We start from the raw sequence: 103576 nt of genomic DNA, 5'->3' as shown, positions 1-103576 counted from the left end.
GGTGATGCTGCCAACTTACTGATTTAGTGTATGATGGTGTTTTTGAGGTGCTCCAGTGGCTTCTGTTTCTATCAGCTGTCCCTCCTGTTCAGCTACTGACGGGGTGGTGCGTAACGGCAAAAGCACTGCCGGACATCAGCGCTATCTCTGCTCTCACTGCCGTAAAACATGGCAACTGCAGTTCACTTACACCGCTTCTCAACCCGGTACGCACCAGAAAATCATTGATATGGCCATGAATGGCGTTGGATGCCGGGCAACCGCCCGCATTATGGGCGTTGGCCTCAACACGATTTTCCGCCATTTAAAAAACTCAGGCCGCAGTCGGTAACCTCGCGCATACAGCCGGGCAGTGACGTCATCGTCTGCGCGGAAATGGACGAACAGTGGGGATACGTCGGGGCTAAATCGCGCCAGCGCTGGCTGTTTTACGCGTATGACAGGCTCCGGAAGACGGTTGTTGCGCACGTATTCGGTGAACGCACTATGGCGACGCTGGGGCGTCTTATGAGCCTGCTGTCACCCTTTGACGTGGTGATATGGATGACGGATGGCTGGCCGCTGTATGAATCCCGCCTGAAGGGAAAGCTGCACGTAATCAGCAAGCGATATACGCAGCGAATTGAGCGGCATAACCTGAATCTGAGGCAGCACCTGGCACGGCTGGGACGGAAGTCGCTGTCGTTCTCAAAATCGGTGGAGCTGCATGACAAAGTCATCGGGCATTATCTGAACATAAAACACTATCAATAAGTTGGAGTCATTACCCAAAAGCCGTTCTGATGACTTTACCGATTTGCGGATCGTCAGCCGTCAATCCAGGAATACCCCAGAAAATATCGAACTGTTTTCTGGCATACGCCATCTGATCTTGCATTTGATTCACTGTCTGTCGGGCATCGGTCGCATTATGTTGTTGAATATTATCACGAACGCTTCTGACTTTATAAACAGCCTCAACGACCTTATGCAGGGTATCCTGCTCCTTAATGATGTTATGTAGTAATAACGTATTTTTTTGATTTCCTTTGAGATCAACTAACTCAAATCCATTGGAAAAGAACTGCATGAAGGTAAATAACAACAGCAATAATAACAGGCTGGTTTTAATTCTCATATTCTTTAACATTTAAACATCTCCATAACAATAAAAATCCTCTACGACTTAATTGTTATCGACACATCACGCAATACCTTAACCTGTAAAATGGTTAATTATTAGAAAGTTTCCGCATTCATTCTCACGTAATAAATTAATTACTCAGGGGGACATACTGCGATAAACAGCAGCCCTCTAACATTGGCAAAAATAAGGCCAAAACTATTCAACATTAATATTATTTATGGATATAAACGGTAATGTCTTTCTGACTATCGACAGGCACCCGCACCCAGGACAACGAATCGACGGTGATCGGTGCCATTTCATTTTCTAAACGTAACAACGGCGTGCTGGCGTCTGGCACACCTGTACTTTCAGTTATCTCGAGAACGCCCCGAAAAGAAATGGACACACTGTCTGGAATATCAGACAACCTTATCCATTCGTTGGCAATCACTAACTTTCGAGTAAACATTTGCTGTCCTTGGCGCGTGGTTTCTATCCGATAAATTTACAAGTTGATCAATCTATTCTTTGCATTAACAGCACATTGTTCACATCGCCAGTTAAGCATTACTTACCAGAAGAAAATGGAAGTGATAAAACTCATTTGAAACGTGCTTTACAAATTCAGCCGGAAGGTTATGTTTAATGAACGTTAACTTTGCAAACTCAACATCGCCATATACCCGGATACAGAAGGGTTTGACAATCTCACCCTGCACGCCAAAACACGCCTGCAGCCGAGTGTCATCCATAAAAATAAAATTACCTTCTCTTACCTTAATCTTTTCATGCAGATCTCGCCATTTCTCTGGCGTAAGCAGAAAGCTTTCCCAGCCATTATTTCTCAACACCTCAATCGTATGAGTAAACTTAAAATAGTCGTTTTGCATCGATACATCGCCACTCGAAGTCGAGTATAGATATTCTATTTTAAATTTAAGTTGTGCATTGAGGCTTTTTTTCTTGCCTTCATCAATTAGCCATTGAAGTTCATTGATTACGTTCCTTGAGAAGAGTTTTCTTTTTTTAGCGATGGCCAGCCATTGCATAATAAAAAGATGCTCTGACATTTTAGAATGAATCTTACGGTCCCGTATTGCGATACCAATTGCTACCAATGCACTCCAGGTAAACGCTTCCAGGTCATCCTGATAATGGTGTCGTAACGTACTAACTTTTCCTGAATCCCTTACCACTTAAACCTGCCCAAATAAATCATTATCACATGTAAATCTTGCATTATTTCATTTTAAAAAATACTACAACTAAAAACATCAAAATATGATCCAGATTAATTTATCCCTATGTAATAAAATTGCAAACTTAACACATCACTCTTATTAATCATTGATGCCCGGATGGCTCAGCGATAAATAATAAGAATTATACGATAAAGATAAAAACTAATAATACTCACAGGTTATCAATTCCACCTACTGTTAAAAATATGATCATCATAAAACTTCAAAAATTGCTGATTAGAAGAAATATCCTGATAGTTTTGACCAGACACCCCAGACAAACACCCATTTCAACGCTAAACAGCCATTAAACATCCTAATGGAATCGCATTTTATCCTCCGCTGAGCGACAGACAGCCTCACAGCAGCAGGCCAGGCTTTTTATACAGGTATCAGTAATATTAACGCGTTTAAATTTCGCCTAATTCAAAAAGCCAACATCCGGATTCAATGAACCGGAGGTTGGCTTGTCGCTGGAACGGTTAATAGAAAATACCGATGATCAGAGTGTGAGTAACGAACCCCACAATCAGCGGTACGGCGGTACGCTTCACCACATCGAATGGGGTTATTTTCGCTCCGCTGGAAACGGCAATCACGACGCCGGATACCGGTGAAATGGCCCGTCCCATATGCGATGCCTGCTGCATCGGCAGGATCATGGCAACGGCGTTAGCGCCCATACTGGCGGCAATTTGCGGGATGAGCTCAACGAAGGCGAGGAATGGCGCATTCCCCGACCCCATAATGATAGCCGCGGCCAGCGTCACTAGCGCAAATACTACCGCCATGGCAAACGGCGGTAATCCCACGTGTTCGGCCATCAGAATGAGCTGATCGATCGCACCGATGACTTTAATTCCGTGAGCAAAAACCCCTGCCGCAACCAACAGTCCAACCACACCGGTAAACGCAGTGCCCATTCCTTTCAGGAAATGGCTGAAACCTTCGCAGACCGACTTTAAATCACGCACTCGCAGCCATTCAATCAGCATACAGATGGTCATTGAAATGAGGACAATGGTGATAATATTCAGGTTGATACCCCTGACGAACATTTCGGATGATCCTACTGCCATCAGTATCGGAAGCATGGGGAGCAGCGCGTAAAAAGCCGGGGATTTTCCTGAATCAGTCACTTCTGCGCTACCGATTTCCCGCGGTAACGTCCCTGCTTTACGGTCGCAATGCCGCTGCCAGAAAAAATGGCACACACCGACAACCAGAACCGTCGCCAGCGCGGCGGGTCCCTGGTGGTAAACAACATATTCCACTACATCCATATTCACTGCTTTAGAGCCCCTGATAGCATCGATTGCCGTCGGGGTGTAAGCCACGCCAAGCGAAGTAGCAATGACCCCGGCAGCCGAGGCCGCTGAGAGCCCTAACCCCAGCATAATGGGGAACATCGTCCCCATCAGCAACACGGCAAGCCCGGTTGCAGAAGGAATGGCCAACTGCAGGAGGCTGGCGAGCAGGTAGGAGAAAAAGAGGAGCACATAGGGTGAACGCAGCGCCCGTAAGGGTTTCGTTACTACCCGCACGACCGCCTCATTTGCGCCGATATGATCCATGTAATGCGCAAATCCCATTAACGCCATGATCATCAGGCCGAGATCGGCGGCGCGCGTGCTGAAGAGATCGCGCATTACCTCGAAAGGATCGAGAAAGGAAATTCCCGTACTGGCAACCCCCTTCGGTAATACGGAACCCCATCCGGTTAACGCGGTGCAAATCATCAAGACTAAGCCCGCAATGAAGAGCACCGGTTCAGCGCGATAACCTTTCAGAATCAGACGCGCGACCACCACGATAACCAGAAGTGCGATTAACACCTGAATCATGACTGAGCTCTCCGCTGCGCGAACTCAGTATAAGTTTCCTCAATCACCGCCACCACCACATCACTGGCGGCCTGCAGAGAACGCACCGGCAGATACTCATAAATTGAATGGAAGTTATGAGCACCGGTAAAAATATTCGGGCACGGCAATCCTTTCTGCGACAGCACCGCGCCATCATACCCGCCACGCATGGCGACAGGTGCGGGCGTTATGCCGCATTTCTGATACGCGCGGAATGCAATATCAATCGGGTAGTGAGCATCCCCCTGCAAACTGTTCAACACATTCGCGTAGCGATCGGCTAAATGACAGACCACGCTGTTTTCCCCCCACAGGGCACAGGTGCTGACGGCAAGCTGGCGAATAAACGCCATACGCGCCTTATAACCTTCTTCACTGAAATCGCGGATATCCAGCTTAAGTACCGTGCGGGCGCTGTTACCCTGTAGCTGTTTTACCCAGTAATACCCTTCGCGCCCTTCCGTATATTCAGGCGCTTCTCCCCCTGGGAGCATGGCAATAAACTTATGCGCCATCAGCAGCGAATTCTTTAACTTACCTTTGGCCGACATCGGGTGTGCGGACTGGCCGGTAAAGATGATTTCCGCATCGCCCGCATTCCAGTTCTCGTAAACAAACTCACCGATACCGCAGCAATCCAGGGTATAGCCAAAATCAGCACCAAACGCGGCAACATCAAACGCTTTTGCGCCACGCAAGCCCTGTTCCTCATCCGGGACAAAACCCACTTTTACCGGCCCATGTTTTATTTCCGGGTGTGCGACCAGATACTCAAGAGCATTCATAATCGCGGCGATGGCTGCTTTATCATCAGCGCCCAACAGACTGGTCCCGTCGGTCACCAGTAGGTCATCACCGATATAATTTTTCAGTTCCGGAAATTCACTTTCGCGCAGGTAAATATTCAGCTCTTTGTTCAGGCATAAATCCCCGCCGTGATAATGCAGGCGTTGTGCTTTGGTGTCTGCCGTCTGTTCCGCACTGGTATCCAGATGACCAAAAAAAGAGACCACCGGGATCGTGTCATCGGTATTTGCAGGTAAGGTTGCCGTCACTATAGCGGTATCCCTGACCTCAATGTTTTCCATTCCTAATGCTTCAAGTTCTGCTGCAAGCAGTTTTGCCAGTTCCATTTGACCAGGAGAAGAAGGCATTATCCCATTAGCGCCATTTTCCCTTGATGTCGTGGTATTGATTTTCGTGTAGTTAATAAAGCGTTCAACAATATCCATTCCAGGAGATCCTTTAATGTATCATTTATGAGGTACTGCGAGAGGTGTTCTGCATGCAGCGTGGAGTAAATAATCTGAGAACCAAATAAAATCAGCGCTCATCCCAGAACGCTGATTTTATGGGCATTACGACAACGATTTATATAAAGGAAGATAAAAAGGCCAGTGATTATACCTGCGATTAAAAAACTCCTTTCTGATTGATAAAATCATATTCCCTGTCTATTTTTACTGCTATTTCCCATGGTGTTAAGCTAACAGAAGTCATAAACGGCATCCCTATACCTATGAGATAATAGAAATCATTTAGATTCCTGTACTCTGTACTGGCATAAGACATACCATCGCGATATTTTTTTAATGAACGAATACTGTATCAGCAACATGCAACCGTTTGCACCTCTCTACAAATAGCCACTTCGCGCACTAAAATCCGTGAACAAAATCACAATTACCTCAAAAGCAAAAAACTTCTATCGCGCTGAAAAAAAGGCAGTTATAAGGAAAGCTATATAATACCCACATAAACATAGCCAGAATTATACTATTCACTATGAAATAGATTCAGGATGATACTATTTCAATATTGCCGTAGAGGTCAGTAGAGCTAAATCGTCGTAACCAATAATGTTGAATATCAATAACGATAATATTAAAATTTCTATTTATGACGATAAGCCAAATAATATGCAGGCAAAAAAAACCTCTCCCCCGAGAAGAGATTCAGGGCAGAGGTAATACGGGTGTTAAGGACATACTTATAGTTTTAATGATAACAGAAGCGCTTCTTGCAGGACCGAGTATACACACTTAGCCACGTTAAGAAAATTCTTAAAAACATTAAATTGCAAATTTCATTTAAAACCACAATTATGATAAAGGATCATTTATCAAAGAACAAAATTAACCAGCAAAAAGAGTAAACCATACTAATCAATGAGGTGATAAAAAAGCAATGCTGTATGGCTACCGATAGCGTTTCTGGCGACGCTGAAACATTAAATTAATTTAATGAATAAATGCGATTTACATAACGAGAATTAAAAAGTCATTAAATAAAAGAAATACAATTTTTCGTTACAGATCACACTTCCACTATAAGGAGGTTCCCCTACTGTTTCTTGCAGGTATGATTCAGCATGTAAATACCTTTCAACTCAACCCGAGGCTTTGATGCTGGAGAATGTAATCATCTGATAATCAGCTTCCCGACCTTTTCAGGCCGGACTGGTTATCAATGCGCCGAATTCGAATGCGGACACCGCTGTGTGTTTGCACGTTTTGCACATGATGATTAAACAGGTTTTCCAGTATGAATTTATCCCGTCAGGAACAACGTACCTTACACGTTCTCGCCAAAGGTGGCCGTATTGCTCACGTCCGCGATGCCTCTGGCCGCGTCACTTCCGTCGAATGCTATAGCCGTGAAGGGTTGCTGCTCTGCGACTGCACGCTCGAGGTGTTCAAAAAGCTCAGAACCAAGAAACTGATCAAATCCGTCAATGGTCAGCCCTACCGTATTAATACGACCGGCCTGAACAACGTTCGCGCCCAACTTGATAATCGCTAAGGAGAGAGAGATGGATATCCCGAAGATTTTTACCATCAGCGAAAGCGCACATCGCATTCATAATCCGTTCACCGCACAGAAATACGCCACATTAGGCCAGGTTTTACGGATGGCACCGGGAACACGCATTCTGGACCTCGGCAGCGGTTCGGGTGAGATGTTGTGCACCTGGGCACGCGATCACGGTATTTCCGGCGTTGGTATCGATATGAGCCGGCTGTTCAGTGAGCAAGCCACCCTGCGGGCCAAAGAGTTGGGTGTCAATGAGCACGTGCGTTTTATTCATGCCGATGCAACAGGTTATATCGCCGAAGAAAAATTCGATATTGCCGCCTGCGTTGGTGCGACCTGGATTGCCGGCGGCGTCGCTGGAACGGTCAGACAACTGGAACAAAGTCTCAAACCAGGCGGAATTATGCTCATCGGCGAACCTTACTGGCGTCAGACGCCTGCAACGGAGAGCATCGCCCAGGCTTGCGGCGCGACTTCAGTGACCGATTTTCTTTCTCTGCCAGAGCTCGTTTCATCTTTCGACCTGCTCGGTTATGACGTGGTTGAAATGGTACTGGCTGACCAGGAGGGTTGGGACAGATACGAGGCGGCAAAATGGCTGACGATGCGCCGGTGGCTGGAGGCAAATCCGGACGATGAATTTGCCCCGGAAGTCAGAGAGCAACTGAGGAGTTCACCAGCACGCCACGTAGCCTTCACCCGGGAGTACATTGGTTGGGGCGTGTTCGCACTCATACAGAGGTAATATCTACAGTCGGTATAACCAGGCAGGTTATACCGACTTTTTTCATTGCTTACTTCATTAATACTTCAACAAATTTAGCCAGCCATTGCGGATGTGCGGGCCATGCAGGCGCGGTAATCAGATTGCCATCCACGTGGGCTTGATCAATGCCGATATCTGCGTAATGCCCGCCGCTCAGACGAACTTCTGGCGCACAGGCCGGATAGGCGCTACAGGTCCGGTTTTCTAACACCCCCGCCGCCGCTAATAGCTGAGGTCCATGACAGACCGCGGCGATAGGCTTACCGGCAGCGTTGAAATCTTGCACCAGCTTAATAACATCCGGATTCAGCCGGAGATATTCCGGAGCACGTCCGCCGGGGATCAGCAGCGCGTCGTAATCGGTGGCCCGCGCCTCGGCAAAATTTGCATTCAGCGTAAAACGATGACCCGGTTTTTCACTGTAGGTCTGCGCCCCATCAAAATCATGAATAGCGGTTTGAACGTAGTCCCCCTGACTTTTATCCGGACAGACGGCATCAACACGATGGCCCAGCATCTGCAATGCCTGAAAAGGCACCATCGTTTCATAATCTTCGACATAATCGCCGACCAGCATCAGTATCTTCTTCATTCACATCCCCCGCTCACGGTTATTAATGATGAGAAATAACGGCCATCTTTACTATAGCCCACGCATTTCACGACATTAATAAATACCGCAGGACACGCCGTCACCGGACGTCTGAAGGGGGTTGCCCCTGACGGCGCGCCCTGTTGTTAATACCTGAAGTTTCTGTCACTCCCAGGCTTGCTCAGATTTCGCGGCGTCAAACTGCGGCGGCGGCTTGCGGAAACGTCCGGTCAGGTAGGCGAGATACACCAACCCCACGCCAGCCCATACCAGTCCCAGCGTCAGCGATGTCACCTCCAGGTTCACCCACAGTACGGCAACGGTGGCGGCGCCGACCATTGGCAATACCAGGTAGTGCAACTTTTCCTGCCAGGTATGCTTACGCCCTTCACGACGCCAGAAGTGGTTAAACACGGACAAATTAACGAACGTAAAGGCCACCAGCGCGCCAAAGTTAATCAACGCCGTGGCGGTCACCAGGTCAAAAAACAGGGCCGAGAGTGCCACAATCCCGACCATAATGACGTTCAGCGCGGGTGTACGCCATTTCGGATGGACATAGCCGAAGTACTTCTCCGGAAAGACGTTATCGCGGCCCATCACGTACAGCAGACGCGAAACGCTGGCATGGGACGCCAGACCTGACGCCAGCGTATTCACAAAGGTCGTACACAAGAAAATAGACTGGAACAGTTTGCCGCCGACGTACAGCGCAATCTCCGGCAGCGCCGCGTCCGGGTCTTTAAATCGGCTAATATCTGGAAAAAATAGCTGCATAAAGAACGAGGCAGCAATGAAGATCAGTCCACCGTAAAGCGCGGTAAGGAAAATTGCTTTTGGAATGGTACGCGCGGCATCCGGTGTCTCTTCAGAGAGCGTGGTTACCGCATCAAAACCGAGAAACGAGAAGCAGACGATGGTCGCCCCGGTGATAATCGGGATCAAATGCGCATTCTGGCTGATAAACGGTTGCAGCGACCAGACGGTCCCAACCCCTTCGCCTTTGTGCAGCCCCTGCACCACGAGAACAATGAACACCACGATTATCGCAACCTGCACCAGTACAAACAGCGCATTGAAGTTCGCCACCAGATTTACGCTTTTCAAATTGGCCGCGGTGAGGATCGCTACAAACATCACCACCCAAATCCATGGCGCAACGCCCGGGAACAACGCGGAAAGGTAAATTTTCGCCAGCAGGACGTTAATCATCGGCAGGAACAGGTAATCAAGCAGTGACGACCAGCCGACCATAAACCCCACATGCGGGTTGATTGCTTTTTGCGCATAGGTGTAGGCCGAACCGGCTTGTGGAAACTGGCGAACCAGCTTTCCGTAACTGATGGCGGTAAACAGCACGCCCGCCAGGGCCAGCAGATAGGAGGCCGGAACATGACCATTGCTGATACCCGAAACAATACCAAAAGTGTCAAATACCGTCATCGGTGTGAGATAGGCCAGCCCCATCACCACCACCTGCCACAGCTTGAGGGATTTACGCAACTGTGCTTTGCCCGGCTGGGCCGCGAGATCCACAGAAGAATTAGTCGACATAGCTTTCCTCCCCGCCACGGGCCCAGATCTGCGATCGAAACGTGGGTACAGCAGACCTGGGTCGTGTCGGGGTGGAAAGCCAAAAGAAAGGCGTCAATGTTGCACGGCACAGATGCGGTCCGTACTTACTGCGGGAGCCATGGATGCTCACGCGGGGCGGGTTTTTAAACATTGGCATCATCACATTTCCTCGTCACAAACTCTGTCGGTTATCTGAAGACCCGTTGTCGCAAGCCGCTCCATTACGCGACATCCGGGAAATGGCAGGTGATCCTGCAATATTGACGGGCTGGCTCCGCTCAGACCGCATGATGCGACTTCTTTTTTTCAATGACCAAACAATGCGACAGGCCCGACAAACATTCCGCCGCCGGGCCACTTTCCTGTCAGGCGTTTTTCAGCATCCACTCAATTTCAGTGTCGGTAATCAGGCGTTCAAACTGGATCAGTTCATCGTGTTTACAGGCGTGATACACATGGCTAAAACGCTCCCCGAGCAACTCACGCAGACTGTCATTTTGCATGAACTCCCACAGCGCATCGCTCTGGCGGATCGGGAACGGTAGCCCTTCCTGCTCCAGGCCGTTGCCTTCCACCTCTTCCTGCAACGGCAGCTCGTTATCCAGACCATGCAGGATCCCCGCCAGAATGGTCGACATCACCAGATACGGGTTGGCGTCAGCCCCCGCCACGCGATATTCAACCCGATGGTTATCACGATCGCCGCAGGGAATGCGCAGCGCCACCGTACGGTTGTTGTGCCCCCAGGAAGCCTGGGTCGGAACATACATCCCCGGCTGGAAGCGGCGATAAGAGTTCACATTCGGCGCCAGCAGCGCCATTGACGCGGGCATCAGATCAATCATCCCGGCAAGCGCACGTTTAAGTAACGCGGAATCATCGCCATTCGCATCGGCCAACACGTTCTCGCCTTTATTATTCATAATGCTGATGTGGATATGCATTCCGCTACCGGCATGCTCCTCATAAGGTTTTGCCATAAACGTGGCATGCATCTTATGTTTCTCCGCCACCAGCCGTACCAGGCGTTTCAGCGCCAGCGCGTCATCGCAGGCGTCGAGTACGTTATCGGTATGGTAGAGGTTGATTTCAAACTGCCCAGGGGAGGCTTCAGCCACCGCGCCGTCAGCCGGGATCAGCTGCAAACGGGCCAGTTCATCGATATCGTTTAGCACATCAGCAAAGTGGTTCAGGTTATCAACCGAATAAACCTGACTTTGCGTATTCCGATCGTCCGTTCCCGGCGCGCACGGCGGCTGCAGATAACCTTCGGGATCGCGCTTACGATCGAGTAAATAGAACTCCAGCTCTACCGCTACGACGGGGAACAGACCGCGCTGGCGAAGTTTCTGCCAGAGTCGGTTAAGTACGTTCCGCGGCTCAACGTCAAAGGGAGCGCCATCTTCATCCAGCATCGTCAGCATCATCTGCGCAATACATTCCGGATCGGCGGCCGAAGGCGTTAACGTGCCAGGCACCGGGACACAGGTCCGATCCGGTTCGCCAAGCTCCTGGCCTAATCCCGCCTCTTCGACCACATTGCCAAGAATATCCATCGCGAAAACGGATGCCGGGAAATAGCAGCCTTTCTCTAACTTGTGTAATCCCGCAACGGGAATGCGTTTACCACGAAAACAACCATTCAGGTCGGTTAACAGCACATCCACGAACTGCGTGTTGGGGTAGCGCTCCAGATACTGCTTAACTTCACGCGCAAACGCGCTACTTCGTCTCTCTTCAGAATGCTGAACAAAATTCTCAACTTCTACGATATTGGTTTCCATGATTCACCGCCGTTGGCCTGTAAGCTGTTCTGTGATTTGACTGTTAAATATAATGTCCACTCTTCGACTCTGGATGCAAATAAATTGTTTGTCAAATGTTAAATTAAGTTTGCTAGAAGGTTATTCCACTGCTAGATTGAGAAAATAATGAACGGAATGGCATAACAAGGAACCGTTTGGCAATAATTTATTCCAAAACGTGAGGTCGATCATGGGCAATATATTTGACAAGCCAGTTATTGGTGTAGTGATGTGTAGGAACAGGCTTAAGGGTCACGAGACCCAGACTCTGCAAGAAAAGTACCTGAATGCAGTATTAAACGCCGGTGGAATACCGATAGCGATTCCCCATGCGATTGCGGAACCCGAATTACTGAACGCGCTGTTACCGAAACTGGATGGCATCTTCCTGCCAGGAAGCCCAAGCAATGTGCAGCCGCACCTTTATGGTGAAAATGGCGATGAGTCTGACGCCGATCCCGGGCGTGATCTTCTGAGCATGGCGCTAATTACCGCCGGGCTCGAAAGGCGCATTCCCATTTTCGCCATCTGCCGGGGCTTACAGGAATTAGTTGTCGCCACTGGCGGGACTCTGTATCGTCGCCTGTGCGATCACTCACAGTTCCTGGAACATCGTGAAGATGCGGAACTCCCGGTGGAGCAGCAATATGCGCCATCTCATGAAGTCCAGGTTCAACAGGGAGGATTGCTATCTCAGCTAATACCAGGTTGCAGCACGTTTTGGGTTAACTCCTTGCATGGTCAGGGCGCAAAAACCCTTGGCCCGCAACTGCGCGTGGAAGCACGCTCGCAGGATGGATTAGTGGAAGCAGCCAGCGTTCACGACCATCCTTTCGCGCTTGGCGTGCAGTGGCACCCGGAATGGAACAGTAGCGAATACGCCCTGTCGCGTTTGTTACTTGAAGGTTTTATCACCGCTTGTCAGAACCACCTCGCTGAAAAACAGCGACTCTGACCACTACAGTTAAGGAAATGCAATTATGAGCGATGACGGCCTGGCGCCGGGTAAACGTTTGTCAGAGATCCGCCAGCAATTGGGTCTTTCACAGCGTCGTGCCGCCGAACTGTCTGGGTTAACGCATAGCGCCATCAGCACCATAGAGCAGGATAAAGTCAGTCCTGCCATCAGTACGCTGCAAAAGCTATTGAAAGTTTATGGGCTGTCGCTCTCCGAGTTCTTCGCGGAACCGGAAAAGCCTGACGAACCGCAGGTGGTTATCAATCAGGATGATTTGATTGAGATCGGGAGTCAGGGAGTATCCATGAAGCTGGTACACAACGGAAATCCGAATCGTACGCTGGCCATGATGTTTGAAACCTATCAGCCAGGTACGACAACCGGGGAGAGAATTAAACACCAGGGTGAAGAGATTGGGACAATACTGGAAGGTGAAGTGATACTGACCATCAACGGTCAAACGTATCATCTTGTTGCAGGACAAAGTTATGCCATTAACACCGGTATACCACACAGCTTCAGCAACACCTCGGCAGGGATCTGCCGCATCATCAGTGCCCACACTCCTACCACTTTCTAATAAGTAGCGGCCTGAGTTTCTCAGGCCTTCTTAAATAACGCGCATTAACAGGGTACATCCCTGGGGCATCGTGCAGCCTGTTTTTGCCTGAAAAAGATCAGCAACGAACTTTATCTTATTGATATAAAAGGAGTAGCTATGAACTTTCAGAATCTTAAATATTGGCGTGAAAAAGCCAGCCATTATTCGCCGGAGACCCGTTTATTTATTAACGGCGAATATTGCGCAGCCGCCGATAACGAAACCTTTATTACGCAGGATCCGGCAGGACAACGTCCGCTCGCCAAAGTCGCCCGCGGCAAAAAAGCGGATGTAGACCGCGCGGTCACCGCAGCCCGCACCGTGTTTGAACGCGGAGACTGGTCGCAAGCATCACCCGCAGAGCGCAAGGCAGTCCTGCACAAGTTCGCCGATTTAATGGAGCAGCATCACGAGGAGCTGGCGCTACTGGAAACGCTCGACACCGGTAAACCGATTCGCCATAGCCTGCGTGATGATATTCCAGGCGCGGCACGCGCCATCCGTTGGTACGCCGAAGCAATAGATAAAGTCTATGGCGAAGTGGCCACCACCTCGGTGAGCGATCTGGCGCTGATTGTGCGCGAGCCGGTGGGTGTCATTGCGGCCATCGTGCCGTGGAATTTTCCCCTGCTGCTGGCCTGCTGGAAACTTGGCCCGGCACTGGCTGCAGGCAACAGCGTGATCCTCAAGCCTTCAGAAAAATCACCACTGACCGCCATTCGCCTTGCTGCGTTGGCAAAAAAAGCTGGTTTGCCCGATGGCGTTCTCAGCGTGGTGAGCGGATATGGCCACGAAGCGGGCCAGGCGTTGTCGCAGCATCCGGATGTTGATGTGATCACCTTTACCGGCTCGACCCGCACCGGCAAGCAACTGCTCAAAGACGCTGGCGACAGCAATATGAAACGCGTCTGGCTGGAGGCCGGTGGTAAAAGTGCCAACATCGTTTTTGCCGACTGCCCGGATCTGCCGAAAGCCGCCGCCAATGCTGCAGCAGGCATCTTCTATAACCAGGGTCAGGTCTGTATCGCCGGTACGCGTCTGTTACTGGAAGAGAGTATTGCCGACGAGTTCATTGCCCTGCTGAAAGAGCAGGCGAAAAACTGGCAGCCGGGCAACCCGCTGGATCCGGAAACCACGATGGGCACGCTTATCGACAACGCGCATGCCGACACCGTGCACGGTTTTATTCGCGACGGTGAAGCACAAGGCACGCTGGCGCTGGATGGTCGCAGCCACGTACACCCAGCGGCTATCGGCCCGACTATTTTTGTCGATACAGCCCCGCAAGCCCACGTCAGCCGCGATGAGATTTTCGGCCCGGTACTGGTCGTCACCCGTTTTAGCAGCGAAGCCGAAGCCCTGGCGCTGGCCAACGACAGTGACTACGGCCTGGGGGCCGCGGTCTGGACCCGCGATCTGTCGCGCGCCCACCGCATGAGTCGTCGCCTGAAGGCCGGTTCGGTCTTCGTTAATAACTACAACGATGGTGATATGACTGTGCCGTTCGGCGGTTATAAGCAAAGCGGCAACGGGCGCGATAAGTCCCTGCATGCACTGGAAAAATTTAGCGAACTGAAAACCATTTGGATCTCCCTGGAGCCTTAATCATGACTGAACATACCAGCAGTTATTACGCCGCAAGCGCCAATCAGTACGAACCGTTTCCCACCCTTAGCGAGTCGGTTAGCTGTGATGTTTGCGTCGTGGGCGGTGGATATACCGGTCTCTCCTCCGCCCTGCACTTAGCGGAGATGGGTTACGACGTAGTGCTACTGGAATCCGCGCGTATCGGCTTCGGGGCCAGCGGACGTAACGGCGGTCAGTTGGTGAACTCCTACAGTCGCGATATCGACGTCATCGAGCGCACCTATGGCCCGGACGCCGCCAAAATGCTTGGCAGCATGATGTTTGAAGGCGGTAATATCATCCGCGAACGTATCAAGCGTTATCAGATCGAATGCGACTATCGCCCCGGCGGACTGTTTGTGGCGCTGAACCACAAGCAGATGGAAACGCTGGAGGAGCAGAAGTCGAACTGGGAACGCTACGGCAACACGCAGCTTGAACTGTTAGACAGCAGCGAAATTCGTCGCGAAGTCAGCAGCGATCGTTATGTCGGCGCGCTGCTCGACCACAGCGGTGGTCATATTCATCCGCTGAACCTGGCGATTGGCGAAGCTAACGCCATTCGTCTTAACGGCGGGCGCGTCTTCGAACAGTCGCCGGTCACCCGTATCCAGCACACCAGCCCGGCGGTGGTCAGCACCGAAAAAGGTCAGGTTACGGCCCGCTTTGTGATCGTCGCGGGCAACGCCTACCTCGGCGACAAACTGGAGCCTGCGCTGGCAAAAAGCAGCATGCCATGCGGCACACAGGTATTAACCACCGAACCGTTGTCTGCGGAGATGGCACGCTCGCTGATTCCTAAAAACTACTGCGTGGAAGATTGTAACTATCTGCTGGATTACTACCGTCTGACCGGCGATAACCGCCTGTTGTACGGCGGCGGCGTGGTCTACGGCGCCCGCGATCCGGAGGATATTGAACGTCTGGTAATGCCGAAACTGCTGAAAACCTTCCCGCAATTGCAGGGGGTAAAAATTGATTACCGCTGGACCGGTAATTTCCTGTTAACGCTATCTCGCATGCCGCAGTTTGGCCGTCTTGATACCAACATTTACTATATGCAGGGCTACAGCGGCCACGGCGTGACCTGTACCCACCTGGCAGGACGTCTGATTTCTGAACTGCTGCGTGGGGATGCCGAGCGCTTTGACGCTTTCGCCAAACTGCCGCACTACCCGTTCCCGGGGGGGCGCAGCCTGCGCATTCCGTTTACCGCCATGGGGGCGGCATATTACAGCTTACGCGATCGCCTTGGGGTTTAAGTTCTTCCGCAATAAACCCGACGCACAGGGCGGTCTCCCCTGTGCGTTTTTTTATTCCCGGACAGTGAAAAACAGGTAACGGGCACGAAAATATCGCAATAGGACATAACCCTACACTTTGCATTGTTTCTCCCCGCTGATCGGATAGGCTTTTTTAGATTATCGCTGGCGATGTGGCCAGAACTCAACGGGGGAAGAAACGCGTGTTATGAATACGAATAACGAGGAGACCTTTTATCAGGCGATGCGCCGCAAAGGGGTGAGTCGACGCAGTTTTCTTAAATATTGCAGCCTCGCAGCAACATCGCTTGGGCTGGGAGCCGCAATGACGCCCAGAATAGCCTGGGCGCTGGAAAACAAACCCCGGATCCCGGTCGTCTGGATCCACGGGCTGGAATGCACCTGTTGCACCGAATCATTTATCCGCTCCTCTCACCCACTCGCCAAAGACGTCATCCTCTCCCTGATTTCTCTTGATTACGACGACACCCTGATGGCCGCCGCCGGAACGCAGGCCGAAGAGGTATTTGAAGACATTCTGAGCCGCTACCACGGCCGATACATTCTGGCCGTCGAGGGCAATCCTCCGCTGGGTGAACAAGGAATGTTCTGCATCAGCGGCGGGCGACCGTTTATTGAAAAGCTAAAAAGAGCCGCGGCAGGCGCCAGTGCGATTATCGCCTGGGGAACCTGTGCCTCCTGGGGCTGCGTGCAGGCCGCCCGGCCTAATCCAACCCAGGCAACGCCGATCGATAAGGTGATCACCGATAAGCCAATCGTGAAAGTGCCCGGCTGCCCGCCGATTCCGGATGTCATGAGCGCCATCATTACCTATATGGTGACGTTTGATCGTCTGCCTGAACTCGATCGTTTGGGGCGTCCGCTGATGTTCTATGGTCAGCGTATTCACGACAAATGCTACCGCCGCGCCCACTTTGACGCCGGGGAGTTCGTTGAGAGTTGGGACGATGACGCTGCCCGAAAAGGCTATTGTCTGTACAAAATGGGCTGCAAAGGGCCTACCACTTATAACGCCTGCTCCACCACCCGCTGGAATGGCGGCGTTTCTTTCCCCATCCAGTCCGGTCATGGGTGTCTGGGATGTTCGGAGAATGGCTTCTGGGATCGCGGTTCGTTCTACAGCCGCGTGGTCGATATCCCGCAGATGGGGACGCATTCAACCGCCGATACCGTGGGCCTCAGCGCGCTTGGCGTGGTGGCCGCCAGCGTCGGTGTCCACGCAGTCGCCAGCGCCGTCAATCAACATAACCGCCACAAACAGCAATTAGCCGACGCCGGACAACAGTCGCCAGACAATGAGGATAAACAGGCATGAGCAATTCGTATCAAACCCAGGGATATACGGTCAATAATGCCGGCCGCCGCCTGGTTGTCGACCCCATTACGCGCATTGAAGGGCATATGCGTTGTGAGGTGAACATTGATGAGCAGAACATCATCACCAACGCGGTGTCCTGCGGCACCATGTTCCGTGGACTGGAAATTATTCTGCAAGGGCGCGACCCGCGCGATGCCTGGGCGTTTGTCGAACGAATTTGCGGGGTGTGCACTGGCGTACATGCGCTCGCATCGGTCTATGCCATTGAAGATGCCATTGGCATCAAGGTGCCCGATAACGCCAACATCATTCGCAATATTATGCTGGCGACGTTGTGGTGCCACGACCACCTGGTCCACTTTTACCAGCTAGCCGGAATGGACTGGATTGACGTTCTGAATGCCCTGAAAGCCGACCCGCGCGCAACCTCGCAGTTGGCACAAAGCCTTTCTGCCTGGCCTATGTCCTCCCCGGGCTACTTCTTTGACGTACAAAACCGCCTGAAGAAATTTGTCGACGGCGGTCAGTTGGGGATTTTCCGCAACGGTTATTGGGGACATCCGCAGTACAAACTGTCGCCAGAGGCTAACCTGATGGGCTTTGCCCATTATCTGGAAGCGCTCGATTTTCAGCGCGAGATTATCAAAATCCATACGGTGTTTGGCGGCAAGAATCCGCATCCTAACTGGATTGTCGGCGGCATGCCATGCGCTATCAATATCGATCAGAGCGGCGCGGTTGGCGCGGTCGATATGGAACGCCTTAACCTGGTACAGTCGATCATCACCCGCACCGCCGACTTCATCAACAACGTCATGGTTCCTGACGCGCTGGCTATCGGCCAGTTCAACAAACCCTGGAGCCAGATTGGCACCGGGCTGTCTGATAAGTGCGTCTTAAGCTACGGCGCGTTCCCGGATATTGCCAACGACTTCAGCGCGAAGAGCCTGTTGATGCCTGGCGGCGCGGTCATTAACGGTGATTTTAACAATGTCATGCCGGTGGATCTGGCCGATCAGCAGCAAATTCAGGAGTTTGTCGATCATGCCTGGTACCGTTATCCGGACGATCAATTAGGTCGTCACCCGTTCGAGGGGATTACTGAACCCTGGTACAACCCCGGCGATGTCAAAGGCAGCGATACCGATATCCAGCAGCTCAACGAACAGGAACGCTACTCGTGGATCAAAGCCCCGCGCTGGCGCGGACACGCCATGGAAGTTGGACCGTTGGCGCGTACGCTGATTGCCTATCACAAAGGGGATGCCGCCACGATTGAATCCGTCGATCGCATGATGTCCGCACTCAAACTGCCGCTGTCGGGTATGCAGTCGACGCTGGGGCGTATTTTGTGCCGCGCGCACGAGGCGCAGTGGGCCGTGAGCAAGCTGCAATATTTCTTCGACAAGCTGATGACCAATCTGAAAAACGGCAATCTGGCTACGGCGAATACCGAAAAATGGGAGCCAGCAAGCTGGCCGCAGCAGTGCCGTGGGATCGGTTTTACCGAGGCGCCGCGCGGAGCACTCGGTCACTGGGCGTCGATTCGCGACCAGAAGATCGACGTGTATCAGTGCGTAGTGCCGACCACCTGGAATGCCAGCCCGCGCGATCCGAAGGGGCAAATTGGCGCCTACGAGGCGGCGTTGATGGGCACCCAAATGGCGATACCGGATCAACCACTGGAGATCCTGCGTACCTTGCACAGCTTCGACCCCTGCCTGGCATGTTCAACCCACGTCCTCGGCGACGACGGCAGCGAACTTATCGCAGTCCAGGTTCGCTAAGCGTTAAGGAACGGAACGATGACTGGAAAGATATCCCCACGCGTCGGGGAGGCGCGTGATACCGCCGTCAGCCACTATGTGTTTGAAGCGCCCGTACGCTTGTGGCACTGGCTGACAGTGGGCTGCATGTTGGTTTTGATGGTAACCGGATACTTCATTGGCCGACCACTGCCGTCGGTCAACGGCGAAGCCACTTACCTGTTCTACATGGGCGACATCCGGTTAGTGCATTTCGCCGCAGCCATGGTGTTTACGGTGATACTGCTGGGTCGCATTTACTGGGCCTTCGTCGGCAATCGCTATTCACGCGAGCTGTTTATCGTGCCGGTCTGGCGTCGCAGTTGGTGGCAGGGTGCCTTTTCGGTGGTGCGCTGGTATCTGTTTCTGGAAAAAAAACCGGGAGAAGATATCGGCCATAACCCCGTCGCGCAGGCGGCGATGTTCGGTTATTTCCTGCTCTCAGTTTTTATGATCCTCACCGGTTTTGCCTTATACAGCGAGCATAGCCAGTACGCCATTTTTACCCCCTTCCACTATGTGACGGAGTTTTTCTACTGGACCGGCGGTAACTCTCTCGATATCCACAGCTGGCATCGGTTGGGGATGTGGTTCATCGCCGCCTTCATCATCGGTCATGTGTATATGGCTATCCGCGAGGACATCATGTCTGACGATACCGTCATCTCAACCATGATCAACGGCTATCGTAGCCACAAATTTGCCAAACGCCAGCACGATAAGGGGGCGTCATGAGCGAACCTAACGTCATCGTGATGGGCTTAGGCAACCTGCTGTGGGCAGATGAAGGATTTGGCATTCGCGTCGCCGAGCGCCTGTACGCCCACTATCACTGGCCAGAATGGGTAGAGATTGTCGACGGCGGCACGCAAGGGCTGAATCTGCTGGGCTACGTTGAGCAGGCCAGCCATTTGTTGCTGCTGGACGCTATCGACTACGGACTCGCGCCAGGCACTTTGCAATCCTACGCCGGTGAACAAGTCCCCAGTTACCTCAGCGCCAAAAAAATGAGTCTGCATCAGAACAGCTTCTCCGAAGTGCTTGCTCTGGCGGAGATTCGCGGTCATCTGCCCGCCCACATCGCCCTCGTAGGGCTACAGCCGGTGCAGCTGGACGACTATGGCGGCAGCCTGACCGACATCGCGCGCGCTCAGCTCCCGGCGGCAGAACAAGCCGCGCTAAGGCAACTGGCCGCGTGGGGCATCGCGCCACAGACAATCGATGAAACGCGTTGCCTGAACTATGAATGCCTGTCGCTGGAAAACTATGAAGGCGTGCGTATTCGCCAGTATCGTGTAACGCTGGAGAGATAAGCAACATGTTGAATGACAACCCATTTTCCGTGCTATGGCAACGCATGCTGGCGCGCGGCTGGCAACCGCTGACCGCATCTGAACTGAATGACTGGGTAACGCGTGTGCGTGATGGCGTGGTGCTGCTCAGCAGCGATCCCCGCCGCACGCCAGAAGTCAGCGATAACCCGGTAATGATTGCCGAGTTGCTCCGCGAGTTTCCCCAGTTTGACTGGCAAATCGCTATGACGGATCTCGAGCACAGCGAGGCTATCGGCGATCGTTTTGGCGTATTCCGCTTCCCGGCCACGCTGGTATTTATCCACGGCGAGCTGCGCGGCATTCTCAGCGGCATCCACCCGTGGGCCGACCTGCTCAACCTGATGCGCCCCCTCGTTGAAGAACGTATCCCCCGGAGCCTGCAAGATGAGTGATACCTTTTTTCATCTGCTGGGACCGGGAACCCAGCCGGGCGATGACAGCTTCAGCATGAATCCCTTGCCCCTCACCTGCCAGGTCAACAGCAGCCCCAGCATGGCGAGGCTGGAAAACTGTCCGCACAGCCCGGCGGTGATGGCATTGTTAGCCGATGTGCGCCACCAGCTTAGCCAGAAAATCCCCGTAAAACAGGACGTGCTGGGGTGGGATTTATCCACGCTCAACGCAGACGACCTCACGTTTTTGAATACGCTGCTCGGCGAAGGCGAAGTTTCCGTGCGTATCCAGCAGGCCGACGGCAGGGCGAGCGAGATTCAGGAGTCTATTTTCTGCGGAATCTGGCGGGTACGTTGCCAGAATGACTTGGGTCAATGGGAGGAGCATCTGGAGGCAGGCAGCGCGCCACGGGCGCTGTGGCAGGCAGCAACAATCACGACGCTGCCAGACGATAGCCTGTTGCCTCCGCCCGTCGATGGGTTGATGAATGGCCTGACGCTGGCTCAGGAACTGCTGGCGCACGTGCGCGATCTGGCCACGCAACCTCATAGCATTAACCTCACCCAACTCCCGGTTAGCGATGCGGATCGCCAGTTCCTCTCCCGCCTGTGTGGCGAAGGGCGCATTCAGATCCGCACCATCGGCTACGGCGAGAGCCAAATCGACGCCACGGCGCTGCGCCATGTCTGGCATGTGCGCTGTCTGGATACCCTGAAAGGACTTCTGCTCGAGAGTTATGAGATCTGTCCATTACCGGAACTGGTACTGGCTGCTCCGGAGGATCTGCTCGACTCGCTCCAGCGCCTGGATGAAGTCTGTAGCTGGCTGGCATCCGGCCCGCCGGCCTGATCCCCTTCTCCCGACCCGCATACTTTTCTGCTGCGGGTCTGGCGTTTTCTTCCTTATCTATTCACTCTCTAATGCCTGATGGAGTTCGCATGTGGGACGTCATTGACTTATCGCGCTGGCAGTTTGCGCTGACCGCGCTGTACCATTTTCTGTTTGTTCCCCTGACGCTGGGGCTGATTTTTTTGCTGGCCATCATGGAAACCCTGTTCGTGGTGACGGGCAAAACAGTCTACCGCGACATGACGCGTTTCTGGGGAAAGTTATTCGGTATTAACTTTGCGCTCGGTGTGGCGACCGGCCTGACCATGGAGTTTCAGTTCGGGACTAACTGGTCGCTCTATTCCAACTATGTGGGCGATATTTTCGGTGCTCCGCTGGCGATGGAAGCCTTGATGGCTTTCTTTCTTGAATCCACATTCGTGGGGCTGTTCTTCTTCGGCTGGCAGCGCTTAAACAAGTACCAGCATTTACTGGTGACCTGGCTGGTAGCGTTTGGCTCCAATATCTCGGCCCTGTGGATCCTCAACGCCAACGGCTGGATGCAATATCCAACGGGCGCTCACTTTAATATTGATACCTTGCGCATGGAGATGAGCAGCTTTAGCGCGCTGGTTTTTAACCCCATCAGCCAGGTGAAATTTGTGCATACCGTGATGTCCGGTTATGTCACAGGCGCCATGTTTGTGATGTCCATCAGCGCCTGGTATCTGCTGCGTGGTCGCGCTCGCGAGTTCGCCCTGCGCTCCTTCGCGGTAGGTTCCGTCTTTGGCACACTGGCTATCCTCGGCACTCTGCAACTGGGAGATAGCTCAGCCTATGAGGTCGCCCAACGCCAGCCGGTAAAACTGGCGGCAATGGAAGGGGAATGGCAAACCGAACCGGCTCCTGCGCCCTTTCATGTGATAGCCTGGCCGCAGCAGGAGCAAGAGCGTAACGCCTTTTCCGTGAAGATACCGGCCCTGCTGGGTATCCTGGCGACTCACTCTTTAGATACGCCAGTTCCGGGGCTGAAGAACCTGATGGCAGATGCGCTACCCCGCCTGCAGCGGGGTCGGGAAGCATGGTTGCTGATGCAGGAAATCGCCAAAGGTAACCGCACGCCTCAGCTACTGCACGCTTTTCACGCCGTGGAAAAAGATCTGGGTTACGGCATCCTGTTGGCAAACTACGCCCCAGACATGAACCATGTCACGCCAGCGCAATATCAGGCCGCACAACGCGGCGCTATTCCGCAAGTCGCCCCCGTGTTCTGGAGCTTTCGCATCATGATTGGATGCGGTTCCCTTCTGCTGCTGGTGATGGCGATTGCGCTGATACAGACCTTACGCTGGCGTATCGACCAGCATCGCTGGTTACTGCACATAACGCTGTGGAGCCTACCGCTACCGTGGATTGCCATTGAAGCAGGCTGGTTTATGACGGAGTTTGGCCGCCAGCCGTGGGCGATTCAGGATATTTTGCCGACCTGGTACGCCCACTCTGCGCTGAGCGCGGGCCAACTGGCCTTCTCCATGGGGCTAATCCTCACGCTTTACACCCTGTTTTTAATTGCCGAAGTCTACCTGATGCAAAAATACGCGCGTCTTGGTCCAGATGCGATGCAACGTCAACAACCGGCACAACAACAGGTATAAAGGAGAGCATCATGTTGGATTATGAAACGTTGCGGCTCATTTGGTGGCTGCTGATTGGCATTATTCTGGTGGCCTTTATGGTCACTGACGGGTTTGATATGGGGGTCGGCTGCCTGTTACCGCTGATCGCGCGCAACGATGATGAACGTCGGGTGTTAATCAATAGCGTCGGGGCGCACTGGGAAGGTAACCAGGTGTGGCTCATTCTGGCGGGCGGTGCATTATTCGCAGCCTGGCCGCGCGTCTATGCTGCCGCATTTTCGGGGTTTTATGTGGCGATGATTCTGGTGCTGTGCGCCCTTTTCTTTCGTCCATTGGCCTTTGATTATCGCGGTAAAATAGCGAATGCACGCTGGCGCGCCATGTGGGACACCGGGTTGGTTATCGGCAGCCTGGTGCCACCGGTTATCTTCGGCATCGCCTTCGGCAATCTGTTCCTGGGGGTGCCTTTGGTGTTCACACCACAATTACATGTGCAATACCTGGGCACTTTCTGGGAATTGCTCTCTCCTTTTGCCCTACTGTGCGGCGCATTAAGCCTGATGTTGGTCATTATGCAGGGGGGCGTGTGGCTCCAGTTGAAAACCGACGGCCTTCTTCACCTGCGCGCGCTGTCTGCCACCCGCCGCAGCGCGATGTTAGTGGTGCTCTGCTTCCTGTTAGCCGGGTACTGGCTGTGGACGGGGATCGATGGCTATGTGCTGCTTAGCCAGGATCCTAATGGTCCGTCCAACCCGCTATTAAAGGCAGTAACGACCGCACCGGGCGCGTGGATGGCGCACTTTGAAAATTCACCACTACTGTTGGTTATTCCGCTGTTGGGCATGATTTTTCCAATGCTCGCGATCTATGCCTGCGGGCAACGTCGGGCCGTGTGGGGATTTCTGTTTGCTTCATTGACCCAGACCTGCGTGATCTTCACCGCTGGAATCACCCTGTTTCCATTTGTGATGCCATCCAGCGCATATCCACTCTCTAGCCTGACGGTGTGGGACAGTACCTCCAGCCAGATGACGCTCAATATCATGCTGATTATCGTGCTGATTTTCCTACCGATAGTTCTGCTTTATACCTTGTGGAGTTATTACAAGATGCTGGGACGAATCAACGTAGAAACCATCCGCCGCCACAACCACGAACTTTATTAGGGAGGACTGTACGATGTGGTATCTGTTTTGGTTTGTCGGCATTCTGCTGATGTGCACGCTCTCCACGCTGGCGCTGGTCTGGCTTGAGTCACGGCAGAAATAGCCCTGCGCGTGCGTTACGCTTCCGGGCTCCCCTGTTTATTCGGGGAGTCTTTATTCGTTCACACAAAAGCAGCATGGCTGCACCCAACCCCTGGTTGGCACCAAGCTTATCTATAAACCGCAGAGTGGTGCTGCAATGGACTTATGATTTAAGTGGTGAGTTTTACGTCAGTTAACGCAGGCATCCCCCTGTTCCGCGGAATGCCTGATTCACATTAGGAATTACGCCCCGGTCACCATCAACATATCATCTACAAAGTTTTTGGCGCGCGGAATATCCGACTCGTCGACGTGTTCAATGATCAGCGGAATATTTGGGTGGTTTTTCGCGAGCAGCTCCACATACAGCAAATAGTTAAGCACCCCTAGCCCTGCTGCGGGCAGCTCCACCAAACCGGCTCCACGGAAGCTGTTATGCTCCGCTGCGCCGTCCCCGAATTTCTCAATCACCACGTCGGTTTTCTTACAATCTTTGGCATGGGCAATTTTAATTTTGCTATCCAGTACATTGAAGATGCTGTGCAGTGTTTCATCAATGGCGTCGATATTTTTATCATCAAAATAGTTGGTCGGATCCAGCGCCAGCCCCAGGCCGGGGTGATCGATATCGCGCATCAGTCGCGCCACCTGGCTGACCGAGCCGATAATGTTGTTCACGTAGTTTTCCACCAGGAATACCGCGCCGTGATCGTAAGCAAAAGCAGCCAAATCGCGGGCGATGGCTTTAAATTCCTGATACGCCTCTTCAGTGCTGTTTTGCGGATCGTACAACCAGTCGCTATCGAGGTTATAAGTGCCAGTTTCGCTGATCACATACGGCGTACCGAAGTCCCGCGCATGAGCGAGGATCTCTTTCACCGCTGCGATATTCTCGGCACGCTTCACCGGTTCCGGATGCACAAGGTTTGTATACGCCGAAATAGCGACGATAGGCAGATTGGCTTTGCGAAACGCGTCGCGCACCTGGTGCGCTTTCGCTTTGGTGATATGCCCCCGGCTCAGATCGATATCGGTAAACTCGAGGTCAAGCTGCACGCAACCCATCCCCGCCTGCTTAATCTTCGTGATGGTCTCTTCCAAGGAGTAGGGGTAGTAACCAGTAAAGATGCCTACGTTAATCATTTTGTATTCTCCTGAAGGATTTCATTGAGATAAACGGTTCGCTCTTCCTGAATAGAGGCATAACAGGCTTCAATACAGGCCAGCGTGCCGAGGTTGTCCTCAGCGCTGATTTCCGGCTGTGCGCCATGTTCCAGAGCGCACAGCAGGCTCGCCATGGTGCCGATAAAGGCATCCGGGAACCACTGGCGTTTCCATTGCGGGGCGATCCAGCGCTCGGGATACTCGCGTGACGCCAGTTTTAAGGTGCTGCCACAATACTCCGGCGGACGGCGATGCCAGCCGAAATCGCCTTCCGCCAACCCGTCGGTGCCCTCCACCCGCCAGTTGATATAATTATTTTTAGCGCAGAGTCCACCCGGCCAGGCCCAGACGTCGTCCAGACTGGTGGCGATCAGGCCATTGGCATACTGGAAGGTGTACTGGGTGATGCCATCGGTGTGTTCAAAAGCGGTACGCGGATCGGTGCGGCAAACAGCGGTGACTTTAACCGGATCGCCAAACAGGAAGCGGAAGGCATCGATATGGTGGATCGCCATGGCATACAGTTCGAGCTTTTTATACTGCTGAAGAAACTGCTGCCAGTCGGGAATAGCGCGCATATCAATGCTGGCAAGCACCGGCGTGCCGATCAGTTGGTTATCGAGAATGTACTTCAGCGCCCGGATCGACGGGTCGTAACGCATATTGGAGTTCACCGCGATGGGGATACCGCTCTCTTTGCTGAGACGGACGATTTCGCGGCCAGCTTCCAGCGACATCGCCAGCGGTTTCTGACACAGAATGGCCTTCACGTTTTTCGCCGGAGAATGTTTGCCGCAGATAAAACGCACAATCGCTAACTGGATATGCGGCGGCACGGCGATATCAATAATCTCGATCTTCGGATCGCACACCATCTCCTGCCAGCTAGCGTAGGTTTTAGGGATGTTAAATGCCCGGGCCAGTCGCTGGCTGTGGGCATTTTCCAGCGAGGTTATCCCATATGGCGTAAACCCCGCTTTCTGGTAAGCCACCAGATGGCAATGCTCAACGATAAAACCCGCGCCGATAATACCGATTTTGTAGTCTTTTCGCTGTGGTAACGCCGGACGTGTCACCTGCTCTAATAAGCGCTCTAACGAATCCATAATGACCCCGTTTATGTTTGGCGGCGAGAGCTCGTCTCGCCGGAAATATTCAGCGCAGCGTATTTCCCTTCACCGACGCGTTGTCCGCAAGCGGAGAAGCATGGCGCTGTTTTTGCAGCCAGAACTGCTCGATCTCTTCCAGCGATTTTCCTTTGGTTTCCGGCAACATAAATTTGGCAATCGCCAGTTGAATCAGGCACATCACGGCAAAGAAATAGAAGGTGTTATTGCCGCCGAATGTTGCCAGCGTAAAAGGAAACAGCCAGACCACCAGGAAATTGAATATCCACTGGGTAAAGGAAACCAGCGCCACGGCTTTACTGCGTATCGCATTGGGAAACATTTCCGAGACCAAGGTCCAGAATACCGGTCCGATGCAGGCGGAAAAGCAGGCGATATAGGAAAATAAAAAGAGCAGCGTCACCAGCACCGGCAAGGAGTGATGGAACGAGAAGCCCAGGAAAAACAGCGACACGCCCATAATCAACGAGCCATAGAAATAGAGTGGCCGCCGCCCTACCCGGTCAATTAACACCACACCGATTACGGTTGCGATCAAATTGATGACGCCCATAAAGATATTGAAATAGAGCGCTGAACTAATAGAAAATCCGGCGGCCATCATAATCTTCGGTGCATAATCTAGCGCGGCGTTACAGCCAATTAACTGCACCAGCACCGCCAAAATCAACCCTAATACAATGCTGTTGCGTGAATCTCTGTCAAACAGCGCACCGGCATTGGCTGCGTGATGAGCAGCGAGATTTTTCTCTACGTCATTGGTAATGCTTTGTGCTTCGCCTGGCGAATAAAACCGTTGCAGTATCGCCAGCGCTTTTTGTTTTTGTCCACCGATGGTCAGCCAGCGCGGGCTTTCCGGAATAAACAGTAGTCCAATAAAAAACACCGCTGCGGGAACCACGCCGGAGATAAACATCAGCCGCCAGTTATTTTCCAAATCCTTTAGAAAATAATTGGTCATATAAGAGAGCAAAATACCCAACATGATGCACAACTGGTAAACCGCGGTCATCCGCCCGCGCATTGACGCCGGGGCCATCTCCGCCACGTACATCGGCGAAAGCACTGAAATTGCGCCAACACTAATCCCGCCTAATAGACGATTAAGGATGAATGTGGTCTCATTGGTGGCGATGCCAGTTCCCGCACAGGAAATACCAAATATAATCGCGGCAACAATCAGAACGCGTTTGCGGCCAAATTTATTGGTAACGTATCCCGACCCGAATGAACCGATAATACAACCTACAAGTAATGAACTTACGCCCCATCCAAGCTGGAGTTCATTCCAGCTGAAATAACTTTGGATAAAAGGAATAGCGCCAGCAATTATCGCGATATCAAAACCAAACATGATCCCGCCGAAAATGGCAACGCAGCAACTAAAGTACAAATAGAATGGATATTTCATCGTCACAATCCTTACCGGGATACGGGATCTATGAAAGGAAAAGCTGCCCCTATCGCCCTGTCGTGTGCCTGCGATAATCCGCTATTAATTCGGCTGTTGCGGTTACCCAACAGCCGACTGATTAGTTAAGCTCCGGAACGTAATTCTCTTTAATCCGCTGGCGGCGCGTCACATAGTCGGGCAGCGGCTGAACATTAGTGCCTTCGGCAAACCATGCGAACGGATCGGTACTGGCCACCAGCGCGAAATTGGCCCACGGGTTAAACGAGCCGGAGCGAATGACGACTTTGGCTTTGTAGGCCAGTTCATTGCACAGCACTTCATGACTGGCTTCGCTGAAATCCGTTCCGGAGCCAGTAAAGATATCCTGCACCTGGCGGTACAAATCGCCATTGCAGTCGCGGACTTCGCGAGCAAATTTAATATCTTCGATAAACACTTCATGGCGCAGCACACGCAGAATATCGGTTACGTCGGGAATACCCGGCCAGAAACCAAGGTCGATGCGATTCGCGTTTGGCGGAATAGGGAAACCAGCGTCGGTCACCAAGATAATATCGGTATGACCGAGGGTGGACAGCGCCGCCGCGAGTTGGGGATGTAGGATACGTTCAGGTCTCATGGTTATCTCTCCGAATTGAGTTTTTATAATTAACAACCGAGAAATTGTTCGACTTCTTGACGCGTTTTGTAGGAGGGCACGGTTTCCCAGTCGCAGCAGCACAATGCAGCGGTGGCATTGGCGAAAAATGCCGCTTTATCGACGGACTGCCCTTCACTGAGCGCGACAGCTAATCCAGCGTTGAAGCTGTCTCCCGCGCCGTTGCTGTCTACCACGTCCACTTTGCAGGACGGGATTTCCAGGGTATCGGTGCGACTGAACACCGCGCTGCCCGCTTCGCCAAGCGTCATCACCACATATCGGCAGCCGGTCTCCAGCAGTAAATCAGCAATTTCCCGGTTGCTGCGAGTATCGTCGGGAGCCAGCCCAAGCACCACGCGGGCTTCGGTTTCGTTTGGCGTCAGGTAATCGATATGGCTGAGGTTTACGCCGCGTAAGTCCCTGGCCGGGGCGGGATTGAGAATGGTGATGTTGCCGAGCTGCTTAGCGAGATTCAGGCCATAGAGCGCGGTCTCCAACGGGATCTCCAACTGCGCGAGCGCCACGCGGCTCTGCTCGATCAGCGCCTTTGCCTCATCCACGTGCGCCGGGCTGAACAGTTTATTGGCCCCCATATCCACCACAATTACATTACGAGCCTGATTATCTTTGATAATAAGGCCCGCTCCGGTGGGTAATTCTGGGGTTAAGGTTAACGCATCGATATTGACGCCTTCGTCGCGCATCAGGGTCACAAATTCATGGCCGAAGGTGTCATCGCCCACCACCCCGGCATAGGCCACTTTTGCCCCGAGCCGAGCCGCCTGCACCGCCATATCCGAGCCTTTTCCGCCCCAAGTCTGGCGAAAATCGTCGCCGATTAACGTTTCGCCCACCATGGGGATGCGATCTGCCGTCATGACCAGCGCTTTGGCATAACTGCCAAAGATAAAAATACTCATTAGTAATTCCCCTTTTCGACTGAAAGTGGCACAACGCTGCGCCGCCGCAATTACGCTTGCGGCGGCAGCACATTAATAGGCGTTGATATCCCCGGTCAGACCTTTAACCAGTTCCGGCCCGGAACTGGTGCCGACCAGTTCGGCCCCAGCTTCGAACATCGCTTTCATTTTTTCCAGGGTATTGACCTTACCTGATACTTTTACCCGACACGGTAACTGAATATTGGCTTTGAGAAGTCGGACATCTTCTACCGTCGCTTCGCAACCGCCCTTGCCCCAGCCGCTGGACTGTTTCACCCAATCAATACCGGCTTCAAAGGCATAACGGGTGGCTTTGATTTTCAGCGCCTCTTCGGTGATGAAACCAAACTCCAGCATGGCTTTGACTTTCATCCCCAGGTCATGGGCCACATGGACCACGCTTTTCAGCTCGTTGAAATAGAGATCTTCCTGGCCGCCCAACAGATAGCCAGGGTTTGGCGGGAAGTCGAACTCATCGGCCCCCTCTTTCGCCAGCTCGCGTACCACCGCTATTTTCATCGCCGTGGTGTCGTTGGCCATCGGGAAATTGACTGTGGTCGCCACCCGCACGCCGCTACCTTTCAGCATTTCTTTGGCAAGGGAAACCCAGCAGGGTGCAATCATGGCGGCATCAAATTGATACTGCATGCAGGTTTCCAGATGTTGAATCACCCCTTCGCGCGTCAAATCCGGGTTGACGTTGGTGTACTGAATCGCCCTGGCGATCTGGCGCGGATCGTTAAAATCAATCATGGACAGCTCCTGTCTGGTAAGTAAAAAACCTTTAAGTGCGCAGTGAATATGTCGTTACTGTAGGCAGGATGGCGACTAAGCGTGATAGGCAGAATTCTCTCAAACATGGATGAAATTTCCATGTCAACGGAAATGTGAGCAAGCTCAAAAATTAGTCACAATCAACTGAGTACTGGACGGCGAAAAATGCCACCATAGCGGGCGAAACGGTCAGATAACAAACCAGGCAGCTATGTCAAAGCAAAAACAACACACCCGCGCGATCGCCAACTGGTATCGGGGTTCCGACGAGTTTTCCACCCTGATGAACTACCGGATCTTACGCGCCGGGCATATTGAAGCCGCCGCAGATTTCCACGTTCATCGCCAGTCGGTGGTAGGCCACGAGCTGCTGTTTTGCCTGCGCGGAGCAGGGTTTATTCGCATTGAAGACCGGCATTATCCGGTGCGGGAAGGGCAACTCGCCTGGTTGCCGGTGCGCTGGCCGCATGAGCATTACCCCGACAAACAGTCTCCGTGGGAAATCCTCTGGCTGCGGATAGAGGGTTCAAAACTTAACAATATCATGCAGATAATGGACGTACCTCAACGTCCGGTTTTCCAGTTCGAGCAGCCGGAAAAGATCGTTGAAATTTATCACCATATTTTTGATCTGATGAACAGCTACACCCTGGTGGCCGATGCGCACTGCGATATGCTGTGCAGCCAACTGATATTTACCCTGCTGGAAAATCGCAGCTACGAAGCCGCGCAGTCGCAGGTAATCACCCATCGCGGGCTGGGCAAGCTGCTGTATCAGATTCACAGCCACTACAACGATGACTGGAATATCGAGAAATTTATGCACTATTGTCAGGTAAGTAAGTCACAGCTGTTTCGCTTGTTCCAGGCCACGTTTAACCAGAGCCCATTGAAATGGCTCAAGAATTACCGGCTGTCTCAGGCTCGGCGATTATTGGTCGAAACCCAGGAAAGTATCAGCCGAATTGCGGTTCAGGTGGGATATAACGATCCGCTGCACTTCTCGCGGGATTTTCATCGCGCGGTTGGGTTATCGCCCAGCGCGTTTCGCAAGCAGGAGCAGTTGGAAGGGACGCATACAATCTGACATTTGCATCAGACTTCGTTACTTACGGTCCGTAAACGTGCGGCCCCGATAAGGGAGCGATAATTGCCAACTTTTAGGTAACCACCTCGTTCGGTAACCTTGTTTCCATATCAAAATCAAATATTACGCAGGGGTTTACATGAGCGTAAATCAGTGGCGTAACTAAAAAAGTTAACATGGCGAATACGCCCCACGGCTAACATCTTAACAACGGGATCGTCACCTCCATCGCCAACAAATTGTTGAAGAAATGCCAGATAAAATATTAATGTTTTAGGAATACTGACATTGGAAAGAACACTATACAAAACATCGAGAGTAAGTTCTTTCGCGAACTGTCCGAAGTATTTGTTCCCCCCTAATCAGCGTTATCCGGATAAGCATTTGTTAAGTTTTATCCTGTCTAATAAATTATCTGACACGTCATGGGTTAATACTAATGAAAAAATTGGTGTTGTTGCCGCAATTCCTGCAGTTGTTTCTGTTTTTGCATCAGGAACCTAGTCAGACGTACTCTGGAGCTGTGAACTAACGTCTTATTGCCACCAACATGAGCCCTTAACCTGCAGCTATCATTTTTAGAGTTTTTTCACCTCGAAGTCAGGTAGAGAAAATTGAGTAATGAAAGCATTGAGCGCGTTGGTATCCGGCAGTGCGGTCAGTGCCCCTTTGCACGTTGTCGCGAGGGCACCACAGGCACTGGCCTGAGCAATCGACTGGCGAAGCTGTTCAACGCTCTGCGGCATCCCACTATGTGCAATCCAGGCCAGCAAACCTGCTACAAACGCGTCGCCAGCCCCAGTCGTATCAACACTGTCGACGGTATAACCGTTGAAATGTATGACGCTATCGCGCCATAGCACCATGGCCCCCTGCGCCCCGTAGGTCACGACTTTCAGTTGCGCAGGAAGCGCCTTAAGGCTGTCAAGCGCCAAGGAAAAATCATGCGTACCTGTTATCCAGTACCATTCTTCTTCCGAGAGTTTAAGAATGTCGACCTGTGAGGAGAAATGACGCACTGTCTCGACCATTTCATGCTTATCGAGCCACATTTGCTCTCGTAAATTGACATCGAAACTCAGTAATCCCCCATGCTGTTTTACGTGGCTGATGGCGGTGACTAATGTTTCACGACACGTTTTGGCAACCAGGGCCAGAGAACAGAAATGCAGAATATCGTCGCTAAAGTCAGGAAGCGCATCGGGCGTTAAAAATTGATCCGCGGAGGGGTCGGTTAAAAATGTAAATCCCCGCTCCCCAGAGCAACCCAGAGAGACCAATACCGTGCTGGTTTTGTGCTGATTATCCAACTGGAGACTTTCGGTTGAGACACCTGAGTCAGACAGCGTTTTTTTCAGGAAATGACCAAAGTCATCATCACCGACCCGGCCAATAAAACCACTCTGGCAGCCCAAACGCGCAGAACCAATTGCCACATTGAACGGGGCTCCTCCTGCGCAAGCTTGATATTGCATGTCTGAAAGCGGTAGAAGATCCACCACTGCATCGCCAAGAGTCCAGATTTTCATGACATTTCCTCAATAATAATTAACTTATTTTTTAAACGCGACCTGCGGGAAGGTCATTTATTAATAGCGCTTAAGCGTGTTCAGGTGCCATGGATTATCCAGGCGTACGGTTTAAAAGTTATAATCCAGCATCAGTTTATATTCGGTGGTAATAGCTTCACCGTGAGTGACCCAGCTTCCGTCTTGTTTTATCAACGAGCCAGTCACCTCTCCGGACACGGTAAAACGAGAGGTCAAAGGATAATTCGCCGATACCTTCAGGAAGCGATTGCGGGTATTCTGGAAAACTTCGCCATCTTCAGGCCGTGCATTGTATTTCTTATAATGGCCATACCCGCTGCTGAGCGTTGTGGATAATTTCCCCCAGTTGCGCCAGACGCCGACTGACGTGGTCCAGCTTTTTTCGTCTATATCGCCCCACTGCGCCCTGTCTAAAATGGCAGACGCGAATTGCTGGCGGAACCAGATGCCGGTGGTGTTATTAATAATATATTGCACGCCAGGCTCAATCTGAAATGAGCGCACATCACGGTCATTTTGCGACCCACCGCTGCGGCGGTGATCGATTTGCTGATACAGATAGTTAAAGAATGAGAAATTGTCCGTAACACGCAGATCGGTAAAGAACTTAATGCGTCCTTGCCAACGGTCCTCAATTGATGCGCTTCCGCCCATCACATCCCAGCCATAGCGCAGACGTTTGTAAAAATATTCATGCCCGATAATCAACTGAGTCCACTGGTTTTGGCTGAGGTAAGACTGATCCTCCCATGTTCCGTTATAGTTGGTGGTTCTGCCTTCAGAGAAAGCCAAATACCACCCGGGTAATGCATCGTGCCGCATCACCCCCTGCACAAACGTCAGCGAATCATTCCCGTTGTGGAAATGGCTGTTGCGCCAGTTATTATCCTCAATGGCATATTTCATTTTCAGTTGGCCATGAACGCGGCCACCAGCAGGATTGGAGGAGCGGGCTGAGGTCCACATAACCTCTTCGTCCAGATAGGACCACGGGTCCACGGCAACAACCTTTCCCGACGGATCCTTCATGATGCTCATGCTCGCATTCGCCAGCGCGGGAAACAGGAGAGCAAAAATAACAGACAGGGCATGATAGTTTTTCATAATAATATCCCGTTAGATCATTTCTTTTATTTTCAACGTCGCGTGAAAATTGTCGTTTTGAGGCAGGCTAATACTCCACGGCTTCTCCTGCATGGAATACATCCGGGTACTGAATGCCGCTTTATTGTTTATATAAAAGACAGCAATTGAGTTTTGAATGAGAACGCGTAACTCAATATTTTCCCCAATCGGAACATCCACCCAGGATTCCGCGTTAGCCTGATGAATCGACGCGAGCGGCGCGTTGAAAAAATAGACTTTTCCTTTGCTCTTATTGAACACAACGTTAAGCATCGCATCACTGACTCTGTCGCCGGTCAGACCAAAGCTCATCACCATTCCGGCGGAAGGAACGTCGATGGTTGCACTCAACTCACCGCGTTCAGGTAAGGCCGGGTACAGCGCCGACTGTAAGGGGCCGAACGACGTGGCCGTTTTAAGCGTTTTAGTGCTCGTTAAAGTGATCTCCGGACCAGGATTCTCACTGATGACCTTCTGAAGCTCCTGGGGGAGGATACTGTTGAGCTGGCCCTGGTCATCTGCAGTAAGCTCATGCGCAACCAGATTTCCTGCCCAGTCAATGTTGCCGCTGTCACTGTTCCCGGCTTTCGTCGGGATCCAGCCGAAAACAAACAGCCGATCGTTTTTGAGCACCAGTTTACCCGCGTAAAAACCCGAGCCATCAACCACATAATTGTCCAGTTTTCGCCACGGCCCATCCGGATTGTCCGCAACCCGGTATTGTGTCAGGCGTAACGGCCATTGGTCGCTAAAGCTGAGATACCAGCGTCCGTTGAAGTAAACCAGTGTCGGGCATTCGAGGTTGGCATTACTGGTGATGGTGTCGTTATCAAAAAATACGCCGCGGTCTTCCCAGTGCTTTAAATCCGTTGAACTGTATCGGGCAATAACGCCACGACCGTTACTGCGCGTGGTAATTAACATCCAGTATTCTTTCTTTTCCTCTACCCAAACAACGTGAGGGTCCCGGAAATCATTACCCCGATAGTTACCGCCGGGTAAAATGGTGTCCTGCGGGTGTTTCATCCAGTGAAGGCGGTCCTTACTGGTCGCGTGCATAATAGACTCAACCGGGAACACATTTTCATTGTGTGCGGTGTACCAGGCATGCCAGGTATCGCCGACTTTAATAATCGAACCGGTTCCCAATAACAGTTCAGGATCGTCAACGTCGTTAACGTAGGGGATCACTTCGGAATGGTTCTGATAATCATACAAGTTGGCACTCGACAAGAGATGAAAAGCATGTACCCCCAGATCGCTGCCGCCGCGGACGTCATTAAGATAATAAATATCAAATTTGCCATCGTTAAAAACGGGCATGGGGTCGCCCACGAATGAACCTTCAACCCGCGGGAAAAAGCCATTAATATGGGTGATACTTTTATTCTGTAATGTTTCTTTCGAAGGCTGCGACCAGGCCGGAGTATTACCAAGCGAAAGCGCAAGCAGAGCGACGGATGCCACTAATGTTAATTTTTTCATGCTACACCTGAATGTCAGAAGTTATAATTCACGCCAACAACAGTAAACGGATTCCATGAGTGGCCGGTCGATGTCCAGAGCCCGGTTTCTTTCGTAAATTGTGCTTTGAATTCACCGTATAATCGCACTTCACCAAATACTGGATAACTCAGCGTACCGCCGATAAATTTATACCGGCCGTAATAGAAAACTTCACTGGCATTACTGGCGTTATCTATTTTGTCCTGGCCAAATCCAACATACAGCGAGGTTAATAACGGATACCAGTTACGCCAGAGCCCGGCCGTGACTTTCCATTCCTCTTCTACAATATCGCCCCAGCTTTGACGCTCTTGACGGTTATAGTAATAATAGGGCCGCAAATAGAGTCCGAGATCCGGATTTACGCGGTATTGAATGGCTGGCTCAATTTCGAATATATACTGTTCCAGATCGCCATTCCCCGGTTCGTTACCCTGAGGCTGATATTCGCCATAAGCGTATCCGGCCAGGCTCCATTTGTTGGACAGTCGCAGGTCCTGCCAGACCTTGAACCGGTTTTTCCAGCGTTTCGTTGCCGTTTCGGAACCGACCATGACTTCCGTACCGATATTACCTCGCCAGGTTTCAAAAATATGTCCCACAAAAAGTTCATTGATAGTATTGGTGCCTTTGTAGTCCTGATTACTGAATTGTCCTTTATAACTGTCTTCTCTAGCATTCCAGAAACCAAAATACCAGTTAGGTAATTCATCGTGCCTTAAAAAAGCCTGTATGGTGGCGAGCTTGAACTTGCCGCTGTTTTTCTTATTATTACTCCAGCGAACATCGTCAATTTCTATCTGAGACCCGATGTTCCCATGCAGGCCACCGACTTCCATATTACGACCGATACTGTTCCAGTGAACCGGCGGATCTTCCTGCCTTAAACGCAACAGACTGACGTCTTCGGGGTTATCCACTTTATGACTCTCTTTCACTTCAGCTTTTTTATTCTTCGTTGGCGCGGATAACGTCACGGGCTCTGACGACGTAGTGAGTTCAGGCTTTTGACCTGCAGCAACCGGAGAAGATGAAGCGCTAAGGGACAATTGTTCATTGCCTTTATTGACTGGTGATACATTCGTTCTGTTGGTGTCTGATTCATCCTGAAAATAGCTTTGATAGTTTCCCGTAACGTCTTCAGCAATCGCAGGAAATGCCGCTAATGTCACCATTAATGCCAGCGTCTGTTTTCCTGGAACAAATATATTTTTATCTTTCGAGTTAATGCAATTTTGAGGTATTACGCTTTCATCCATTTTGCTCTCTCATTATTCCAGACAATAACATGCCAGCCAGAGACTGGCAGAAATAAAAATACACCATGCAAGAAACAGCTCGGAACTGAAAATTATTTATCTAAAGACCAGTATCCCGCATCGTATAATGAGGCCGCCCCCTGATTTGCAAACAATGAAATATCGCGCTCGCCCGGCTGCGGATAAATACGACTGCTTAAGCAAGCGTCACCATCGTTAACAAAAACTTCCACCGATGAGCGGTCAATAAAAATTCGCAGTGACAGAACGCTGCCAGCTGGTAGCGGAATACTGCGAGTACCTTCCAGCGAATATTCTGGATAGCGACGCTCCACCACCAGACGCCCGGCCTGATCATCGACGTATATTCTCAGCCCGTCGCCCAACGCGATACCAAACTGTTCAGCCGTCGATGCACTCAAATCCCATGCCAGCTGTACTTCGACCGCATCGGCATCTGCCGCGACAAGGACGTTCTGATTGTTCAGGCAGCGGACGGGGGTGGGATAATAACAGCCACGCAGCGCGGTCACTTCGGCAGCAGGTTTCATCCTCACATGATCATCATCGACAAGGCTTAATTCGCGCGGAAGCGAGAGCATTCCGGCCCAGCCATCCTGCTGTTCAGGCATCGGTGATTCCCACATATCCAGCCACCCAATGACAATGCGTCGGCCATCCGGAGTCACGAAACTCTGCGGGGCATAAAAGTCGTGGCCGTGGTCCAGCTCGGTAAATTGTCCGCTGTGGGTGAACGGTTGACCTGGCTGCCAATCCCCAAGTAAATAGCCACTCTGGAACAGATTGCGATAGTGATACCCTTCCGCAGCCATACCCTGTGGCGAGAACATCAGGATACGCTTCTCTCCCAGGGGGAAGAAATCCGGGCATTCCCACATAAAGCCCTTGCCTTCATCAGCCTCGGCGAAGATGCCTTCATCATGCCATTCGCGGAGATCGGTGGAACGGTACAGGCGTACCTGGCCGCTATTCTCTACGCGGGTACCGACAACCATGTACCAGAACTCACCTTCGCGCCACACCTTAGGATCGCGAAAATGATGCAGTCCGGGCGGCGTATCAATCACCATACCATGCCGTTCAAAATGGATGCCGTCACGACTGGTCGCCAGACACTGCACTTGGTAGAGGTTGTCGTCTGTGTCCGCCGGGCCGTGAAATTTATGTCCGGTATAGATCAGCGCCAGTGTATCGCCGTCCACCACGGCGGAGCCGGAGAAACAGCCGTCTTTGTCCGCCGGGCCTTCCGGCGCTAGCGCGACGGGCAGATGTTCCCAATGCACCAGATCTTTGCTTCGGGCGTGCCCCCAGTGCATCGGCCCCCATTTCGGGGAATAGGGGTGGTGTTGATAAAAAGCGTGATACCAACCGTCAAACCATACCAGGCCATTAGGATCATTCATCCAGCCTGCGCGAGGAGCAAGGTGATAGCGCGGATACCAGCGCGGATTAATCCCGGATTGTGCTTTTTCAAGCACCTGTTCAGCCTGTTCTAATAAGGATGTCATCGTCTTTACTCTCAGTACATTACACAGCGTTTTGCTGCAGAAAAGATGGCTCAGATGAGGATTTAGTTGAGCGCAAAAGGAAAATGGAAATAAACGTGGTGCTGAACACCATGATGCCCATGATCAGATAGGATTGGGCGAAGCCAAATCTCTCATAGCTAAAGCCTGCCAGCGGGGACAATACGGTGCCAATGACGGAGCTGGTGCAGGCGAATCCCACCAGATAAATGGTGGAGGAGAGACGTTTGTCGAAATTCAGACTGTTGTATTTAAATATGGCGACTAACAATATTGGCAGTTCGACCGCGTGAAGCAGTTTGGTAATAGAGATAAGCAAGGGGCCTTCCACCAGCCCGGAAGCAATCATGCGCAGCGCCATCACCATTCCGGCGAATATCAAACCATTTTTAGCGCCAATGCGATTAACTAGCCAGGGCGCACAAAACATACCCGCAGCCTCGAGAAAAACCTGGAAAGAGTTTAAATAGCCAAACATCTCGTTCCCTTCTCGTAATGTCGGGAACTGTGACGAAAAATAGACTGGGAATTGCTGATCATATACGCCATAAATGCAGGTTCCGACCACGAAAAATATCAGCGCCCAGAAGCGCGGCAGAGTGAGCAGACGCAGGGCGTCTTCCAGAGAAACTTTTTTCGCGCCGATTTCGAGTTTCTCCATGCTTGCCGGCGCGGCCACCTTTAAGCGGGCTAGCAGACAGAAGAAGATTAAGCCTGAGCAAGAGGCCACCAGGAAGTTAAGGTCAGGGTTGATATTAAACAGTAACCCGGCAAAAAACGTAGCGACAGCCCAGCCCAGAGACCCCCACATGCGTGCCCGCCCAAACTCAAAGGTACTCTGACGCGCAACACGCTCGGTATAGGACTCCAGAACGCCAATACCGCCATTAAACGTCAGCCCGATAAATAAGCCCCCGAATACGCTACCCAGCAGAATATTAACGCTCAGCAAATAGCTAAAAAGTAGATAAGCCGGGCCGGAGAGGATCAGCAAGGCGGTGATAAACCATAACAAATGTTTACGCAGACCAAGCCGGTCCTGGATAAAGCCATAACAGACTTGCGCGAAGAGCGCGGAAACGGATAAAACGGAAAAAATAATCCCGGTTTCCGATGCCTTTAGCCCCACCTCCTGGTGAAGCCAGATAGAGAGAAGTGAACTTGATGAGGACCAGGTCACAAAGAAAAAGAACAGCAGAGCGCTGAGCAGCATGTAACTTTGAGTAGGCCGTTTTTTCATCTATGTAATCTCGCAAGAAGGATATGCTAAGATGGTAACGTTAACATTTAAGACGTACACTCGATTTTGGTGGGATACTCGATGTTAATCACAAAAGTTAACGTTAACATTAATGTGTTGAGATCGCGCTCAAACTTTTGAGCATGACTTGCGTAACCCTGGGTATCGGTGCCTAGAATAGGACATTCGCATTGGCTCAAAACACCTTACAGGGTTAAATGCATTCAGATAATGGAAAACTATGGCGTCTTTAAAAGATGTGGCCAAACTGGCCAATGTATCGCTCATGACGGTTTCACGGGTGCTGAATGACCCGAAACGCGTAAAGCCTGAAACCCTGTCCCGGGTGCAGGAGGCGATCCTGCAGTTAAATTACGTGCCAGACCTCTCAGCCCGGCAGGTTCGTCGTGTCGGCTCCCGGAACAAAACCATCGGCGTGCTGGCGCTGGATACCGTCACCACCCCTTTTTCGGTAGAAATCACGCTGTCTATCGAGGAAACCGCACGGGCGTATGGCTGGAACAGCTTCGTGGTGAATATGTTTACCGATGATAATCCTGACGATATTGTCGACCTGCTGCTCGCCCACCGACCCGGGGGGATCATTTTCACCACCATGGGGTTGCGTGAAGTGAGCATCCCGCCTCGGCTACTGGAGCACCCTTGCGTTCTGGCCAACTGCGAGAACAAGGGAGAACCGGTTGCCAGCTATATACCTGACGATGAACAAGGCCAGTATACGGCCGTACAGGCTCTACTGGCTGCGGGATACCGCCGCCCTCTCTGCCTGCATTTACCTGTCAACCATCTGGCGACGCGTCGCCGCCGTCGGGGGCTTGATCGCGCCTACCGTGAAGCCGGTATCGATCCTGATACGCTTGAGCACTGCTATATGCAATTTGGCGATGAGCACTACCGGGATATTCCGGAGATGCTGCTGGCGCATATCGTTCAGGGGAAACCGCGATTTGATTCGGTCATCTGTGGCAACGACCGTATTGCATTTATGGTGTATCAAACGCTGTTGACGCAGGGTATCCGAATCCCACAGGATATTGCCGTTCTTGGCTACGATAATCTTGTAGGCATCGGAAATTTGTTTTTACCCCCACTATCCACGGTCCAGTTGCCACATTATGAGATTGGTCGCTTAAGTACATTGCACATTATCAATGGCGACACCCACCGGGACAAGGTGCTGGTCGAGAGCCCCTGGCTCAGACGCGAATCATTCTGAGAAAGCAGTTTTTTACAACCGTCCCTTTTATGCCAGCCTGGACTATACGATTTCAGGCTCGCCATGAACCAGAAACCCGCCGATATGGTTCATAAAATTAGCTGGCCTCTAAATGCTTCGCTATTTTCGCTCATCCTGGTTAGGCCAGACGGCGCCACCCGTTTTATCAGAATTTAACCGTCACCTGATTTCCGACAACCCACGCGTCTTTAATCTCCTCACTTCCTCCCGGATGAGCGAGTAACTGAAGGTTAGGACGTACAGTCAGCCAGGGAGTAAGGAGAAAACTATAATGCAACTCTGCGACATATTCGGCTTTGCGAACCGGTACATACAGAGGATTATCATAATCAACAATACCCCGCATTTGGTTCAGGAGTTCCGCCCGACGGGCTACTCTTTCAAGTAGGTTATCATCGTCGCTCATTGGCAGAAACGGCTGTGTTCCATACCAAAACCCTGCTGGGTGCTCATCTGAGCATTCGGGACTATGAACCGCAGGTGGGTGACGCGATGGCAATGGCTTAAGCGCTGGACCGGATGACGTTGTTTGATATGCCTCACAGCGTCCGGATCGCATAACAGATGCGGTAACGGGAGCCTGTCGTCTAACTCTGATTTATTCAACAAAGCCTCAACTTGATGGAATTTCCTTCGCATTACCAATAACTGTTAAGTTTGATCATGACTATCTACGAAGCTTTTCCTAAGAAGAGGAGTTAGGGCTACCCTAAGTCCTCTCTAATACCTTTCATTAACTGAAGAAGACAACTAAAGTACTCAAGGATTACCCTGAAATGCATTTGCCGACGATTGATTGCCTAAGAATGATATTTATGCTGCTTATTTCGTCACTATTGAAAAAAGAGTCCAGAAAATATTCCTAGTGCCCGTATTTATTTTTGTTGGCCTGCAACGAAAACTGTGAGTCTGTTCAGAACTTGTTTCTATACAGCCGCGGGGTTGGACAAGCCCGCAGGGCGCATCAGCCTGTCACATTCTGGTATGGTTCAATCTTACTTTACGCTAGTACACATTTACGACATTTAACCATATAGCGGGATATTAATCCGTTATTTCCAACTAACAATAGGGTATAGCTTTAAAGATTCGACGTTGCTCGACGGCTAATCGATCAACGCGTCGATGGCATTTTCAAAATGTTCGGCCATAGCCTGTACGGCTCGTTCAGGATCTCTGGTGCAAACGGCGTCGCAAATACGCTGATGCAGCTCGATTATTTTAATTTCATACTCTTTTTCTTTCTTACTCTGTGCAACCAAACCGGCGCGCATCGAGGTCATTAGCTGTTCATGCAGCGACTGAAGTAAAATAGAAAGCAGTGTATTACCCGACGCGCGGGAAAGAATGAAATGAAATTGCAAATCGTGGCTAATAAAATCATCCACGTCCTTAAAGTTTTCCTTAATTAGCCGCATTTCTTCCCTGAGTTTTTCAAAATCCTCTTCTTTGCCGTTAATCGCCGCCAGATGTACACACCCCATTTCAAGATGACGCCTGACTGCAAGTATATCCTTGTGAGTGACCTGCTCTGTAATGACCGCAAAATTGATAATAAGCTGTAGAACATTAGTGTCGATTTTTTTTATGGTCGGCAATTTACCGCTCTGAATCTCTAATATTCCCAAAGCGGCTAAAGAACGATAGGCTTCCCTTACCACGCCCCGACTGACTCCCAGATCCTGGATCAGTTGCATCTCGCTGGGTACCGCCATTCCTGCAACCAACTTTTCCTTCATAATCAGTTGCAGGATGTAGTTCTTAACCTGCGAAGATAATGTGTCTTGTCTAAGTATTGTTTTTTTCATCCCTACTGTATTCCGTCGTTGTTAAGAACCTGTCTCAGCACGGATTTACTCTCATTTCAGATAACGTCTCTGAAACAAAGATGCTATACCGACTGCTCATTTTCAGGGGGTTACCCTTACTAACCGACCTCCACCGGGAGTGAACATCGGCTATGTTGCTTTGCTGCATGCCGTCCTGGCACCAGCTCGTCACAACCTCCGCCTGCGCCAGGGCTCATCTTATTGCTTATTTTCCCACAAAAAAAGTAAAAACGAATCCGCCGATTCCGCCTGAATTTGAGGAATACCGGGCAAAATTTACATCGCGACGATCTCCGCGCTCTACCAATCTCGTCGGCAATAATCGCCATTGATGCCGACATGAAAGGGACGAGCACCTCATTAGTTTAAAATCATGATCATTATCACATAACTAACACACCCATCATATACACCTGTCAGACAGGTGTATATGATGGGTGTGTGTAACGCGTTTAGATGTTTTTATGAATCGCCGAACACAATAACGGGCCTCTCACGTAGTCATTAATTTAGTAAGTATATTGATTTCATTCAAATAAATGATGAGATAGGGATAAAGTATGTGGGAAAATGACAAAGAACTTTTTCACTTAATGCGAACAAATCTATTCCCCGCAGCAGTGGGTGATATTCTTGATACGCTTGGGTATTTACACCAGTTTATTGCGCCTGTGGTTAAGCCCATTCGTTCAAATATGGTGGTGGTTGGCCGGGCAATGCCGGTATTAGAGGCCGATGTATTTGAACTTCATTCCAGTTCAAATAAGAGCGACATAGGGGAAAAACCCTTTGGTATTATGTTTGAAGCATTGGATTCCTTACAGGAAAATGAAGTTTATATCACGACGGGATGCTCTCTACGTTACGCACTCTGGGGCGGACTTATGTCGGCCCGCGCCATTAAACTAAAAGCTGCAGGTGCCGTACTGGATGGCTTTTCTCGTGATACGTCAGAAATTTATGACCTGGATTTTCCGGTATTTTCCCATGGAACTTACGCCCAGGACCAGGGGCCGCGGGGAAAAGTTATCGATTATCGCGTGCCGATTGAATTCAGCGGAGTGCGCGTCAATCCCGGTGACATCATCTTCGGCGATCGCGACGGCGTTTTAATTATACCGCAAGCGCTGGAGACAGAAGTTATCAGTAAAGCGTTGGAAAAAGTATCGACGGAAAACCAAGTCCGTAAAGCGATAGCCAAAGGTATGAGTACGGTAGAAGCTTTTGAAAAATTCGGCGTAATGTAAGCATCCTGTCAAAACGGTAATAAATGATTTTGGAGAAACAGTATGTCAGACACAAGCATATTTTCTTTAACGAATAAAAAAGCCTTAATTACCGGTGCCGGCAGCGGTTTGGGTTATGCGATGGCAAAATGCATGATAACCAGCGGCGCACAGGTGATCATTGCCGACATGAACGCCGATGCAGCCAAAAAAGCGGCCGACGATTTAGGGCCGAACGCTTCATGGACGCAGTTCAACGTCACTGATACCGATGAGACGGAACGCTGGGTCGGCGATTTACTGCAACAACATAAGCACATCGACATTCTGGTGAATAATGCAGGCAATCACTGTAAGAAGCCTATCGAAGAGATGAGCGTTAAAGAGTTCGAATCGGTGCTAGATGTGCACGTCGTCGGCGCTTTCGCCCTCACTCGCGCGCTAGTGCCGCATATGAAACAGCTCGGCAATGCTTCGGTGTTGTTTACCGCCTCCATGACCTCGTTCCTCGGCCAGCCTTATGTCACCGGCTATGCGGCGGCAAAATCCGCCTATCTGGGATTGATCCGCGGTCTGGCGACGGAGTTATCCGGCGCCGGCATCCGGGTGAACGGCATCGCCCCCGGCTGGATCGATACGCCTATGTTGCGTAAGGCCATTGAGGGCGACGATGAACGTAAAAACAAGATCCTCGGCCGTACGCCGATGAAAAAATTCGGTAAGCCGGATGATATCGGCTGGGCGGCGACGTATCTTGCGTCCGACGCCGCGGGATTCGTCAGCGGCCATGTACTGATTGTCGATGGCGGCGCGCTCATCGGTTTTTGAAAACAGGGCAATTCTCGCCATCATGCACGGAGGTCGATGTTATTAAGGGAGGGATGCCAACCGTTATGTCTTTAACAGTGCCGATCACTGGCAGTTATTAAACCGGAAGCGACTATGGACAATGTGGTATACAAAATTAATGCAACCGATAACGTTGCAACCGCGCTGACATCGTTTAAGCACGGAGAAACGGCGAATATTCGCGGTGCCGAAGAGGGGGTAATCGATGCAAATGAAGAGATTCATATCGGCCATAAGATTGCCCTATCTTTTATCGCCCAAGGCGCGCCGATCGTTAAATATGGTATTAGCATCGGCACGGCCACGCAGGATATCAGGCCAGGAGACTGGGTGCATTTGCACGTAATGTGCAGCAATTACGATCGACGTTCCGCCAGTCTGGATGTCGTCACCGGCGCGCCAAAGGATATTAAATATGAATGAATCAGATAGTCTGAAAACCATAAGCTGGCAGGGTTACCAACGCCAGAGTGGAGCAAAAGGCATCCGTAATAAAACACTGGTCATTTATACCGTTGAATGCGCCCATTTCATCGCAGACAAAATCGTCGCCCAGATTAACGATTCCGAAGTGGAGGTCGTGGGCTTTTCAGGCTGTACCGATAACGAATATGCCGTAAGAATGCTTATTGCGTTGATTCGCCATCCCAACGTCGGCGGCGTTCTCGCCGTTGGGTTGGGGTGCGAATATATTCAGCCGGAGTGGCTCAGTAATATCGCGAAAGAAGAAGGCAAACCGACCAACTGGTTTTTCATTCAGCAGGCCGGCGGCACAAAAAGCAGTATCGAGCTTGGAGTTAAATACGTTAAACACATTCAGGACGAATTAAGTCATACGCCACGCGTGGCGATGGGATTCTCCGATCTCATCATCGGCAGCGAATGCGGCGGAAGCGATTATACCAGCGGCCTGGCGGGCAATGTGGCGGTAGGAAATTTTTTCGACTGGTTAATTGATGCCGGCGGTACCGCGATCTTTGAAGAGATTGTCGAAGCCATTGGTCTGATTGATATCTTGTCGGCAAGGGCCGCGACAGAAGCTGCCAGGGAGCAAATCATCGCCACTTACAATAAGGCGCTGGATTACTGTAAATCGGTAAGGCAATACTCCGTCAGCCCGGGTAATTTCGCTGGCGGATTGTCCACTATTGAAGAAAAAAGCATGGGCGCAGTGATAAAAAGCGGTTCCCGTCCTATTCAGGGAATACTGAAAGTCAGCAGTAGTCCGAAAGGAAAAGGGTTATGGCTGCTTGATTCCACCCCGGACCCTCATTGGATGCAATTCGGCATTACCAACCCCAATGATAATGAAGGGCTGATGGCGCTTATTTCCTGCGGCAGCCACATTATCTTTTTTGTTACCGGACGCGGCAGCGTAGTCGGTTCCGTCGTCGCACCGGTCATTAAAATAACCGGTAACAGCCAGACTTACGCCAACATGTCGGAAGATATGGATGTGGATGCAGGCCGTCTTTTAAGTGGAGCACTCTCCCAACAGGCGCTTTCAACAGAAATAGCCGAATTGGTTATGGTGATCGCCTCTGGGAAAAAAAGTAAAAGTGAAGAACAGGGGCATAAAGAATATTTTATTCCTTATAAATATCAAAGCAGAGACGTATTGATACCCGCGCGGTGTGAAAATGAACATTGAATAAGGTGGGTAAAATAATTCTCCATTATTAATATAACTTTAGATTGCCAAGCTCAAAATAGAAGAATAGGCGTTACCGCTTTGCATGTCCTATCCAGAGGATGTACTGCGGCGACATTATTTAAATAAAACTGCCGTGACCTTTATCACGAGCTGAAAAGAAATGATGCTAATACAACCACCCACCATGTCATGCAGGTTGATAGGGTAAGTGGGCGGCGTGATGATAGCCTCGAAGGTGAGAGTGACTTGGGCATCCTCCCTTGTGCAGCGCATTTTTCAGCACCAGGGGAATGGTAAATTAATAATGAGAGTAAATAGTCCGTATGAATTGAAATTACCTCGTTGAGAATAACAGTCGGCCGCTTCGTCATTGCTCTGGCTGAAAAATCTCTTTTATTAGGCGCATAACAATTCTAGTTGGAGATAATTATTGTGACAGACATAGTATATAAAGAAGGTATACAGCCAGAAGCTGATACCAGAACGATAAGAAAAGTCGTCGTAGCTGGTTCGGTAGGTACGATTATCGAATGGTACGATTATGCGCTCTATGGTGCGGCGGCAGGCTTAGTCATAAACAAACTCTTCTTTCCTTCCCTTTCGCCGTCGTCCGCCTTATTAGCCGCGCTGGCGACATTTGCCGTCGGTTATTTCGCCAGACCGCTGGGAGGGGTGATCATCTCTCACATCGGCGATAAATGGGGACGAAAACCCGCCCTGATATTTTCTATCGTCCTGATGGGATTAACAACCGTCGCGCTGGGCCTGCTGCCGAGCTATTTTCATATCGGCGTGTGGTCATCCGTGCTATTGGTGCTGTTACGCTTGCTCCAGGGATTTGGCGCTGGCGCCGAGCTGGCGGGGGCGCTGACATTTGTCGGGGAATATGTTCCCTTTAAGCGCCGGGCTTTCTATACCTCTATCATCAATGCGTCGACCGTTGTGGGGATTATGCTTGCGACAGGTGCCTTCTTGCTGGTTTCGCAATTACCGGAAGACGCGTTTCTCAGTTGGGGGTGGCGCATTCCATTTTTAGCCTCCTCAGTACTTTTTATCCTCGCTTTTTACATCCGGCATAATCTGGATGAGACGCCGGCTTACCAAAAAAGCATGGCCGAAGCCGAGAAGAAAAAGAAAACGCAGAAAGTCCCCCTATCTGAGTTATTAAAAAATAGTCCGAAAGAAGTATTCTATGCCTTTCTCAGCGTCACGGCACATCAGGCAAATTCCTATATCTTGAGCGTATTCAGTATCAGTTACATGGTAAATACCCTCGGCATGACGAGAACAGACAGCCTGATCGCACTTATATGCGGCTCTATCGCCGGCATTATCGGCACGCCTATTATGGGGAGTATTTCCGATAAAGTGGGTGCGGCGAAAGTCTACTCGCTAGGTTGTATTTTTATCGCTCTGTTTAGCATTCCCTTTTTCGCGATTCTTGATACGCAAAATCTGGCTTTCGTTATCCTCGGTATGTGTATTCTTTACGGCATCGGCTACGGCGCGACATCCGGTTCTCAGGGCGCCTTTTTAGTAAATTTATTCCCGATACGCTACCGGTTTTCAGGGGTTGCGTTGTCAAGAGAACTAAACGGCATGCTAATCGCCGGACCGACCCCGTTTATCTGCGCCTGGCTAGTGACGCTGGCCGAGGGTAAACCCACCTATGTATTTGGTTATATCTGGGCATGCTGTTTACTGTCCGTTGTCGCCGTACATATTATTAAACACAAAGCGAACAACCAATAAGTCATCATACCCCTGAATAATTTTAGTTATTTGAAGGCTGCAACCACACGAGTCCCAGGATTTTACTCAGGTAAGCGACTGGGACAAGTACGGGCAGCCAACGCACAGGCAGCTTTAAGTATGACGGGTGTAAATAGCGCGCACAAATTTAAACAAAAAAGTTGAATTAATAAATTATTCTTATGAGGAGGAAGTCTTATGTCATTTATAAAAAAAGACTTTTTATTGAGAAGCTTAACAGCGCAAAAGTTATATTTTGATTACGCCGAACCGATGCCAATATTTGATTTTCATTGCCATCTTATCCCGGAGCAAATCGCGACTGATAAGCGCTTTGATAATATTACCGAATTATGGCTGGGCGGAGATCACTATAAGTGGCGTTTAATGCGCTTTGGTGGTGTAGCAGAAAAATTCATAATGGGCGACGGCGACAATAAAAGTAAATTCATGCATTACTGTAAGGTATTGCCTTCAGCCATCGGAAATCCGGTTTATCACTGGAGTCATTTAGAATTACTGCGTTTTTTTGATATTGAAGATGAGATATCCATTGAAACAGCGGAATATTTGTGGGAGCAGTGTAATAAAAAAATAGCCTCCCCCGACTTTTCAGCACAGAAATTAATGCTACGGGCTAATGTTAACTATGTCTGCACCAGCGACGATCCGGTCGACGACCTGAAATACCATCAACACTTAGCCGCCCAGGACGATTTCCGCATCGGCGTATTTCCGACTTACCGCCCCGACAAAGCGCTGGCTATAGATAACCAGAATTTTATTGATTACGTTGAAAAACTGGCGGCCCGGTCAGGCATAAGGCTCGATAGTTACCAGAATTACTGCCGGGCGTTAAGTAATCGTATTGATTTCTTTCACCAGCAACACTGCCGAATGTCGGACCACGGCTTAGATCTGATGCGGTATATTCCGGCCACGCCGTCAGAGCTGGAGCATATTTTTGAAAAAGCGCTCAATCGCGACCCGTTAAGCGCGAAGGAAGTGATTCAATTCAGAACCGAAACGCTCTGCTTTCTGGCTTCCCGTTATGCCCAGCTTAACTGGACCATGCAAATTCACATCGGCGCCATGCGCAGCGTGAATAGCCGTATGCTGGCACATCTCGGACGCGATTGCGGTTACGATTCGCCAACCGACCGCCCATGTATGGATGATTTGGTGTTATTGCTCAATCGTATGGAACAGCAGGAGAGCCTGCCTGATACTCTGCTATTCAGCCTTAATCCAACACTGGATTCAGCTCTGGCAACACTGGCGGGGAATTTTCCGGGCGACAAAGCTTTGGCAAAAGTGCAACCTGGCCCTGCCTGGTGGCATAACGATCATAAAGTCGGCATGGAAAACCAACTTACAACATTTGGCAACGCTCTGCTATTAGGTCACTTTATCGGCATGACAACCGATTCCAGAAGCTTTTTATCCTACCCTCGACATGAGTATTTTCGTCGTATTTTATGTAATTTTGTCGGTGATTTAATTGAGCGCGGGGAATATACGAATCAACTGTCGGTAGCAGGGGGAATGATACAAAATATCTGTTACTTTAACGCTGAGAGGAAATACTTTAAAAAATAAAAACAGCTGATACCTTTACCACGCCCTATTTACGAATAACACCATAGATAGGGCGCAGATCAACACATGCTTGCCTCATCAGTGTGGGCTACCGGACGCCCTGACCACAGATAAAACCGTCATCGAGGCAACTGCTTTGATGGCAACAGCACTTGCATCTCAAATCAAACTGGTAGGTGACCTAATCCAGTATGCCACTACAATCCGCCAATATCAGGAACCAGAGGGAACAACCTCAAGATACAAACCAGCACCATCTGCCAGCTTATAGGCCTTCTCTCTGGGTTTAGCTGCATCTACCTGTCGCGCATTTAGCTTCATTAGGGGCATCTCCCTGGACCGAACACAGAGAGCCCCCACTTATGCCCCCAACTGTGACTTGATTTCGGTTGAGTCCAGTTGATAACAGGAGATAAGATACGGGCTGTAAACCGCAATATACGGGCTTTGAGTTGATTTCGGTAGACCTTGGAAGAATTTGAAATGGTGCCGATAATAGGAGTCGAACCTACGACCTTCGCATTACGAATGCGCTGCTCTACCAACTGAGCTATATCGGCCCTGAAAAGGACATGTCCACGAATGTGAGCACGGGGTAGAAGGTTAAAACTAACCGGGCGATGCGTCAATGGCCTTGCGAATCAAACGCCTATTTTTGCATCATCCGGTTTCAATTACGCACGAATCGTGTCGTTACAGGCATGCTTATACGTGGTCGGGTATTACTATAACCAGCGGCGAACGTGTTGTTCATAGCGCTCCCACTCCAGCCCGAAATGTTTTCGCAGTTGTTCCTCTTCAAAATCAATATGCAATCTGGCAACCGCCAGCATAAACACCGGTACAGCCAGTACTCCAGTCAGGCTACCGATGCAAAGAGCAAAGGCCAACTGGAGTCCACTCATACCAAGGTAGATCGGGTTGCGGCTCCAGGCATAACATCCGTCGGTAACAAGCGTGGTCGATTTATGTGCATGCAGCGGATTCAGGGTCGTACGTTTCATCCGCATCTGCCACGCGGTATGCAATATCACCAACAGACTGACGCCGGCCAGCAATGTGCTTATCACGATATTCACCCCGCCGAATGTGAAACGCGGACTCGCCGTCAGCACATCCGCAACGAGAAAAAGTACTAAGATAAGAGGCGGCGGAAACCAGACTCTTAATTTTGTCAGGAAATGACGCATGGCCAGGAACTCACCTCGGCATCGGTTTAATTAACGCTGATACCGCTATAAATACCCCGTATTAGATACATAAACAAACGATGCCTCACTCACAACAGGCTATCGCCTTCACCAGACAGGCGGGAGTTATCGTACTCACCTCGACAAAAATACCTGCATCAGAGGCATCCGCCCCTGATGTTCCCGAAAGGCTTTACGTTGAGAAAGTAGAATCCGACGCTGATTCAAAAAAATCTAAAGACTGCTTGTAGTAACGCATAAAATCATCAAACGTCACTGGCGGTAAAAATTGATAACCCTGCAGGTAATCAACATTATTTTTCCCCAACCATTGCTGCTGATAGCCATGTTCAACGCCTTCCGCCACCATGCGTAACCCCAGGAGTTCGGAAAGGTGAATGATTGACTCGAGCATAGGGATATGTTGCTCAACTTCTTTAATCGCTTTGATAAACGTTTTATCAATTTTTATAACATCCAGGTCTAACTCATTGAGATAACAAAGGTTAGCGTATCCCGTCCCAAAATCATCTAAAGCAAACAGAACCCCTCTGTTTCGCAACGATCGTATCAGCTCTTTGATTGCAGGAGTAATAGTGAGAGTCTGGTTTTCAGTTATTTCAATCATCAATTTTATCGGTAGCCTTTGCGTTATTTCCATAAAATTAAGACACTCCCAATAAAAGACGGGGTTACTTAAACCTGATGGACTCACATTAAAAGAGACGAATAAAGTTTTATTGAAATCCTCGCTTCCGTCGACCAGATTACGCGCGACGGCGTTCATTAAATAGCTCGTTAACTCATTCATTAAGCCACATTTTTCAGCCAGCGGTATAAACTCACGCTGAGAAATAGCATAATTATCCCCCTGTGGCCAACGAGCCAAAACCTCAACACCACAGACATCTTCGTTGATATTTACGATGGGTTGAAAATAAGGAATGATTTCTTCATTCCTTATTGCCATACTCAGTCGACCAGAATCTGAGACATCATATGCTTCGCCGTATATTACATTCTTACCAGAATGACTGTTCGTCGAGGAACCTTCATGCAATAGATTATTCCTGGTTAAAAAAATGATAGTTTCATTAAAATGAGAAAATCCCAGACGAGCGGTAATGCGTTCCCGATATCGATACACTGACTTAATTGTTATCGAGTTAGCATGACAAAAATCGTGCAATTTTTCCTTTGTGAAAGATGCATACAGCATTTTCTCTTCAAACTCAGTCAAATGAAAAGTAAATATCGCTGAACCTTTAGTGACTTCCACAACCTCATTGGGAGCCATTAGATTGGCTCTCAACTGAGAAATCAGCTGATCCGATAGTTCCCGTCCATTAATGAATGCATACTCCTCATACCCCCGATTAATAGAACGACTTTCATTCATCCGAAGAACAATACAGTTTATATTGATAAACTGCGTGCTATTTCTCTGAAACCACTTCCTGACCTGGAATAATGGTAACCGGTTATCGATCACCAGTAAACAGGATGGATACCGTGGAATAATTGACTGTGAACCAGAAATAAATGCCCGCGCATCGACCAACACCAGATTTGGCAACCACGCTTTTATCCCTGAGAAAAGAAAAATATCATAACTGAGCAGAAAAACCTTTTTCGTATTCATAGTTACCACCAACTTAAATTTATGGCATGGCAGGTCCCTCGTTTTATACACGAGAGAATATACAACACCTTTAGCCTCCAGAAATTACAATGCAGTCCGCGAAATAACTTTATCCATAAGTCATCTCACGCAGTTTCAGAATTTATAATCACGCTTATCCATATGAATATTACCATTAAATGTTAAGGCCATTTTAATTATTGAAAAAGGAAAAATCCTAATTCTTCATCAATACAAATCCTATTGCTCATTTTCACTGTAAGACAAAATAAAAAACCATGAACACTAAAAACGACAAAATATAAAACTACTAAAACCGTAAGGATAACATATTATTGTTACTTATGCTGCCCGACAAACCATTAACGTACGTCGCAGATCTCTGATCGCATAGACATTTTTGGCGATATGGATGATCTTATAATAAAAAATTTCCTGTCGTGACATGAGTTGTTCGGTAACGTCATCAGGAACATTATCATTTTTATTTTTAACAATAGCTACACGACGGGTCTGCAGGTAACCATCACGATCTTTACCAATAAAATTCAGGATAACATTACGATCTACAGCATAATTTTCACCCTGAATATTGAGGCTTCCTACCTGAGATACCCGCCCTTCGGTAGCAGAAGAAATACGAAAAACCAGCAGAACTTCACCTTCAATTTTTACCCCCTGAGTTTGCGCCTCCAGATGCAGGTAAGTTTTTGCCGAGCAGGTCAGCGTCTCAGGTTCTTGATGGCGATATAAAAAATATGCTGTTATCGCTGCAAGAAAGATTGCCCCACTAATAAACAAAATTTTCACATTCACGGACAACCCCTCCTTTCTCTAACGTACAAACCCCAAGCAAATTCACTCTAAGATCATTGCCGGCTGATAAATTATTATCATCATAAAAAACAATTGTTTTCTTGCCATCATGACAAGCCGCATTTACTTTTCGCCACATATCAGAAGATAAAAATGCTTTTGTTTTATCAGCATTATTGTCATCGGCAGTATAAAGTTCACAATCATCTATTGCCCTGATATAGATAAAATTTTTGGATCTTGAATTAAGAGCTGAAAAGATAAATATGGCGCTTCCAAGAAATGCAAATAATAAAATGAAAAGAATAATATTTTTACGTTTTGGTCTTACGGATGAGTTCACCGTCTCAGTTACCGAACGCACAGTTTCATCTTCACAGGAAGATGACGATTCACCGCTGATCGAAGCATGGAACAAAAATCCCTGCCGGGGCAGCGTTTCAATGGGATTACCCGCCCCCAGCTCACTAAATGCTTTTCGCAAAATACTGATGCTTTTATTAAGACTATGACCCGATGGGGCCATGCCATGCTTTTTCCACACTTCTTCAATGATAAACTCGCGGTGGACTTGTTGATTTTTATGGGCAATGAATAGCTCAAGTAGTCTCGCGGTAGATGCCGAAAGAATTATTGTCGTATCGCGATGTTTCAGGCTTTTTCTGGTGGAATCATACTCAACCTGTTCATTAATTATACTGTTCATACTACCTGACTCTTAATTACCGTGACGTTGAGTGCAAATGACTAAAATTTCATCTGTGCCGAGCTGATTACTGCATTGTATAAAGACAGTTACAGTATAGGTTCGATATCTAACCATGACATATCGGATCAGAATTAATGCTTACTATTGATTGAGTTTGAAGCACCCCTGACCTACTGGTATGTATTTCTGCAATGCAACGATAAATTTCCGGTTTTTTGATTTCAATTCGCTACTACGCCAGGTTTCACCCGGCAACACATAACGCATGGTGGCTTCATCATCGGTTGAGTTGCACCCCAGGTGTACGATGATTTTAAAAAAAGTATTCCCGGTGTTTTTCAGTGTTCCGTTTGCCTCATCAATGGTGTAGGCCAGATTCATTTTTCTCGGGCGAACAACCAATATGGTGTCCATAGCGATCACCGGGAGAGCCTGCCCTCCTTTCCCTTGATTACGCTCGGTAAACAGCGTTATCGGCATTTCACGAAATAGAATTCGGTAATAGCGTTCTTTATCATCCTGCGGTCCACGGTAGAAAATCTTAAAAAACTCACTCGCCTGCGGAGCCAGTGAAAAATTCAGCGGCGTAAACAGAAGTTCGCCTTCAGCAATGGCACTTCTGTTTTCACCTCCCGGTCCGGGCTTATCAATTTTTACTGCGCCAATACTGTACAAATTCTGTTTCTGGCTATCGTTATAGATCCGTTTGCTGATAAATAATTTATCCGATGGCATCTCATAAATGGTCGACTCCAGGTAGACAGCCTGTGCGGAGAATATAGTCAACCCGGAAAGTAAGATAAATACCCATCTAAACACCAAACGGCAGCGGTTCATGGCGTCACTCCCACCCAATTCGCCGTGACTTTTATCTCTCCACTGGCACTGACAACACCTTCCCAATCTGTTCCGGAAACAGTTAACATCGACCGTGAATCATTCATTGGGAAAAGCAGTTTCAAATCAGTAGCATAATAGCTTCCATCATCATTGTTATTTGCGTCCCAGGGCGTCTGTTGCCACTGCGCATCGCTCATATTGATTGCTGCTTCACTACAGCTATTTCGTTTCTTCACCACGCCCCCCGACTGACTGTTGTACTGCAGAAAAGCGGGGATTGGGACTGACAGCCCGCCTTGAGGGGAGGTAAACAGACAGTAAGGCACACTGTTTATCGTCGTACTTTCTCCGATAACTTGCGCGGTAATGCTATCAGCCTGACGAGGACCGGAGACTGTCACGGTGTAATCTATTTCTATAGGAGCGGCGTCGCCAATCGTGCCACTGCCGCTCGCAGAAGCGGTGTTGTCTGAAGAGACGATACTGATCCCATACTCCTTCGGCACAATATTGATCTGTAGCGAAGGCGTAAACTGGTAGTGCCCTGACTCAGGTGTTAAGCCATTATAAAAACCGAAGGTAAACGGTTGAGTGTTAGTAATGCTGATTCCTGAATCGACGAGTTTTTTCAGGAATACCTTTGACAGAAAAATATATATGTACTCTCCAGAGGTCGTGAAAACGTTGTAATAAGCAGTTGAAGTACCATAGTTATACCAGTTTGAACCATTCCCGGAGTATTTCACGGTGGCCGGTCCAGGCGTAAAACCAAGCATCGCCGTGTCGACATAAGCGCGAAACGTCAGAGAGGCGGTCAGATTGGCGGTTTGTTGCAGGTTATAATTTACCATTTTGCAAATCACGCCGTCTTCTCTGCCTACCACGCCAAGCTCGCAATAACCAGAGTCTTTGGTGATGCTCGGCGTACCGTCGCTGGCAACCCAAAGTTCCTGAAATGCATTAGTCGATACCAGTGACAGATGACCACGTTTGGTTAACGTATAATTGACGTAATTCCATAATCCTTTCGATTGATCTTTGCAACGTTGCCCGGAAGAATAATCATAATCCACGGAAGTATAACAACGGTTGAACACATAGGTTTCGCTGCTACCGGTAGGCACATTGCGAAAGTACTCATAGGCAGTATCCGTCAGGGAAGCGAATCCGTAGGCGCCACCAATAACGCCTGCGACAGATCCTACCTGCGCATGATAAAAGCCGTTTTTATCAGTGCCTTGCCCGGCAATAAATCCAGTTGATGGACACTGGCTGCCGCTATAACAACGGATCCCCCGAAAAGGCCCGTTAATCGGGGAATTATCAATCCACATGTCCTGATAATAATTTCCTGGCGCAGTCCAGATGACAAAACCTAAATACCCGAGACTCACCTGAGAGGTACCGTATTTTATCCATGTGTTTGAACCGCTGAAACGCGGATCGAGTGCGGAGGGGGTGATAAAGTATTCACTATCAATGGCATTTTCAATAAACAAATAGTTATTACTGACTGAGCCGGAAGATACTGCATTTAAAGCCAAAGCAGGCGCAGGCGTGAAACTCCCCACGGCACAGATTACAGTAGCTACTTTAATTAATACTTTCATTTTATTACCTCTGCGCCATCGTGGTTTGCGTGGCACATTTCACATCACCAACCCACGCTGCGCCGCGTGCTTTTTCCAAATCGAGATCGGCTTCGCATAGGCTGCCATTGGCTGAAATTAACGTGATGACTGGATACTTCTTATCGATATCGATAGCAAACTCCCCTTTTTCATCCGTACGCGTTTTACCGATGTGATTATGAATATCGGTGTTTGCAGCTAACTGCCCATCGGGATAACGAATACGCCCGAATACGGTGACCATACTTTTCACTTCAGGGTTGATAACACCCACGTTACCCGGATATAGCGTCAGTTCCTGTTTGCGCCCTGAAACAATATCAAAGCTGTCTTCAGAGTTTTTATCATTGAGGATCTCCAGCTTGTACTGAGCATAAGGCGGCAGTGCAATGAAATTTGATTTACCGCTGAGAAGATAATTTCGGTTATTAATCTTCGCAGCCAGTTTCCCTTCGCCGGTCAAATCGGTTTTCACAATAATGCCTGACCTTTGCCTCTCTTTACTCAGACCGAAATCTTTTCCTGCCCACGCCAGGGAACCTTGAGAAGAGAAGTTCATATTGGTGGAGTTGTCCGCAGAACGCGTTACCGATACGGTGCCGGCGTTATATTTCGTGTCATAACTCAGATTGCCGTTTACCGAGTAATTATTGTCGTAATACTGCTCGCCACTCAGGCGTGTCGAAGCCGACAATCCGACCGATTTAATGGGGCCTTCAGCATACTGCTTGCGCGCGCTGAGATTACCCTGAGTGCTGCCATAGCGATCCCGGGAGACGCCCATGCTCATCCAGGACGCCAACGGCAACGATAAATCCAGGCTGACATAACGTTCCTGTCGCCCATCGTCATTCCGGTTGTTGTAGTAATAACGCTGAATACCTGCGCGCAACCCAACCGTGGCATACTTGCCTGAATAAAGGTTCGTGCTGTAGTCCAGGTTACGGTATTTATTTCCCGAGTAGCGATTCTCCGTCTGACTCACGGTAAGCGAGCCGCCATGAGGAATAAACTTTCCGAGGTTAAGAGTGCCACCAATGGAATAATTGTCACGCTCCTGCATGGGCAGACGGTCGCCAATTTTACTGTCTTCACGAGATGCCCAAAGGGAACCATATCCCTCGGGGATATTGAGATTGATATTACTGATGTTTCGCCATGACGAATCGTTCGCTACCAGCATCTGATTGCCAATGCTTACGTATTCATTCACATTGAGCGTAACATCCGTTTCATTAACCGTATTGTTTCCAAAACCGTAGAGCGTAGATTTCAGGCCCAGCCCCGACAATATCGCCAGCGTCACCGATGCGGCACCGCCGGCAATCCAGGTCTGCTCATTGCCTAAATCCTGATAGTGGTTTCGCTTATAACTCACACGGTCATAATCCAGTGAGCCACCAAACAGTTGCCATGAGAGCTGATCAATTCCGGCAGCCTGCTGGCGGGCAAAGATTTTATTAACCCGACTGATACGACTATTAATTGTCCGGCCATTGACCACGATATCTACCGTGACATCATAAACACCATACGGGAAACGACTGGTATCAATTTCATAACTGCCCATATTAAAGTTCTGTACGCTGAGCAAACGCCCGTCACGAAATACATGAACCTCGCCAGCGGCTGGCAAAAATACGGTAATTGGCGTGAGCGAAAGCGAGGTATTCTCAACAACCGTACTTCCTTTGTTTCCGTAGCTTACGCCGTAAATTTTCCCACCATTCAGCGCATTCAGGCTGGCAATAGACTGGACATTCCAGGTGTCGAGCATCCCGAGCGCCAGTCGATATCCGTCATAATCACGCTCATACATCGCGCGATAGAGTTTACTGGTGCTGTTGCTGTCGCCTATGCCGTAAAACGAACCGTTAATGTTGACATGGTGTTCACGCAGCGATGTTGTATTGTCCATCGTCAGATAGCTGCGGGTACTGCTGCCGTTATGATAATCGTTGTAGTAGGTGCCAAAGTTATAGTTCAGGACGTTAGAGAGAGTCTCCACGCTGGAAGGTCCAAGCAGGCTGCTACGTGCGACAATCGCTTCAGTTAACGCATCTTTGCTGACAATCATCTCCAGGTGAAATGAGGAGACGTTGAGTTGCAGACGTGCATCATTCGATAGCTCGATATTGGTGTTATCGTGAAACTTCACATCACGAATTTTTTCCACCAACGCGCGGGTTTTTCCAGATAACACGGCATTATTGGGCAATTCAGCAAGAGTCAGGGCTTTAACCGTAATATTGCCATCAACAAGGGAAATCACCGCATCGGCAACTTTTTGCTGACTTTTCTCGTCAGTCTCGTTGTAACGAATATATACCGGCACCGTCATTCCCTGCTCCAGTGAACGGGCGAAAGCGCTGGGGATAACGTAATTACCCACTTTTACTGGGGCTGCATGTGAAAATTCTGGTGTCAGCGCAAGAAAAAGACAAATGCTACCGCCGACAATATTTGTTGTTGTCATCTGCATCCTTACATTCCGGTAATTTTATTTATCCCTGCTATTGACCATCACTTCACTGTAATAAACTGCTTACCGTGCCAGATACCGATGCGTGAACGGCTATTACTAATGTCGGTAAACTGTAATTTTATTTTTGTACCCGGCATAATGTAATAACGTTCGCGACAGCCTCGTCCCCGATCGCGAGCCTTATCTTTACAAGCCCCATAGGCGATCACACGAAACGAAACATTGCCGGTATTGGTAATAACATCGCCATTTCGGCTATATTCAAAACGCTCCTTGCGCGGCGCGACTACCAGGATAGTGCCAATTTCAGCCGACGCTGTTGCAACAGCCATTTTATTCGCCCGGGTTTCCGCGCTCTCGGTGACCGGCTCATCTATCCATTGCAGACGATAATAACGCTCGACATCATCTGCAGGTCCTTTATAAAAGAAACGAAAAACATCCTTCGCCTGACCTGGAAGAATAAGATTGGCAGGTGTAGAGAGTAGTTCTCCGGAATTAACGGGCTTTATTTCGATTCCCCCCGCCAAAGGTGATGACAATTGTTTTACCGAAACACTGACATAACGCGCCGCATCTGTCGTATTGATAATTTCTTTCGATAATGAACTCTCAGCAGAAGTCATGATCGATGTGATTTCACCAACATTAATTGCCCATCCGGGAAAAGATGCTACTAACCCTACCAACATCGCTGCCGGTAAATATTTTTTCATGACACCATTCCTGATAAATTCGGGAGAAAAAATTCTCCCGAATTTTTTATTACTTAGGCAGACGGAGTCGTCCAGGTTGCATTGAACTGTACTTTTACATCGCCAGTCCAATAGCCGTCTGGCAGTGCAGAGTAATCTGCTACTGTCTGACTACCATCAGAAGTCGCTGACGCGATGGTGAATTTGAAGTTGGATTGATCGCTGACACGATCCGCACCGTTATAAGCGCCATCAGCCATCAAGCTTTCAAGACCAGAAGTGGAGCTGGAGTTAACAAGGACAGTATCTGATGAATTAGTCAGCGCAGTGCCATTCCATGCCACCCCTACGTTCAGGGTAGAAGCATCACCACTGGCGTTGATCAGAGTGTTACTAATAATCTGAGCAGTCAGTTCAAAATCAGTTGCCGTCTCCTGACCCTGAATCGTCACATCAAAAGCACCGTCCTGAGAGTTGAAGGCATTCAGCCCTTCAGCATACTGGAAAGTTAAAGAGTTCAGCGGGGTGACAACCAACATGCTGGTGGTATCTTTCGTTGCCGTCGCGTCCCACGAGGCTGTTGCAGAAGCAGTAACATCTGCCATTGCATTTGCTGCAACAAATACAGAAGCCAGAGATGTTACTAATAATATTTTTTTCATTTTATCTTCTCCTAAGAACAAACTCACCACCGAGTCTTATTATTAAGTCACTCCAGCGGTTCCATTAATTGCGAGCCAGAATTGCCGCGCCAGAAAATTATCATTTGGATTAAGTAACATCTCAACAAACCCTAAAACGTAAAAATTACAAAAAACTAAGAATTTTCCTATAAAAAACATTATCTAAGAAGTTTCCTAAGATATAATTACTTAAAATATGTACATTTTTAGAATTATTATCCACTCAAACAATAAAAACCAAACAATTCATCTTTTTTAAGTTTTTGATAAATATCAAAAAGATCATACAAATAGCCCAGGAGTAAAACCCTTAAAAAACATAAAGATAATTAACATCCACATACTCTCTCTATAATGTTTATTATTTGTTGCAATCATGCTAATTTTTTAACTTCACAAGAAAATTCTCATGAAATATTTATTTAAGGGGGAATATTCTTATAAAAATAGCGCTGACCTGTAGGATTATCATTCGAATTGATAATTATTCCACATAAATAAAACCAGGAATTTTCTATATAAAATGAATATTCCTGGAATATCAAGAGATAAATAACGCACGGCAAAGATAGCGTTAGCTGAAACCTTTTAACCCCAAATAACTATTAATTGTTACCGTACGGACCCGATGTAAGCTAATCAACTTTTGATGTTCGAGGGATTTTAATGAGCGGCTAACGGTTTCAATTTTAAGATCGAGATAACTGGCAATTTCCTCCCGCGAGAATGGCAAGCGAAGCGTCGTTTCTGGCCTGCCAATACGTAAATGCATTTCGTAAAACTCCACGAGGAAAGCGGCGATTCTGGCCTCAGCATGTTTATTGGCATAACGCCGTAGTTTTTCAACAATGAATCCATTGTCCCTGCAGAGAAACTTGATGACTGCCGCTGCAACCGACGGCTCCTTTTCTGCTGCCTTGAACAACCGCGCAATATCGATATGACATACCTCCGCAGCCGTTGCAGCCTTGATCGTTGTCAGATACTTCCCCCCCTCAACAGCATCCAGCGCCATGATGTCTCCCGGAACATAAAAGCGACTGATAAAATCGTTATCACCACATTCCACGCTGGACGTGCAGTACCCCTCGTGAATAACAAAAAGCATGTCCGCGGCTCCATCCTGCCGGGCGAGTATCTCCCCCGCTTTAAACTTCCTTCTTTTGTCTATTAATCGGTATTGATTATCACGATCAATCGCCGCGCCCTTTGGACACAGTGAACAATGGCGGGGGGGAAACGGGTTGCCGAGTGGCACAACAGGAATGCTATGTTTGTGAATATCCGATTTCACGCAACTACTCCTCATAAAAATGAGACTGATTCTAATAGATTAGACCATAGGAACAATACGTGAGCCGCAGACCCAGAAAATTCATGCTGGCAGGGAAAATTCTGTGATACGTCGTCTTTCAACGCCAGGGAGCGCATGGCTAAAAACCAGACTGATGCGGATGATGATAAAACACAGGATAGAAAACAAATGCGGTAGCGGGGTAAAAGGTAGAATTAACCGAGCAATGCCTTAACAGACCTGAAAATCATAGGCCTATTATGGCATCGCCCGTTTTCAATTACGCGCGAATCGTGTCGTCACCGAAGCCAACCCACTTATAGGTGGTCAGTGCTTCCAGACCCATTGGGCCACGCGCGTGCAGTTTTTGCGTACTCACTGCCACTTCCGCCCCCAGTCCGAACTGGCCGCCATCGGTAAAACGAGTAGAGGCGTTAACGTACACGGCAGAAGAGTCCACTTCATTCACGAAACGATCGGCGTTACGCAGGGTGCGCGTCAGGATGGCATCGGAATGCTGGGTCCCATGCTCGCGAATGTGGGTGATAGCATCGTCCAGATCGGTAACGATTTTCACGTTCAGATCCAACGACAGAAACTCGTCGTCATACTCTTCGGCTTTCACCGCAACCACGTTAGCGGGCCCTGCCTGCAATGTGGCCAGCGCGATGTCGTCGGCATGCAGCGTGACGCCACTTTGTGCCATCTGCTGGCTCAGCGCAGGCAGAAAACGCGCAGCGATATCCTGATGCACCAGCAGGGTTTCTACGGTGTTACAGGTGCTCGGACGCTGGGTTTTGGCGTTGACGATAATCTTCAGCGCCGGGTCGATCTCCGCGCTATCATCAACATAAATATGACAGACCCCAATGCCGCCGGTGATGACCGGGATAGTCGACTGCTCACGGCACAGCTTATGCAGACCCGCGCCGCCGCGAGGGATCAGCATATCAATGTACTTATCCATACGCAGCATTTCAGCGACCAGCGCGCGGTCCGGGTTATCTATCGACTGCACGGCTGCAGCGGGTAAACCACAGGCTTCCAGCGCCTTTTGGATAACCGCCACGGTTGCAGCATTCGTTCGGTACGTCTCTTTCCCACCGCGCAGGATCGCCGCATTACCGGTTTTCAGGCACAGGGAAGCAACGTCAACGGTGACATTTGGACGCGCTTCATAAATCACGCCAATCACGCCCAGCGGAACGCGACGACGTTCGAGACGCAGGCCGCTATCCAGCAGACCGCCGTCAATCACCTGCCCGACCGGGTCGGCGAGATTACATACCTGACGCACATCGTCGGCAATCGCTTTCAGACGCGCCGGAGTCAGCGCCAGGCGGTCGAGCATCGCGTCGCTCAGGCCGTTGGCTCGCGCTTGCTCAACATCTTGTACGTTCGCGCTGAGGATGCTTTCCGTTTGCGCTTCCAGCTCATCAGCTATCGTTTCCAGTACGCGGTTTTTTTCGCGACTGGAGAGCAGCGCCAGCTTGTATGACGCAGCTTTGGCAGCAATGCCCATTTGTTCCAGCATATGCCTGTTCCTTAACGGGTAATCATGTCGTCGCGATGGACAGCAACCGGACCGTATTCGTAGCCCAGGATGGTGTCGATCTGTTGTGAGTGATGTCCGGCAATACGGCGCAGCGCATCGCTGTTATAGCGGGTAACGCCGTGGGCAATATCACGCCCTTCGAGATTGCAGATGCGGATCACTTCACCACGAGAGAAGTTGCCTGTCACGCTTTTAATGCCTTTTGGCAGTAATGAACTGCCACGCTCCAGAATCGCTGCGGTCGCACCCTCATCAACGGTAATTTCCCCGGCAGGCGGTGCGCCGAAGATCCAGCGTTTACGGTTCTCCAGCGGAGAGGCCTGTGCATGGAAACGCGTCCCAACGGAAACGCCTTCCATCACGTCGCCAATTACGCCCGGCTTGCTGCCTGCGGCAATAATGGTGTCAATCCCGGCGCGGCATGCAACATCAGCGGCCTGCAGTTTAGTTCCCATACCGCCGGTTCCCAGACCCGAGACGCTATCACCGGCAATGGCGCGCAGCGTATCATCAATACCGTGAACGTCTTTGATCAGCTCAGCCTGCGGGTTGGTGCGCGGATCGGCGGTAAACAGCCCTTGCTGATCGGTCAGCAGCAGCAGCTTATCGGCCCCGGCCAGAATCGCCGCCAGCGCTGAAAGGTTGTCGTTATCACCGACTTTAATTTCGGCGGTCGCTACGGCGTCGTTCTCATTAATGACAGGAACGATGTTGTTATCCAGCAGCGCGCGTAGCGTATCGCGGGCGTTAAGGAAGCGCTCTCTGTCTTCCATATCCGCACGCGTTAGCAGCATCTGTCCGATGTGAATACCGTAAATCGAGAACAACTGTTCCCATAGTTGAATCAATCGGCTCTGCCCTACCGCCGCCAACAGCTGTTTCGAGGCTATCGTTGCCGGGAGCTCAGGGTAACCCAGATGCTCACGTCCGGCGGCAATCGCGCCCGAGGTAACGATAACAATACGATGCCCTGCGGCATGGAGCTGCGCACACTGGCGAACCAGTTCTACGATATGGGCGCGGTTCAGGCGGCGCGATCCGCCCGTTAACACACTGGTGCCAAGTTTTACCACCAGCGTCTGGCTGTCACTCATGATTCTCTGCCATTCAAAATTGGGGAAAATGATATCAAACGAACGTTTTAGCAGGACTGGCCCCGGTTGCCAACAACCAGCGCACAAAGCATGAAATTTTATTGCGCAGGATCAGCAAGCGTAGCGGCAGATTTTGACGCATTTATTACAGAAACAAAAAAACATCCTTTTTTAAAAATATTCTTACTTTGTCATAAAACGTTCATTACCAGACGTTAAAAACCCTCCTGTCTTTTAACGGGGATCACACCCAGTGAATATTAGCGCGTACTTTTAATCAGGAATGAAAATGAAAAAGAGCACTCTGGCATTAGTGGTGATGGGTATTACTGCGTCGGCATCCGTACAGGCAGCGGAAGTGTATAACAAGAACGGTAATAAACTGGACCTGTACGGCAAAGTAAAAGCCATGCATTACATGACGGATTATGACAGCAAAGACGGCGACCAGAGCTATATCCGTTTAGGTTTTAAAGGCGAAACGCAAATTAACGATGAACTGACGGGATATGGCCGCTGGGAAGCAGAGTTCGCCGGCAATAAAGCCGAAAGCGACTCAAACCAGCAAAAAACCCGTCTGGCCTTTGCCGGTCTGAAATTAAAAAACCTTGGCTCGTTTGATTACGGTCGTAACCTCGGCGCGCTGTACGACGTGGAAGCGTGGACCGATATGTTCCCGGAATTCGGCGGCGACTCCTCCGCGCAGACCGATAACTTTATGACCAAACGCGCCAGCGGCCTGGCGACCTACCGTAACACCGACTTCTTCGGCGTCGTGGATGGTCTGGATCTCACCCTGCAATACCAGGGGAAAAATCAGGACCGCGATGTGAAAAAACAAAACGGCGACGGTTTTGGTACTTCCGTTACCTATGACTTTGGCGGCAGCGATTTCGCGGTGAGCGGTGCGTATACCAACTCCGATCGTACCAACCAGCAGAATCTGCAAACGCGCGGGACAGGCGATAAAGCAGAAGCCTGGGCGACCGGTTTAAAATATGATGCAAACGATATTTATATTGCGACGTTCTATTCTGAAACGCGCAATATGACGCCAATTTCCGGCGGCTTCGCCAATAAAACACAGAACTTCGAAGCGGTAGTTCAGTACCAGTTTGACTTTGGTCTGCGTCCGTCACTGGGTTATGTGCTGTCAAAAGGGAAAGATATTGAAGGCGTAGGCAATGAGGATCTGGTGAATTATATCGACGTTGGCGCAACATACTATTTCAACAAAAATATGTCCGCGTTTGTCGATTATAAAATCAACCAGCTCGATAGCGACAATAAACTGGGCATCAACAATGATGATATCGTTGCTGTCGGTATGGTTTATCAGTTCTGATGTAGCATAAAAAAATGCCGGATGGGGTTGCGCCGCCATCCGGCATTTTACTGTTCATTATGCCGTTAATTTAACCGGTTCATCGTTAAAATCGTCAGCAGGCTCCAGCGCCAGATTCAGCGACGTTAACAACCCACGTAATTTTTCATGAAATTCACGTAAGGTGTATTCCAGTCGCTCTACCACTTCAGTCTCTTTCACCGGTACCGCAGTCCAGTTCCCGTCTTTATCGAACAAGCCAAACTGGTAGCTGTACGTGAAGCGTTTTTCCTGCGCCTCCAGTTCCATCCACCAGCCCCAAAACTCGCGTTTCTCTGGGGCGGGTTTCACATTGACGCAAACAGCCAGACAATCGAAAAAAAACCGATTATCTTCGCACTGCCCTTCCCGGATGTACGGGCCAAGCGCGGTGAATTTCTTGATCAATCTACTTTTCGGATGCCCACTCGGTAACGTCATTACGATCTCCTTAGGTGAAGCACCTGTTTTACCAAATCGATAAAATTTAGCAAACTTTTAACACAATCTCTGATTGATCCAACCGGTTATTTCCTGCAGCCCTTTGTCAAAATTGCGATACACCGGGTTGAATGGAATCTCCAGCAGCTTACCGTCAGAAGATGAAGAAGTGATTAAACGCGACTCCTCTTCCGGGCTAAACGGATCGTTTTTCCAGAACCCCGACAGCATTGGCGTCGGGCAGCGTCGGCCCAGCAGGCCCTGCACTTTTAATGAATAGCGATTAAGCTCAACGCGCAACGCTTCATCGGATGCGTCGTGCATCCCCAAACGACTGGCCAGAACGTCAAGGTACATTTCCGGGACGCTTGCCTGGCGCTGCGGGTCGCTAAGCAGCGCATGAACCACCGGACCCAAACAGGCCACCGCCTTCAGACGTGATGATTCCAGATACGCCAGGCGTACCGCCACGTTGGCGCCAAAGCGGAAGCCGAAGGCCGCCACACGGGTGTGATCCACCCACGGAACATTCGGCAGCGCTTTTAATACGTGCTGGTGCAGCAGGCTGGAGTCCTGGGTCAGTTTCCATTTTGACGAGAACCCGACCGACGGCATATCCAGCGTCAGCATGGCAATACCGCGCGGGGCAAAGTAGCGCTCATACAGAGTGTAATAATCCGTTTGCATGGAATCGAGGCCACCGCACATCAGCACCGTCGGGAACGGACCGTCGCCTTTTGGCATATGCAGGAAGCCGGTAATCGGCGCGCCGCCGGTAACGGCAAATTCCATCTCACGCAGCGTGCCCGGCAGACGCTGTGCGGCCTCTTCATAGGCGCGATTGGCCAGAGCCTGCGCCTGCTCTGCCAGCTCATCGCCTTTTAAGTGCGGATAAGCAGCGATGTTGTAGAGCGTGGAAGCATGCAGCCAGTGGCGTCCGCTCACCTGCGGATCCTCTTCCATAGAGGCTTTCTGTTGCCAGTCCATCGCCTGCTTCGCCCACTCGTAAATCCAGTTTCCGCCGCGATAGCCGATAACCGTGTCGTAAAGCTCTTTATCGGTGCGTTCGGCTTCGCTCATCACGATACGTGCCTGCACTTCGAGGATTTCGCGCGGATCGACGCCACGCCAGATCCACATCAGGCGGTTCACCATACGGTACCAGTGCGGGATGGTTTTGCCATCCAGGGTCGATTGTACGGACGGCTGCGCGCCGTGATTAAAACGACGAACCAGCGTTGACGTTTCAGGGTGTTTGAAGCGGGGTTTAAACAGGACTTCGCTGAGGTTAGCCTGTGACATGATTGCAGCCTCCATGAGTACTCACTAAGGCATAGTGTAACCTGACACAGCACAAAAAGAACAACGCCCGACAGTGCGGGCGTTGAAAACTTTTTAGATTAGCGACCCGAGATCGGCGGAACGAACACTACGCCCATATCCCACGGCTGCTCAATCCAGGTATCCTGAGGGATATCAACAACATAATCATTCACCAGCGGGCGACCTGCCGGCTTAGCGAAAATAGTGACGAAATGCGCTTTAGGGTACATTTCGCGGATCGCTACGGCGGTACCACCGGTGTCAACCAGGTCATCAATTACGATGAAACCTTCACCGTCGCCTTCGGCACGCTTCAGCACTTTCAGTTCGCGCTGGTTGTCGTGATCGTAGCTGGAGATGCATACGGTATCGACATGACGAATACCCAATTCACGCGCCAGCAATGCGCCCGGCACCAGACCACCACGGCTAACGGCAATAATGCCTTTCCATTGTTCAGAAGGCATCAGGCGGCTTGCCAGTTTACGTGCATGGATCTGCAACATGTCCCAGGTGACGACGTATTTTTCGCTCATGTGAAGTGTCCCAGCCTGTTTATCTACGGCTTAAAAAGTGTTCGAGGGGGAAATAGGTTGCGCGAGATTATAGAGATCTGACGCACTAAAAACCAGTGTTTCGCGGAATCCGCGCCTCTTTTTGCATGCTTTATGCTAGCCGTCAGCGGAGAAAGTGGTATTCTCAATCGCATCGCGCAAGCCTGACTTGTGATGTTTTTAATTCTGCTAACCCTGTGGCCTGCAAGCAAGTTTTGTAGGACATCGCCAAGGAGACTCAACGTGTCTGAACTGTCTCAGTTATCCCCGCAACCGCTGTGGGATATTTTTGCCAAAATCTGTTCTATTCCTCATCCGTCCTACCATGAAGAGCAGCTCGCTGAACACATTCTGAGCTGGGCCCAAGAGAAAGGTTTCCACGTCGAGCGCGATCAGGTCGGTAATATCCTGATTCGCAAACCCGCTACCGCAGGAATGGAAAACCGCAAGCCGGTCGTTCTGCAAGCGCACCTGGATATGGTCCCGCAGAAAAATAACGACACCGTGCACGACTTCACTAAAGATCCTATCCAGCCTTATATTGACGGCGAATGGGTAAAAGCCCGTGGCACCACGCTGGGTGCGGATAACGGCATCGGCATGGCGTCCGCACTGGCCGTTCTGGCTGATGACAACGTGGTGCACGGTCCGCTTGAAGTGCTGCTGACCATGACCGAAGAAGCAGGTATGGATGGCGCGTTTGGTCTGCAGGCTAACTGGCTGCAGGCAGATATTCTGATCAACACCGACTCTGAAGAAGAAGGTGAGATCTATATGGGTTGCGCAGGCGGTATCGACTTTACCTCTAACCTGCCGCTGTCCCGTGAAGCAATCCCGGCTGGCTTCCAGAGCTTTAAGCTGACGTTGAAAGGCCTGAAAGGCGGTCACTCCGGCGGCGAAATCCACGTTGGTCTCGGTAACGCTAATAAGCTGCTGGTACGCTTCCTGGCGGGTCACGCTGAAGAGCTGGATCTGCGTCTGGTTGATTTCAACGGCGGTACGCTGCGCAACGCGATTCCGCGTGAAGCCTTTGCCACCCTCGCCGTGGCGGCAGATAAAGTTGATGCGTTAAAAGCGCTGGTCAACACCTACCAGGAAATCCTGAAAAACGAACTGGAAGCCAAAGAGAAGAACCTAGCTCTGCTGCTGGATGCCGTTACTCACGACAAAGCCGCGCTGACCACTCAGTCTCGCGACAGCTTCGTACGTCTGCTGAACGCCACCCCGAACGGTGTTATCCGCAACTCAGACGTAGCCAAAGGCGTGGTAGAAACCTCCCTGAACGTCGGCGTTGTAACCATGACTGACGACAACGTTGAAATTCACTGCCTGATCCGTTCTCTGATCGACAGCGGTAAAGACTACGTGGTGAGCATGCTGGATTCACTGGGTAAACTGGCTGGCGCGAAAACCCAGGCCAAAGGCGGATACCCTGGCTGGCAGCCGGATGCTAACTCTCCGGTTATGCACCTGGTTCGCGAAACCTACCAGCGTCTGTTCAACAAAACGCCAAACATCCAGATCATTCACGCCGGTCTGGAATGTGGCCTGTTCAAGAAACCGTATCCGGAAATGGACATGGTTTCCATCGGGCCAACCATCACCGGTCCGCACTCCCCGGATGAGCAGGTTCATATCGAAAGCGTTGGTCACTACTGGACGCTGCTGACTGAACTGCTGAAGTCGATTCCGGCGAAGTAAGATTCTGCGCTAAATGCCGGATAGCGCTGCGCTTATCCGGCAATCCATCAGAGTCACAGCCCCAACAGCAGCTGTCTTTCCAGTTGGGGATCCAGCAGCGTGACGTGTAATCCCACCAGCCTCACGCCTCGCCCTCCCCGACGTTCTTCCCAGGTTTTACGCGCCGTCGCAATTAAGTCATCTTTATTTAAGCGCGGCCAGACGTGCTCCTGCGTGGTCTGCTGAAAATCATTAAACTTGAGTTTTATCCCCTGGCGAGCGATAAGGAGATCCGGCTTTACCTTGGCCAGACGCCGTTCCAGTTCGGGATAAAGCCGCTCAATAATCGCCTCACACTCTGACCACTCATGAATATCTTCCGCCAGCGTGCGCTCCACGCCGACGGATTTGCGCAGTCTGTCGTTGTTAACGTCCCGCTCGTCAATGCCCTGGCTTCGCTCCCACAGCACGCGACCAAACTTACCAAAACGTTTGAGCAGCATTGCCAGGTCGTATTTTTGAACATCCTCGCAGGTACGCAATCCCATTGATTCCAGCTTCGCGGCGGAGACTTTGCCGACGCCGGGAATTTTGCCGAGCGGTAACGTTTTGAGAAATTCAGGAACATCGGCAGGGGTAATTACATATTGCCCGTTGGGCTTGTTGAGATCGGAGGCTATTTTTGCCAGAAATTTAACCGGCGCAATCCCGGCGGAGGCGGTTAGCTGCAGCTCGTTAAAAATCGTCTGGCGGATCTCCTGGGCGATCAGCGTGGCAGAACCGTGGCAGTGGGTGCTGTCGGTTACATCCAGATAGGCTTCATCCAGCGACAGGGGTTCAATCAGCGAGGTATAGCGGGAGAAAATCGCCTGAATCTGGCGGGAGGCTTCTTTGTAGGCCTCGTAGCGACCGGGTAATAAGGTAAGATGCGGGCATAGCTTTAACGCCATTCCCGTTGGCATCGCGCTACGCACGCCAAATTTGCGCGCCGGGTAATTGGCTGTACTGATAACCCCCCGGCGCTCCCGGCTGCCGCCGATGGCAATGGGAATGTCACGCAGAGCGGGGTTATCGCGCATTTCCACCGCTGCGAAAAAGCAGTCCATATCAACATGTATGATTTTGCGCATTACTCGCCTCCCACAACACTGTTTAAGTATACAGTATTTTATAGTGTGAGAAGTATGATTATTCCTTACGCCGGACCATTCATGACGAAGCGGGCATCGCACAGGTAACGCACAATATCCTTTTTCGTATGTTCTGCGGGATTACCCGCCGTACTGACAAACAGTTTATTCACTTTGCGAACATTTGCCCGCAGCAGTTTTTCGATTGTCATCAGGCGGAAGGCATCATTTTCAACGCAGAAAAGTTCGTAGTCGCCCAGACGTTCACCACAAATTTCACAGTGATTCATCCAGTAACGTAGCCCGGTGGTTTTACTTTTATCGAGGTAGTAATTGCTGGCTTTGATGTTCTTTTTTATCTCTTCAGGCAGAGAATTAATGTGGAACAAAAAGCTGTTACGCCTGACCGACTGCCAGCCCTGACCATCCTGATTTTTCTTAATAAAGCGGGTAAACATCACGCCATGGATGCGGGTAATTTGGTGGCAGCTCCAGCAGTGCATCTTCGAGGTAATCACCAGATAGTACGGCGCGACAATATTAAAATTGTCGGTGTCGTAGACATAGTCACGAAGCGCCCCGTTTAGCTCGTGGGGTTCGGTGTACCAGATACCTGAAACCTTGTCGAAATGCGCCCCCTGGCAGGCTACATCAGTGACGTTATCAGTATGAATCTCCAATGGAATAATATGGGTTACATCTATCACATTGCCTTCCTGAGGAATAAATTGCCCCCACATTGCGTGGGGGACGGGAACAGAATTAATGAGTGACGGGAGCAGATTGCTGACGTAAAGAAGTCACCTGCTTTTGCTTGTCCAGCTTATCCACCAGCGGTTGCACAACCTTCTCTCCCTGCTGGCCAAAATATTGATACAACGTATCGGAAGCGCTTTGCGTCAGCACCATGATCTCAATGCGACGGTTCCCGGCACTTTCCGGGTTTTTCGCATCCAGCAGCATTTGGTCCGCCATCGCGCTGACCTGCATGACTTTATTCTGCGGCATTCCGGCATCCTCCAGCACGCGTCGCGCCGACAAAGCGCGGTCGCCGGAGAGGTTCCAGTTGTTGTAAATGTTACTCTTATAGCTCATCGCGTCTGTATGCCCGGTGATGATTATCTTGTTATCCAGCGAGTCAAACACGGGAGTCAGTTCAACCAGCAGCGATTTAAAGAACGGCATAATCCTGGCGCTACCGCGCTCAAACATATTGCGATTCTGGTCATCTTTAATCAGTACGCGCAGCCCCTGAGGAACAATCTCCATCTCGAGGTTAGTTTCCATATGCGCATTGCGGGCAATAACGTTAATGTCGGTCGCCAGTTCGCCCAATTCGCGGGCTGATTTTTGTTTCAGCAGCACCGCTTTTTCATTCACATCCAGCGCCTTTTTCGCGTTCTCTTCCGTAATTTTCGCCGTCTCCTGCGGGTTGACGGTTTTATCGAGTTTGTTGCGCGTGACGTTTTTCTTCTGCGCTCCCGGCGCTATCGGTTGCTTGCCCAGCTTATTTAACGGCGCCATACCGCCACCGTTAAAGATTGACTGACCATGCAGCGCCGCCACGATATTTTCGCGGTCAGCTTTACTGACGCTGTTCACAATCAACTTTATCGTGGTTACCAAGGGTGCCGAGCGTATCTCCGAGGTTTCGGCCCGCTTTACGCTGGACGCCATGCCCGGGAAGCAGATGGCGATCGATGCCGATCTGAACGCAGGCCTGATTAATCAGGCCCAGGCGCAGGCGCGACGTAAAGATGTGGCGGGCGAAGCGGATTTCTATGGCGCAATGGACGGTGCGTCGAAGTTCGTGCGCGGTGATGCCATCGCCGGGATGATGATCCTGGCCATCAACCTGATAGGCGGCGTCTGTATCGGTATTTTTAAATACGATTTAAGCGCCGAAGCCGCATTCCAGCAATACGTACTGATGACCATCGGCGACGGTCTGGTTGCCCAGATCCCATCTCTGCTGCTGTCGACGGCGGCAGCGATTATCGTTACTCGCGTGAGCGACAGCGGTGATATCGCCACAGACGTGCGTAGCCAACTGCTGGCCAGCCCCTCCGTACTTTATACCGCCACCAGCATTATGTTTGTACTGGCGGTGGTACCGGGAATGCCGCATTTCCCGTTCCTGGTGTTCAGCGCCCTGATGGGTTTCACCGCCTGGCGTATGAGCAAGCGCCCGAAGGTGGCTGAAACTGAAGAGAAAAATCTTGAGACGCTGACCAAAACCATTGTTGAAACCACTGAGCAACAGGTCAGTTGGGAAACTATCCCTTTGATCGAGCCAATCAGCCTGAGCCTGGGGTACAAGCTGGTGTCGCTGGTAGACAAATCCAAAGGGAATCCGCTCACTCAACGTATTCGCGGTGTACGGCAGGTTATCTCAGACACTAACGGCGTGCTGCTCCCGGAAATTCGCATCCGCGAAAACTTCCGTCTAAAACCGACCCAGTACGCCATTTTTATCAATGGGATCAAGGCTGATGAGGCTGATATTCCCTCAGATAAGTTGATGGCGCTGCCCTCCAGTGAAACGTATGGCGAGATCGATGGTGTTTTAGGCCACGATCCGGCCTATGGTATGCCGGTGACGTGGATTGTCCCGGCGCAAAAAGCCAAAGCGCTAAATATGGGATATCAGGTCATTGATAGTGCCAGCGTCATTGCGACGCATGTAAATAAGGTCATTCGCAACTTTATTCCCGACCTGTTTAACTACGATGATATTACCCAACTGCATAACCGCCTCTCTTCGATGGCCCCCCGTCTGGCGGAAGATCTGAGCGCGGCGCTGAATTACAGCCAGCTCTTGAAGGTTTATCGGGCGCTGCTGGTCGAAGGCGTGCCGCTGCGCGATATCGTTACCATTGCCACCGTACTGGTCGCCAGTAGCGCCGTCACTAAAGATCATATTCTGTTGACGGCAGATGTGCGTCTGGCGCTCCGTCGCAGCATTACCCATCCGTTTGTGCGCAAAGATGAGCTGGCGGTCTACACGCTGAATAATGAGCTGGAGAATCTGCTGGCTAATGTAGTGAATCAGGCTCAGCAAAGCGGCAAAGTGGTGCTCGATAGCGTACCGGTCGATCCTAATATGCTGAATCAGTTCCAGACCAATATGCCGCAGATTAAAGAACAGATGAAAGCCGCGGGTAAAGAGCCGGTACTGCTGGTCGCACCGCAGCTACGTCCTCTGCTTGCGCGCTATGCGCGCCTGTTTGCACCAGGCTTACAGGTGTTGTCATATAACGAAGTTCCGGATGAGCTGGAATTAAAGATCATGGGGGCGTTGAGTTAACCCCTGACGAGGCGGTGCCATTCGCACCGCCTTTTTGATTACAGAATGGTATTTTCCGTCAGAATACGACGAGCGCCGAGATAATGATCCTGCCAGAAGTCATCGGATAAATTGCTCACCCGAATCGTTTCTCCCGTACGCGGCGATTCAATAAATTGTCCCTGCCCCAAATAGACGCCCATATGATCGGCAATATCCCGACTGTGAATATGAAAGAACAATAAATCACCACGACGAAGGTCGCGATTAGCGACGATGGTCGCGATTAGCGACGATGGTCGCCCGCCGATAGTGATACATTTCATTCGCCGTACGTGGCAATTTTGCTGCCAGAATTTTGTTGTAGGCATAAAAGATCAGCCCGCTACAGTCAAAGCCTTGTTCCGGGCTGGTCCCGCCCCACAAATAGGGTTTACCTAACTGCTGTTCAAGACGGTGGATTGCCACTTCGGTTATGTTGTGCAGATGATCGCTACTGAGAAAATGGTCATTCTCAACCAGCTCCTGCCAGCGCTGATCGCTCGCTTTTAGTGGCCCCGGGAACCACTCCGGGTGCTGTTTAATCAGCGTCCTGTTTTGCTGGCGCAGCGCGCTTTTACTTTGCGCATTACCTTCTACCACATAACTTGCCTGCTTTTTTACCTGCGCGTGGTACTGCTTCAGCAGCCGGGCGCGGTTACGCATGCGTAATTGCGCCGCATAGCTTAAATGGGCGTCAGATAAGAGGGGCTGAACTTTGGCGACAGACGGCGAGGACAACACAACACACAAAGACAGCAGACCCGGCAAAAAGCGTCGGGGCGCAGAGACAAAAGACATGAAAACAACACTACCTAATCAAACACGTTCGCCGCAGTCTACCGCTATTGCCGGGCATTCCATTTTAATATTCGATTATTAAATTATTAATTTTTTAAATTCAATATATTAGGAATTCTGCACTCAGAAGACTTAATGACGTGCGCTAACCCGCAAAATACGTCAGTGTCTGACTGCCTTTAAGCACAATTTTCCGTATAAAGAAAATCTAAAGTGTAAACGCCGCACGAGAGACTTGCGAAAAACTCTCTGGGTGATAATGTGAGCGCTCCAGATCCAGATTTATCCGATTTGGGAACTCTTTTTGCCGTCCTGGCGTGTGTAATCGTTTTATCAAGGAATAAGCAGTATGCGTAAAATCGCATTTTTTCTTGCGATGCTTTTATTGCCGTGCGTTTCATTTGCCGGTTTGCTGAGCAGCAGCAGCCCGACTACGCCTGTCAGCAAAGAATATAAGCAGCAATTAATGGGCTCCCCCGTCTATATCCAGATCTTCAAAGAAGAGCGAACGCTGGATCTTTACGTCAAGATGGGCGAACAGTATCAATTGCTCGACAGCTATAAGATCTGCAATTATTCCGGCGGCTTAGGTCCGAAACAGCGTCAGGGCGATTTCAAAAGCCCGGAAGGGTTTTACAGCGTACAGCGCGGACAGCTGAAACCGGATAGCCGCTTTTATAAAGCGATTAACATTGGTTTCCCTAACGCCTACGACCGCGCACACGGTTATGAAGGTAAATACCTGATGATCCACGGCGCCTGCGTTTCCGTCGGCTGCTACGCAATGACCGACAACGGCATTGATGAGATTTTCCAGTTTGTCACCGGCGCACTGGTGTTTGGGCAGTCCAGCGTGCAGGTTAGCATTTATCCATTCCGCATGACCGATGCCAACATGCAGCGCCATAAGTTCTCGTATTACAAAGAATTCTGGGCGCAGCTAAAGCCTGGCTACGATTACTTTGAACAAACGCGTAAGCCACCGACCGTTTCCGTCGTCGATGGCCGTTACGTTATCAGCAAGCCATTGAGTCACGAAGTGGTTCAGCCGCAACTGGCATCAAACTATACGCTCCCCGAGACAAAATAACGCCCACTCGCCTGGCATAATCTTTTGCCAGGTTTCATTGCCGGTTAGCGGCTGAGTGGCAATCACAGTGACCACATCATTGGGTGTGGTCTCTGAGCTAAAATCGATTTCCACATCCTGATCCAGCAGTGTCGCCACGCCAAACGGCGCACGACGGGTGATCCAAAACAGGTTGGTCGAGCAGAAAGCCATCACATAACGCCCGTCAGACAACAGCATGTTGAAGACGCCCTTCTCACGCAATTCTCCTGCCAGCATCGCGATATATTTAAACACTGCCGTCATATTGCCAGGCGTACGCGGATACCGTTCAGTCAGCTTGTGGAGCAGCCAGCAGAAAGCTTTTTCGCTGTCGGTTTCCCCGACCGGACGGAAATTACCGGTTTCCAGCGATTTATAGCCGCTGAGCTGTCCGTTATGAGCGTACGTCCAGTTACGTCCCCACAGTTCACGCGTAAATGGATGGGTGTTTTCCAATGCCACTTCGCCACGATTCGCCTGACGAATATGGGCAATCACGGAACAGGATTTGATGGGATAGTCTTGTACCAGTTTGGCGATAGGCGAATTAAAGCTGGGTTGCGGATCTTTAAACGTACGGCAACCCTTACCTTCATAAAACGTAATACCCCAGCCGTCTTTGTGCGGCCCGGTACCTCCGCCGCGCTGAACCAGCCCGGTGAAGCTAAAGCAGATATCGGTTGGCACATTGGCGCTCATCCCGAGCAGTTCGCACATACATCACCTCCACAAACGCCTTTAAGCGGGAAGGCGTAATTGTTGCAGCCAGTTTAGATTCGGACAGCGCGCAGAAACCGGAGCGTACACGTAGTACGTGAGGATTTCGGGCACTGCCCGGATTCAAAATGGCAAATAAAATAGCCTTCTTACTTCACCATCTCTTTTTCGATCAACTGGATCAGGATATGGATCACTTTGATATGAATTTCCTGAATGCGGTCAGCATAGCCAAAGTGCGGCACGCGAATTTCGATATCCGCGCTGCCCGCCATTTTGCCGCCATCTTTACCAGTCAGGGTGATGACTTTCATCCCTTTCTCACGCGCTGCGGCAATCGCTTTAATCACGTTACCGGAGTTACCCGAAGTAGAGATGCCTAACAGGACATCGCCTTCGCGACCCACGGCTTCAACGTAGCGGGAGAAGACATAATCGTAACCGAAATCGTTGCTGACGCAGGAGATATGGCTGACATCAGAGATAGCGATCGCCGGGTAGCCTGGGCGGTTTTCGCGATAACGTCCGGTCAGCTCTTCGGCGAAGTGCATCGCGTCGCAATGGGAACCGCCGTTACCGCAAGAAAGTACCTTACCGCCAGCTTTAAAGCTGTCTGCCAACAGGACCGCCGCGCGCTGAATGGCGTGAATATTGGCGTCATCTTTAAGAAAATTAGCCAGCGTTTCCGCCGCTTCGCTCAGTTCGTTACGAATAAGATCCTGGTACATGAGGATATCCTTCAGCATGAATGTAAATGACAAGATGCAGTGTACCGGATAGCGCTACCAGCGAGAAGTACAAGCCACAGGAATGGCTGCGGCTTTTGATTTTTTGTGCCGGTTAAAACAGCAACAATGTGAGCTTTGTTGTAATTATTTTGTAAACACATTGCTAAAAGAATTTACATCCACTACAACCATATCATCACAAGTGGTCAGACCTCCTACAAGCAAGGGAGCTTTTCGTTATGATGATTTTGAGTATTATCGCTACGGTTGTTCTGCTCAGCGTTCTGTTTTATCACCGCGTGAGCTTATTCCTCAGCAGCTTAATTTTGCTCGCCTGGACAGCTGCGCTTGGCGTGGCTGGCCTGTGGTCAATCTGGCTGCTGGTTCCTCTGGCCATTCTCCTCGTACCGTTTAACTTTACGCCAATGCGCAAATCCATGATCTCTGCGCCAGTGTTCCGCGGTTTCCGTAAAGTCATGCCGCCGATGTCGCGTACTGAGAAAGAGGCGATTGATGCCGGTACAACCTGGTGGGAAGGCGACCTGTTCCAGGGCAAGCCAGACTGGAAAAAACTGCATAACTATCCTCAGCCGCATCTGACAGCTGAAGAACAAGCGTTTATTGACGGCCCGGTGGAAGAAGCCTGCCGCATGGCGAACGACTTCCAGATCACCCATGAACTCGCGGATCTGCCGCCGGAACTGTGGGCGTATCTGAAAGAACACCGCTTCTTCGCGATGATCATTAAGAAAGAGTACGGCGGGCTGGAATTCTCCGCGTATGCTCAAGCTCGCGTTCTGCAGAAACTCTCCGGCGTTTCCGGGATCCTGGCGATCACCGTTGGCGTACCTAACTCCTTAGGCCCTGGCGAACTGCTGCAGCATTACGGCACCGAAGAGCAGAAGAATCATTACCTGCCGCGTCTGGCACGTGGTCAGGAGATCCCCTGCTTTGCTCTGACCAGCCCGGAAGCGGGCTCCGACGCAGGGGCAATCCCTGATACCGGCGTGGTTTGTATGGGCGACTGGCAGGGCCAGCAGGTGCTGGGTATGCGCCTGACCTGGAATAAGCGTTATATCACGCTGGCGCCTATCGCTACCGTGCTGGGTCTGGCATTTAAACTCTCCGACCCGGAAAAACTGCTGGGTGGTGAAGAAGATCTCGGTATTACCTGTGCGCTGATCCCAACGTCAACGCCAGGCGTACAAATTGGGCGTCGACACTTCCCGCTGAACGTGCCGTTCCAGAACGGTCCGACGCTGGGCAAAGATGTCTTCGTACCGATTGATTACATCATCGGTGGCCCAAAAATGGCCGGTCAGGGCTGGCGCATGCTGGTGGAATGTCTGTCCGTGGGACGCGGTATTACCCTGCCGTCTAACTCGACGGGCGGCGTGAAATCGGTCGCAATGGCAACCGGCGCGTATGCGCACATTCGTCGCCAGTTCAAAATCTCTATCGGTAAGATGGAAGGTATTGAAGAGCCGTTGGCACGTATTGCGGGTAACGCGTACGTGATGGATGCAGCGGCGTCGCTGATTACCTACGGTATTATGCTGGGTGAAAAACCGGCGGTGCTGTCGGCCATCGTGAAGTATCACTGTACCCACCGTGGACAGCAGTCAATCATCGATGCAATGGATATTACTGGCGGTAAAGGCATTATGCTTGGCGAAAGCAACTTCCTCGCCCGTGCTTATCAGGGCGCGCCTATCGCCATTACCGTTGAAGGTGCCAACATTCTGACCCGGAGCATGATGATCTTCGGTCAGGGGGCGATTCGCTGCCATCCGTACGTTCTGGAAGAGATGGCTGCGGCACAGAGTAACGATGTGAATGCGTTCGACAAGCTGCTGTTCAAACACATCGGCCACGTCGGCAGTAACAAAGTGCGCAGCTTCTGGCTGGGCCTGACGCGTGGCTTAACCAGCAGCACGCCAACCGGCGATGCGACCAAACGATACTACCAGCATCTGAACCGTCTGAGCGCTAACCTGGCACTGCTTTCGGATGTCTCCATGGCCGTACTGGGCGGTAGCCTGAAGCGCCGTGAACGTATCTCCGCGCGTCTGGGCGATGTATTAAGTCAGTTGTATCTGGCCTCCGCGGTACTGAAGCGTTATGACGATGAAGGCCGTAATGAAGCAGACCTGCCGTTGGTTCACTGGGGCGTTCAGGATGCGTTGTACAAAGCGGAACAGGCGATGGACGACCTGCTGAAAAACTTCCCGAACCGACTGGTCGCGGGCCTGCTGAATGTGGTTATCTTCCCTACCGGTCGCCACTACCATGCACCGTCTGACAAGCTGGATCATAAAGTCGCGAAGATTCTGCAGGTTCCGAGCGCCACCCGTTCTCGCCTTGGTCGTGGTCAATACCTGACGCCGAGCGAGCATAACCCGGTAGGTTTGCTGGAAGAGGCTTTGCTGGATGTGATTGCAGCCGACCCTATCCATCAGCGGATCTGCAAAGAGCTGGGTAAAAACCTGCCGTTTACCCGCCTGGATGAACTGGCGCACAATGCGCTGGCTAAAGGGCTGATTGATAAAGACGAAGCCGCAATTCTGGTGAAAGCCGAAGCGAGTCGTCTGCGTAGCATCAACGTGGATGACTTTGAACCCGAGGCGCTGGCGACTCAGCCGGTAAAGCTGCCAGAGAAAGTGCGTAAAATCGAAGCAGCCTGAATATCGGCGAAATAAAAAGCGGAGCTGAAGCTCCGCTTTTTTGCTTACACATTAGTTGTAGTTAAACGCATCAGGATGATTTTGCAGGCTCCCGCTCAGCGCAGCGAACAGTACCGTTTTACCGTCGATTGACAGCTCGTCGCTCACGTTCAGCCACGTTAGTTTCTCTCGTGAGGTTTTCTCATCAACCGTTGAGAACACCCCCATCATCTGCTGTGACTTTTCTGACCACAGCACCGCAATACGTTCTGCACTGCAATCATGCGGTTTGCACGCGCTCAGAACCTGGTATGATTCGCCACCCAGCTTCACCGTCTGCGTCGGGGAAGATGTTCCCCCTTTATTGATCCATGCGGGCAATTTATTCCCTTCCACCATTTGGCTGTACGCTGCTTTTGTCGCATCATCTTTCGCCAGAGTGCTCAGGTTAATATCGCTTTGCGCCATTGCACCTGTTGCCACGACCATCGTAGCGATAGTGGTTAATATCTTTAGCATTTTTCCTCCTTGGCCGATCCCCGCATTATTCTGCCTGTAAATGGTGGTTGGAGATACTGATAAATGCAAATCAGCGGTTTCTGGAAAATGGCCTTTCAAGATGTCCCCCACCCACACACTCCGCGAATAAGATGTTAGAGTTAACTTAAGCCCACAACGAGGAGTTTGGTACTGTGTCTGGTTTGAAGATTACTCTCTTGCAACAATCTTTGGTCTGGATGGATGGTCCGGCTAACCTGCGCCATTTCGACCGCCAACTGGAAACCGTCACCGGACGTGATGTCATTGTGTTACCTGAAATGTTTACCAGCGGATTTGCCATGGAAGCGGCAAGCAAATCGCTGCCGCAGGAAGAGGTTGTCAGTTGGATGCGCACTAAGGCGCAACAGACGAACGCCCTTATAGCAGGCAGCGCCGCTCTCCTGTCTGAACGTGGCCCGGTAAACCGCTTTTTGCTGGTCGAACCCGAAGGTAATGTCCATTTCTATGACAAGCGCCATCTGTTCCGCATGGCGGATGAACATCAACATTATCAGGCGGGTGACGCACGGGTTATTTTTGAATGGCGCGGCTGGCGCATTCTGCCGTTGGTCTGTTATGACCTGCGTTTTCCGGTATGGTCGCGCAACCGCAACGATTACGACCTGGCATTGTATGTCGCCAACTGGCCGGCGCCGCGTTCGCTACACTGGCAGGTTCTGCTCACCGCGCGGGCAATTGAGAACCAGGCTTATGTAGCAGGATGTAACCGCGTGGGTACTGACGGTAACGGCCATCATTATCGCGGTGACAGCCGGGTGATTAATCCGCAGGGGGAGATTATTGCCACCGCCGAGCCGCATCAGGCTACGCGCATTGACGCTGAACTGTCACTCTCGGCGCTGCGCGAGTACCGCGAGAAATTCCCCGCCTGGCAGGACGCTGACCCGTTCACGCTGTAGATATCGCCTTCCCTCCCGCTGCACAACGTTTTCCGTAGCGGGATTGTTTCACTCCGTAACCAACCGCAAAACAAATTCGCGTGGCGACGTGCTTCGGGCATCGTATTCTGCAAAGGATAATCACTCGTCACCAGCGAGTGACAGACAATGTTAATAATTCCCTTATCAGGATCCCGAAATGAAGAACTTCGTACGCATGACTTTGCTGGCGGCAACCGTGGCTGGCGCTTCTTTTAGCACGCTTGCAGCAAACGTATCCAATGTACCCGCACCAGCTCAGGACCCGGTAGTTCAGCACCTTAAACTGAGCACTGACCAGGTTGCGCAGATTAAAAAACTGCACCAGCAGCTTGAAACCAACGTTAGCCAGATATCGGTGAAGGATGTTAAAGACGGCGCGTTGATTGACGTCATCAAGTCCGGGAAATGGGATGAAGCCGCCGTCAAAAAACAGCTTTCCGCGTTCAGCAATATCGAACAGCAGGCGCGTTATTACCGCGTGAAATACTATTTCGACCTGAACAAAGTACTGACCCCAGAACAGCGCCAGCAGGTGCAAGAAGATATCGCACAGACGCTGAGCGAATAATGACCATGGCCTGAATCAGCATTTATTCAGGCTTTTCGGTAATACTTCCTGCTCGAACAAAAATCCCTGCACAGCATCTGCGCCGCTCATACGGCAAATGGCATAATCCTGCGGCGTTTCCACCCCCTCGATCACAACCCGTTCTCCCAACCCGCGAAATTGATTGACCAGTACCCTCAACTGCCACTCCGACGTCCTGAACTGATGAAACATTCCGCTTTCAATTTTGATGGCATCGAAACGGATGCCAGACAGTCGCCAGACAAAAAATAGCTCAGGCGAAACATCATCCAGCCACACGCGAAACCCGTGACGCACCAGGGTTTTAACGGCAATGCATACGGCCTGCTGTTCTGCCTTTTCCAGTCGCATCATGGTGCCAGGATCCTGTATTTCGATAACAATCCGCCCCTGATGCGCCTGCCGGGCGAGCTGCGCAATCCACGGCAGACAGGTCAGCATCCTGACGGATAAATTCAGCGAATAACTTCCTGAGAGTGCCAGTACCTGCCGCATTTGCCACAGAAATAGCTGCTGTTTTGCGGTGATGGAAAGGTGCTTGAAAAAAAGATCGAGCGGTAGCGGCGTGCGTACCTGACTTAACACCTCACAGACATCCAGCGATGCATCATCAAAAAAATGGATGCGCTGCAAACGGATCCCGGTGATCCGCAGCAGCTCGGCGTTGCGGGGAAGCTCTGGCACATGGCGGGTCTGTTCGCTGAATCTGTTCATATCATTCCATTTTTTGATTGAAAGGACGTCGTGCATCCTGCAGCCACGGGATACGGCGATCGTTCGGGTATGTCAGGTAAAAGCGCGTCGCCAGACGATGCGCCTCAGGTAGGTCGCGCTGCTGTAACGCCAGCAAGATTTGCGTGAAGGAGACATTCGGGTCTGGGTGAACACGCACATAGTCAGGCGCCCAGCGGCGAACCGCTTCCAGCCAGCGAGCGTCCCGGGTACGCTGATACCGTTGCAGATACCCCATCTGAACATCAAACCGGTAGCGAGGGGCAAGGAGCCAGCCTCCTACCGGGAGCGACTCGGCCAGACGCCACTGCGCTGACTGTCGCTCCGCCAGCGTCAACTGCTGTTGCGTGTGCAGTGAGAGAAGCAACAATGGCGTGAAGGTTAAAAACGAGATCAATGCCAGCGCACGAATCAGCGACGTCGACGTAAGCGTCAGGCGAGCCACTTTTAGCGGGCTATCTGCACAACGAAGCAGCAGGATCAGCAGTAACCAATGTGGTGTTGACTGCCTGACGGGGTATTCCGTCAACATATGAATAACCACCGGCAGCGCCGCCACCAGACAAGCGCGACGCCAGCGATTTCCGTGCATCCACAGCCAGAAGCCTCCCGTAATAAAGCACAGCGCCCCCGCCAGCCCAACCAGGCCGCCCTCCACCAGCCACAGCACCAGCTCATTGTGCGGATGCGAGATGCTGCTCAGCCCCAACGGCCCCGCACGTTCGAGAAACACGGCGGCAAAACTGCCCACACCCCACCCCGTCCACGGGCGTTCGGCAAATAATGCCAGTGACGTTTTAAGCACCGTCCAGCGCACCTGGGAAGTGGTCAGGTGATCGACTGTAGCAACGGACAAAAAATGGCGAGCAAGCGTGCCCGCCACCATGCCTAACGCCAGCGGCAGCAGAAGTAGCAACAACATACGGCGTTGCGCCGGGAAAACCACCAGCAGAAAGACTTCACCTACCACCACAGACACATAGCCGGTTTGCGACTGGGATTCATGCAGCACAAAGCCCATCATCACCAGAGCAATCCCGATGACAATTCGATATCTGTCGCGTAGCCGTAAAAAGATCGGAGCTGACAGCAGCACACCAGATGCAGTGAAGCTGGCCATCAGATTGACCTGCTGAAAAATACCGTAGGGCCGCGTACCGCGTCGCCAGGCAAACTCCCAGTAATCAACACCCGGCAAATGCCAGTACTGATACAAAAACGCCAGACATTCGATGACGCACACCCCCCATAGCAGAGTCAGCAGTACCGTCAGGGTGTTTGCCGCAAGCGGAATCTGCAATGTCACCAGATAGACGAGCACGCCTCCCAGCAACGCCCCTGCGACCAGCTGCGCCTCGAACTGCCAGACGCCAGGCGTCAGCAGACAAAGCAGCGTCAGGATGAGCGCCCCCATCGAAAAAACCGTGGCGGGGACAGTGATGCGCCAGCATTGTCGAGGCACCAGCACTGATGCGCTTGCAGCCAGCACAACGGCATAAATCCAGCTCGTAATATTAAGCGGCAACGACAGACCGCTGCCGCCGTTATTCAGCCAGTAGAGATGCATTCCCCCACACCAGAAAAACAGACTAATAACGAGCAATAATTTCTGCGCAGGCAGCGGGGCAATACGATTCAGTGCGTTCATCATGCTACTGGTAGTTCAGTGTCCAGGTTCCGCTGGCGCTGAACGGACCGTATTCGAGAGACTGATTTTTTATCGCCGACGGCTCTGCTGCGACCCACGCCCAAAAATTTAGCGTCATCGAGCCTGCAGTTATCTCTTTGACTGACGTGCTCTCATCAAGGCGAATTGCCGTGCCGTCCTCTTCGCTCATCCCAATACCGATCCCTGTCGCGCCACCCTGTTCACTGCTATCCAGCGCCAGATGATCGTCCAGTTCAGCATCCTCACTACCACTGAAAGTGACCGAGATCCCGCGAAAAACCTCGGGGTTGCAGTCGCGTAGCTGAATGCTGAATTTTTCCGGCTTACTGCGCCCCGAAAGATAGAGATCCTGCGTCGCGATTTGCCCGAAATCGACCTCGATTTTGTCGCCTCCAGGTGCCAGGCTGCAGGCCAGCGCTCTGATAGTGCCGTGAAAATACATATCACCGCCGACCAGTTTGGTGTCGGCCTGCACCATGCCGCCAAGCAGTAACACGCCGATCGCGAATAACGCCGAACATCTCATGGCATCCCCCTACTGAAACTGCGCAACAACGGTGGCAGAGGCTTCAAACTCACCTTCCTTAACGCTTCCCACACCCGGCTTTGCCACCGGTGCAGCGGTGAGATTCCAGTCGCCCTGATTCTGGTAAAAACCTTTCACGTTATAGAATTGATTGGGCACGACGGTGCCACCGCTCTCGTCTTTAAGCATAATGCCGAGATCGTCGCGCTTTTGTCCGCCGCTCAGCGTGCCGAGGAGATGATCGTTGAACCCCGCCGTGCCTGACGCCGTGGTAGTTTGCACGCCAAGATTAATGTTCAGCGCGCCCTGATCGAAGCTGCCGCCTTCACAAACAACATGAATGGGGATCGACTTGCTGTAGTTAGTGCCATTGAGCCGGGCAGCGGATCCTGGCAGATCGCCAAACTCAATACTGATTTTGTCTCCCCGGTTGAAGGTGCATTTGTCCGGTACGGTAATCAGCCCGGATTTAATCACCACACGGGAAATCGCCGTAGTGGGCGTAGGTCCCGCGCTCCCCATGCGCCCGGCAACCTCCACCAGCGATTGGGAAGTGATATTGATGCCGTTGATAATGGGTTTAGTGACAATAAACGTCACTTTCCCTTTTGAACCACTTTCAACGTTAGTGGCGCGCGTGTAGCCCTTGCGCTTTTTGCAAGTGTTATTGCTGTTGCGGTTTGAAACGTTGGTAAAAGGCGCCTGAACATACTGTTTATAGCCCCCGGCAACCCACACCTGCACTTCCACATCCAGATACTCATTTAGACGAAAACGGTTCGCCCCCTGATTTGAAGGCGGCATCGTAGTCGTGGTGGTGTAGTAAATCGGCGACCGGGAGATGTCAGCCTGCTCGCAATAGAAATTCACCACATACCAACTGCCCAGGTTCCAGGTAAACGGATCCGTTCTGCCACCCACGTGGTTTTTACTGACATCCAGCGAACTCAGTTCGATATCGTACTGATGCGGCGACCCGCCCTCCGGCTCACCTTCCCCCTGTGTAAATGCCTGCCCGGCCAGTGGACAGCCAGCCAGGGCAACCCACAACAGCGCTTTGCGTAATACGCTCATAGATACTCCAGCTTAAGTCTCACCAGGCCGTTAAATTCTCCGGCAGTCACCTCTGGCCCAAAAGATTCCAGCGTGGCCAGAAAGTGAATGGCGTTATCGCCTGGTTTGAGGATCCACATACGTTGCGGTTGGTTCATATGGATCAGCTGATTACGCTCGGTCAGTAGCCGAATGCCCGCGCCGCGCACATCACCACGAATACGCCCCAGGTCACTGTTTTCCGGCGCGCCTTCGGCCATCAGCGTCATCGAAACGCCACGTTCCACCGTGCTGTGCGCCAGCTCAGGCATTTCGCTGGTCTGCCCGGGGAAATCCCTCAGGGTATGACCAGAGCCCTTTAAGCAGCCGTTCAGGTACAGCGTAACCAACACCGGTTCGCTGCGATCGCCGCCCTGGCGAAACCGACTGGCGGAAATATCACCAAGATTGATGGTCTGATCGCGTGAGGCCATATCCAGCACGCACGGCGACACGTAGACCCGGCCGTGAAAGCGGACGTTGCCATACTCACCGGACACGTTGCTCATATCCTGGCGACCGCTGGTGGCCTGAACCTGCCAGGCCATGCCCGCCATCAGCAGGGCGCAAAGCATCTTTTTCATTTACGATTCCTGTTACTGGGGCTGTTGCTCCATCGGCAATGCTTTACATACATTGCCTGTGCAGCTGAATTTCAGTTCGGGATGACCGCCAAAATCGTTCACGTACATCATGCTGAACTGGCTGACGCTGCCGTCCGTGACGCTGAAATCGAGAGAGGATTTTGGTGAGACCATAACGCCGGGGAAGTCGGTCAATCTGCCGCCTCCCTGCGCTTCTGGCTTGCGGCTTAAGCCGATTAAGGTGACGAAGTAAGGCGTTGGGTTATCCACACTCCAGCGCTGGCCCTGCTTGTGAAAGACCAGTTGGTTTTGCCACACTGCGCCCGGCGTTTCCGGCACAATGGCGGCCGGACGGTAGAACAATTTGATGCGCGACTGCATCGCCAGTTGCAGCACGTTCGGCTTATCCGGTTTAGGCGGAATTTCACGTACGTTCAGGTAGAACAAGCTCTCGCGATCCTGCGGCAGGGCGTTGATCCCGCTGGTTTTCGTCACGCGGGCAATTCCCTTTTGCCCGCCGTTAATTCGTTGCAGCGGCGGTAAGACCATCAGCGGCGAGGTAATTTTTGTTCCGTTGGCATCTTCCACCCACGACTGAGCCAGAAACGGAATGCTCGGGCTGGTATTGGTTAAGTTCGCACTGACTGAGCGCGCATCACCCGTGATGATCATGCGGGTACGGTCGAGCGCAATACCCGCCCATGAGGTGTTGATCTCTGCAATCAAAAGCAGGCCACAGGCCACGGGTTTAAGCCAACGCTGCACGGAGTAAAAAGCTTGATTATTCATGACAAAATTCATTCAGGTTATTGAAATTATTCACAAGGCAACAGCACGTTACCTTCCGGGTTGATTTGTTGTGGCACCTGTAAGTGGCACTGCGCACGGCCAGCCCAGGCAACGGAAAGACGCTCAGCCGGATTCACACCCGCAATCCAGGCCATACCGTTTTCCATTACCATGGCGACGCTAACGCCGTTAGCGTTAAACACTTCGGCGCCAAACGGCGGTACCGAACCATCCTTCAGGCGCAGCAGCGCCATCATTTTTTGCCCCTGCGCCACGGCAAAATGCTGGTAGCCAATCGCACCTTCCGTCAGGGTGTTGGTCACGATGGCTTTAGTCGCGGAAATGTCCTCGTCCATTGCGTCCACATCGATACGGGTATCAAAGCTGTGATAGCTAACGACGTCCGGTACGACGGCAATACCGAAGCGGTTTGAGTGCGCCTGTTCGCCGTTCAGCGGCACGTTCGCCACCCCGTCGGTATCAACCATCACTCTGGCGGTATTCATCGACGCCTGGCTGTTGTGCAGCGCCGCACCGTGACGCGTCGCGGTAAAACCGCCGCGCATCGTGCCGCCAACGGAGAAATAACGTGATTGCTGCCAGCTGACGTTAGATTCCAGTTCCGCCATCATGCTGCGGTGCTTGTAATAGCCATCAAACGCCGTACGCCCTTCACCGGAAACCCCTGTGCGCAAACGCCACGGATTGTTACGGTCGCGGTTATCGGAATACGAAACCATCTGGCTGGTCTGGTTGCCGCTGTTCTGCAATTCGTAATCCATAGAGCGGCCATCGCTCCATGGCACCGAGATTGAAAGCGAAAGACTGTCGTCTCGTTTGCCCTGATACTCAGAGCGGTAAGCCGCAACGTTGGCGCTGATCCCCTGGATGCCAGCAAATGAAAAGCTGTGCCCCATCGATAATCCGTAACGATCCTGGGAACCGCGATCCCAATAGTTCTGGTGGGTATAGGTCAGGTACAACGTGGTCGCTAATAGTGGATCGTCAGCAAAGAAGGTTTTGTTGCCGGTGATGGTGTACATCTCTTTTTCGTTGCCGGCACTGTTGTTATTTTCATACTGCTCGTCGAGAAACTGCGAGAAAGTGCGGAAGTTACGCTGTGAGAAGCGGTAACCGGCAAAGGTGATGGCGCTGTTGTACTCATCAAAAGTTTTGGCGTAGCTGAGCTTAAAAGACATGCCTTTTTGTTCAGCCTGATGCTTTACCCGACTCACGGATTGCGTCGCATCAGCCGACAGCGCCCCCAGCCAGCTCAAGTCCCGCCCAATCCCTATCGACCAGGCGTTATAGCGATCGCCAGTGAGCAGCACGCCGCCGTACAGCGACCATGCATTGCTGACCCCCCATGAGAAATCACCGCTATAAAACGCAGGCCCCTGAACGTCGTGGTTATAACGCGATGGCTTCCCGACCGCGGCGTTGTAGCGCACATAGCCTGGGCGCGTCAGGTAAGGAATATCGGCTGTATTGACCTGAAAAGTGTGTACGCTGCCATCCTGCTCCTCGACGCGAACATCCAGCGTGCCGCGTACCGAACCGTGCAGATCCTGAATATTAAATGGCCCTGCAGGAACGGTGGTTTGATAGATAACACGGCCCTGCTGACTGACGGTAACCTTCGCATTGCTGCGGGCGATGCCGTGCACTTCAGGCGCGTAGCCCTGCAAATTCGGTGGCAACATACGCTCGTCGCTGGCGAGGTTAGCCCCGGTGAAACGCACCGAATCAAAAACCTGAGAATTCAGGTAGATTTCGCCGACCGTCAGTTTTGCAGCCTGCATCGGCAACGGTCGATAGGCATAGATCTGATCCCAGTCGATACGGCCGCGATTATCATCCGAAGCGTAATTGGCCTGATACTGGCCACGAAATCGCCACGCGCCGAGGTTAAAACCTGTCTGCCCATAGCCAGACAGAGAGCGATAACGATCGCCGCCCTGTTCATAATGTGTGGCCTGGCCCGAGACGCTGTAGTCAAAAATCAGCCCCGCGACGCCGTTATCCCAACGCTCCGGTGGCGTCCAGTCTGGATCGGTATATTTCATCCACGCCTGAGGCACGATAATGTCCAGTACGCCTGCGCTATTATTCAACGCCACACCCGGCAGGCGGGAAATGTCATAGCAGGTCGCGCTAATCGGATGAATATAGGCCAGCGCTTCTTCTTTGAGCGCCAGTAATTCGAGTTGTTGCGGGGTCAGACATGCCATGGATTTATGCGGGTTGGCAGGATCGACGATATAACGGATCGACTGCTGTGGAATCTCCTGGCTGTTAATACGAACATCCAGCAGATATTCTCCGGGAGTCACAAAGTTGCCTTCGGAAAAACGCTGCAAATCGACATTGTGCCTGTCGCTGGCATCCAGTACGTCGGTATTAAATTCAATGGCCTCATCCGCTTCAGCCCATGAAGAGGCACAGACCAGAGCAATAAAAAGCGCCAGACGTTTTTTATCTGTTTTCAGCGTGATCATTTTCGTTCGCAAACCTTCAGATACCCGAATTGCAGTGCAGCTCAGAGATAATTCACAACAAAATGCGTGACCGCAGTAAATTCGCCAGATGTCATTCTTCCGTCGCGGGAGATCAAATAAGCCGTAAAATTGAGCGTGTTTTTCCCTGGATTAAGCACATAGTCCGGTGATGGCTCACCCAGATGAATTTGCTGTCCGTTGCTGTCATATATTTCTATCGCTAAATTTTCAGTTTCCGATTGCACGCTTAGATAATCAGGATTGTCACTATCCGGTGCACCAGAAAAGGTAATATTGGCGCGTTGAAACAGATTCCCGGGGTGTTGAGAATCCCCTAATGAACATCCCAACAAATGAATGCTGAAATCATGCGCTGATACTTTCTCTGGTTTTCCGGAAATATCTCTGGCTGAGAGATCATCAAATTCAACCAGTAGCGACCGGTCGCGTGGATCGACATAACAGGCAGCCTCAATAATATTTCCGCGCATGCGCATTTTGCCGGGCGTACTGACAAGACGATTGGTGTCAGCCAAAACCCATGCAGGCGATATGAAGATAAAAAGCAGTAAAATTCGCCATCCAGGCATCACCGCATTTCCTTTCAGTTATTCGCAGGAAGGGTTAAGCAGGCGCGTTAATGCGCCTGCTGCAGATCGTTACTGGTAGTCGATCTGGAAATTAACGGTAGATTCGAAATCACCTGGGGTTACCGCGGCAGATGCGTTGTTTGCCTGCAGGTAAGCGACGAAATCAATGTCGGTTTCACCATCGGTAATGTTGACCTGAGAGGCGGCTTGGCCCCATTCCACGTCCTGGTTGCCACTGTCAATCATACCGATGCCCGCACCCTTTGCAGTACCAGAGGTGAACGCAGCCAGCGCGTTGTTGTCTGTATCAATCGTTGCCGGGGTATAAGTCACAGTGGCTGTTTTCGCGACGGTCGTATCACAGCCCTGCAGAACGATTTTGGCATGCTTAACGCCAGCACGTTGGTTGTCTTTTAACTGAGAAGTTGGGATCTCACCAAAATTAACCTGTACCGGGCTGGATTCTGGTGCCAGACCACATGCGGAATTAACCAGAGAACCGGTGAAGTGAATTTTACCGTTAGTCGGTTCGACATTTTTTGCAGCAAAAGCAGAAGATGCAGTAAAAGTCATTCCCGCCATCAGCGCACAGGCCACAGCCACGTTTTTCATTTTCATATTACTACTTAACCTTATATCTGTTTTTTAGTTATTCCGAAGATCTATTTCCGCAGATAATTTATGTCCGGGAATCCTGATCTGCAGGTGGCGGTAGCGCATATCCTTGCAAACAATCCATCTCAAGCCGCCCCGTATTTTGAACTTCATTGGTATTCCATCCGAAATACCGTCCACAGTTGTTTACGCTGTTTCGGGGCTTATATTAAGTCGACGGGAAAATGACACAATGCAAAAATCCGGTATTAATCAAACTCAGGGAATCATGTTGTCACACTGTCTGCAGAGCGATCGTTTACCTAAAAAACCGCCAAAAATCACGACGCAGCCAGTGTTAATATCTATCATTCAGCATTTTTATAGAGTTTTTATCTATCAACTATTTTTTTATTTAGCCAGAACAGCAGGCAAAATGTATTTATGAAATTTTTGTAAAAATGAAATTGGATATCAAAAGCGAGTAATGACAATAAGATAGTGAAAGAGAGGAAGGAGAAAAGAGGATTCTATAAGAGATATTAAAATATTGTTATATAAATATTAATAAAGCGATCTATGGTACAACCATTTTTTATAAATGAATTATGTTATGCTATTGCTTCACCCACTCGAATGCGAGATATCCTGCTTTAAAGGAGACATCAGTGATTTCTCATATACCAATAAACAAAATTAAATCCGTAATTATTGGTGATGGCTTAGTTTTCAGACCACATAAAAATACCCTAAAAGACCTGGCATCTGGTGAAATGGCCACATTGAATAATGTGGCAACACAATTACTGCTCTATTTGTTGCAAAATGGTAAAGAGATATCCTCGCGTGATGAAATTCTGCTGAATGTTTTTCAGCATAATGGCGCCAGAGCGACGGATGCGAATCTCAATCAGCACATTTCATTTCTGCGCAAAGCAATAACGTCTACGGGTCATCCTGCAGAACTCATCGTCACAATTCCGCGGATGGGATTTCGGATGGGCGACGCTAATATCAATATTCAGCAACTGGAAGAAGCGCAAGCTCCCGCCAGAATTACCAATGTTGCATCGACGCTCAACAAAAAGAAACAAAGCCGTTGGCCTGTCGCGATAACCGCGTTAATTACCGGTATCGCCGTGCTGGCGACAGCGTGGTTAACATGGATTCCCAATGAAATCGCCATGACGGACGCGACTATCCTGCGGACTATCGACTATGAACAATGCCGAGTACATATATTAGGAAACGCCCTCACCGATACCATAACCGAAAAGAAAGCGCTGGATATTTTCAAGTCCGTGGGCATTAACCCCGACTGTTCGTACCCAAAAGATCTGTATCTCAATACCTGGGCGAGCAACCATAATCTGGTTGAGTGGTCGTTTGCCGCTGAATGCGGGCTGAACCTCGGCTATTACCATTGCATCAGCCAGTATCGCCATCATGAGGAATGATATGAAGCAAGAAAGCGATCACTCTCCTTTACTATGGTCAGTCGTGATTGCCATTTTTGGGCTGGCGGCTATCGCTTTTTTTATTATCGCCGGGAATGCGAAAAAACAAGAAATCAGTTTTTCCTGCTCCTCGGAATTCACGTCGATACTCGACATCCAGGATACAAAAAAGGTACTCCATGGAATAATGCTGATTACCAGCTACAACTCCGGACACCTTTCATTGTCAGTACAAGGGAAACTCAAAAGTGATGATGGCGAGTTTGCTGTGAACCGAAAACTGTTCTTTCGCTATGCCCGACCACTCGGCCATACCGCCGGTGTTTTCATGCTCACTCCCAACGGACGTGAAAAATCCCCCGATGATGAAGCAACGGATGCAGTCGATTATCTCTTCTTCGACGCTTACGAACGTGCCGACAAGCTGTATATGCTAAAGCACTTGAATGAAGAAACGGTGCTTATCGGCGATAACTTTTCCCCCCGTTTCGCCTGCGTGATGAATCACTTCGCAGGTTGATTGCCCCTGGATATGCGTCGGGTTAAGGATGACCTGATGTGTTGCCTGCCCGATAGCACGGACGTGGTCGATAAAGTGTGATGATGAGATTATTATTGTGGCGGGCTAAAACGACGAAAGCCTGAATCATTTCTGATTCAGGCTTTCTGAATAGTGGCGGAATGGACGGGACTCGAACCCGCGACCCCCTGCGTGACAGGCAGGTATTCTAACCAACTGAACTACCACTCCGCGTTGTGTTCCGCTTGGGAACGAAGCGAATATTACGGATTGCCTCACGCCTCGTCAACGCTTTTTCTCACGTTTTTTAATCGTTTGCTGCAAAAATCACCCGAATGGTCATTTCCATACGGAAAACGTACAAACTATGCCCGCCAGAGGCAACTTCCGCCTTTTTTCTGCACCAGGTCAAGGCGCGACTCATGGGCCGCTAACTCTTCATCAGTGGCGAAAACAACGCGTAGTTTGCTGGACTGTCGCACAATACGCTGGATCCCCGTGTCATTCTGCTGCTGGCTGTCACCTTCCATTGAGAACGCCATCGTGGTCTGCCCACCGGTCATCATCAGATAAACGTCGGCCAGAATCTGGGCATCGAGCAATGCGCCGTGCAGGGTTCGCTTACTGTTGTCTATTTCATAGCGTGAGCATAACGCATCAAGGCTGTTGCGCTTGCCAGGAAACATTTTCCTCGCCAGCGCCAGGCTATCGGTAATTTTGCAGAATTCGTTTGTCTTCGGAATATCCCGCCTGAGCTTAGCGAATTCGTAATCCATAAAGCCGATATCAAACGATGCGTTATGGATGACCAGCTCCGCACCGCGGATGTAGTCGAGAAACTCATCGGCCACATCGGCAAACGTAGGTTTATCAAGCAGGAATTCGTCTGCGATTCCGTGTACACCAAACGCTTCCGGGTCCACCAGCCGATCCGGTTTCAGGTAAACGTGGAAGTTATTCCCGGTCAGGCGGCGGTTCACCACTTCAACCGCACCGATCTCAATGATCTTGTGGCCTTCGTAGTGGGCGCCAATCTGGTTCATACCGGTGGTTTCGGTATCGAGGACGATCTGTCGTGTAATTCCAGTGCTCATAACGGTCATTTATGTCAGACTTATCGTTTGATTTCGATTTGCTAAAACAGGAAGTCTACCAGAGATGCTTAAACAGGTAGAGATTTTCACCGATGGTTCTTGCCTGGGAAATCCAGGGCCAGGTGGTTATGGGGCGATTTTACGCTATCGCGGGCGCGAAAAAACCTTTAGCGAAGGCTACAACCTCACCACCAATAATCGCATGGAGCTGATGGCGGCAATCGTTGCGCTGGAAGCCCTGAAAGAACAGTGTGAAGTGATACTCAGCACGGACAGCCAGTATGTGCGCCAGGGCATTACGCAGTGGATCCACAACTGGAAGAAGCGCGGCTGGAAAACAGCAGATAAAAAACCAGTGAAGAACGTCGATCTGTGGAAACGTCTGGATACCGCGCTGGGGCCACATCAAATCAAATGGGAATGGGTTAAAGGCCATGCGGGCCATCCGGAAAACGAACGCTGTGATGAGCTTGCGCGCGCTGCTGCAATGCGTCCCACTCAGGATGATATTGGGTATCAGGCTGAGGCTTAAACGTCTGGTTTACGGTATTGCCGGGTTGCGCCAACGGCCTGGCGGATAGGCGTTTTGCTTTTATTTTGTTTCATCGGGTTGAGCGTAAGCGGAATGGTTCGCTTACGCGCAACCACCAGTTGCAAACAGCCCAGCGCAGGGATATGGGCGCTTAACATTTTCCCGCCCTTCTTGTTCCAGGGCAGGACATGAAAACGGCTGTAGTGCAGTACTTCAAAATTCAGCAATGAGAGCCAGTCCAACTGCCGCATGAGGGTAAACATCCGGCTGTTGTAGGGCGATGTTTTACGCAATACGGGCACCAGTTTACGCAATCCCATCAGACTTACCGGGTTAAAGCCGCTCAGAATCAACCAACCGTCATCAATAAGCACGCGATCGGCTTCATGCAGTAAGCGATGTGGATCGGAACACCACGGCAGCGTATGAGCCAACAAACAAACATCCACGGACTTATCGGCAAAGGGCAGATGTAAAGGATCGGCAGTCACCTGCATGGGAGCGCCTTGCAAAGAAACATTTACCTGATGAGAAACCGCGCACGCTTCAGAATTGATTTCTGCGCTTAAATTACCAATCTTAAGCAGATGAAATCCGTACATTTTTGCGAACCACGGGTTAAGCTGATGCTCCAGCGCCTGACGATAGTGTTCGCCCCAGGGCAAATCATCCCAACTAACGGGCGCTATGACAGTTTGAGGGATCCTTGCCGGTTTCATCACGACCTTCCGTTACGCATTGAGAGGTAATCTATGAATCTTAACAGTATTCCTGCATTTCAGGACAATTACATCTGGGTCCTGTCGAATAATGACAAACATTGTCTGATTGTGGACCCGGGTGAAGCAGCACCTGTTCTGAAAGCTATTGCAGAACATAACTGGGTTCCCGAGGCCATTCTGCTGACACATCATCATCAGGATCACGTGGGCGGCGTGAAAGAACTTCTGCAATATTTCCCACAAATAGCGGTATACGGACCGGCTGAAACGCAAGATAAGGGAACGACGCATATAGTCGAAGATGGCGATATTGCACTCGTTTTGGGGCATGAATTTACGGTAATTGCTACGCCGGGTCACACTTTAGGACATATCTGTTACTTTAGCCAGCCTTACCTGTTTTGCGGCGACACGCTCTTCTCCGGTGGCTGCGGTCGGCTTTTTGAAGGCACAGCATCTCAAATGTATCAATCACTTAAAAAACTAAACGCACTTCCTGACGATACATTGATTTGTTGCGCACATGAGTACACATTAGCAAACATGAAGTTTGCCTTAAGCATTCTTCCGCACGATCCGTTCATAAATGAATATTATCGTAAAGTTAATGAGTTACGCGTAAAAAAACAAATGACACTGCCCGTAATTCTGAAAAATGAGCGACGAAATAATCTTTTTTTAAGAACGGAAGATATTGATTTAATTAATGAAATAAATAAAAAAACAATATTGCAACAACCTGAAGAGCGTTTTGCCTGGTTAAGGTCAAAGAAAGATACGTTCTGACAATTGCGGGTTGCCTTTTGAAAACTTCGCCGTTATGATCGGTCGTCTTTTAAGCAACTATTGACACACACATGAAGGCAAAAGCGATATTACTCGCCTCTGTCCTGCTTGTTGGGTGCCAGAATACTGGTAACGTCCAACAACACGCACAGAGCCTTTCTGCAGCTGGTCAAGGGGAAGCAGGAAAGTTTACAAGTCAGGCGCGATGGATGGACGACGGAACATCTATCGCTGCTGATCAAGATTTGTGGGCTTTCATTGGTGACGAGCTAAAGATGGGAATTCCGGAAAACAACCGGATTCGCGAACAGAAACAGAAGTATTTACGCAATAAGAGCTATCTCCACGATGTAACTTTACGGGCAGAGCCGTATATGTACTGGATAGCCGGGCAGGTTAAGAAACGTAACATGCCAATGGAACTGGTACTACTACCCATAGTGGAGAGCGCTTTTGATCCTCACGCAACGTCTGGCGCCAATGCCGCAGGTATTTGGCAGATCATTCCGAGCACGGGGCGCAATTATGGTTTAAAGCAGACCCGCAGTTATGATGCACGTCGCGACGTTGTGGCTTCCACCACCGCCGCACTGGACATGATGCAGCGTCTGAACAAAATGTTTGATGGCGACTGGCTGCTGACCGTTGCTGCTTATAATAGCGGTGAAGGTCGTGTCATGAAAGCAATTAAAACGAACAAAGCCCGTGGTAAACCCACTGACTTCTGGTCGTTGCCATTGCCTCAGGAAACGAAGCTATATGTGCCAAAAATGCTGGCATTGAGCGATATACTCAAAAACAGCAAACGCTATGGCGTGCGTCTGCCAACAACAGACGAAAGCCGCGCGTTGGCACGTGTTCGCCTGAGTAGCCCGGTTGAAATGGCTCAGGTTGCCGATATGGCGGGTATTTCCGTCAGTAAGCTGAAAACCTTCAATGCAGGCGTGAAAGGCTCCACGTTGGGTGCCAGTGGTCCGCAATATGTGATGGTGCCAAAGAAGCATGCAGAGAAGCTGCGTGAGTCTCTGGCCTCAGGCGAAATTGCAGCCGTGCAGTCAACGTTGGTTGCGGATAACACGCCGCTGAACAGCCGCAGCTACAAAGTTCGCTCTGGCGATACGCTTTCTGGCGTCGCTTCACGTCTTGGCGTGAGCACCAATGACCTTAAGCAGTGGAATAATCTGCGCGGGTCATCGCTGAAAGTAGGCCAAAATCTGACGGTGGGCGCTGGTACCAGCGCACAGCGACTGGCGAACAACAGCGATAGCATCACCTATCGTGTGCGTAAAGGCGACTCGCTCTCGAGCATTGCCAAACGCCACGGGGTTAACATCAAGGATGTGATGCGCTGGAACAGCGATACGAACAATCTGCAGCCAGGCGATCAGCTAACGTTGTTTGTGAAAAACAGCGGTATGCCGGACTCCTGATAGCATTGTAGAAATGAAGGCACTGGTTTCCCCCCAGTGCCTTTTTTATTTATCCCGCTTTATGTGCTTCAACCATTATCGTGTCGCTGGTAAACGAGCCATCTTCCTGTAACGCAAAATAGGCTTTCACTTCCGCAGAAGCACTTTGTTGGTATATACGGATCGCGTCGCTCAACGCTGCAGGCGTGCGCATCCGCGCCACCCACGAACTGTACTCCAACGGCAGACGATCGGTTAACAAGGTATCGGCAATCAGATTGGCGTCATTGATTAACGACAGCCATTCTCCGCTGGAATAGTTGCGTACGTGCGAGGTATCGCGTAACGCCTCCACAGTTTGCAACCAGATGTCACGTACAGGATGGCCTGGCGACATCACATCCATCACAATCAGCACGCCGCCGGGCCTCAGAATGCGGTTCACTTCTCGCAACGCACGCCCGACATCATGCCAGTGATGCGCGGAATAGCGGCTAATCACCACGTCAAATACGTTATCTTCAAACGGCAGGCTTTCAGCATAACCCTGCCGTGTGGCGATATTCTCCAGACCTCTGTCCTTTGCCGCTTCAGTGACCACATCAAGCATCTGCGACGATAAATCATATGCCACTACCTGCTTTACGTATTGCGCGGCCACAAAGCTGGCGTGCCCCGCTCCGCATCCCATATCCAACACGCGGGCCTGCGGAAATGCCAGCAACCTTTCCCCCAGACGTTGCAAGTCACGACCAGAGGCGTGCACCGCACTGGTTAAGTAGGCATTAGCCTGAGAGCCAAACTGTTTTTCGACGTTGTCATGATGAGAGCGTGTTGTCATTGTGTTGTCCTTCGGTTGTTGTGAAATATGAAGGGCAACCATCACAGGCCTGCCCTACGGCAGACCTGACACACCGTTATTGTTCAGGTTTGCCGGGACTGAATTCAACGAGTAGCGGGTTGTGGTCGGAGGCGCGGGTGACCAGCACAGAGGCCTCACTCACGTTCAGACCGCGATAGAACACAAAATCGAGAGGACGACCAAACGCGCGGCGGCGCTGATCGTCGGTAAAGCGCACCTGGCGCAGCGACATTTCACGCGCAAAGCGGTACAGCGCATTCATCCGTCGACGGCTCCAGGCATTAAAATCGCCGGCCATAATCACCGGACCGCTGTGATGAGCAATCTGATCGCCAATGGGAAGTAACTGCTTACTATAGACATCAACGCCAAGGCTAAAGTTAACCGCGTGGATATTCACCACCATTAACAACCGAGTGTCAGGTAACGGGTACACCGTCACCAGCGCCGATTTCGCCAGCCGTAAAATAGGCTCTCGCTCGCGCAATGGGCAGCAGTAAACTGGATGGGCGGAGGAGAGTGTCATAACGCCAGAGGGGTGCTGAGGCAGCACAAAGGCGGGAACCTGGTCGGCAGCGAGATAGTTAGTGGTCGCAAACTGCACCAGTTCTGGTGTGGTTTGCGCTTCCTGCAATAACACCAGATGCGCGTCTTTACCAAAATTCTTCAGCACCGACTGCCATTCTGCTCGCTGCTGTTTAAAAATATTCCATACCAGCACGCGAATGCGATCTTCACTGCTCAACGGTACGCCTGCGGGTAATGCCTGGCCAATATGCGCAAACGAGCCCGGCGGTAAAATCCGCTCGGCGGGTTGTCCGGCAACATAACGCATGGCATAGGTGTTTTTTCGCACTTTAGACTTTCAAACCTCTGTAACGTCAACCAGTCCGCAGCCGGACTGGTTCTTCTGTTATAGGGATTTTAGCACTCACTTTCAACGAACAATTGCAGTTTGTTTTGTAAGTGGGCGCTTACATCAATGATTTACCCCAGAGCAACGTGCGTGGGCTTATCAAGACGGCCGCTCAGCCCCATCAGCAGGAAAGCCACCAGAACAATAAGTGCGCCAATCCATGGTGTCTGCGCCAACCCATAATGCTCGACCGTTTGTCCGCCAATCACGGAACCCAGTGCAATACCAATGTTAAACGCTGCAATGTTCAGCCCTGACGCTACATCAACAGCATTGGGCGTAAATTGTTCCGCTTTCTGTACCACGTAGACCTGCAACCCCGGTACGTTACCGAAGGCAAAGATCCCCATCACCAGAATGGTAGCCAGCGCGGCGTACTGTGTGGAAGCCGTCAGTTGGAAGACCATCAGCAGAACAAACAGCGCGGCGAAAATGAATTTCAACGCAGGAACCGCACCATGCTTATCCGCCAGCTTACCGCCCCAGATATTGCCGATAGCGACTGATACGCCGTAACCCAGTAAGATCCAGCTTACCGCTGCCGGGGAGAAGCCCGCCAGATCCTGCATCATCGGTGCCAGGAAGGTGAAAGCCGTGAACACACCACCGTAGCCCAATGCCGTAACGGCGTAAATCAGCAACAAACGAGGATGAGTCAGCACTTTCACCTGGTCGCGAATGCTGGCGGCCGCTCGACCTGGAATGTTAGCCGGGATCAGCAGTTGACTACTAATCAGCGCAATCACGCCTAACATTGATACTGCCAGGAAAGTCTCACGCCAGCCAAAGTGCTGGCCGATAAACGTACCCAGCGGCACGCCCGTGACCAACGCAACGGTTAAGCCACCGAACATAATAGCGATAGCGGAAGCCGCTTTTTCTTTTGGCACCAGACTTGTCGCGATAGTGGAACCAATCGAGAAGAATACGCCGTGAGCCAGCCCCGTCAGCAGACGGGCGACAATAAGTGTCATATACCCGGGTGCCTGCCATGCCAGTAAATTCCCCGCCGTAAACAGGACCATCAGCGCGACAAGCAGCTGTTTACGTGGCAGGCTTCCGGTCAGAGCGGTCAGCACTGGTGCGCCAATCGCCACACCCAGCGCATAGATTGAAACCAGCATCCCGGCTGAAGGTAACGAGATCGCCAGTTGTTGAGCGATGGTCGGCACCAGGCCAACAATCACAAACTCAGTCGTGCCAATAGCGAAGGCACTTATTGTTAGTGCAAATAAAGCGAGAGGCATAAATAACTCCGTAACATCAGTAATCAGATGACACGCAGTATGCCGGGATGCTTTAATAACAAAAATATTCAAAATCTCAATATAATTTTGCGTCAGGTGCAAAAATGAAAGCAACCTCTGAAGAACTTGCGATTTTTGTGGCCGTTGTGGAAAGCGGCAGCTTCAGCCGGGCGGCAGAACAACTCGGTCAGGCTAATTCCGCGGTCAGTCGGGCAGTAAAAAAGCTGGAGATGAAATTGGGTGTGAGTCTGCTTAATCGAACGACCCGACAGCTAAGCCTGACTGAAGAAGGAGAACGCTACTTCAGGCGTGTGCAGCAGATACTGCAAGAGATGGCAGCAGCAGAAACGGAAATCATGGAGTCGCGCAATACCCCGCGCGGCCTGCTGCGTATCGACGCGGCAACGCCGGTGATGCTGCATTTCCTGATGCCGCTAATCAGACCGTTCCGTGAGAGATATCCTGAGATGACGTTGTCTCTTGTCTCCTCAGAAACGTTCATCAATCTTATTGAACGAAAAGTGGATGTCGCGATACGAGCAGGTACGCTGACTGACTCGAGCCTGCGTGCGCGTCCGTTGTTTACCAGCTATCGTAAGATTATTGCCTCACCGGACTATATTGCCCGTTTTGGCAAGCCCGAGACCGTCGAACAGTTAAAGCAGCATCTGTGTCTGGGGTTTTCCGAACCCGTTTCACTCAATACCTGGCCGATTGCCCGTAGCGACGGACAGCTCCATGAAGTCGAATGTGGGATTTCTTCCAACAGCGGGGAAACGTTAAAGCAGCTTTGCCTGAGCGGCAACGGCATCGCATGTCTTTCAGATTATATGATTGATAAAGAAATCGCGCGGGGAGAACTGGTGGAGCTGCTGGCCGATAAACGTCTGCCGGTAGAAATGCCTTTCAGCGCCGTTTACTACAGCGATCGTGCGGTCAGTACACGCATTCGGGCATTTATAGACTTTTTAAGTGAGTATATAAGAACAGCTCCCGAAGGAGCTGTGAAAGAGGGTTAAAGGTACAGAGGGTCGGGCAATTAATCCCAATCAGGGGCCAGGCCTTCCGGGCTGACCAGACGATCGTTGCAGTCCAGTGCCGCGATCGCTTTTTTATCTTCAGTATCCAGATGCAGGTCCAGCGCCAGCAAGTTGCTTGCCAGGTTTTCACGCTTGGTAGATGAAGGGATCACGGAGTAACCTTCATCCATTGCCCATGCCAGAATAACCTGCGCCGGGGTCGCGTTATGTTTAGCGCCAATGCGCGCAATCACTTCATCTTTTAGCGCCTTACCGTAAGCCAGCGTCATGTAAGAGGTGATGTGGATACCGTGCGCTTTAGCCCAGTCAACCACCTTACGACTCTGCAGATACGGAGACAGCTCAATCTGGTTGGTCGCGATATTGTCTGCACCTACTGTGGCAATGGCTTTTTCCATCAGCGGAATAGTGAAATTTGAGACACCAATTTCGCGAGTCAGCCCCTGCTCTTTCGCTTCAAGCAGCGCCTGCATAAACTCTTCAACGGATACCGCATCGCCCGGAGATGGCCAGTGGATCAGCGTCAGATCGACATAATCCGTACGCAGTTTCTTCAGACTTTCTTTCAGACTTGGGATCAGTTTGTCTTTGCTGAGATTTTCAATCCAGATCTTGGTGGTGATGTACAACTCGTTACGCGGTACGCCACTTTCGGCAATCGCCTGACCAACAGCCGCTTCATTTTCATAGATTTGCGCAGTGTCGACAGCACGGTAGCCCAGCTCAAGCGCCGTTTTGACAGAAGCGATAACCACGTCGTCTTTCAGGCGAAACGTACCTAAACCGAATGCAGGGATAGTCATAGAATTCCTCTTTTTAATCACTATGTTCGTTAACTGAGAGGATTATGACCATCAGTTCTTTGCCGAAAAAGAGTGAAAAATGCAGAGGATTTTTGCGGATTCAGCAATAATTAAATCGCTGGAAAAGAAAAAGCCCTGAGCGTTAGCTCAGGGCTCTTAATAAGTGGCGGAACGGACGGGACTCGAACCCGCGACCCCCTGCGTGACAGGCAGGTATTCTAACCAACTGAACTACCG

The 103576-nt window shown here is 50.6% G+C and carries 93 protein-coding genes, 2 tRNA genes and 5 pseudogenes; 38 read left to right on the top strand and 62 right to left on the bottom strand.

What is annotated here, in order from left to right:
* Positions 1 to 55: 55 nt before the first annotated feature.
* Positions 56 to 753, top strand: a protein-coding gene (locus OGV65_RS11160; RefSeq protein WP_095033700.1) for an IS1-like element IS1B family transposase whose coding sequence is annotated in 2 segments (ribosomal slippage) — positions 56 to 305 and positions 305 to 753 — 699 coding nt in all. Because the reading frame shifts where the segments join, the coding sequence is not laid out codon by codon here.
* 10 nt (positions 754 to 763) lie between these two features.
* On the opposite strand, the gene OGV65_RS11155 is transcribed toward OGV65_RS11160, so the two are convergent.
* The 5 genes from OGV65_RS11155 to pepT form a co-directional block, all read right to left on the bottom strand.
* Positions 764 to 1129, bottom strand: coding sequence for a Tar ligand binding domain-containing protein (locus tag OGV65_RS11155; RefSeq protein ID WP_286454955.1), 366 nt, complete (start codon positions 1127 to 1129; stop codon positions 764 to 766).
* Between the two features lie 208 nt (positions 1130 to 1337).
* A complete protein-coding gene (locus OGV65_RS11150) occupies positions 1338 to 1577 on the bottom strand; it encodes a hypothetical protein (RefSeq protein WP_016151936.1) in 240 nt (79 codons plus the stop codon).
* Positions 1578 to 1668: 91 nt separating this feature from the next.
* Positions 1669 to 2304 (bottom strand): DUF2913 family protein, encoded by a 636-nt coding sequence (locus tag OGV65_RS11145; protein WP_016151935.1) that lies wholly within the window; start codon positions 2302 to 2304, stop codon positions 1669 to 1671.
* A gap of 527 nt (positions 2305 to 2831) precedes the next feature.
* Positions 2832 to 4193: a C4-dicarboxylate transporter DcuC gene (dcuC, locus tag OGV65_RS11140; protein WP_016151934.1), complete on the bottom strand. Its 1362-nt coding sequence runs from the start codon at positions 4191 to 4193 to the stop codon at positions 2832 to 2834.
* Positions 4190 to 5446 carry a peptidase T gene (gene pepT / locus OGV65_RS11135; RefSeq protein ID WP_200051334.1) on the bottom strand — a complete coding sequence of 419 codons (1257 nt, stop codon included), beginning with the start codon at positions 5444 to 5446 and terminating at the stop codon, positions 4190 to 4192. Before pepT ends, dcuC begins: the two co-directional genes overlap by 4 nt.
* A gap of 1312 nt (positions 5447 to 6758) precedes the next feature.
* On the opposite strand from pepT, the gene OGV65_RS11130 reads away from it, so the two are divergent.
* Both OGV65_RS11130 and OGV65_RS11125 read left to right on the top strand, forming a co-directional pair.
* Complete coding sequence (locus OGV65_RS11130) at positions 6759 to 7016, top strand: YjhX family toxin (protein ID WP_016151932.1); 258 nt, start codon at positions 6759 to 6761, stop codon at positions 7014 to 7016.
* 10 nt (positions 7017 to 7026) lie between these two features.
* The gene (locus OGV65_RS11125) at positions 7027 to 7773 is read left to right on the top strand and encodes an SAM-dependent methyltransferase (RefSeq protein WP_109017856.1); all 747 of its coding nucleotides are present in this window, start codon (positions 7027 to 7029) and stop codon (positions 7771 to 7773) included.
* 49 nt (positions 7774 to 7822) lie between these two features.
* On the opposite strand, the gene OGV65_RS11120 is transcribed toward OGV65_RS11125, so the two are convergent.
* The 3 genes from OGV65_RS11120 to OGV65_RS11110 all read right to left on the bottom strand — a co-directional run bounded on the left by OGV65_RS11120 (position 7823) and on the right by OGV65_RS11110 (position 11745).
* Positions 7823 to 8386, bottom strand: a complete 564-nt coding sequence (locus OGV65_RS11120; protein ID WP_016151930.1) for a DJ-1/PfpI family protein — start codon at positions 8384 to 8386, stop codon at positions 7823 to 7825.
* Positions 8387 to 8551: 165 nt separating this feature from the next.
* On the bottom strand, positions 8552 to 9940 hold the full coding sequence (locus tag OGV65_RS11115) for an APC family permease (protein WP_016151916.1): 1389 nt from the start codon (positions 9938 to 9940) through the stop codon (positions 8552 to 8554).
* 386 nt (positions 9941 to 10326) lie between these two features.
* On the bottom strand, positions 10327 to 11745 hold the full coding sequence (locus OGV65_RS11110; RefSeq protein WP_046276299.1) for a glutamine synthetase family protein: 1419 nt from the start codon (positions 11743 to 11745) through the stop codon (positions 10327 to 10329).
* Positions 11746 to 11956: 211 nt separating this feature from the next.
* Between OGV65_RS11110 and puuD the strand changes: the two genes are divergently transcribed.
* The 13 genes from puuD to cbdX all read left to right on the top strand — a co-directional run bounded on the left by puuD (position 11957) and on the right by cbdX (position 24818).
* Positions 11957 to 12721: a gamma-glutamyl-gamma-aminobutyrate hydrolase gene (gene puuD / locus OGV65_RS11105; protein WP_286454954.1), complete on the top strand. Its 765-nt coding sequence runs from the start codon at positions 11957 to 11959 to the stop codon at positions 12719 to 12721.
* Between the two features lie 25 nt (positions 12722 to 12746).
* Positions 12747 to 13304, top strand: coding sequence for an HTH-type transcriptional regulator PuuR (puuR, locus tag OGV65_RS11100; protein ID WP_016151913.1), 558 nt, complete (start codon positions 12747 to 12749; stop codon positions 13302 to 13304).
* A 138-nt stretch (positions 13305 to 13442) separates the two neighbouring features.
* On the top strand, positions 13443 to 14930 hold the full coding sequence (gene puuC / locus OGV65_RS11095) for an aldehyde dehydrogenase PuuC (RefSeq protein WP_016151912.1): 1488 nt from the start codon (positions 13443 to 13445) through the stop codon (positions 14928 to 14930).
* Between the two features lie 2 nt (positions 14931 to 14932).
* The gene (locus OGV65_RS11090; RefSeq protein ID WP_049270901.1) at positions 14933 to 16213 is read left to right on the top strand and encodes an NAD(P)/FAD-dependent oxidoreductase; all 1281 of its coding nucleotides are present in this window, start codon (positions 14933 to 14935) and stop codon (positions 16211 to 16213) included.
* Positions 16214 to 16421: 208 nt separating this feature from the next.
* Positions 16422 to 17549 carry a hydrogenase 1 small subunit gene (gene hyaA / locus OGV65_RS11085; RefSeq protein ID WP_200079403.1) on the top strand — a complete coding sequence of 376 codons (1128 nt, stop codon included), beginning with the start codon at positions 16422 to 16424 and terminating at the stop codon, positions 17547 to 17549.
* On the top strand, positions 17546 to 19339 hold the full coding sequence (hyaB, locus tag OGV65_RS11080; protein ID WP_016155782.1) for a Ni/Fe-hydrogenase large subunit: 1794 nt from the start codon (positions 17546 to 17548) through the stop codon (positions 19337 to 19339). Before hyaA ends, hyaB begins: the two co-directional genes overlap by 4 nt.
* An 18-nt stretch (positions 19340 to 19357) precedes the next feature.
* Positions 19358 to 20092 (top strand): Ni/Fe-hydrogenase b-type cytochrome subunit, encoded by a 735-nt coding sequence (gene hyaC, locus OGV65_RS11075; RefSeq protein WP_286454953.1) that lies wholly within the window; start codon positions 19358 to 19360, stop codon positions 20090 to 20092.
* Positions 20089 to 20670 (top strand): hydrogenase 1 maturation protease, encoded by a 582-nt coding sequence (gene hyaD / locus OGV65_RS11070; RefSeq protein ID WP_046276295.1) that lies wholly within the window; start codon positions 20089 to 20091, stop codon positions 20668 to 20670. Before hyaC ends, hyaD begins: the two co-directional genes overlap by 4 nt.
* 5 nt (positions 20671 to 20675) lie before the next feature.
* The gene (hyaE, locus tag OGV65_RS11065; RefSeq protein ID WP_286454952.1) at positions 20676 to 21083 is read left to right on the top strand and encodes a hydrogenase-1 operon protein HyaE; all 408 of its coding nucleotides are present in this window, start codon (positions 20676 to 20678) and stop codon (positions 21081 to 21083) included.
* On the top strand, positions 21076 to 21933 hold the full coding sequence (locus tag OGV65_RS11060; protein WP_153690696.1) for a hydrogenase expression/formation protein: 858 nt from the start codon (positions 21076 to 21078) through the stop codon (positions 21931 to 21933). The genes hyaE and OGV65_RS11060 overlap by 8 nt, the downstream gene beginning before the upstream one ends.
* Positions 21934 to 22022: 89 nt before the next feature.
* On the top strand, positions 22023 to 23567 hold the full coding sequence (gene appC, locus OGV65_RS11055) for a cytochrome bd-II oxidase subunit 1 (RefSeq protein WP_286454951.1): 1545 nt from the start codon (positions 22023 to 22025) through the stop codon (positions 23565 to 23567).
* An 11-nt stretch (positions 23568 to 23578) separates the two neighbouring features.
* Complete coding sequence (gene appB, locus OGV65_RS11050; protein WP_286454950.1) at positions 23579 to 24715, top strand: cytochrome d ubiquinol oxidase subunit II; 1137 nt, start codon at positions 23579 to 23581, stop codon at positions 24713 to 24715.
* 13 nt (positions 24716 to 24728) lie between these two features.
* The gene (gene cbdX / locus OGV65_RS11045; RefSeq protein WP_016151902.1) at positions 24729 to 24818 is read left to right on the top strand and encodes a cytochrome bd-II oxidase subunit CbdX; all 90 of its coding nucleotides are present in this window, start codon (positions 24729 to 24731) and stop codon (positions 24816 to 24818) included.
* Positions 24819 to 25039: 221 nt separating this feature from the next.
* On the opposite strand, the gene OGV65_RS11040 is transcribed toward cbdX, so the two are convergent.
* The 6 genes from OGV65_RS11040 to deoC all read right to left on the bottom strand — a co-directional run bounded on the left by OGV65_RS11040 (position 25040) and on the right by deoC (position 30835).
* Entirely contained in the window at positions 25040 to 25939 is a 900-nt protein-coding gene (locus OGV65_RS11040; protein ID WP_286454949.1) for a sugar phosphate isomerase/epimerase family protein, read from the bottom strand.
* Positions 25936 to 27066, bottom strand: a complete 1131-nt coding sequence (locus tag OGV65_RS11035) for a Gfo/Idh/MocA family protein (RefSeq protein WP_049281638.1) — start codon at positions 27064 to 27066, stop codon at positions 25936 to 25938. Before OGV65_RS11035 ends, OGV65_RS11040 begins: the two co-directional genes overlap by 4 nt.
* Before the next feature lie 49 nt (positions 27067 to 27115).
* A complete protein-coding gene (locus OGV65_RS11030; protein WP_049281639.1) occupies positions 27116 to 28498 on the bottom strand; it encodes a sugar porter family MFS transporter in 1383 nt (460 codons plus the stop codon).
* 121 nt (positions 28499 to 28619) lie between these two features.
* Complete coding sequence (gene rbsD, locus OGV65_RS11025) at positions 28620 to 29120, bottom strand: D-ribose pyranase (protein WP_047498269.1); 501 nt, start codon at positions 29118 to 29120, stop codon at positions 28620 to 28622.
* Between the two features lie 29 nt (positions 29121 to 29149).
* Positions 29150 to 30061, bottom strand: a complete 912-nt coding sequence (locus OGV65_RS11020) for a ribokinase (protein WP_047498266.1) — start codon at positions 30059 to 30061, stop codon at positions 29150 to 29152.
* A 72-nt stretch (positions 30062 to 30133) separates the two neighbouring features.
* Positions 30134 to 30835 (bottom strand): deoxyribose-phosphate aldolase, encoded by a 702-nt coding sequence (deoC, locus tag OGV65_RS11015; protein WP_049281640.1) that lies wholly within the window; start codon positions 30833 to 30835, stop codon positions 30134 to 30136.
* Positions 30836 to 31067: 232 nt separating this feature from the next.
* Here deoC and OGV65_RS11010 point away from each other — a divergent pair, with 232 nt between their 5' ends.
* Positions 31068 to 31943, top strand: a complete 876-nt coding sequence (locus OGV65_RS11010) for a helix-turn-helix transcriptional regulator (RefSeq protein WP_047498259.1) — start codon at positions 31068 to 31070, stop codon at positions 31941 to 31943.
* Positions 31944 to 32521: 578 nt separating this feature from the next.
* Here the strand turns inward: OGV65_RS11010 and OGV65_RS11005 are convergent.
* The 6 genes from OGV65_RS11005 to OGV65_RS10980 all read right to left on the bottom strand — a co-directional run bounded on the left by OGV65_RS11005 (position 32522) and on the right by OGV65_RS10980 (position 40170).
* Entirely contained in the window at positions 32522 to 33472 is a 951-nt protein-coding gene (locus OGV65_RS11005) for a PfkB family carbohydrate kinase (protein ID WP_047498256.1), read from the bottom strand.
* A gap of 111 nt (positions 33473 to 33583) precedes the next feature.
* The gene (locus OGV65_RS11000) at positions 33584 to 34597 is read right to left on the bottom strand and encodes an OmpG porin family protein (RefSeq protein WP_047498253.1); all 1014 of its coding nucleotides are present in this window, start codon (positions 34595 to 34597) and stop codon (positions 33584 to 33586) included.
* A gap of 12 nt (positions 34598 to 34609) precedes the next feature.
* Positions 34610 to 36103, bottom strand: a complete 1494-nt coding sequence (locus tag OGV65_RS10995; RefSeq protein ID WP_286454948.1) for a glycoside hydrolase family 32 protein — start codon at positions 36101 to 36103, stop codon at positions 34610 to 34612.
* Positions 36104 to 36117: 14 nt separating this feature from the next.
* Positions 36118 to 37383, bottom strand: a complete 1266-nt coding sequence (locus OGV65_RS10990) for an OmpG porin family protein (RefSeq protein WP_286454947.1) — start codon at positions 37381 to 37383, stop codon at positions 36118 to 36120.
* A gap of 92 nt (positions 37384 to 37475) precedes the next feature.
* Positions 37476 to 38912 carry a glycoside hydrolase family 32 protein gene (locus OGV65_RS10985; protein ID WP_286454946.1) on the bottom strand — a complete coding sequence of 479 codons (1437 nt, stop codon included), beginning with the start codon at positions 38910 to 38912 and terminating at the stop codon, positions 37476 to 37478.
* Between the two features lie 19 nt (positions 38913 to 38931).
* Positions 38932 to 40170, bottom strand: a complete 1239-nt coding sequence (locus OGV65_RS10980) for an MFS transporter (protein WP_047498239.1) — start codon at positions 40168 to 40170, stop codon at positions 38932 to 38934.
* A 241-nt stretch (positions 40171 to 40411) separates the two neighbouring features.
* Here OGV65_RS10980 and OGV65_RS10975 point away from each other — a divergent pair, with 241 nt between their 5' ends.
* Entirely contained in the window at positions 40412 to 41407 is a 996-nt protein-coding gene (locus OGV65_RS10975) for a LacI family DNA-binding transcriptional regulator (RefSeq protein ID WP_047498236.1), read from the top strand.
* 166 nt (positions 41408 to 41573) lie between these two features.
* Here OGV65_RS10975 and OGV65_RS10970 read toward each other — a convergent pair.
* Positions 41574 to 41810: pseudogene (locus OGV65_RS10970) on the bottom strand (carbohydrate porin); the annotation flags it as partial.
* On the opposite strand from OGV65_RS10970, the pseudogene OGV65_RS10965 reads away from it, so the two are divergent.
* Positions 41810 to 41935, top strand: a pseudogene (locus tag OGV65_RS10965) (IS5/IS1182 family transposase); the annotation flags it as partial. The pseudogenes OGV65_RS10970 and OGV65_RS10965 overlap by 1 nt on opposite strands.
* Before the next feature lie 599 nt (positions 41936 to 42534).
* Here OGV65_RS10965 and OGV65_RS10960 read toward each other — a convergent pair.
* A complete protein-coding gene (locus OGV65_RS10960; RefSeq protein WP_047498231.1) occupies positions 42535 to 43236 on the bottom strand; it encodes a FadR/GntR family transcriptional regulator in 702 nt (233 codons plus the stop codon).
* A 581-nt stretch (positions 43237 to 43817) separates the two neighbouring features.
* Here OGV65_RS10960 and OGV65_RS10955 point away from each other — a divergent pair.
* The 6 genes from OGV65_RS10955 (at position 43818) to uxaC (ending at position 50337) form a co-directional block, all read left to right on the top strand.
* The gene (locus OGV65_RS10955) at positions 43818 to 44504 is read left to right on the top strand and encodes an RraA family protein (protein WP_047498229.1); all 687 of its coding nucleotides are present in this window, start codon (positions 43818 to 43820) and stop codon (positions 44502 to 44504) included.
* Between the two features lie 42 nt (positions 44505 to 44546).
* Positions 44547 to 45311, top strand: coding sequence for an SDR family NAD(P)-dependent oxidoreductase (locus OGV65_RS10950; protein ID WP_049281645.1), 765 nt, complete (start codon positions 44547 to 44549; stop codon positions 45309 to 45311).
* A 114-nt stretch (positions 45312 to 45425) separates the two neighbouring features.
* Entirely contained in the window at positions 45426 to 45755 is a 330-nt protein-coding gene (locus tag OGV65_RS10945; protein WP_047498223.1) for a UxaA family hydrolase, read from the top strand.
* Positions 45748 to 46983, top strand: a complete 1236-nt coding sequence (locus OGV65_RS10940) for a UxaA family hydrolase (protein WP_286454944.1) — start codon at positions 45748 to 45750, stop codon at positions 46981 to 46983. The genes OGV65_RS10945 and OGV65_RS10940 overlap by 8 nt, the downstream gene beginning before the upstream one ends.
* 435 nt (positions 46984 to 47418) lie before the next feature.
* Positions 47419 to 48738: an MFS transporter gene (locus OGV65_RS10935; RefSeq protein ID WP_227021096.1), complete on the top strand. Its 1320-nt coding sequence runs from the start codon at positions 47419 to 47421 to the stop codon at positions 48736 to 48738.
* Between the two features lie 198 nt (positions 48739 to 48936).
* Complete coding sequence (uxaC, locus tag OGV65_RS10930; RefSeq protein WP_286454942.1) at positions 48937 to 50337, top strand: glucuronate isomerase; 1401 nt, start codon at positions 48937 to 48939, stop codon at positions 50335 to 50337.
* Positions 50338 to 50553: 216 nt separating this feature from the next.
* Here the strand turns inward: uxaC and OGV65_RS10925 are convergent.
* From OGV65_RS10925 to proB, 14 genes and pseudogenes are all read right to left on the bottom strand, one after another.
* Positions 50554 to 50658 (bottom strand): annotated as a pseudogene (locus OGV65_RS10925) (Arm DNA-binding domain-containing protein); the annotation flags it as partial.
* 163 nt (positions 50659 to 50821) lie between these two features.
* Positions 50822 to 50897, bottom strand: a tRNA-Thr gene (locus OGV65_RS10920).
* Positions 50898 to 51062: 165 nt separating this feature from the next.
* Positions 51063 to 51407 (bottom strand): methyltransferase family protein, encoded by a 345-nt coding sequence (locus OGV65_RS10915; RefSeq protein ID WP_279263539.1) that lies wholly within the window; start codon positions 51405 to 51407, stop codon positions 51063 to 51065.
* 313 nt (positions 51408 to 51720) lie between these two features.
* Positions 51721 to 53169, bottom strand: coding sequence for an EAL domain-containing protein (locus OGV65_RS10910; RefSeq protein WP_141874848.1), 1449 nt, complete (start codon positions 53167 to 53169; stop codon positions 51721 to 51723).
* A 342-nt stretch (positions 53170 to 53511) separates the two neighbouring features.
* Positions 53512 to 53985, bottom strand: a complete 474-nt coding sequence (locus OGV65_RS10905; protein ID WP_131405640.1) for a FidL-like protein — start codon at positions 53983 to 53985, stop codon at positions 53512 to 53514.
* On the bottom strand, positions 53960 to 54691 hold the full coding sequence (locus OGV65_RS10900) for a winged helix-turn-helix domain-containing protein (protein WP_047498183.1): 732 nt from the start codon (positions 54689 to 54691) through the stop codon (positions 53960 to 53962). Before OGV65_RS10900 ends, OGV65_RS10905 begins: the two co-directional genes overlap by 26 nt.
* 144 nt (positions 54692 to 54835) lie before the next feature.
* Complete coding sequence (locus OGV65_RS10895) at positions 54836 to 55531, bottom strand: fimbrial biogenesis chaperone (RefSeq protein ID WP_103765894.1); 696 nt, start codon at positions 55529 to 55531, stop codon at positions 54836 to 54838.
* On the bottom strand, positions 55528 to 57144 hold the full coding sequence (locus OGV65_RS10890) for a fimbrial adhesin EcpD family protein (RefSeq protein ID WP_103765893.1): 1617 nt from the start codon (positions 57142 to 57144) through the stop codon (positions 55528 to 55530). Before OGV65_RS10890 ends, OGV65_RS10895 begins: the two co-directional genes overlap by 4 nt.
* A gap of 4 nt (positions 57145 to 57148) precedes the next feature.
* Positions 57149 to 59641, bottom strand: a complete 2493-nt coding sequence (locus OGV65_RS10885; RefSeq protein WP_286454940.1) for a CS1-pili formation C-terminal domain-containing protein — start codon at positions 59639 to 59641, stop codon at positions 57149 to 57151.
* 47 nt (positions 59642 to 59688) lie between these two features.
* On the bottom strand, positions 59689 to 60366 hold the full coding sequence (locus OGV65_RS10880) for an EcpB family pilus assembly chaperone (protein ID WP_046276284.1): 678 nt from the start codon (positions 60364 to 60366) through the stop codon (positions 59689 to 59691).
* 53 nt (positions 60367 to 60419) lie between these two features.
* Positions 60420 to 61007: a common pilus major fimbrillin subunit EcpA gene (gene ecpA, locus OGV65_RS10875; protein ID WP_046276283.1), complete on the bottom strand. Its 588-nt coding sequence runs from the start codon at positions 61005 to 61007 to the stop codon at positions 60420 to 60422.
* A 595-nt stretch (positions 61008 to 61602) separates the two neighbouring features.
* Complete coding sequence (locus tag OGV65_RS10870) at positions 61603 to 62322, bottom strand: Crp/Fnr family transcriptional regulator (RefSeq protein WP_047498426.1); 720 nt, start codon at positions 62320 to 62322, stop codon at positions 61603 to 61605.
* 280 nt (positions 62323 to 62602) lie between these two features.
* Positions 62603 to 63856 carry a glutamate-5-semialdehyde dehydrogenase gene (proA, locus tag OGV65_RS10865; protein WP_103765891.1) on the bottom strand — a complete coding sequence of 418 codons (1254 nt, stop codon included), beginning with the start codon at positions 63854 to 63856 and terminating at the stop codon, positions 62603 to 62605.
* An 11-nt stretch (positions 63857 to 63867) separates the two neighbouring features.
* A complete protein-coding gene (gene proB, locus OGV65_RS10860; RefSeq protein ID WP_165408485.1) occupies positions 63868 to 64971 on the bottom strand; it encodes a glutamate 5-kinase in 1104 nt (367 codons plus the stop codon).
* 289 nt (positions 64972 to 65260) lie between these two features.
* Here proB and phoE point away from each other — a divergent pair, with 289 nt between their 5' ends.
* Positions 65261 to 66316, top strand: a complete 1056-nt coding sequence (gene phoE / locus OGV65_RS10855) for a phosphoporin PhoE (RefSeq protein ID WP_016151867.1) — start codon at positions 65261 to 65263, stop codon at positions 66314 to 66316.
* A 57-nt stretch (positions 66317 to 66373) separates the two neighbouring features.
* On the opposite strand, the gene crl is transcribed toward phoE, so the two are convergent.
* From crl to gpt, 3 genes are all read right to left on the bottom strand, one after another.
* Complete coding sequence (crl, locus tag OGV65_RS10850; protein WP_016151866.1) at positions 66374 to 66775, bottom strand: sigma factor-binding protein Crl; 402 nt, start codon at positions 66773 to 66775, stop codon at positions 66374 to 66376.
* Positions 66776 to 66832: 57 nt separating this feature from the next.
* Positions 66833 to 68077 (bottom strand): esterase FrsA, encoded by a 1245-nt coding sequence (gene frsA / locus OGV65_RS10845; RefSeq protein WP_016155767.1) that lies wholly within the window; start codon positions 68075 to 68077, stop codon positions 66833 to 66835.
* A 98-nt stretch (positions 68078 to 68175) separates the two neighbouring features.
* A complete protein-coding gene (gene gpt / locus OGV65_RS10840; RefSeq protein ID WP_003031380.1) occupies positions 68176 to 68634 on the bottom strand; it encodes a xanthine phosphoribosyltransferase in 459 nt (152 codons plus the stop codon).
* 261 nt (positions 68635 to 68895) lie between these two features.
* Between gpt and pepD the strand changes: the two genes are divergently transcribed.
* The gene (pepD, locus tag OGV65_RS10835) at positions 68896 to 70353 is read left to right on the top strand and encodes a cytosol nonspecific dipeptidase (protein WP_016151863.1); all 1458 of its coding nucleotides are present in this window, start codon (positions 68896 to 68898) and stop codon (positions 70351 to 70353) included.
* 53 nt (positions 70354 to 70406) lie between these two features.
* On the opposite strand, the gene dinB is transcribed toward pepD, so the two are convergent.
* The 3 genes from dinB to lafU form a co-directional block, all read right to left on the bottom strand.
* Complete coding sequence (dinB, locus tag OGV65_RS10830) at positions 70407 to 71462, bottom strand: DNA polymerase IV (RefSeq protein WP_016155765.1); 1056 nt, start codon at positions 71460 to 71462, stop codon at positions 70407 to 70409.
* Positions 71463 to 71527: 65 nt separating this feature from the next.
* Positions 71528 to 72169 (bottom strand): hypothetical protein, encoded by a 642-nt coding sequence (locus OGV65_RS10825; RefSeq protein WP_016151861.1) that lies wholly within the window; start codon positions 72167 to 72169, stop codon positions 71528 to 71530.
* Positions 72170 to 72224: 55 nt separating this feature from the next.
* On the bottom strand, positions 72225 to 73139 hold the full coding sequence (lafU, locus tag OGV65_RS10820) for a putative lateral flagellar export/assembly protein LafU (RefSeq protein WP_071600315.1): 915 nt from the start codon (positions 73137 to 73139) through the stop codon (positions 72225 to 72227).
* Between lafU and OGV65_RS10815 the strand changes: the two are divergent.
* A pseudogene (locus tag OGV65_RS10815) lies at positions 73051 to 74769 on the top strand (flagellar biosynthesis protein FlhA); the annotation flags it as partial. The gene lafU and the pseudogene OGV65_RS10815 overlap by 89 nt on opposite strands.
* A gap of 38 nt (positions 74770 to 74807) precedes the next feature.
* Here the strand turns inward: OGV65_RS10815 and OGV65_RS10810 are convergent.
* A pseudogene (locus tag OGV65_RS10810) lies at positions 74808 to 75588 on the bottom strand (C40 family peptidase).
* Positions 75589 to 75937: 349 nt separating this feature from the next.
* Here OGV65_RS10810 and dpaA point away from each other — a divergent pair.
* The gene (gene dpaA, locus OGV65_RS10805) at positions 75938 to 76678 is read left to right on the top strand and encodes a peptidoglycan meso-diaminopimelic acid protein amidase (protein WP_016151817.1); all 741 of its coding nucleotides are present in this window, start codon (positions 75938 to 75940) and stop codon (positions 76676 to 76678) included.
* Here the strand turns inward: dpaA and OGV65_RS10800 are convergent.
* Positions 76649 to 77416 (bottom strand): class II glutamine amidotransferase, encoded by a 768-nt coding sequence (locus OGV65_RS10800; RefSeq protein ID WP_016151816.1) that lies wholly within the window; start codon positions 77414 to 77416, stop codon positions 76649 to 76651. The genes dpaA and OGV65_RS10800 overlap by 30 nt on opposite strands.
* 149 nt (positions 77417 to 77565) lie before the next feature.
* Positions 77566 to 78144 carry a D-sedoheptulose 7-phosphate isomerase gene (gene lpcA / locus OGV65_RS10795; RefSeq protein WP_016151815.1) on the bottom strand — a complete coding sequence of 193 codons (579 nt, stop codon included), beginning with the start codon at positions 78142 to 78144 and terminating at the stop codon, positions 77566 to 77568.
* A gap of 239 nt (positions 78145 to 78383) precedes the next feature.
* Between lpcA and fadE the strand changes: the two genes are divergently transcribed.
* A complete protein-coding gene (gene fadE, locus OGV65_RS10790) occupies positions 78384 to 80828 on the top strand; it encodes an acyl-CoA dehydrogenase FadE (protein WP_141874826.1) in 2445 nt (814 codons plus the stop codon).
* Positions 80829 to 80879: 51 nt separating this feature from the next.
* On the opposite strand, the gene ivy is transcribed toward fadE, so the two are convergent.
* A complete protein-coding gene (ivy, locus tag OGV65_RS10785; RefSeq protein WP_047498493.1) occupies positions 80880 to 81326 on the bottom strand; it encodes an Ivy family C-type lysozyme inhibitor in 447 nt (148 codons plus the stop codon).
* 173 nt (positions 81327 to 81499) lie between these two features.
* Here ivy and OGV65_RS10780 point away from each other — a divergent pair, with 173 nt between their 5' ends.
* Complete coding sequence (locus OGV65_RS10780; protein ID WP_047417078.1) at positions 81500 to 82267, top strand: amidohydrolase; 768 nt, start codon at positions 81500 to 81502, stop codon at positions 82265 to 82267.
* A 178-nt stretch (positions 82268 to 82445) separates the two neighbouring features.
* Positions 82446 to 82856 (top strand): Spy/CpxP family protein refolding chaperone, encoded by a 411-nt coding sequence (locus OGV65_RS10775; protein ID WP_286454938.1) that lies wholly within the window; start codon positions 82446 to 82448, stop codon positions 82854 to 82856.
* Between the two features lie 15 nt (positions 82857 to 82871).
* Here OGV65_RS10775 and OGV65_RS10770 read toward each other — a convergent pair whose 3' ends face one another.
* The 9 genes from OGV65_RS10770 to OGV65_RS10730 all read right to left on the bottom strand — a co-directional run bounded on the left by OGV65_RS10770 (position 82872) and on the right by OGV65_RS10730 (position 91975).
* A complete protein-coding gene (locus OGV65_RS10770) occupies positions 82872 to 83591 on the bottom strand; it encodes an EAL domain-containing protein (protein WP_286454937.1) in 720 nt (239 codons plus the stop codon).
* Between the two features lies 1 nt (position 83592).
* On the bottom strand, positions 83593 to 85260 hold the full coding sequence (locus OGV65_RS10765; protein WP_286454936.1) for an O-antigen ligase family protein: 1668 nt from the start codon (positions 85258 to 85260) through the stop codon (positions 83593 to 83595).
* A 1-nt stretch (position 85261) separates the two neighbouring features.
* Complete coding sequence (locus tag OGV65_RS10760) at positions 85262 to 85804, bottom strand: fimbrial protein (protein ID WP_053389576.1); 543 nt, start codon at positions 85802 to 85804, stop codon at positions 85262 to 85264.
* Positions 85805 to 85813: 9 nt separating this feature from the next.
* Positions 85814 to 86878, bottom strand: coding sequence for a fimbrial protein (locus tag OGV65_RS10755; protein ID WP_016155754.1), 1065 nt, complete (start codon positions 86876 to 86878; stop codon positions 85814 to 85816).
* Positions 86875 to 87480: a fimbrial protein gene (locus tag OGV65_RS10750; RefSeq protein WP_286454935.1), complete on the bottom strand. Its 606-nt coding sequence runs from the start codon at positions 87478 to 87480 to the stop codon at positions 86875 to 86877. The genes OGV65_RS10755 and OGV65_RS10750 overlap by 4 nt, the downstream gene beginning before the upstream one ends.
* A gap of 12 nt (positions 87481 to 87492) precedes the next feature.
* Positions 87493 to 88269, bottom strand: coding sequence for a fimbrial biogenesis chaperone (locus OGV65_RS10745; protein WP_286454934.1), 777 nt, complete (start codon positions 88267 to 88269; stop codon positions 87493 to 87495).
* 26 nt (positions 88270 to 88295) lie between these two features.
* Entirely contained in the window at positions 88296 to 90767 is a 2472-nt protein-coding gene (locus OGV65_RS10740; RefSeq protein WP_153690712.1) for a fimbria/pilus outer membrane usher protein, read from the bottom strand.
* 41 nt (positions 90768 to 90808) lie between these two features.
* A complete protein-coding gene (locus OGV65_RS10735) occupies positions 90809 to 91357 on the bottom strand; it encodes a fimbrial protein (RefSeq protein ID WP_019076063.1) in 549 nt (182 codons plus the stop codon).
* A 69-nt stretch (positions 91358 to 91426) separates the two neighbouring features.
* On the bottom strand, positions 91427 to 91975 hold the full coding sequence (locus OGV65_RS10730) for a fimbrial protein (protein ID WP_016155749.1): 549 nt from the start codon (positions 91973 to 91975) through the stop codon (positions 91427 to 91429).
* Between the two features lie 749 nt (positions 91976 to 92724).
* Between OGV65_RS10730 and OGV65_RS10725 the strand changes: the two genes are divergently transcribed.
* Positions 92725 to 93408 (top strand): winged helix-turn-helix domain-containing protein, encoded by a 684-nt coding sequence (locus OGV65_RS10725; RefSeq protein WP_227021093.1) that lies wholly within the window; start codon positions 92725 to 92727, stop codon positions 93406 to 93408.
* Position 93409: 1 nt separating this feature from the next.
* Entirely contained in the window at positions 93410 to 93928 is a 519-nt protein-coding gene (locus OGV65_RS10720) for a FidL-like protein (RefSeq protein ID WP_016155747.1), read from the top strand.
* Between the two features lie 154 nt (positions 93929 to 94082).
* On the opposite strand, the gene OGV65_RS10715 is transcribed toward OGV65_RS10720, so the two are convergent.
* Together OGV65_RS10715 and dnaQ are read right to left on the bottom strand one after the other, a co-directional pair.
* Positions 94083 to 94159 (bottom strand) — tRNA-Asp (locus OGV65_RS10715).
* Between the two features lie 134 nt (positions 94160 to 94293).
* On the bottom strand, positions 94294 to 95022 hold the full coding sequence (gene dnaQ / locus OGV65_RS10710) for a DNA polymerase III subunit epsilon (RefSeq protein ID WP_029139417.1): 729 nt from the start codon (positions 95020 to 95022) through the stop codon (positions 94294 to 94296).
* Between the two features lie 64 nt (positions 95023 to 95086).
* On the opposite strand from dnaQ, the gene rnhA reads away from it, so the two are divergent.
* Positions 95087 to 95554, top strand: a complete 468-nt coding sequence (gene rnhA / locus OGV65_RS10705; RefSeq protein ID WP_016151805.1) for a ribonuclease HI — start codon at positions 95087 to 95089, stop codon at positions 95552 to 95554.
* Here the strand turns inward: rnhA and OGV65_RS10700 are convergent.
* Positions 95551 to 96273, bottom strand: coding sequence for a class I SAM-dependent methyltransferase (locus OGV65_RS10700; RefSeq protein WP_047498505.1), 723 nt, complete (start codon positions 96271 to 96273; stop codon positions 95551 to 95553). The genes rnhA and OGV65_RS10700 overlap by 4 nt on opposite strands.
* A gap of 33 nt (positions 96274 to 96306) precedes the next feature.
* On the opposite strand from OGV65_RS10700, the gene gloB reads away from it, so the two are divergent.
* Complete coding sequence (gloB, locus tag OGV65_RS10695) at positions 96307 to 97062, top strand: hydroxyacylglutathione hydrolase (RefSeq protein WP_049282724.1); 756 nt, start codon at positions 96307 to 96309, stop codon at positions 97060 to 97062.
* Between the two features lie 71 nt (positions 97063 to 97133).
* Positions 97134 to 98492, top strand: coding sequence for a murein transglycosylase D (gene mltD / locus OGV65_RS10690; protein ID WP_047498509.1), 1359 nt, complete (start codon positions 97134 to 97136; stop codon positions 98490 to 98492).
* Positions 98493 to 98541: 49 nt separating this feature from the next.
* On the opposite strand, the gene OGV65_RS10685 is transcribed toward mltD, so the two are convergent.
* The 3 genes from OGV65_RS10685 to OGV65_RS10675 form a co-directional block, all read right to left on the bottom strand.
* Positions 98542 to 99312, bottom strand: a complete 771-nt coding sequence (locus OGV65_RS10685; protein ID WP_049282725.1) for a class I SAM-dependent methyltransferase — start codon at positions 99310 to 99312, stop codon at positions 98542 to 98544.
* Between the two features lie 76 nt (positions 99313 to 99388).
* Positions 99389 to 100189 carry an endonuclease/exonuclease/phosphatase family protein gene (locus tag OGV65_RS10680; protein WP_029139415.1) on the bottom strand — a complete coding sequence of 267 codons (801 nt, stop codon included), beginning with the start codon at positions 100187 to 100189 and terminating at the stop codon, positions 99389 to 99391.
* A 131-nt stretch (positions 100190 to 100320) separates the two neighbouring features.
* Positions 100321 to 101496, bottom strand: coding sequence for an MFS transporter (locus OGV65_RS10675; protein WP_016151799.1), 1176 nt, complete (start codon positions 101494 to 101496; stop codon positions 100321 to 100323).
* A 104-nt stretch (positions 101497 to 101600) separates the two neighbouring features.
* Here OGV65_RS10675 and yafC point away from each other — a divergent pair, with 104 nt between their 5' ends.
* Positions 101601 to 102515, top strand: coding sequence for a DNA-binding transcriptional regulator YafC (gene yafC, locus OGV65_RS10670; RefSeq protein WP_047357608.1), 915 nt, complete (start codon positions 101601 to 101603; stop codon positions 102513 to 102515).
* Between the two features lie 20 nt (positions 102516 to 102535).
* Here yafC and dkgB read toward each other — a convergent pair whose 3' ends face one another.
* A complete protein-coding gene (gene dkgB / locus OGV65_RS10665) occupies positions 102536 to 103339 on the bottom strand; it encodes a 2,5-didehydrogluconate reductase DkgB (protein WP_103847841.1) in 804 nt (267 codons plus the stop codon).
* Positions 103340 to 103576: the final 237 nt, after the last annotated feature.

It is taken from the genome of Citrobacter sp. Cb004 (assembly GCF_030337065.1).
Taxonomy (GTDB): Bacteria; Pseudomonadota; Gammaproteobacteria; order Enterobacterales; family Enterobacteriaceae; genus Citrobacter; species Citrobacter braakii.
Note: the sequence above shows the minus strand (reverse complement) of the source record. Positions and strands in the feature narration are given on the sequence as shown.

What these genes read in the sequence shown, in the direction of transcription:
- OGV65_RS11155 (WP_286454955.1), bottom strand. Translation starts at nt 1,129, where the DNA reads ATGTTAAAGAATATGAGAATTAAAACCAGCCTGTTATTATTGCTGTTG.
- OGV65_RS11150 (WP_016151936.1), bottom strand. Translation starts at nt 1,577, where the DNA reads ATGTTTACTCGAAAGTTAGTGATTGCCAACGAATGGATAAGGTTGTCT.
- dcuC (WP_016151934.1), bottom strand. Translation starts at nt 4,193, where the DNA reads ATGATTCAGGTGTTAATCGCACTTCTGGTTATCGTGGTGGTCGCGCGT.
- pepT (WP_200051334.1), bottom strand. Translation starts at nt 5,446, where the DNA reads ATGGATATTGTTGAACGCTTTATTAACTACACGAAAATCAATACCACG.
- OGV65_RS11130 (WP_016151932.1), top strand. Translation starts at nt 6,759, where the DNA reads ATGAATTTATCCCGTCAGGAACAACGTACCTTACACGTTCTCGCCAAA.
- OGV65_RS11125 (WP_109017856.1), top strand. Translation starts at nt 7,027, where the DNA reads ATGGATATCCCGAAGATTTTTACCATCAGCGAAAGCGCACATCGCATT.
- OGV65_RS11120 (WP_016151930.1), bottom strand. Translation starts at nt 8,386, where the DNA reads ATGAAGAAGATACTGATGCTGGTCGGCGATTATGTCGAAGATTATGAA.
- OGV65_RS11115 (WP_016151916.1), bottom strand. Translation starts at nt 9,940, where the DNA reads ATGTCGACTAATTCTTCTGTGGATCTCGCGGCCCAGCCGGGCAAAGCA.
- OGV65_RS11110 (WP_046276299.1), bottom strand. Translation starts at nt 11,745, where the DNA reads ATGGAAACCAATATCGTAGAAGTTGAGAATTTTGTTCAGCATTCTGAA.
- puuD (WP_286454954.1), top strand. Translation starts at nt 11,957, where the DNA reads ATGGGCAATATATTTGACAAGCCAGTTATTGGTGTAGTGATGTGTAGG.
- puuR (WP_016151913.1), top strand. Translation starts at nt 12,747, where the DNA reads ATGAGCGATGACGGCCTGGCGCCGGGTAAACGTTTGTCAGAGATCCGC.
- puuC (WP_016151912.1), top strand. Translation starts at nt 13,443, where the DNA reads ATGAACTTTCAGAATCTTAAATATTGGCGTGAAAAAGCCAGCCATTAT.
- OGV65_RS11090 (WP_049270901.1), top strand. Translation starts at nt 14,933, where the DNA reads ATGACTGAACATACCAGCAGTTATTACGCCGCAAGCGCCAATCAGTAC.
- hyaA (WP_200079403.1), top strand. Translation starts at nt 16,422, where the DNA reads ATGAATACGAATAACGAGGAGACCTTTTATCAGGCGATGCGCCGCAAA.
- hyaB (WP_016155782.1), top strand. Translation starts at nt 17,546, where the DNA reads ATGAGCAATTCGTATCAAACCCAGGGATATACGGTCAATAATGCCGGC.
- hyaC (WP_286454953.1), top strand. Translation starts at nt 19,358, where the DNA reads ATGACTGGAAAGATATCCCCACGCGTCGGGGAGGCGCGTGATACCGCC.
- hyaD (WP_046276295.1), top strand. Translation starts at nt 20,089, where the DNA reads ATGAGCGAACCTAACGTCATCGTGATGGGCTTAGGCAACCTGCTGTGG.
- hyaE (WP_286454952.1), top strand. Translation starts at nt 20,676, where the DNA reads ATGTTGAATGACAACCCATTTTCCGTGCTATGGCAACGCATGCTGGCG.
- OGV65_RS11060 (WP_153690696.1), top strand. Translation starts at nt 21,076, where the DNA reads ATGAGTGATACCTTTTTTCATCTGCTGGGACCGGGAACCCAGCCGGGC.
- appC (WP_286454951.1), top strand. Translation starts at nt 22,023, where the DNA reads ATGTGGGACGTCATTGACTTATCGCGCTGGCAGTTTGCGCTGACCGCG.
- appB (WP_286454950.1), top strand. Translation starts at nt 23,579, where the DNA reads ATGTTGGATTATGAAACGTTGCGGCTCATTTGGTGGCTGCTGATTGGC.
- cbdX (WP_016151902.1), top strand. Translation starts at nt 24,729, where the DNA reads ATGTGGTATCTGTTTTGGTTTGTCGGCATTCTGCTGATGTGCACGCTC.
- OGV65_RS11040 (WP_286454949.1), bottom strand. Translation starts at nt 25,939, where the DNA reads ATGATTAACGTAGGCATCTTTACTGGTTACTACCCCTACTCCTTGGAA.
- OGV65_RS11035 (WP_049281638.1), bottom strand. Translation starts at nt 27,066, where the DNA reads ATGGATTCGTTAGAGCGCTTATTAGAGCAGGTGACACGTCCGGCGTTA.
- OGV65_RS11030 (WP_049281639.1), bottom strand. Translation starts at nt 28,498, where the DNA reads ATGAAATATCCATTCTATTTGTACTTTAGTTGCTGCGTTGCCATTTTC.
- rbsD (WP_047498269.1), bottom strand. Translation starts at nt 29,120, where the DNA reads ATGAGACCTGAACGTATCCTACATCCCCAACTCGCGGCGGCGCTGTCC.
- OGV65_RS11020 (WP_047498266.1), bottom strand. Translation starts at nt 30,061, where the DNA reads ATGAGTATTTTTATCTTTGGCAGTTATGCCAAAGCGCTGGTCATGACG.
- deoC (WP_049281640.1), bottom strand. Translation starts at nt 30,835, where the DNA reads ATGATTGATTTTAACGATCCGCGCCAGATCGCCAGGGCGATTCAGTAC.
- OGV65_RS11010 (WP_047498259.1), top strand. Translation starts at nt 31,068, where the DNA reads ATGTCAAAGCAAAAACAACACACCCGCGCGATCGCCAACTGGTATCGG.
- OGV65_RS11005 (WP_047498256.1), bottom strand. Translation starts at nt 33,472, where the DNA reads ATGAAAATCTGGACTCTTGGCGATGCAGTGGTGGATCTTCTACCGCTT.
- OGV65_RS11000 (WP_047498253.1), bottom strand. Translation starts at nt 34,597, where the DNA reads ATGAAAAACTATCATGCCCTGTCTGTTATTTTTGCTCTCCTGTTTCCC.
- OGV65_RS10995 (WP_286454948.1), bottom strand. Translation starts at nt 36,103, where the DNA reads ATGAAAAAATTAACATTAGTGGCATCCGTCGCTCTGCTTGCGCTTTCG.
- OGV65_RS10990 (WP_286454947.1), bottom strand. Translation starts at nt 37,383, where the DNA reads ATGGATGAAAGCGTAATACCTCAAAATTGCATTAACTCGAAAGATAAA.
- OGV65_RS10985 (WP_286454946.1), bottom strand. Translation starts at nt 38,912, where the DNA reads ATGACATCCTTATTAGAACAGGCTGAACAGGTGCTTGAAAAAGCACAA.
- OGV65_RS10980 (WP_047498239.1), bottom strand. Translation starts at nt 40,170, where the DNA reads ATGAAAAAACGGCCTACTCAAAGTTACATGCTGCTCAGCGCTCTGCTG.
- OGV65_RS10975 (WP_047498236.1), top strand. Translation starts at nt 40,412, where the DNA reads ATGGCGTCTTTAAAAGATGTGGCCAAACTGGCCAATGTATCGCTCATG.
- OGV65_RS10960 (WP_047498231.1), bottom strand. Translation starts at nt 43,236, where the DNA reads ATGAAAAAAACAATACTTAGACAAGACACATTATCTTCGCAGGTTAAG.
- OGV65_RS10955 (WP_047498229.1), top strand. Translation starts at nt 43,818, where the DNA reads ATGTGGGAAAATGACAAAGAACTTTTTCACTTAATGCGAACAAATCTA.
- OGV65_RS10950 (WP_049281645.1), top strand. Translation starts at nt 44,547, where the DNA reads ATGTCAGACACAAGCATATTTTCTTTAACGAATAAAAAAGCCTTAATT.
- OGV65_RS10945 (WP_047498223.1), top strand. Translation starts at nt 45,426, where the DNA reads ATGGACAATGTGGTATACAAAATTAATGCAACCGATAACGTTGCAACC.
- OGV65_RS10940 (WP_286454944.1), top strand. Translation starts at nt 45,748, where the DNA reads ATGAATGAATCAGATAGTCTGAAAACCATAAGCTGGCAGGGTTACCAA.
- uxaC (WP_286454942.1), top strand. Translation starts at nt 48,937, where the DNA reads ATGTCATTTATAAAAAAAGACTTTTTATTGAGAAGCTTAACAGCGCAA.
- OGV65_RS10910 (WP_141874848.1), bottom strand. Translation starts at nt 53,169, where the DNA reads ATGAATACGAAAAAGGTTTTTCTGCTCAGTTATGATATTTTTCTTTTC.
- OGV65_RS10900 (WP_047498183.1), bottom strand. Translation starts at nt 54,691, where the DNA reads ATGAACAGTATAATTAATGAACAGGTTGAGTATGATTCCACCAGAAAA.
- OGV65_RS10895 (WP_103765894.1), bottom strand. Translation starts at nt 55,531, where the DNA reads ATGAACCGCTGCCGTTTGGTGTTTAGATGGGTATTTATCTTACTTTCC.
- OGV65_RS10890 (WP_103765893.1), bottom strand. Translation starts at nt 57,144, where the DNA reads ATGAAAGTATTAATTAAAGTAGCTACTGTAATCTGTGCCGTGGGGAGT.
- OGV65_RS10885 (WP_286454940.1), bottom strand. Translation starts at nt 59,641, where the DNA reads ATGACAACAACAAATATTGTCGGCGGTAGCATTTGTCTTTTTCTTGCG.
- OGV65_RS10880 (WP_046276284.1), bottom strand. Translation starts at nt 60,366, where the DNA reads ATGAAAAAATATTTACCGGCAGCGATGTTGGTAGGGTTAGTAGCATCT.
- ecpA (WP_046276283.1), bottom strand. Translation starts at nt 61,007, where the DNA reads ATGAAAAAAATATTATTAGTAACATCTCTGGCTTCTGTATTTGTTGCA.
- proA (WP_103765891.1), bottom strand. Translation starts at nt 63,856, where the DNA reads ATGCTGGAACAAATGGGCATTGCTGCCAAAGCTGCGTCATACAAGCTG.
- proB (WP_165408485.1), bottom strand. Translation starts at nt 64,971, where the DNA reads ATGAGTGACAGCCAGACGCTGGTGGTAAAACTTGGCACCAGTGTGTTA.
- phoE (WP_016151867.1), top strand. Translation starts at nt 65,261, where the DNA reads ATGAAAAAGAGCACTCTGGCATTAGTGGTGATGGGTATTACTGCGTCG.
- crl (WP_016151866.1), bottom strand. Translation starts at nt 66,775, where the DNA reads ATGACGTTACCGAGTGGGCATCCGAAAAGTAGATTGATCAAGAAATTC.
- frsA (WP_016155767.1), bottom strand. Translation starts at nt 68,077, where the DNA reads ATGTCACAGGCTAACCTCAGCGAAGTCCTGTTTAAACCCCGCTTCAAA.
- gpt (WP_003031380.1), bottom strand. Translation starts at nt 68,634, where the DNA reads ATGAGCGAAAAATACGTCGTCACCTGGGACATGTTGCAGATCCATGCA.
- dinB (WP_016155765.1), bottom strand. Translation starts at nt 71,462, where the DNA reads ATGCGCAAAATCATACATGTTGATATGGACTGCTTTTTCGCAGCGGTG.
- lafU (WP_071600315.1), bottom strand. Translation starts at nt 73,139, where the DNA reads ATGGCGTCCAGCGTAAAGCGGGCCGAAACCTCGGAGATACGCTCGGCA.
- dpaA (WP_016151817.1), top strand. Translation starts at nt 75,938, where the DNA reads ATGCGTAAAATCGCATTTTTTCTTGCGATGCTTTTATTGCCGTGCGTT.
- OGV65_RS10800 (WP_016151816.1), bottom strand. Translation starts at nt 77,416, where the DNA reads ATGTGCGAACTGCTCGGGATGAGCGCCAATGTGCCAACCGATATCTGC.
- lpcA (WP_016151815.1), bottom strand. Translation starts at nt 78,144, where the DNA reads ATGTACCAGGATCTTATTCGTAACGAACTGAGCGAAGCGGCGGAAACG.
- fadE (WP_141874826.1), top strand. Translation starts at nt 78,384, where the DNA reads ATGATGATTTTGAGTATTATCGCTACGGTTGTTCTGCTCAGCGTTCTG.
- ivy (WP_047498493.1), bottom strand. Translation starts at nt 81,326, where the DNA reads ATGCTAAAGATATTAACCACTATCGCTACGATGGTCGTGGCAACAGGT.
- OGV65_RS10775 (WP_286454938.1), top strand. Translation starts at nt 82,446, where the DNA reads ATGAAGAACTTCGTACGCATGACTTTGCTGGCGGCAACCGTGGCTGGC.
- OGV65_RS10770 (WP_286454937.1), bottom strand. Translation starts at nt 83,591, where the DNA reads ATGAACAGATTCAGCGAACAGACCCGCCATGTGCCAGAGCTTCCCCGC.
- OGV65_RS10765 (WP_286454936.1), bottom strand. Translation starts at nt 85,260, where the DNA reads ATGATGAACGCACTGAATCGTATTGCCCCGCTGCCTGCGCAGAAATTA.
- OGV65_RS10760 (WP_053389576.1), bottom strand. Translation starts at nt 85,804, where the DNA reads ATGAGATGTTCGGCGTTATTCGCGATCGGCGTGTTACTGCTTGGCGGC.
- OGV65_RS10755 (WP_016155754.1), bottom strand. Translation starts at nt 86,878, where the DNA reads ATGAGCGTATTACGCAAAGCGCTGTTGTGGGTTGCCCTGGCTGGCTGT.
- OGV65_RS10750 (WP_286454935.1), bottom strand. Translation starts at nt 87,480, where the DNA reads ATGAAAAAGATGCTTTGCGCCCTGCTGATGGCGGGCATGGCCTGGCAG.
- OGV65_RS10745 (WP_286454934.1), bottom strand. Translation starts at nt 88,269, where the DNA reads ATGAATAATCAAGCTTTTTACTCCGTGCAGCGTTGGCTTAAACCCGTG.
- OGV65_RS10740 (WP_153690712.1), bottom strand. Translation starts at nt 90,767, where the DNA reads ATGATCACGCTGAAAACAGATAAAAAACGTCTGGCGCTTTTTATTGCT.
- OGV65_RS10735 (WP_019076063.1), bottom strand. Translation starts at nt 91,357, where the DNA reads ATGCCTGGATGGCGAATTTTACTGCTTTTTATCTTCATATCGCCTGCA.
- OGV65_RS10730 (WP_016155749.1), bottom strand. Translation starts at nt 91,975, where the DNA reads ATGAAAATGAAAAACGTGGCTGTGGCCTGTGCGCTGATGGCGGGAATG.
- OGV65_RS10725 (WP_227021093.1), top strand. Translation starts at nt 92,725, where the DNA reads ATGGCCACATTGAATAATGTGGCAACACAATTACTGCTCTATTTGTTG.
- OGV65_RS10720 (WP_016155747.1), top strand. Translation starts at nt 93,410, where the DNA reads ATGAAGCAAGAAAGCGATCACTCTCCTTTACTATGGTCAGTCGTGATT.
- dnaQ (WP_029139417.1), bottom strand. Translation starts at nt 95,022, where the DNA reads ATGAGCACTGGAATTACACGACAGATCGTCCTCGATACCGAAACCACC.
- rnhA (WP_016151805.1), top strand. Translation starts at nt 95,087, where the DNA reads ATGCTTAAACAGGTAGAGATTTTCACCGATGGTTCTTGCCTGGGAAAT.
- OGV65_RS10700 (WP_047498505.1), bottom strand. Translation starts at nt 96,273, where the DNA reads ATGAAACCGGCAAGGATCCCTCAAACTGTCATAGCGCCCGTTAGTTGG.
- gloB (WP_049282724.1), top strand. Translation starts at nt 96,307, where the DNA reads ATGAATCTTAACAGTATTCCTGCATTTCAGGACAATTACATCTGGGTC.
- mltD (WP_047498509.1), top strand. Translation starts at nt 97,134, where the DNA reads ATGAAGGCAAAAGCGATATTACTCGCCTCTGTCCTGCTTGTTGGGTGC.
- OGV65_RS10685 (WP_049282725.1), bottom strand. Translation starts at nt 99,312, where the DNA reads ATGACAACACGCTCTCATCATGACAACGTCGAAAAACAGTTTGGCTCT.
- OGV65_RS10675 (WP_016151799.1), bottom strand. Translation starts at nt 101,496, where the DNA reads ATGCCTCTCGCTTTATTTGCACTAACAATAAGTGCCTTCGCTATTGGC.
- yafC (WP_047357608.1), top strand. Translation starts at nt 101,601, where the DNA reads ATGAAAGCAACCTCTGAAGAACTTGCGATTTTTGTGGCCGTTGTGGAA.
- dkgB (WP_103847841.1), bottom strand. Translation starts at nt 103,339, where the DNA reads ATGACTATCCCTGCATTCGGTTTAGGTACGTTTCGCCTGAAAGACGAC.